The organism is Corallococcus sp. AS-1-6 (genome assembly GCF_020037015.1).
In the GTDB taxonomy this organism is placed as follows: Bacteria; Myxococcota; Myxococcia; order Myxococcales; family Myxococcaceae; genus Corallococcus.
Window position 1 is genome coordinate 1 of the sequence record NZ_JAIQDE010000011.1, and the last position, 113,420, is coordinate 113,420.

Here is a 113,420-nt window from a genome sequence, read left to right on the forward strand (position 1 = left end):
GGACGCCTCGGGTGCAAAAGGGGGGGCCGATGCAATGCTCTGGGCCGTTCTCGAGGAGGCTTTTCTTCCAAGGTCCACGCTCTCTGCACCACCCAGGGCCAGCCGCTCGAAGTGACGCTGACGCCCGGGCAGCGCGGCGACGTCACTGAAGCCGAGCACCTCATTCAGTATGCGCACGGCAAGGCGCTCATCGCCGACGCCGGCTATGACGCCGACCACCTCGTGCAGGCCGTCCGCAAGCGCGGCATGAGGCCTGTCATCGCGATGAATCCAACGCGCAAGCACCACCGGCGCCGCAACTGCCGCGCTCTCTACCGGCTGCGCATCCAGGTGGAGTGCATGTTCCACCGTCTCAAGCGTTTCCGCGCCGTGGCCACCCGCTACGAGAAGACCGCCACCAACTACCTGGCGGTCCTCCATCTGGCCTGCATGATGCTCTGGCTTAATTAGGGACACCCCCTAGTCCTTCCCGCTCCACAGCATCCGCAGCACCCCACGAGCAGGGTCGTGGAGGGCCTCGAAAGACAGAGGCGCTCCCGCCCTGCTCGCGGTGTTTCAGCTTCCGGCGCTCGTCAAATTTCCGCCCGCGTTTTCGGTGCTACAGCCAATTACAGGCCAGAAATTCGACGTAGCAGCCAACTGACCGCACAGTCCGCCGCGTCCCAGAAAGACGTCTGTCCCAAAGACGGAGGCGTGATGTTCGCGGAAGCTGCTGCCCCTGCCCTGAAGATTGTCCGACGCTCCCAGAACGACAGCGTCTTCGCGAAGCGCGGGGAGGCCTACACGCTGCTGCAGGGCGACAGCCTGGAGCTGATGGCCCAACTGCCCGAGCAGTCCTTCGACCTCATCTTCGCGGACCCGCCGTACTTCCTCTCCAACGGCGGCACCACCTGCAAGGGCGGCAAGCGCGTCTCCGTGGCGAAGGGCCAGTGGGACGTGTCCCGCGGGGTGGAGGAGGACCACGCCTTCACCACGAAGTGGCTCGCCGCCTGCCAGCGCCTCCTGCGCCCCACCGGCACGCTGTGGGTGAGCGGCACGCAGCACGTCATCTTCAACGCCGGCTTCGCCATGCAGAAGCTGGGCTACAAGCTGCTCAACACCGTCACCTGGTACAAGCCCAACGCGAGCCCCAACCTGGCGTGCCGCTACTTCACGCACTCCACGGAGCTGCTCATCTGGGCCTCGCCGTCCTCCGGCGGCAAGCTGAAGCACGTCTTCAACTACCAGCGCATGAAGGCGGAGAACGGCGGCAAGCAGATGCGCGACGTGTGGAACCTGCCGCGCAACGGTGACGAGGAGCTCACCGCCGACGGCGCCGGCCGCATGTGGACGCAGACGGCCCCGCGCGGCGAGGAGAAGGCCTTCGGCAGCCACCCCACCCAGAAGCCGGTGGCCCTGCTGGAGCGCATCCTGGAGGCGAGCTGCCCGGAGAACTCGCTCATCCTGGACCCCTTCAACGGCAGCGGCACCACCGGCGTGGCCGCCCTGAAGCACGGCCACCGCTACGTGGGCATCGACATGAACCCGGAGTACCTGGCCCTGTCCAAGAAGCGCCTGGACGCGGCCCTCAAGTAGTCCCGGCTCAGGCGCGGGCGAGGATGAGCTCGACTCCCTGCCGCGCGATGGGGTGGTACCTCGCCCCGTTCTTCTCGAACGCCGCGCGCGCCACCTTGCGGTGGTCGCGCGACGAGGCGAGCACGCTGTAGAGCGGCTTCAGGTACTTCATCCGGCCCACCTCGCCGAGGAACTCCTCGGCCCGGCCGAGCGGAGCATCGAAGCCCGCGCGCAGCGCCGCCACCAGCCACGCCACCAGCACCTCCGAGTTGCGGCTGCCCGTGAGCGAGTACCTCGCGTCCAGCTCCCGGAAGACGTCCTGGGCCGTGTCCGCCGGCATGGACTCCAGGAAGAGCTGCCACTCCGTGGGCGTCCAGTCCTTCGTGTCCTGCTTCGAAGGCACCGTCCCGCGCAGCTTCTCCAGCGCCTCCAGCCGCGCGGAGGTGGGCCGGGGCGCGCTTGGCGGCACGCCGGGCCGGTTCAGGTACGCGTCCGCGTCCACCTTCGCCAGGGCCCCCGGCAGCTCTGCTTCCGTGAAGCGGACGAACTCCTCCGTGGTGAGCGCCTGGAAGCGGTACTTCGCCAGGTAGCGGCGCAGGAAGCCGTCGAAGGTGGGGCGGCCCACCGCGTCCTCCAGCGCGCGCAGGAGCAGGTAGCCCTTCTCGTAGGGGATCTGGGAGAAGGCCTCGTCCGGGTCCACGCCGGACAGGTGCGTGCGCAGCGCGGTGAGCTGCGGGTGCGCGCGGAAGTGGTGCAGCGCTTCATCCAGCGAGCGGCGCCCCAGGGCCGCGTGCAGCGCCGCGACCTCCGGCCCCGCCAGCGCCTCCAGGATGCGCCGCTCCGCGAAGACGGTGAAGCCTTCGTTCAGCCAGAAGTGCTCCGCGGACGCGTTCGTCACCAGGTTGCCCGTCCACGAGTGCGCCAGCTCGTGCGCCACCACGTTCACCAGGCTCTTGTCCCCCGCGATGAGCGTGGGCGTGAGGAACGTCAGGCGCGGGTTCTCCATGCCGCCATAGGGGAACGACGGCGGCATCAGCAACAGGTCGAAGCGCTCCCAGTCGTACGGCCCGAAGAGCGACTCCGCGGCCTTGAGCATGTCGTCCACGCCCGCGAACTCGTCCGCCGCGTCCTCCAGCAGCTCCGGCTCCGCCCACACCCGCGAGCGCGGCCCCAGCTCCTTGGACGTGAGGCTGCCCACCGCGAACGCCAGCAGGTACGGGGGCACCGGCTGCGGCATCTCGTAGTGCTCCTCCGCCTCCACGCCGTGCTCTTCACGCGCCACGAACGACGCCGCCATCACGGACTTGAGCTGCTTGGGCACCCGCAGGGACGCGCGGTAGCGGATGCGGATGCGCGGCGTGTCCTGCAGCGGCACCACGCTGCGCGCGTGGATGGCCTGGCACTGGCTGAACAGGAACGGCTGCTGCCCACCCGCCGTCTGCGACGGCGTCAGCCACTGCAGCGCGCTCGCCTCCGGCGACGTCCGGTAGCGCACCGTCACCTGCTTCACCCCCGAGGGCAGCTCGATCCGCAGCCGGCTTCCAAGAATCGGTTCAGGAGGGGAGAGGATGTAGGGCAAGGGGCGACCCTGGGCATCCACCACGCCCCGGATGTCCAGGTCGCGGGTGTCCAGGTCGAGGGGGCCCGCTGACGCCTCCTTGAGCGTCAGGGTGGCCTCCGCGTGCAGGCGGCGCGTCCGGAAATCGACGCGGGCCTTCCAGTCCAGCGTTTCGGTCTCAGGCTGCGTGCTGTCGTTGTACGAGTGCGGGTCGAGGCGAGCCATGGGGCCCGACTTGTAGTCGGGGAGCCGACCTCCTGGCGAGCACACCCGACGGCAATGCCGGTTGACTTCCGGGTCAATCGCCTACATTTGTGCAGTCCCCTACTTCCTTTCATGGGAGCCGATTTCCGATGACGACCCGGATCCGAAAAGTGGCGGTGCTTGGCGCTGGCGTGATGGGCAGCGGCATCGCCGCGCATCTGGCCAACTCCGGCGTGCGCGCCCTGTTGCTGGACATCGTTCCGCCCCAGGCCGCTCCGGGCGAGGACACCGCTTCCAAGGCGTTCCGCAACAAGTTCTCGCAGGGCGCCATCGCGAACCTGCGCAAGGCGAAGCCCAGCCCCATCGTGTCCGAGCAGGTGCTCGCGGCCATCGAAGTGGGCAACCTGGAGGACGACCTCGCGCGCCTGGGCGAGTGCGATTGGATCATCGAGGTGGTGAAGGAGGACCTGGCCGTCAAGCAGGCCCTGTTCGCCAAGGTGGAGAAGCACGCCCGCAAGGACGCCATCATCTCCTCCAACACCTCCGGCCTCTCCATCGTGGGGATGACGGAAGGCCGCGGCGCGGACTTCAAGAAGAACTTCCTCGTCACGCACTTCTTCAACCCCGTGCGCTACATGAAGCTCCTGGAGCTCGTGGCGGGCCAGGAGACGAACCCGGAGGTCGTGAAGGCCATCCACAAGTTCGGTGAAGAGGTCCTGGGCAAGGGCATCGTCTACGGCAAGGACACCACCAACTTCATCGCGAACCGCATCGGCGTGTACGGGATGATGCGGACCATCTCCGAGATGCAGAAGTCGGAGATGACCATCGAAGAGGTGGACAAGATCTTCGGTCCGGCCATGGGCCGCCCCAAGTCCGCCGTGTTCCGCACCGCGGACATCGTGGGCCTGGACACGTTCACCCACGTGGCGAAGAACTGCTACGACACGCTGACGCACGACGAAGAGCGCGACGTCTTCGCCGCCCCGGACTTCCTCCAGAAGATGGTGGAGAAGAAGATGCTGGGCGACAAGAGCGGCGGCGGCTTCTACAAGAAGGACCGCTCCTCCGGCGGCAAGGACATCCTCGCGCTGGACCTGAAGACGCTGGAGTACCGGCCGCAGGCGAAGGTGCGCTTCGACTCGCTGGGCGCCGCGAAGGACATTGAGAACGTCAAGGAGCGCGTGGCGTCCGTGATGAACGCGGACGACAAGGCCGGCAAGTTCGCCGAGCGCGTCACCCTGGACGTGCTGGCGTACTCCAGCCGCCGCATCCCGGAGATCGCGGACGACCTGGTCAACGTGGACCGCGGCGTGCGCTGGGGCTTCGGCTGGGACCTGGGGCCCTTCGAGGTCTGGGACGCCTACGGTGTCCAGAAGGGCGTGGAGCGCATGAAGGCGCTGGGCCTCAAGCCCGCCGCCTGGGTGGAGGAGATGCTGGCCAAGGGCCGCACGTCCTTCTACGGCGTGCAGGACGGCCGCGACACCTACTGGGACATCCCGTCCAAGTCCGTGAAGCCGGTGGCGGAGAACGCGCGCACCTTCCGCGTGGAGTACCTGAAGCGCGGCAACAAGAAGATCACCGGCAACGACAGCGCGTCGCTGTGGGACATGGGCGACGGCGTCACGCTCTTGGAGTTCCACTCCAAGATGAACTCCATCGACGATGAGATCATCGCGATGATGAACACCGCGCTGGACGAGACGGAGAAGAACTTCAAGGGCCTCGTGATTGGCAACGACGGCTCCAACTTCTCCGCCGGCGCGAACATCATGGCCATGCTGATGGCGGCCAAGAGCGAGGACTTCGACTCCATCCGCAAGATGGCGTCCGCGTTCCAGGCGGCCAACCAGCGCATGCGCTACAGCCCCGTGCCCGTCGTGACGGCGCCCTTCAACCTCACGCTGGGCGGCGGCGCGGAGGTCACCATGGGTGGCAACGCGGTGCAGGCCAGCGCGGAGCTGTACATGGGCCTCGTGGAAGTGGGCGTGGGCCTCATCCCGGGCGGCGGCGGCACCATGATGCTGCTGCGCAACGTGTTCGGCACCTACGCGGCGGACAAGGACTTCGACGCGCTGCCCTTCCTCAAGAAGGTGTTCCTCGCCATCGGCATGGCGAAGGTCGCGACGAGCGCGGAAGAGGCCCGCGAGATGGGCTTCCTGTCGCAGCAGGACGGCATCACGGGCAACCGCGACTTCCTACTGTCGGACGCGAAGTCGCGCGTGCTGGGCCTGGCCAACGGCGGCTTCCGCCCGCCGCGTCCCACGCGCTTCCGGCTGCCGGGCCCCAACGGCGCGGCCACCATCGACATGATGCTGTACGACATGCAGCTCAACAATCAGATCAGCGCCCACGACCGGAAGATCGCCCAGAAGCTGGCGCGCGTGCTGTCCGGTGGTGACACCAGCCCGTCCGTGCTGGTGACGGAAGAGAAGCTGCTGGAGCTGGAGATGGAAGCGTTCCTGAGCCTCATCGGCGAGGAGAAGACCCAGGACCGCATGATGTTCATGCTCGAGAAGGGCAAGCCGCTGCGCAACTAGCGCGAGGCGTTTACCCAATGGTTTTCCAGACGCGAATTCCGAAGCACGCCCGGACGGTGTCCGGGCAGGGAGACATCTAAAATGTCCGGTCGAGTCGTGATTGCCAGCGCGGTGCGCACCCCCTTCACCCGCGCCCACAAGGGAGAGTTCAAGGACACGCGGCCGGATACGCTCGCGGCCCTTGCCATCAAGGAGGCCGTCGCCCAGGTCCCCGGCCTGAAGCCGGCGGACGTGGAGGACGTCATCATGGGCTGTGCCATGCCGGAGGCGGAGCAGGGCATGAACGTCGCCCGCAACGCGAGCCTGCTCGCCGGCCTGCCCGACACCGTTCCGGGCCTGACCATCAACCGCTTCTGTTCTTCCGGCGTGCAGTCGGTGGCGCAGGCGGCGCAGGGCATCAAGTCCGGCATGCTCCAGGTGGCCGTGGCCGGTGGCACCGAGTCCATGACCATGGTGCCCATGGGCGGCAACAAGGTCTCCGCCAACCCGGAGATCATGCAGAAGCTGCCGGAGGTCTACACCTCCATGGGCGCGACGGCGGAGAACATCGCCTCCCGCTACAACGTCACCCGTGAGGACGCGGACAAGTTCGCCGCCGAGTCCCAGCGCCGCGCGGCCACCGCCCGCGAGCAGGGGAAGTTCAAGGAGGAGATCTTCCCCGTCACCACCACGATGTTCGACGAGGACGGCAACCAGAAGCAGGTGACCGTCACGGTGGACACCATCCTGCGCCCGGAGACGACGGTGGAGGGCCTGGCCAAGCTGCGCCCGGCCTTCAACGCCAAGGGCGTGGTGACGGCGGGCAACGCGTCGCCGCTGACGGACGGCGCGGCGGCCGCGGTGGTGATGAGCGAGGAGAAGGCGAAGGAGCTCAACGTCAAGCCGCTGGGCTACTTCGTGGACTACGTGGTCGCCGGCGTGCCGCCCGAAATCATGGGCGTGGGCCCGGTGCCCGCCATCCGCAAGCTGCTGGAGCGCAACAAGCTGAAGATTGAGGACATCAGCGTCTTCGAGCTCAACGAGGCCTTCGCGGCGCAGGCGCTGCACTGCATCCGCGAGCTGGGCATCCCCCAGGACAAGGTGAACCCGAACGGCGGCGCCATCGCCCTGGGTCACCCGCTGGGCGTGTCCGGTGCGCGCATGGTGGCCACCATCCTGCGCGAGCTGAAGCGCCGGGACGGCCGCTACGGCGTGGTGAGCATGTGCATTGGCGGCGGCATGGGTGCCGCGGCGCTGGTGGAGCTGGCGAAGTAATCCGCTTCCCGTTCGCGCCCCCTGTCGGTTGAAGGGGGCGCGGAGGGGACTGTCAGGAGGCCGGGGCGTCCGGGTCGTTCACCGGGACGCCCGCCAGGCGCAGCACCCGCAGCGCGTTGGTGGTGTCCACCACCCCCTGCCGGAGCCGGTAGTCGAACACCATCTTCCCGTCCTCCAGGTGGTCGCGGAAGTGGACGTTCACCACGTGCGAGCCCGGCTCGTCCGCGAGCACCGCCAGGGACAGGTCGTGCGTCGTCACCGCGCCACACGCGCCGGAGGCGAGCAGCAGCCGCAGCACCTCGCGCGAGGCAATCTGGCGCTCGCGGGTGTTGGTGCCCAGCAGGATCTCGTCCAGCAGGAAGAGGGCCTGACCCTTCGCCGCCGCCGCCGCGTCCAGGACCATCTTCAGCCGCAGCACCTCCGCGTGGAAGTACGACACGCCGCGCTCCAGCGAGTCCTTCACGCGCATGCTGGTGAGCACCTGCACGGGGGACAGCCGGAACGACGCCGCGGACACCGGCGCGCCCGCCAGCGCCAGCACCACGTTCGCGCCCAGCGCGCGCATCAGCGTCGTCTTGCCGCTCATGTTGGAGCCGGTGATGAGGAGCGCGTGGCGCGGGCCGGGCAGGGACACGTCGTTGGGCACGGGCGCGTCCAGCAGCGGGTGGCCCAGCGCGGTGGCCTCCACGCTGGGGCCCTGGGCCTGCAACTGGGGCCAGGTGAAGCCAGGGCGGTCATGGGCCAGGCCTCCCAGGCAGCAGAGGGCCTCCAGCTCCGCGAGCCCCTCGAACCACTGGCGCACGTCGCGGCCGTGGGCGGCGCGCCAGCTCTCCAGCGCGAAGAGGGCGTGGATGTCCCAGAGCGTGAGCCAGTGCACCAGGGGGTGGAACTGGTGCCGCTTGAACTCGATGAGCGAGTACAGCCGGCTGAAGCGCTGGAACAGCACGGACACTGGCGGGCCACCCTGTGCCCTCAGGCCGGACTGGAGCTGCTTGAGGCGCGGGTGCTCGAAGGGCTGCTTCTCCACGCGCTCGAAGAGGGACGCGTAGCGCACGAAGCCGCGCTCGCCGCGCTCCACGGCTTCGTCCATCTGCCGCAGCGTGCGGCGCGTGGCCACGGCGATGCCCAACTGCGCGAGCAGCCCGACCCAGACGACGCTGTCGGGAATCACGCCGACCGTGCCCAGGATGAACAGGGTGAGCGTCACCAGGGGCAGCACGATGGCCAGGGGCCGGGCCCAGCGGATGGCGTCCAGGGAAGGGCCGGCCTCCGCCCATTGGATGAAGAGGGCCGGGTCCGCCTTGTCCTTCGCCACCACGCGGGCGTCCACGCAGAGGTCCTGGCGGAAGTCCACGCGCGGGGCCAGCTCTTGCGCGGCGCCCTGGCGGGTCACCACCGTCTCCGCGGTGGCGGGAGCGGACAGCCACGCGGCCAGCCGCTCCTCGCCCGCGCGCGTCGCCGTCTCGTTGATGAGCTGGAAGAGGCTGCCCTGGCCAAAGACATCCAGGTCCGTGGCGTAGAGGTGGTTGGGGGAGAGGAACCGCTCCCCCGTCTCCGTGAAGGCGTGCCAGCCGCCCTCCAGCCGCGCCAGGCCGCGCTCGTTGAGCAGCACGAAGAGGCGCGCGCGCTGCTCCTTGAGGAACACCTGGTGGTGCAGCACCGCCAGCACGCCATAGACGGCGAGCGCCCCGGCCGCCGCCCACCACCAGGGCTTGGGCAGCCGGCCCATCAGCGTCAGCGCGGCGATGACGAGCGCCGTGACGAAGGCTACGGTGCGCAGGTTGGCGTACCTCGCGCTGACACGGTCCAGCTCCGTGAGGTCCGCCTGCGCGGCGGCGCGGCGGTCGGTGTACGTGCGATGCGGGCTCTGGGCTTCGGTCGGGACGGGCACGATGGTCGCGCATGCTGTGCGGCCCCCCGTCCGAGGGCAAGCGCTCAACGCGCTCCCGGTGCGGGCCGACAACATTTCTTCTCGGTGGAATCGCGAGGAGGCGAACGGGCGCGGACGGTGCTCCTTGCCCCGGCGCCGTCCTGGCCCGGCGCTGGCGGGAGCGTCACGGGTCGCATTCTGGATGAGATGGTTTGGGAGGGGGCCCGTGGCGCCACAAAGGCTCACGTCCGTGGCGATTGACTCGCGCAAGTCACCGGGTCAGAAACCGCCGACTATGTCTACCCATGGCGCGCCCCTCCGGCTCGTGAGCGCTTTGCTCCTGTCTGTGTCGCTCGTGTTGTCTGCCTGTGGCAAGGATGACTCGTCCGGCCCGGACGGTGGCCCGTCGACGGGCCAGCAGGATGCCTCCACCGCGGACAGCGGCATGGATTCGGGGACCGACCCTGTCGCTGACTCCGGGACGGATGCGGGGACGGACGCCGACGCGGGAGTGGAGGCGGGGACGGAGGCCGACGCGGGGACGGAGGCCGACGCGGGGACGGAGGCCGACGCGGGGACGGAGGCCGACGCGGGAGTGGATGCGGGGACGGAGGCTGACGCCGGAACCGGGGTTTGTGGCGATGGCCGGGTGGACGGCACCGAGTCCTGCGATGACAGCAACACGGCGAGCGGCGACGGGTGCTCCGCCAGTTGCGCCGTGGAGCCCGGGTGGCAGTGCCCGGCATCCGGCGGCGCTTGCGGCACGGTGTGCGGTGACGCCATCCTCGCCGGTGACGAGCAGTGCGACGACGGCAACAGCGTCGGCAACGATGGCTGCGGCGCCTCGTGCCACCTGGAGCCGGGCTACAAGTGCCCCGTCGCCGGCCAGCGCTGTGTCACGACCACCTGTGGCGACGGTGCGGCCGAGGGCACCGAGCAATGCGACGACGGCAACAACGACCTGGGCGATGGCTGCACGCCGCTGTGCACGCTCGAGCCTCGCTGCTCCAACGGAGTCTGTCAGGGCATCTGTGGCGACGGCGAACTGCTGGCGAACAGCACGACCGAGCAGTGCGACGACGGCAACACGCGAGCGAACGACGGCTGCTCTCCGACCTGCCAGCTCGAGCCGGGGTTCGCCTGCACCGTGGTCGTGTCGCCCCGTCCGGAGCTGCTGACCCTGCCCATCGTCTACCGCGACTTTCGCGGGTACGACGTGCCGGCCTCCGGGGGCCTGCCGCGCGGGCACATCGACTTCGAGAACGCATCCGGCTCGGAGACGGGCATCGTGGCCGACACGCTGGATGCTCGGGGCAAGCCTGTCTATGCGAAGGAAGGCATGAACTCCGCCACCACCCATGGCCGGACGGCGTTTGATCAATGGTTCCGGGACGCGCCGGGCGTGAACAAGACCGTCGTCAAGCGCCTGGACCTCCCCCGTGGGTCGGGCAACTCGTACCGGTTCAGCTCCCAGGCCTTCTTCCCGCTGGATGACGCGGGCTGGGTGGCCTCCGGTCAGGAACCCCTCCGTGCGGATGCCAGCAGCCCCAGCGTGCTTCGCAACTTCAGCTTCACCAGCGAGACGCGCTACTGGTTCGAATACCGTGGCACCGAGGTGCTCTCCTTCACCGGAGATGACGATGTCTGGGTATTCATCAACCGCCGCCTCGTGCTTGACCTGGGCGGGGTCCATGGCCCTGCCACTGGCAGCGTCACCCTGTCGCAGCGGGCCAGCGCGCTGGGCCTCACGCTGGGGGGCATCTACGAACTCGTGGTGTTCCAGGCCGAGCGCCACACGACCGGTTCCTCCTACCAGCTCACGCTCGACAGTTTCATCTATCCCCACAGCCACACCCAATGCGCACGCCTCTGCGGCAATCACGTCGTGGACGTGGGCGAGGAGTGCGACGACGGCAACACCCAGAACGGAGATGGGTGCAGCGCCACCTGTAAGCTCGAGCTGGGGAGTTGACTCCCGGTGGGCCCCCGGGATTTGAATGCGGCACGTGAGGGACGGTCGGGCCGGCCGTGTCTCACCGAGGGGGCTTCACCCCATGTCGTTACCCAAGGTCGTGCTGGGCGGAGGGCTCCTCGCGAGCCTTCTCGCCGCGCCTCAAGCCGAGGCGCGCTTCGGCAAGCGCTCGGACTCCCACGAAACGTCGAAGCCCGTCCACGAGGCGACCGCCATCGGCTCGGACAGGGACGGCGATCCGAAGAAGGACGACGAGAACAAGAACCGCTCGTCCAAGACGACGACCGTGTCCTCCACGGATGACCGCTTCGAGTTCAACTCGAGCGCGTCCAGCGACGTGGGCGCCGCGCTCGTGGGCGCCCTCATCGAGCTGATGTTCCGCGGAATGGGGGAGGCCATCGGCAGCCTGGGCACCCACCACGGCCAGGACATCAACAATCCGGATGCGCCTCCCGAGCGCAACTCGCTGCGGCACGCCGTCCCGTTCTCCTTTCGCGCGGGGCTGCTGGTGTCACCCCTCCGGGGCGGCACGGGCCTGGATTTCGACGCCGGCTGGGACGCCCGCCAATTCGGCGTGGACCTGCGCGTCTCCCGGTTGGTGGGCACCTGGGAAGGCGCGACCTCCCGCGACGCGCGCACCCTGGGGCAGATGCACGTGACCTACTCCCCGCTCGTCCGGGAGGAGCTCCGCCTGCGCGTGGAGGCCGGCGTCGCCACCCTGGATGCACCCGGGGCCCTCTACGTGGCCCCCAGCCTGGGCGCGTCCGTGGACGCGTGCCTCCTGGGCCCCCTGGACGTGGAGGGGCGCCTGCAGATGACGCCCGGTCCCTACCAGCAGTTGGACGCGCGCGCGGGGCTGGCGCTGCACCTGGGCGGCTTCATGCTGCGCGGCGGGGTGCGCTACCTCCTCCTGGACTCCGAGGTGACCCCGCTGGGGCTGGCCCTCGGCTTCACCCCTGAGTTCGGCCTAGGCTTCGTGTTCTGACGCTGGAAACACCACGGGCCCGGCCGCGGAGTGCTCTTCCGCGGACAGGCCCGTTGGACGTCCCGAAGGGACGGTGGGGATTACTTCTCCTTGGAGGCCAGCTTGCGCAGGGCCTTCTGGTCACGCACGCAGAGGATGCGGCCGACGTTGCCGAGCACGCCCTCGCGCTTCATCTCGTTGATGAGCGTGGACACGAAGGAGCGCGAGGCGCCCACCAGGTCCGCCAGGTCCTGCTGGGTGATGCCGCGCAGGTCCGTCTCACCGCCGTGCGGGCAGCGCTCGCCGTGCGCCTCCACCAGCGTGAGCAGGGTGTCCGCCAGCCGGGCCGGGACCTCCTTGAAGGTCAGGCCCAGCACGCGCTTGCGCAGCGAGCGCACGCGGTCCGCGTAGGCGCGCACCACGTCCACCGCCAGGGCCGGACGGGCCTCCAACTGGGCGCGGAAGTCACGGCCCTCGATGCTCCACACCTCGGCCTCGCCCGCCGCCACGGCCATCTCCTCGATGGGCGTGCCTTCCGGGCGGAACAGCTCGCCGAACAGGTCGCCCGGGCGCAGGATGGACACCACCGAGCGGGTGCTGTTCTTCCCAATGCGCATCAGGCGCACGCGGCCGGACTTCAGCAGGTACACGCGGTCCGACGTGTCGCCGGGGCGGTAGATGGTCGAGTTGTGCGGGAAGGACTCGACCTTGAAGTACCCCTTGAAGTCGATGGCCTCCTGGCCGGGGACCAGCTTGTTCGCGGTCACCATCATGCCGGAGGACGTCGCCTGCAGCGGCGCCACGACGTTGGAACCGATGGGGCCGAGGGGGCGATTGAAGCCGTGCATGGGAGTCTCCTGGAAAGACGGAAAGGGATGGGGAAGGTTGGTCGCTGCTGCTGCTGCGGACGGACCTTGCCCTTTCCAAGAGGCGTGCCATGAGCACTTGAACTATTCCCAGGGGAACAGTTCGAGGAATGCCGGGTACTTAGCGCTACACCCCGGTGCGGCCCCCCCCACTGTGTCCAAAACCTGAAACAGAACGTTCAAACAGTCTGATCAGTTTGAACGAAACGTTCAAGCGCCACACCGGTTTGTCCGGGCTGGGACAGTGTCAGGAAGCATCCTTCACCGGATAAGGGTGAACCTGTGGACCATGCCCCTGTGCGAGACCGAACTTTTGAAGCTTTCGTTCAAGGGTTGGGCGGCTGATGCCCAGGATCTGACACGTGCGGCCCTTGTGGCCCTTGGTGACGGCCATGGCGCGGGCAATGAGCTGCCGTTCGGCCTCTTCCAGGGTGGGGATGAGGCTCACGTCGTCCACGGCGGGGGCGGCGAACATGCTGCTCGCGGCGCCCGGGACTCCCCCGCGCTGGGCGTCCAGGGGGCCCGAGGGGGGCGCTTCCAGGGGGGGCAGGTCGTCCCCCCGGAGCACGTCACCGGGCGCGAGCACCACGGCGCGGGTGAGGACGTTCTCCAGCTCGCGCACGTTGCCGCGCCAGGGCAGCAGGGTGAGGCGCTCCATCACCTCGTGGGGCACGCGGGTGACGCGCTTGTGCACCTTCTCGTTGATGCGCTCCAGCAGGTGCTTCACCAGCAGGGAGATGTCCTCGCGGCGCTCGCGCAGGGGCGGGATGAAGAGGGTGATGACCTTGAGGCGCTGGTAGAGGTCCTCGCGGAAGCGGCCCTGGGCCACCTCGTCCGCGAGGTTCCGGTGGGTGGCGGCGATGACGCGGGCGCGCAGCTTCACGCGCTTGACGCCGCCCACGCGCTCGAACTCGCGCTCCTGGAGCACGCGCAGCAGCTTCGCCTGGAGCATCAGCGACATGTCGCCAATCTCATCCAGGAACACGGTGCCGTCCTCGGCCAGCTCGAACTTGCCGGGCTTGCCGGACACCGCGCCGGTGAAGGCGCCCTTCTCGTGGCCGAACAGCTCGCTCTCCAGGAGCGTGTCCACGATGGCCGAACAGTTGATGCCGATGAAGGGGCGGGGCTCGTCGTAGGAGTAGTTGTGGATGACGCGGGCGATGAGCTCCTTGCCGGTGCCGCTCTCGCCGTTGATCAGCACCGTCGCGGTGCTGCCCGTCACCTTGCCAATCTCCTTCACCAACTGCTGCATGGAGGGGCTGGTGCCCACGATGTCGCCCAGGCGGACGACGGCGTTCTCGCGGTGGACCTCGTCCGCGCGGCGCGACAACTGGCGGTACTCCAGCGCGCGCTCCACCACGAGGTCCAGGGCGGCCGGATCCGGGAAGGGCTTGTGGATGTAGTCGAACGCACCGGCCTTCATGGCCCGGATGGTCGTCTCCATGTCGTGGTAGGCGGTGACGAGGATGATGCGCGCGTCGCCGCACAGGGTCTTCATCTCCTCGATGATTTCCAGGCCCGTGCGGTCCGGGAGCATCATGTCCAGGATGACCACGCTGGGCATGTTCTCCTGGGCGGCCTTGAGGCCCGCGGCGGCGCTGGTGGCCGTCACCACCTGGTAGCGCGGCTGCCCGTCGTCCTGCTCGATCTCCTCGAAGTGCATCGTGAGGGTTTCGAGCAGCGACACGTCATCGTCGACGATGAGGAGGGTCTCCATGGGGGCCTCAGGCGGCGAACGTCAGCGTGAACACCATCCCCGGTTCCGAGCTCCCCTGGGCCGCCACGTCGCCCCCCACGCCCGTCATCACCCGCCGCAAGGCAGCCAGGGACAGCCCCGCGCCCCGCGCCAGCCGCGAGCCGAAGGGGTCGAACAGCGTGCCCCGCTCTTCCGGAGGCAGGGCCGCGGCCGGATCATCCAGGATGAGGCTGACGTGGCTGGGGTCGTCCTTGCGCAGCGTCACCTGGACACGGCCTTCTTCCGGGAGGCCCATGGCCACGTTGAGCAGGACTTGAGCGAGCACGGGTCTCAGCCGGTTGGGATCCACCCGCACGCGGGGCAGGTCCGCCTCTTCCTTCACATCCACCTCGATGCGGCGCTCGGCCAGTTCCGGGGCCACCATGGCGGTCGCCTCCTGGACGACCGACCGCAGGGCGTGGGCGTCCAGGTTCGCGGCGCTCTCGCGGCCGTACTCGGAGAGCAGCCAGAGCATGCGCTCCATGGTCCGGATTTCGCGGTTGGCGATGGTGAGCCGCCGCTTGTCCCGGTCCGACAGGCCGGTGTTCCGGGCCAGCGTCTGCACCGCCATCTTCACGGAGGAGAGCGGGTTGCGGATCTCATGGCTGAGCGACGAGGACAGCTTGGAGATCTGCACCGGCGGGGCGCCCTCCAGCACGGCGCCCAGGTCGAGCACGCCCGCGGCGGCCTCGTCGCCGTCCATGCCCAGCACGAGCCGCAGGTGGGTGGGGGGCGGGGTGCCGCCGGGGCCTCCCGCGGAGACGGTGACGAACTCCACCGCGCGGCGGTCCTCGCGCGCGCGCGCATCCAGCTCGCGGGCGCGCTCCTGGGGAACGCCGAGCGCGGTGTGCAGGGGCATGCCCACGAGCGCCTTGGCGTCGCGGCGCAGCACCTGGGCGCAGTCACCGTCGGCGCGTGTCACCCGGAGGTGGGGGGACCAGGCGAGCTGCGCGGCTTGCAGGAGATGGGCGTTCATTGGTGGACCTGAAACATACCGGGTAACGTCGAGCGCTGTCCTTTATGACCAGCACCGCCCGTCCTCCGAAGAACCTTGTGGCCGCCCTTCTGTTCCTGTCCGGGGCCACGGCGCTCGTCTACGAGCTGGTCTGGTCCAAATACCTGGGGAACGTGCTGGGCAACAGCGGTCAGGCGCACGCCGTCGTGCTGGCCACGTTCATGGGGGGCCTGGCGCTGGGGGCGTTTGTCTTCGGGCGGACAGCGGACCGGGTGAAGAACCCCCTGGCGCTCTACGGCGTGCTGGAGCTGGGCGTGGGGCTGTACGCGCTGGCGTTCCCGTACGTCCTGGGTGCGCTGGAACACCTGTGGCTGTCACTGGCACCCCACGTGCCGGAGGGCCTGCGGGTGGCGCCGCGCCTGCTCGTGTCCTCGCTGTCCCTGGTGGTGCCCACGCTGCTGATGGGCGGCACGCTGCCGGCGTTGGTGCGCCACTTCGCGGCGAGCCTCGCCGGGGTGCGCAAGGAGCTGGCGCGGCTGTATGCCATCAACAGCCTGGGCGCGGCGGTGGGCGTCTACGTGGCGGGCACGCGGCTGGTGCCGCTGGTGGGCCTGTCCGCGTCCGCGAAGCTGGCCGCGGGCATCAACGTGCTGCTCGCGCTGGCGGCGCTGGCGCTGGCCCGGCGGCACCCTCCGGCGGTGTCGGTGGGGGCGGCGGCGGCCGCGGCGGACGTGGCCTATCCCCGGCGGGCGGTGCGGGCGGCGCTCGTGGGCGTGATGCTGTCGGGCTTCACGTCGATGCTGTACCAGGTGACGTGGATCCGCCTGCTGTCCATCGTGCTGGGGGCGTCCACGTATGCCTTCACGCTCATCCTGACGGCGTTCATCCTGGGCATCGGCCTGGGCAGCTTCTGGCTGATGACGCGCAAGGAGGGCGGGGACTCGCTGAAGCTGTATGGCTGGACGCAGGTGGGGCTGGTGTTGAGCCTCTGCGTGGCGCTGCCTTTGTACGTGCGGCTGCCGCACCTGTTCCGCTGGTCGGAGTGGATGCTCACGCGCGCGGTGGAGACGTGGCCCGTGTTCCAGGGCATCACCTTCGCGTTCTGCTGCGCGGTGCTGCTGGTGCCCACGTTCATCATGGGCGTGGCGTTCCCGGCGGCGGCGCGCGTGGCCACGGCGAAGGTGTCCGAGGTGGGGCGCCAGTTGGGCGGCGTGTACCTGTGGAACACGGCGGGCACGCTCTCCGGCTCCGTGCTGGGCGGGCTGGTGCTGATGCCCTTCTGGGGCATGCAGGGCAACTTCATCGCCGGGGCGGTGGCGAACCTCCTCTCCGCGGGGCTGGCGTTCCACGCGCTGTCCACGCCGGGGGAAGGGGAGGGCGCGAACGCGGCGCCCGCGTGGCGGAGGCTCTTGCCGGTGGGCGTGACGGCGGTGCTGGCGGTGGGGGTGCTGGGGAGCATGCACGGCTGGCCGCAGCGGCTGTCCAACATCGCGGCGATCCGCGCGCACCAGAAGCCGCCGGACAGCTACGCGAAGCTGGTGGAGGGCACGGAGAAGGCCATCGTCCCGCGCTTCTACGCGGACGACACCTTCGCCACGGTGATGGTGGGGGACCTGCCCAGCGAGGACCTCCGCTTCATGAAGATCAACGGGAAGACGGACGCGTCGAACGGCAGCGACATCGAGACGCAGGTGATGGCGGGTCACCTGGGCGTGCTGTTGCACCCGCGCGACCCGAAGAACGTGCTCGTCATCGGCTCGGGCGCGGCCATCACCACGGGCAGCGTGCTGGCGCACCCGGTGGAGCGCCTGGACATGGTGGAGATCTCCCCGGCGGTCATCGACGCGGCGCGCCTGTTCAAGGAGGACAACCGCAACGCGGTGGATGATCCGCGCACGCACGTGCACATCGACGACGCGAAGACGTTCATGGCGCTGGCGCCCCTCCGGTATGATCTCATCGTCAGCGTGCCCTCCAACCCCTGGGTGTCCGGCGTGTCCGGCCTCTTCACGCGCGACTTCTTCCAACTGGTGGACAAGCACCTGACGGACGACGGCGTGATGGTGCAGTGGATCCACACCTACGAGAGCAACCGCGAGCTGGTGCGGCTGGTGATCCGCACGCTGCAGGACACCTTCCCGCACGCCACGACGTGGCTGGGCCCGGAGGACCTGGTGATGGTGGCCAGCCGCAAGCCGCTGTCGTTCGACGCGGCGGCGGTGGCCGCGCGCATGGCCCGGCCGGACGTGAAGGCGGACCTGGCGCGGGTGGAGATCCACGACCTGTTCGGCCTGCTGTCCAAGCAGGTGCACACGGAGGCCGGGCAGAAGGCGTTCGCGGGCGAGGGGCCCATCAACACGGACGACCACAACCTCCTGGAGTACGCGTCGCCGGTGGCGTTCTTCCTGGCGGACCTGGACGTGCGCGTGAACGACGAGCGCCGGTCGCCGGAGATGGGGCCGGGGCTGCTGCTGCACCAGTACCTGCGCGAGCATCCGCCCACCGCCGAGCAGGCCGCAGGGCTGTACCGCAACGTGCAGCGCTACCACGCGGACAAGGATCCGACGGTCCGGGGCGTGGCGGCGCTGTGGCGCTCGCTGGCGCCGGAGGATCCCGCGTCGGCGCTCGCGCTGGGCCGGGCGGTGCTGGCGCAGGGGGACCTGACCCTGGCGGCGTCGCTGTTGGAGCCGGAGGTGGAGCGGGGCGGCCGTTCCCCGGAGCTGGTGACGGAGTACCTGAAGCTGGTGACGGCGCGGACCTGGGCGTCGCGCACGGTGTGGACGCCGGTGAACGCGGACGGGGCGCTGGCGGTGGGGCGGGAGGTGGCGGCGCGCTACCCCCAGGACGCGAGGCTGCAGAAGGCGTTCAAGGCCTACTGCGAGGCCCTGCCTCCGGACGCCTGCGGGAGGCCCGCGCGGATGCCCACGGCGGCGCCCGGTGAGCCCTGAAACAGGGGGGATGAAACCTTGAGAGGGGCTAGACCCGCGATATTCCTTGATCCGGCCCCCCATCCTCCCGTTGACGGATGGAGGCGCTTGCCCGCCCGTTGTACTGTCTGTATCGACCCTGACTTCCCGCAGGGTGTGTCTCTCCACCGCTGCAACGACCCCCGGAGTTTCCCATGAACGCGATCGCGAAGGCCCCGAAGAAGCAGTTCCGCAAGAACCGTGGTCAGGGCATGACCGAGTACATCATCATCGTTGCCCTCATCGCGATCGCCGCCATCGGCGTGATCACCCTGTTCGGTGACAACATCCGCAAGCTGTTCGGCGCCTCCGCGGCGGCCCTGGCCGGTGAGGACAACGTGGCCAACGACGGCCAGCTCTCCAACGACCAGCTCAACAAGAAGACCATGAAGTCCTTCGGCCAGAACAACACCTACTGAGCCGCTTCTCTGGCTTCGTCCGGGAGGTGCTGGCCCCGCGAGGGTGTCGGTGGTGTCCCGGTGAATGGCAGGTCCCTCCAACTGGAAGGGCCTGCCATTCGTGTTTCAGGAGGCTGAAGCTGGCATCGTGCGCGCCATGACCGTGTCGTCACCGGAGGTTGTCGCCGGGCTGCGCCGCCGGCTCTGGGTCTACCGGATGCTGGTGGTGGGGCTGTGTGTCGCGTTGCTCGGGTTGCTCCTGGGGCTCCGGCGCGCGCTGACCCCGCTGCCTCCGCCCGACGTGGAGGTGATCGACGTCCGCGAGCGGATGGCGGCCCTGGAGAAGGCGCGGCCGGGCGCCTCGGATGTCTCGGAGACGTACTTCGCGTCGGACACCTCCAGCGTGCACCAGCACCTGATGGGGCGGGGCCAGACATGCCCCCTGCACATCCACCGCGCGCCCTTCGAGGCCACCATCATCGTCTCGGGCGAGGCGCACGTGTGGCAGGTCTGGGGCGAGGAGGGGCGGCGGATGGAGCGGCGCGGGGTCCACGGGCCGGGCTGGCTCGTGGCCTCGCCCCCCTTCACGGGGCACGAGTGGCGCAACCCCGATGAGGGCCGGGCGCTGAGCAACCTGGTCTTCACCGTGCCGGGCTTCGACGGGAACCTCTACGTCTCCGCGGAGGACGCGCGGCTGCTGCGCGGCACGGCGCCCTTTGCCCAGGAGCCGCGCGAGGCCCTCGCGGGGCTGCGGAAGCGGGGCGTGAAGCAGGAGGAGACGCCGCTGCCGGTGCTCCAGGGGCGCATGTCGCGCGTGCTGCTGGAGGGTGGGACGTGGGCGGTGAAGGCGACGCCCGGCGCGCCGGTGGTGGCCTACGTGGCGGCGGGACGGGGCATCGCGGAAGTGGCGGAGGCCCGTCCCCTGCACGAGGGCCAGCTCTGGGTGCTGCGCCGGGATGCCCGGGTGCGCTCGGAGGAGGGCTCGCCGGTGGCGCTGTATGTGTTTCACCCGCCGCCGGAAGCGGTCGCGGGGCGCTGAGGCGTTCCGGGGACCATGGGCGTGCGCTCCCGGGCCCAGAGGACCCAGCCGTTCGCCTTCGTCAGCTCGCGCCAGCCGCCTCGTGCCCGGAGGTGATCCAGCAGGAGGTTGCCCGGGTTCTGCGTGTCCCAGACGACGTAGTCGGGATCATAGGCATCCAGCGCCTCTTCCCAGCCGGGCTCGGACCACACGAGCCGCTCATAGGCCTGGTGGATGGCGGCGGGGAACGGATCATTCCGGCTGTCGATGTAGACCTTGTACGGGGCGCCCGCGAAGTAGGAGATGGGGCCGCCCATGATGAAGCGGTTGAGCACGCGGCCCGGGGGCTGTTGGCTCAGCGTCTGGAGCACGGGCAGGGGAATGCCGGGGTGCGTGCCCTTCTCAACGGGACGGGGCGCGCTCGCGTTCAGCGCGAACAGGCCGGCCAGCAGGACGGTGGGCCACAGCGCCAGGGACGTGCCGGTGCTCCAGGTGGCGAGGGGGCGCTCCAGCCAGGACAGGTAGCGGGGGAGGGCGGGTGCGTCGCTTGTGCGCGCGTGCTCCACCAGGGTGAGGGCGAGGAGCACGGAGGCGAACGGCGCGTGGCGCTGCACCTTCAGCGCCGCGATGCCCAGCACCAGCGTGGGCAGGAGGGCCGCGGCGCGCCGCAAGCGGGCCCGGCCGATGACGAAGAGGCACGCACCGAAGAGGAGGAGGTAGGCCCAGCTCCATCCCAGGTCCAGGTCCAGCGGGCGCCACTCGTTGATGTGCTGGGTGGACGCGAGCAGCGAGTGCTGGAGCGGATACAGGTAGATGCGGGGCCCGTCCGGCGACAGGCCCGCGACGAGGAACATCGCGAGCGCCGCCGCGAGCGCGGCCCCACAGCGCCGCAGCGACGCGGGCGTGCGGTCGTCCAGGGCCGTGCCCATCGCGGTGGACGCGAGCAGCGCCGGGCCCAAGAGCCAACTGCCATGCAGGTTGGCCCAGGCGAGTCCCAGGAGCGGAAAGGCCCAGAGCACCCGGTCCTTTCCCTGTCGCCACGCCTGGACGCCCAGGGCGGCGAGGGCGAACAGCAGGTGCCCCAGATGGAAGGGGCGCTCCTGGATCCAGGTGGAGGCCTGGACGCCCGAGATCAATCCCAGACAGGCGAGGACGAGGAGGTGGGAGGGGTGTGCGTCCGCGCGCCGCAGGGCGATCCAGAGCAGGAGCACGTTGGCCGCCACGAGCGCTGCGACGAGGAGCGCTGGACCGGCGGCGCCCAGGACCTTGATGAGCAGGACGCAGAGCACGCCGAAGCCCCACTCGTGGGGGACCCAGCCCGCGGTGCCCGTGACGCTGAAGGGGTCCACGCGGTTGAAGCCGTGCTCCAGCACATAGCGGCCCCCCGCCAGGTGGAAGAACAGGTCGTAGTTGCGAAGGGGGAGGAACCCCAGCCAGAGGATGAGCCCCAGCGTGAACAGGGCCACGGGGGCGGGCAGGAGGGCGCGGAGCCGCATGACGTTCGGTGGGGCCTACTGAGCGCCGGGAGCGGTCAGTGGCGACCGGGGAGCGGAGGAGAAGCCCAGGCGGCGCAGCATCACCTGCCGGATGGAGGGGATGCGGAAGCGGAAGATGAAGGCATCCGCGAAGTAGTGCGCGAGCACGCACGCGAAGCCCAGCGAGGTGACCGCGCGCAGCAGGGGATGCGCCTGCGCGCCACCGCCAATGCCCAGCGAGCCGCGCATGGGGCCATCCAGCAGGAAGCCATGCACCACGCCCAGCGCGAACAGCGGGAGCATGGACACGACCATGGCGGGCCAGATGAGCTTCTGGCTCAGGCGGGGCCTGTCGCCCTCGCGAGGCTCCAGCATGCGGGCGCTGAGGAAGTAGTACTCCAGGCCGTGCATGCCCGGGAGCATCACGTACCCCCAGGACGGCGCCACGAGCGCCAGGCCGGTCGCGGTGGCCATGCCCAGGAGGTAGAGCACCTTGGGGCCGCTGGCGGTGCCGGAGCGGAGCACGGCGCGGAAGAGCAGGAGGAAGTAGCCCAGCCACACGGCGATGAGCACGGGCAACGTCTGCCACGGAAGAACGACGCCCTGGCCCACGTCGAGGTAGGCGGGGGCGTTCGGTGCGGCGGACTCTGCGACGAAGAAGATGCGGACGAGGAGGACGGAGAGGAGCAGCGGCACGTAGAGCTGCTGGAGCTTGCGCTCGAGCGGGGAGGGCGCGGGAAGGCCCGCTTGTCCGCCGCGCAGGCCATGCAGGGACCACAGGCCCCGGTGCTGGGACAGGGTGTGGTGCATGCCGAAGACGTTGAAGATGACGGCCACGGCGAAGGTGTGGATGGAGCGGTCGGCGTAGAAGGTGAAGAACAGGGCAGCGCCCACGCCGAGCATGGCCAGCGCACCGGCGAGGATGGTGCGCGGCTGGTTGGGCGCGGCGGTGAGCACGTCGCGGTGCACGCCAAAGAGCAGGAACGTGAGGATGACGTGCGTGGCGTTGCCCAGGAGGTTCTGGGCGGTCCAGCCCAGGAGCCGGTGGGCGTTGTCCGCGGCGGCGGGGGCGAGGAGCGCGCTGGCGACGGCGGCGACCGCTGTCAGGGCCAGGGGGATGCCCAGGATGGCGAGGTCGGCCCGGGGAGAGAACAGCCAGAGGCGGCGAAAGCGCAGGGCGCCGGGCGCTGCCGGCGTGTCCTGCTCCGTGGCGGTGGCGACTCCGGGGCTCAACGGTGTCATGGGACTGGGAGTATACCGGGTCTCCAGGGGCCCAGGACCCACGCCACCCTGCCTGCCAGGCGGGATGAGGGCGGGGCAGGGCTCCGGGGGAGGGTTCACCCCAACGGAGATGGGACGGATGCCAGGCGGACGAAGAATCCAGACCAGGTGCTGCTCCTGGCCGCTTTCGCGGTGAGTTGGAGCAGCGGCTTCGCCTTGCACCGCTGATGGAGGCTCACGGGAAATCATGATCCGGAAAGCGTTGGGCCTTGGCTGTGGGGTGTTGCTTCTGGCGGCGTCGTGCGCGAGAGACCTGGACTACCATCAAGAGTGTCGGTCGGATGGTGAGTGCAAGCAGGGCTTGATTTGCATGACGGGGTATACGGGGGAGCGCAGTTGCTCGTTGTTCGGTCGCTATCGCAGTTGTGAGCAGCCGTGTGCGCGGGACGCCGATTGTCCTGTTGGGTTTGAGTGTAAATTGATTCAGCCGGGGCCGGATCACTCGTCTTGTCGGAGAGAGTGGAAGTGAGAGCCGTGGTGTGAACGGGCGGTCGGCGTAGAGAAAGAACGGCGTTGCTTCCGCATCGAGCATGGCCAGCGCACCGAAAGGTGGGTCCGATGGACAGGTCCGTGGCACCCGTCTTGTTCCGCTCTTCGTTGGGAAGGCCCCAGGGCTGGTGGGCCTGGCTCTTCCTGTGTCTGATGGTGGCGGGCGCCGTGCTGCTCTACGCCGGCTTTCAAGGTGCGGCAATATCCACAGGTCTCCGTCTCCTTCGAGTCAGGACGTGTCTCCGTGTCGGAGGTGAGAACATGAAGCCCGAATGGCCTTTGCTGATGCTTCTGATTTTCCTTTCATCCTGTGCCGTGAGCCGTGACTCCAAGATGGCCTCAGCTCAAGTTCAGGATGGAGGGAGTTGCAAGAGTAGCGCTGACTGCGAGGAGGCACTGGACTGCATGTTCTGGCCGCTGACAACACCGGGGTCGGCAGGTACGTGTCAGCGGGCGTGCGAAGAGACTTCGGACTGCCCCAGCGGACAGGTGAGCGGCGGAGGATTTTTTACCGATTCGCCGGGGTCTTTTTGCACGCCTCCGGGCGTCGACTGATGGAGATGCGTTCGTCCGGAGCCGGTGAACGGCATCGAGAATCACCTGCGCCGGGGGAGCCCCAGGGACCTCCCTGACCGAGTCATGCCGGTGGCATTCACTCGCTGAATTGCGGAGCAGCCCTGCTTCCGGATGAACTCGGCCAGGGCCGCGATCAGATGGACCAGGAGGCGGTCGGTGGAGTCAGCCTGCAGAGGATACAGGTCATGGCATCAGTGAGAAGAGAAGTCCTGGAGGTGGCTGGGGAGTTCGGCCTGCCTCTGGACAGGACGCAGCGCCTGGAGCCAGTGCTGGAGCGTGCGTGGCGGTCATCGACGCACTTCGCGCTCATCCGGCGCGGAAGGATGCGGGTTGACGGCGCGGACGTCGTCGTGCCCACGCCAGAGTTGAAGCGCCTTCATCATGGCTTCGAGCGGATCCGGGTGGCGGCGGTGGAGTCCCGGTGGGTTTCGTCCTGGCCGGGGACGACCTCCGGCTCCAGTGCAGCGCTGTGGGTCCGGTGCCGGACGGATGGCGGCGTGCGCCTGCCCCTGAACGACGAGAGCCTCTGGAAGGGAATCGACGGCTGGGACGACTTCCAGTTGTTCGAAGGCCCCAAGCTGAAGCTGTTCGTCTGCAGCCATGAGGGATTTGGCACCGTCTGGGGAAACGAGCGATTCATCCGGGACCTGGGGATTTCTCCCGCGCGACAGAAGCATGAGACGTATGAACTGATTGGCGAACCCATGGCGCCTGCTGCCTGGTCACTGCTCATGCAGGGAACGCCCATTCCGTAGGACGGTCATGCGATTCGTGCAGCTTGTCTGGATCTTCGTCGGGGCGTACCTGGGGCCAGTGGTGATGCTCTTTCTCGTAAGCCTTCTGCCGGAAGGATGGTTGCGTTCGCGAGACGCGCTGGAGATTCCGTTTTGTCTGGTGAATGATTTTGGTGGGGTCTGCGTGATGACTGGCGGCGAGGGAGTGATGAGTCCTCTACCTGAGGTGTCATCGGGCGAGGTAAAACCGTGAGTCGCGCATTTCTTCAGGCGGGCTTGGGTCTTATCCTGCTGTGTGTTGCTGGTTGTGCTGGAAGCACCGCTGTGGCCTGTTATCACGCCGAGTGGCCTTTGCCATCGGAGCTTGTTCGAGTGAAGTTGGCCCCAGGTGTCAGCGTGCTTGCGCCGCCTGTCGGAGCTGGCGGAGAAGGTTCCGCCAATGCAGCGGGATCATGGTGCCGGAGGGTGCAGTTCTCCAGTGATTGGCACAATGTGAAAGGCAGTTTGAGTTGTGCGTGGTTTTCTGGACGAAGCAATAGGGAACTCAGTGCCTCTTGGCACCCTGATGTTTTTGGGGAGCGTCAGTCGCAGAGTGAAAAAGTAGAGATGGTGAGGCGTGAGTTTGCATTGGGTGGAGATGGCGAAAAAGTGGTTGAATTGGGTTCGCCGTCGGTGGGGTTGGAGGTGCGAATTCGATCTGGAGATAGCTTGATTGTCAGTAGGTTTGTTGTGAGTGGGCGGGATTTGGTTATGCTTCAGACTGTGTCTGGTTGGGGGGCGGTGTTTTCTGGAGGGGAGCTATTTTTGGATTCGTTGTCTGTTGGTGGTGAAGTTGAGCAGCAGCCTCTGCCGTCGAATTGACCGTGAGTTGATCCCCCGCAGGCAGGTTTCTTGGCGCCCCATGAGCCCCGCCCCCGGAAATACATCGAAATCGGGGACCCCTCCTCCCAGGTCAGGACGGGGTTCATCCTCCACCCATCCCGTGCTGAAACGGGGATGTCCATGGAAGGCCGACTGCTGCCGAAGAACTGCGGCGTATACTTCCCGGTGACGGATCACATCGGCAAGCCGGTGGTGATGATGGACGCGTCGAGGCGGGTGACAGGGGCTGCGGACACGGACCCCTTCGGGTACGTCAACCGGGTGGGCCACCACGCGGAGGCGGCCCATCCGTGCGCGCACCGCACGTCCACGACGCTAGCGTCCTTCTCCCAGCAGAGGGAGACGGCGTCCGTCCAGGTGCGGATGCGCGCCCGATACCACGTGAAGACCGGAAAGGAATGAGGAGGCCTGCCTGACTCTTTTTGACTTGATGGTGGTCGCGGGGGCTGTTGGTGGGGCGGTCCTCGGTGCTCGCGGGGGGCACCATGTGGCAGGGATCGCGGGGGGCGTCCTGGGAGGAATGCTGGGACTGCTTGCCGGTGCATGGCTGGGGCGGCTGCCGCTCGCTCTCGGCCTTCGACAAATCTGGAGGAGGCTCTCGCGAGCCACTGTCCCGGAACTGGAGCGACAACTGGCGGAGGATTGTTTCCTTTCACATCTCATCCTGGCGGAGCTGAGCAGAAGGGGCGTGGACCTGGCTCCGTATGAGCCGCTGCTCCTGGACTGGATCCACTCCGATTCGCCGATGCGGCAGCAGTTCGGGCGGACCAGCCTCCAGATCTTCTTCCCCCAGCGAGCCGCGACACTGAAATGAAGACATCTGCCCGGTTGGGGATTATCGGCTTGCTGTGCTGGTTCGTGTCGTCGGTGGGCGTCACGGTCGCACTGGTTGGCTTGGGGCTTGGCGGAACCTTTTCGGCGGATTCGCACCCTTTCCCTGGGGATCCCCCTCTCGTGGACATGCTCGCGGAGGTTGCGCTCTGCGGATGGGTGTTCGTCCTGGTGGGGTGTTGTTTCTTCTTCATCGCCCGGAAGGAGTCCGACCGGATCGTCCAGCTCTGGCGACGGGTGCTTCCTCCCCTGACCCTGCTGTCATTTCTCGCGATGTCGCCGGCCCTTGCGAAGGTTGCCGGCAGGCATTGGGGGGAATGGGGCCACCTCAAGGCCGTGCTTCGGGACTACGCGCCCCGGGTTCGGGCATTTTCGAGCCGGGCTGATGGTGCCTTGTCGGAGGAGGAGTACGCGCGGGCGAAGGCGTGGTTGCTGGCTCAGCCCGTCACCTTCCGGTTCGAGACAGAACCGGAACCCGTCAGGATTCGCCTCATGAGGACCGTCCCGCCCTACGTGGGCGTCGACTTCGGCCAGGGTCAGAATGCGGTCTTCGATCCGGTGACGATGCTCTGCGTCTATTCGGATTGAGAGGTGTGGATGAGAAAAGACTGGACCTGGCCCACGGAGGCATTGGCCGGCGTTGTTTCGGGGCTGGAGTTGCTCGACCCGAAGGTGTCGCAGGATCTGCGCGATGACTGGTGGCAGACGTTCCTGCCCGGATTGTCCGCGTCGGGGCCCCTTTATTCTTTCATCTTCGACTTCGCCAAGAAGGTCCAGGTGAAGATCGCGCTCAAGGCGGAGGTGCACTACTCGCGGCAACAGCAGGGCGGCGTGTTCTACGTAGTGTCGGAGCCCTTGCTTCCGGTCCTTCGCTTCGAGGCCGCGTCACCCCCACCCCTGAACATCCTGAAGGCAATGCTCTGGGAGTCTCCGAGACACGGAGCCCCTGAGTGGTGCGCCATCTGCCCCGACTCCATGGACTGGTCCATGGTCGTGGAGCATGACGGCCCCTACTTCCTGAAGCCCGCGCCCTGCATGGATCCGCCCCTCGGGGACTCTCTGTAAGGAGACGGGGTTCATCCTCCACCCACCCCGTGCTAAAACGGGAAGGTCCATGGAAGGCCGACTGCTTCTGAAGAACTGCGCCGTGTTCCGGGCGGACGGTCGCGTCCGCCACGGCATGGCCGTCGTGGTCGAAGAGGGCATCATCCGCCGCGTCGCCCCGGACGCCGAGGTGCCCGTGCTCCCCGGTGATTGGGAAGTCGCCTGTCGCGGCCGCCTCGTCGCCCCCGGGCTCGTGGACTGCCACTCGCACATGGTCAACGGGCAGCTTTTGCCCCCCAATGGCGACTTCCTCCTGCGCCAGCCCCGCTCGCGCCTGGACCGCATGCGCTCGGTGGCCAACCTCCTCACCGCCGAGGACGTGGAGGTCCTGACCCGCTTCGCCTCCGCCCGCGCGCTGCTCGATGGCGTCAGCCTCGTCGTGGACCACCTGTCGTGCCCCACCGACGTCGCCGGCGGCCTGGAGGCCCAGGCCCGCGCCGCGAACACACTGGGCATCCGCCTCGTCACGTCCCACTCCACGCACAGCCTGGACGGCGCGGACGTGGCCCACGCGCAGGCGGACGCCAACGCCGACTTCGTCCGCCGCTACCGCGAACACCCCCGCGTCCGGGGCGCGCTCGGCTTCCACGCCTCCTACACGTGCGAGGACTCCCTCCTGTCCCGCATCTCCGGGCTGCGCCAGGAGCTGAACGCGTCCGTCGTGTTCCACCTGGCGGAGAACGAGGACGACCTCTCCACCACCTACGCCACGCACGGCCGCCGCGTCGTGCCCCGCCTGGACGCGCTGGGCCTGCTGGGCCCCCACGCCATCGCCGGCTACCCGCGCGCCGTGGAGCGCTCCGAGTCCGAGCGGCTGGCCGCCTCCGGCACCTTCATCGCCCTCACGCCCCGCGCCACCCGCTCCATGGACCGCGCGGCCGAGTCCGCCGACGGCGCGCTGTCCAGCCTCCACCTCGTGGGCCTGGGCACCGGCGGCCATGGCACCCTCCAGGAGGAGCTGGCCGGGGCGCTCGTCAGCATGCTGTCCCTGGCGCGCTCCGGCCGCATGCCGGACCTGGATGACTCGCTGGCGCACCTGTTCGTCAGCGGCCCTGCGGAGCTGTGCACCCGCCTGTATGGCAAGCCGTCGGGCGGGGTGGACGAGGGCAGCATCGCGGACCTCGTCGTCTACGACGCCATCCCCGCCGCGGACCCGGAGACCGGCTACTCGCCCTTCCTCCTGGGGCAGCTCACCGCCGCCCGCGTGGCGTGGACCATCGTGGATGGCCGCGTCTGCGTCCGCGAAGGGCAGCTCCTGGGCAGCGACTTCGTGGACCTGTCCCGGGACGCCGCCGCCGCGCTCGCCCGCGTCTGGTCCCGCGCGCGGCTGGGTTCGTAGGGTAGAAGGGGCGCGTGAGTGCCCTGCCTCTCCGCCTCGTGGACCTGCTGCGTGCCTCCCGCGCCCGCCGGGGTCCGCTGCTCTCGGACCCCGCCACCTCCGCCTTCCGCCTGCTGAACGGCGCCGCGGACGGCGTGCCCGACGTGACCGCGGACCTCTTCGGCGACGTCGTCGTGGTCAGCCTCTACCGCGACCTGACCGACGCGGAGGAGACCACGCTGCTGGACGCCGCCGTCGCCGCCTGGACGCCTCGGAGCGTCTACCTGAAGCGCCGTCCCCGGGAGGCGCGCGTGCTCGCCAACGTGGCGAAGGACGCGCTCGCCCCGGAGTCCGCCGCGCGGGGCGAGCCCGTGGAGGACTTCGTCGCGAAGGAGAACGGCCTGTCCTTCCACATCCGCCCCGGACAGGGCCTCTCCGTGGGCCTCTACCTGGACATGCGCGACACCCGCGCGTGGCTCCAGGCCCAGGCCTCCGGACTCACCGTCCTCAACCTCTTCGCGTACACCTGCGCCTTCGGCGTCGCCGCCACCGCCGGGGGCGCGAAGCGCGTGCTCAACATGGACGCCAGCCGCCGCGTGCTCGAGTGGGGCGAGGAGAACGCGCGCCTCAACGGACAATCCGTGGATCGCTACGACTACGTGGCTGGCGATGTCTTCGATTGGCTCGGGCGGCTCGCGAAGAAGGGGGAGTCCTTCGATGTCGTGGTCGCGGATCCCCCGTCGTTCTCCACCACCAAGACGACCCGCTTCTCCGCCTCTCGCGACTACGCCCGGCTGGCCGAGGCCGCCGCGAAGGTGGTGGCCCCCGGGGGCCGCCTGGTCGCCTGCTGCAACCTGGCGGGACTGCCCTCGCGCCGCTTCGAGGCGATGGTGCTGGAGGGCGTGACGCGGGCTGCCAGGAATGGGAAGGCAGTCGGGTCGCTCGGCCCCTCGGGGCTCGACTTTCCAACACCTCCGGGGGAGGAACCGGCACTCAAGGTGCACGTCGTCCAACTTCGTTAGCGCCTCCGGGCGGGGCGCGGCTACATTGCTTCCATGGCTCCCGCCGCCTCCTCGCCTCCGCGCGATGCGTTCCGCTTCGGCAACTACCGGCTCATTGATCGGATCGCCGTGGGGGGCATGGCGGAGATCTTCCTCGCGCACCAGTTGGACGCCAGCGGTGACGAGACGCCCATCGTCATCAAGCGCATCCGTCCGCATCTGTCCAAGCACGCGGCCTTCGTGAAGATGTTCCTCAACGAGGCGCGGCTGGCCGCCCAGCTCAACCACCCCAACATCGTGCAGATCCACGACCTGGGGAAGATCGTCGACAGCTACTTCATCGCCATGGAGTACGTGTCCGGCCGCGACATGCGCCGCGTCGTGCCCAAGGCCGAGTCCCTGGGGATCCCCTTCCCCATGGTGTACGCGCTGAAGATCGCCTCCTGCGTCTGCGCGGGATTGCACTACGCGCACCAGAAGAAGGACCGCTACGGCAACCCGCTCAACATCGTCCACCGCGACGTGACGCCGGAAAACATCGTCGTCGCGTTCGACGGCTCGGTGAAGGTGCTCGACTTCGGCATCGCCAAGGCCGCCAACCAGGTGGAGGAGACGCGCTCGGGGGAGATTAAAGGCAAGCTCAGCTACCTGTCCCCGGAGCAGTGCCTGGGTCGGCCGCTGGACTGCCGCAGTGACATCTTCTCGCTGGGCACCGTCCTCTACGAGTGGCTCACCGGCTTCAAGCTCTTCACCGGCGACTCCGACGTCGCCGTCATGCGCAGCATCACGGAGGCGAAGATCTACGCGCCGTCGTACTTCCGCGAGGACCTGCCGGAGCGCGTGGAGGCCATCCTGATGCGCGCGCTCGCCCGCGACCGCGAGCGCCGCTACCAGACGGCGCTGGAGATGCAGCGCGACCTGGACGCCTTCCTGGAGTCCTACGACTTCACGCCCACGCCGCTGCACCTGGCCAACTTCGTCAAGCAGCTCTTCGAGGACGAGCGCCCGCAGGAGCTGAAGCGCCTGTCCACGCGCCAGTCCTCCGCGCCCACGTCGGAGATGGCGCTGGAGGTGGCGGAGGTGGTGGCCTCCGTGGACGGCCCGCCCACGGAGGCCATGCGCCTGGACGACCTCCCCGCCACCGAGCCGCGCCTGCTCGCGCTGCCCCTGGACCCCGCCCTGTACGAGAAGCTGGAGGCCCAGGCGCGCAAGGCGAACGTCTCCCTGGCGAAGCTGGCGGCGGATGTGCTGGAGGGATGGCTGAAGTCGCGTTGAACCGCGTGCCCCTGCGCTCCCCATGCCCCGGCTGAAGCTGACGCTCGAATACGAAGGCACCCGGTACGTGGGCTGGCAGGTGCAGCCCAACGGCCCGTCCATCCAGTCCACGCTCCAGGACGCGCTCCAGAAGCTGCTGGGGGAGCGCGTGTTCGTGGCCTCCGCGGGCCGCACCGACGCGGGCGTGCACGCGACGGGGCAGGTGGCCTGCTTCGACACGCCGCGTGTGCTGCCGATGAAGGCCTACACCATGGGCCTCAACGGCATCCTCCCGCCGGACATCGCGGTGGTGGCGGCGGAGGAGGTGGCCGCGGAGTTCGATCCGCGCCGGTGGTCTCGCGGCAAGCGCTACCGCTACCGGGTGAGCAACCGGCGCACGCGGTCCCCGCTGCTGCGCACGACGCACTGGGAGGTGTTCGCCCCGCTGGACGTGGAGGCCATGCGCCGCGCGGCCCAGGTGCTCGTGGGCCGGCATGACTTCTCCGCGTTCCGCGCCGCGGACTGCCAAGCGAAGCACGCGGTGCGCGAGATCCGTCAGGTGCGCGTGGAGGGCGCCTCCGGCGACACGGTGGCCTTCGTGGTGGAGGGCACCGCGTTCCTCAAGCACATGGTGCGCAACCTGGTGGGCACGCTGGTGGAGGTGGGCAAGGGCCGCCGCCCCGAGGCCTGGGTGGCCCAGGTGCTGGCCTCGCGCGACCGCAAGCAGGCCGGGGCCACCGCGCCGCCGCAGGGGCTGGTGATGGAGGAGGTCTTCTACGGCGACGGCCCGCCCCCTCGCTCGGCGGGGGACGCGGCTGTCGGGGAAGAGGACGAAGGGTGAGATTGCGCTAGGCTTTCGGGCCGTGAGCTCCAAGCCTGGTGTCCTCGAACCCCTGCGCGTCCGCGTCCGACGCTTCCAGTTCATCGTCGGACTGGGTTTCCTGTCGCTGGTGGTGGGCGCGATGCTCAGCGTGTCGCTGGTGCTGCGCCTGCACGCGCGGGTGAACGCGCTGCCGTCCGACCTGCTGCGCATCCCGGTGGCGGTGGTGCTGGAGGACCTGTGGGTGCTCGCGGTGCTGCCGGTGCTCTGCTACGGCGCCGCGCGCATCGTCGCGCTGCGCACGTGGACCACCGCCGTGGGGGCCGCGCTGTCCGGGGGCGTGTTCGTCATCGCGCTCAACTTCGTGCGCGACGGCTTCGAGGGCCTCGCCACGGGCTGGAGCTTCGCGTCGGCGCTGCGGGTCGTGGCCTTCGTGGGCGGCATCCTGCTGAGCGCCCGGGCCATCCGCGCGGGCCGCGCCGCGGCGGAGAAGGGCTCCGCCGAAGCCGAGGCGAAGGCCGCCGCCCGCAAGTCGGAGTACGACGAGTTCCTCAAGGCCGCCGAGGCTGGCGGCGCGCGCCTGGAGCAGCGCGAGGGGGGCGCCGCCGCCGAGGCTCCGGCTGCGTCCGGGAGCGGGCCTGTCGCGGGAGATTCCGCCGCGCCCGAGGGGAGTGCCTCCCCCCCGGGCGACGTGCCGAAGACGCCCGCGGCCTGAGACCCTACGGGTAGCAGGCCGCCTGGCGCAGGCCGGTGTCCTCGGGGAAGCCGAGGGCCACGTTGAAGTTCTGCACGGCCTGGCCGGCCATGCCCTTCACCAGGTTGTCCAGCGCCGCCATCACCGCCACCGAGCGGCCCTTCGTCGCCACGGAGATGTCGCAGAAGTTGCTGCCCGCCACCGCCGCCACGCGCGGCGTGCCCTCCACGATGCGCACGAACTTCGAGCCCTCGTAGTAGCGGCGGTACTTCTCCGTCAGCGACTGCGTCACCACCGCGCCGCCGTGCTCCGGCCACTCGAACTGCACGGTGGCGAAGATGCCGCGCACCATGGGCGCCGAGTGCGGCACGAAGGCCAGCCGGTGCCGCTGCGCGCCGTGCGCCACCAGCATCACCTCCACCTCCGCCTCGTGCTGGTGCTCCAGCGGCTTGTACGCGCGGAAGTCATGCGCGCGCGTCGGGTGGTGCGTGCCCTCGCCCGGCAGCGAGCCGGAGCCGGACGAGCCCGTCACGCCCGACACCGCCAGGAGCCCCAGCCCCGGCGTGGCCGCGATGGGCAGCAGCGCCAGTTGCACCGCCGTGGCGAAGCAGCCCGGGTTGGCGATGCGCTTCGCCGTCTTCACCTGCTCGCGCTTCCACTCCGTGAGGCCGTAGGTGAACGTGCCCAACAGCTCCGGGGACGGGTGCGGCCGGCCGTAGGCGCCCGCGTACCGGCCCGGGTGGTCCAGGCGGAAGTCGGACGACAGGTCGACGAGCAGCATCCGGTCCGTGAGCCCCGCGTCCGCCCACTGCTTCTCCAGCCCGGCGAACTGCGTCGCCAGGTCGCCGTGGCCCAGCGCGCTGAACACCACCGGGCGCTGCGAGTCCGCCAGCCAGCGCCAGTCCGGCTCCGCCTCGAAGCGGCCGTCCACCAGGCCGCGCAGGTGCGGGTGCACCTTGTGGATGGGCGAACCCGCGTGGTGCCGGGACACCACGCGGACACCGGCGTTGCCGGGGTGGCCCGCGAGCAGCCGCAACAGCTCGCCTCCGCCGAAACCGGAGGCCCCCAGGATGTAGATGTGCGCAGGCGACGTCATGACTTCCTCCCCGCTCCCAGCTTGGGCGCGAGCTTCTCCACGATGAGATTCCCCAGGGCGTTCGGATCCGCGCGCGCGTTGCGAGCGGGCAGCCCCACCACCTGCTCCACGAAGCGCACGCCCACCGCGTTGTCCGTGGCGGGCCCGGCCACCATGTCCATCTCGATGCCGTACACCTCGCGCAGGTGCCGCACACCGCCGGCCGCGCCCACCGGGTCGTTCGCGCACAGGATGAACGCGCCGCCCAGCGCCTTGAGCTCCGGGTCCGCCAGGATGGCCTGCACGCCGTACTCGCCCATGATGCCGTCGCCCGTCTCCGCGACGATGACGTCCACGTCCTGGGCCGCCATCTCCGAGAAGACGATGCGCGCCACCTTGGACGCCGTGCGCGCGCCGGTGCACACGACGCCCGCGTCGGTGAAGTCCATCACCACGTCCGCGCCGCTGTCCTGCATGGACAGGGTGTCACGCATCAGCGACACGCCCGTGAGCTTCGCGCCGCCCACGCGGTAGCCCGCCTGGGAGAGCTTGCGCACCACCACGCTGGCCGCGTACGTCTTGCCCGCGTTCATGCAGGTGCCCACCACGTACACCACCGGGCACGTCACCGCCCGCGACGTGCCCTTGAGCGCGCCGGTGGAGATGTGCGCGTGCTGGCCCGCGCGCGACTGGAACTCCGGGAAGGTGAGGACCTGGCCCAGCACCTCCGCCTCGAAGGGGGCGCCCACGCCCGGGTTGTGCGACGTGCACTTCCCGATGACGCCGCCCATGTTGAGGATGTGGAGCCGGTCGCCCACCGTGACGGACGTGGGCACGACGCCCTCGTAGCCGTGCAGGGCGTTGCGGTGGCCCAGCGCGCCCACGACGATGTCGCCCGCGTGGAGCGTGACGAGCCGGCCGTTCACGTCCTCCAACTGGTTGTAGACGCTCTTCTCCCCGTGGATGCGCACCGCGATGACGGCGCCCTCCTCGCACTTGACCTCATCCGTGAGGTGCACCGTGCGCCCCACCTGGAGGTTGCGGGTGACACTTCCCACCTTGTCGACGTGGATCTTCATGTCGTCACTTCGCTTTCTGCGAGAGCATCTGCGCGACGCCGTAGAGCTTGGCGAACCCCGCCGCCTCCGTCCCCGTCCACAACACGTTGGCCTCTCCGTACGTGGCCACCTTCGCGTCCATCAGCGAGTGCGGCGAACGCACGCCTTCCACGACGTGGGCGCGCGGGGTGAGCACCAGCTTCACCTCGCCCGTCACGCGGTCCTGCGAGGAGGCGAGGAACGCCTCCAGGTCCTTCACCAGCGGGTCGAAGAAGTGCCCCTCGTGCAGGAGCGACCCGTACAGGTTGCCCACCGTCTCCTTCCAGAAGAGCTGCTTGCCCGACAGCACCAGCTTCTCCAGCTCGCGGTGCGACGCGATGAGCAGGTGCGCCGCCGGGGCCTCGAAGCCCACGCGGCCCTTGATGCCCAGGATGGTGTCGCCCAGGTGCACGCCCCGGCCGATGCCGTACGGCCGCCCCAGCGCGTTGAGCTTCTCCACCACGTCCACCGCGGACATCGCCTGGCCGTCGAGCGCCACCGGCACGCCCTTGTCGAAGGAGATGACGAGCGGCCGGGGCTTCAGGTCGGTGGGAATCTCTCCGCCCGGGAAGGCCGCCTCCGGCAGCGTGCTCCACGAGTCCAGCGTCTCCCGGCCGCCCACGGATGTGCCCCACATGCCCTCGTTGACGGAGTACGTGCCCGTCTTCGCCGGCAGGTGGAAGCCGCGCTCCGCGAGGAAGGAGATCTCCTGCTGACGGGAGAGCGCCAGGTCGCGGATGGGGGTGATGAGCTGCAACTGCGGCGCGAGCGTGCGGAAGGCCACGTCGAAGCGGACCTGATCATTCCCCGCGCCGGTGCTGCCGTGGGCCACGGCCTGCACGCCCAGCTTCTCCGCCATGCGCACGGCCTCCACGGCCTGGCAGGCGCGCTCGGCGGAGACGCTCAGCGGGTAGAGCTGGCCGCGCAGGACGTTGCCCGCGATGAGGAAGCGCAGGTAGCCCTGGAACAGGGTGTCGCGCGCGTCCACCGTGTGGTGCGCCACCGCGCCCAGCTTCTGGGACAGGGCCTGGATGCGCTCCAACTGCTCGGGCGGGAAGCCGCCCGTGTCCACGGTGACGGTGGTGACGTCCCAGCCCTGCTCGCGCAGGTACACCGTGCAGAAGGCGGTATCGAGGCCGCCGGAGAACGCCAGCACCACGGACTTCTTGCTCATCTTAGGACTCCTGTTGCTGCGAAAGGGGTGAGGAAGGTTTCAGGGGGCCCAGACGCGCGCGGCGGCCTCGGCTTGCCGTGCGTGGGTGCGCGTGAGCCAGTCGCGCGCCTCCGCCAGCTCCTCGCGCGCGGTGGCGAGGCCCAGGTTGCCGGCGCCACCCAGGTGGGTGGCCGTCAGCGCGCCGCGGTCCGGCTGGAAGGTGCCTTCGTTCAACTGCCGGCCCACCTCGCGGTACGCGTCGCGGAAGGGCTGGCCCTTCGCCACGAGCGCGTAGGCGTGGTGCGCGGCGTAGAGCGTGTCGTCGCACGCCGCGCGCGCCTTCTCCGCGTTCACCTTCAGCGCGGGCACCAGCCGCGCCAGCACGTCCAGCAGCGCCTTCGCGCTGGTGAGTGCCTGGAGGGTGGGGCGCTTCAGCAGTTGGAAGTCACGGTGGTAGCTGGAGGGAAGCCCGCCGGCCACCGCCTCCACCTGGTGCGCAAGGCCGCGCAGCTCGCGGCAGCGGCCCCGGGCCAGCTCCACCACGTCCGGGTTCTTCTTCTGCGGCATGATGGACGAGCCGGTCGTGAAGGCATCCGGCAGGGCCAGGAAGCCGAACTCGTCCATGCTGTAGAGCTGCACGTCCCAAAGCCACTTCTCCAGAGTGCCCGCCACCGAGCACGCCCAGGTGAGCAGCGCCGCCTCATGCCGCCCCCGACTGTCCTGCGCGTCGATGGGGCTGCGTTGAACCCGGGTAAAACCGAGGAGCCGCGCGACATATTCACGGTCGATGGGCAGCGGCACACCGAAGCCCGCGGCGGCGCCCAGCGGGCAGCGGTCGAGCCGCCCCCACACGCCCTTCAGCGCCTCCAGCTCCTCCAGCAGCCCTTCCGCGAAGGCCATGCCCCACAGGCCGAAGGTGGACGGCATCGCGCGGCGCAGGTGCGTGTAGCCGGGCAGGGGCAGGTCCGCGTGGCTTTGCGCGAAGTCCAGGAACGTGCCCGCCAGCTCCGCCGTGCGCGCGCCCAGCGCGAGCAACTCCTCGCGCATGAAGAGGCGCAGGGCCAGCAGCACCTGGTCGTTGCGCGAGCGCGCCAGGTGGATGCGCTTGCCCGCTTCTCCAATGCGCTCCACGAGCGCGGCCTCCAGCGCGGTGTGGCCGTCCTCCTGCTCCGGGCGGATGGTGAAGCGGCCCGCGCGGGCCTCGTCGTGCAGCGTGTGCAGGGCGCCCACGAGCGACGCGGCGGCCTCCGGCGCGAGCAGCCCGACGTGCGCGAGCATGCGCGCGTGCGCGGCGCTGCCCAGCGCGTCGTGCGGCACGAGCGACAGGTCCACCACGGGGTCGTCGCCCACGGTGAAGGCGTGGATGGCCGCGTCCAGCGGCTGGCCCTTGCCCCACAATGTCTCAGCCACGCGACACCTCCCCGGCATAGCCGTGCAGCAGTCGTCGATAGAACGCGAGCCCCGCCTCCAGCTCCGCGCGCGTGAGGTACTCGTTCGCCTGGTGGCTCCGCAGCGTGTCGCCCGGGCCCACCTTCACCGCCGGGATGTCGCCCAGGAACGCCCAGTCGGACGTGGTGCTGGAGCCCACCGTGTCCTGGCCTGACGCTGCCACCGCCGCGCGCACCAGCGGGTGCGACGCGTCCGTCCCCTTGGGCAGGTAGCGCGCGGAGTGCACCAGCACCTCGCTCTCCAGCGCCCGGCCCACGTCCTCCGCCACCTTCGCGTGGTCCATGCCCGGCGTGGTGCGCAGGTCCACGAAGAACTCGCACCGGTCCGGAATCTGGTTGCGCGCGAGGCCCCCGGCCACCTGCGTCACCTGCGCCCGCGCCTCACCCAACAGCGGGTGCGCGGGGAAGCGCAGGGCGGACACGGCCTGGATGTCCCGGGCCGCCTTGAGGATGGCGTTGGACTCCGAGCCCAGGCCGCCCGTGTGCGCGTGCGCCACGTGGCCGCTCTTGCCGTGCGCCACGCAGCGCAGGAGCAACATGCCCCGCTGCGCCGTGCAGGGCTTGAGCGACGTGGGCTCTCCCACGATGGCGGCGTCCAGCGGCCCCAGCGTGGGCAACAGCGGCCCCAGCCCCTTGCCGCCCGTCTCCTCCTCGGCGGTGAGCGCGAAGACGCACTCCACGCCCTCCGGCGCGCCTTCCGTGAGGAGCGCCTTCGCGGTGAGGAGCATGGCGGTGACGCAGCCCTTGGCGTCGTTGGCGCCCAGGCCGTAGAGCGTGTCGTCCTTCCACACGGCCTCGTGCGGCTCCGTGGTCCACCCGGCGCACGGCTTCACCGTGTCCAGGTGGGAGTTCACGAGCAGGCGCTTCGGCCCGCTGCCCACGCTGAACCACACGTTGTGGCCCTGGCGGTGCACGCGGGCACCCCAGGACTCCGCGTGGCCCGCGACGAGGTCCGCGATACGGGCCTCGTCGCCGGAGACGCTGGGCGTGGCGACCAGCGCGGTGAGCAGCTCGGCGGGGTTCAACCCTTGGCCTCGCCGTGCTTCACCGGGTGCTCGCGCACGACCATGGTGCCGCTGCCCTCGTTGGTGAAGACCTCCTCCAACAGGGCATCGGACTGCTTGCCGCTCACCAGGTGTACGCTGCCCACGCCGCCCACGAGCGCGTGGCGCATGGCGTGCGCCTTGGGACGCATTCCGCCCGTGAGCCGGCCTTCGGCCTCCAGCGACGCCAGGTCCGACAGCGTGGCCAGCGAGATGAGCGACGACGGGTCGGAGACGTCCTTGAGGAGCCCCGGCACCTCCACCAGGAAGAAGAGCTTCTCCGCGTGCAGCGCCGCCGCCAGGGCCGCCGCCACCGTGTCCGCGTTGGTGTTGTAGACGGCGCCGTCCTGGCCGCCCGACAGCGGGGCGATGACCGGCACGTAGTCTGCGGAGCGCAGGTGCTCCACGACGCGCGTGTCCACGGACTCGATGTCGCCCACGAGGCCGTAGTCCACCATGCGCCCCTGCGTCTCGCCGGGCTCCGTCACCAGCACGGGCGGGCGCTTGCGCGCCTTGATGAGGCCCGCGTCCACGCCGGACAGGCCCACCGCGGGCACGCCCGCGGCCTGGAGGTCCGCGAGCAGGTCCGTGTGCAGCTTGCCCGCCAGCACCATCTTCGCCGCGTCCAGCACGGGCGCGGAGGTGACGCGGCGGCCCGCCACCTTCTCGATGGGCAGGTGCAGGGCGTCACACAGCGAGTCCAGCTCCGGACCGCCGCCGTGCACCACGACGGGGCGGATGGAGAAGGCCCACAGGAGGGCGATCTGCTCGCACGCCGTCTTGCGGGTGCGCGGATCCGTCAGCACGGCCCCGCCCAGCTTCACCACGAACGTCTTGCTGCGGAACTGCTTCACGTACTTCGCCGCGTTGCGAAGGGCGGCGTACGGATCGGGAGACAAGGGCACGGTGGACCTCTGGAAAGTCGAAAGGGGACGAAGAAGGGTGGGGCGGCGGGCTTTGACGGCTCAGCCGCCGCGCATCCAGGCCAGGAGGGCGCGCTGCACGTGGTAGCGGTTGCCCGCCTCGTCCACGACGCGGCTGCTCGAGTGGTCCAGCACCTCGTCGGCGACCTCCACGTTGCGGCGCACGGGCAGGCAGTGGAGGAAGGCCGCGTCCTTCGAGGCCTTCGCCATGTGCCGGCGCGTGGGCATCCAGCCCGAGTACGACGCGAGCAGCGCCGCGACGTCCGTGGGCGTGCTCGCCGTCTGCGCGGTGGGGCCCCAGGACTTCGCGTACACGGCGCGGCTGCCCACCAGCGCCTCGTCCTGGTCGTGCGTGTACGTGATGCTGCCGCCGGTGGCCCTGGCGTACGCCTCCGCCTCCGCGCGCACGGCCGGGTGCAGGTCGAAGCCCGGCGGATGCGCCACGCGCACCTCGCAGCCCGCGGCCGCCGCGGACAGGAGGAAGGAGTTGGGCACGGCCTTGGGCAGCGGCTTGATGTGCGGCGCCCAGGTGAGCGTCACCGGCAGCTTCTTCGTGGTGCCGAACGTCTCGCGCAGGGTGAGCGCGTCCGCCAGGCCCTGGCAGGGGTGCTCGCGCGCGGACTCCATGCTCACCACCGGCACGGTGGCCCACTTGCGGAAGGCGTTGATGACGGGGTCGGCCTCATCCTCCTCGTCACCGCCACCCTGGGAGAAGGTGCGGATGCCGAGCATGTCCACGAAGCGCGACAGGACGGGCGACGCCTCCTTGATGTGCTCCGCGCGGTCCGCGTTCATCACCGCGCCGGGCCGGTCCTCCAGCTTCCACACGCCAGAGCCCACGTCGAGCACGATGGCGTGCCCGCCCGCGCGCAGCATCACCGCCTCGAAGGACGTGCGCGTGCGCAGGGACGGGTTGAAGAACACCATGCCCAGGAGCTTCCCCGGGAAGATGTGCCCCGGATCCTTCTGCTTCCACGCGGCCGCCTGCGAGAGGACCGCCTCGACGCCTTCCGGGCCCAGGTCCTGGATGCGGGTGACATGCTTCATGGGCTTCGTGCTCCCCCGGCCGCGCCGGATGGGTGGAGACTGCTGAATATGCATCCGAATTCGTGCATATTCGTTGAGGAGGCGCGGATATTATGCAGAACGGCGCAGCGCACAAGAACATTCACTGGGATTTTTCATGCGCCTTGCGTGCGTATTCAGCCGCATGCATGGTGAACGTGAATGAACCTGGACGACGCCATCCTTGAGCTCATCTCCCGGCAGGACGTTCCGGATCAGTTCGTCCTGCAGTCGTTGCTCGAAGAGGCAGGGCACACGCCCAGCCAGTCCACGCTGTCGCGGCGGCTGAAGAAGCTGAGCGTGCAGAAGGTGAACGGGCGCTATCAGCGCGCCGAGCCGCCGGTGGCGCCCGTGCCGCTGGCGCCGACGGTGACCATCATCGAGGCGCCGCCCAACATGCTGGTGCTGAAGACGGCGCCCGGCTACGCGCAGATCTTCGGGCTGGCGCTGGACCGCGAGGAGGTAGAGGGCCTGGCGGGCACGGTGGCGGGGGACGACACCATCTTCATCGCGGTGAGGGACCCGTCCTACCTGCGGGACGTGCGCGAGGTGGTGGAGGAGCTCATCCAGCGCGGCCCGTGAACGGGAAGCGGCGCACGGATTCCCACGGGCCGCCGAGGTAGCGCCAGAGCAGCAGCGCGGGGGCGTGCGAGTCGAACGCGGACCAGCCCGCGCCCAGCTCCACGAGCGCGGCCTTCGCCTCCTCCACGGTGGCCTTGTTCATCAGCGTGACGTGGGGGCGGAAGGGCTGACGGTCCTGCGGCGTGAGCCACTCCGCATAGGCGCGGGACAGCTCGCGGTGCACGGGCGCGAGGCCGGGGGCCTCCACGTCCACCGCCATGCCGCGACCCAGGCTCCGCAGCGTCGCGAAGCGCAAGCCGGGCGCGGGGCGCTCGGTGACGACCTCGAGCGCGGCCTCCACGGCGTCCTGCTCCCGCGCGGGCAGGTGGTGGAAGAGGGAGACGTGCGCCGGGATGACGTTGCGCTCGGGCGGGAAGTAGCGGCGGCGCAGGCCGTCCAGTCGCGTGAAGGCTTCTGGCTCCAGCTCGGCGGTGACGAGCAGCGGGGCTTCGGAGGGGGCGGCCATGAAGCGCACACCTTCCGTCCGAAGCCCCCAGGGCACAAGGGGGCCTACTTCTGCGACGCGAAGAAGGCCTTCAACGAGTCGTCGGCCTTCTTGCGGTACTCCGGCAGGCGCGAGCGCTCTGCCTCCGCGAGGGCCTTCTTCACTCCCGCGGCGTCAAGGTCGTGCGTGTAGACCGGCGTGCCGGGCTGCTGGCGCCACGAGTCCGCGAGGCTGCCCGAGTCGATGGCATCGAAGCCCAGCTCCTCCACCAGCTTGAGCACCTTCGCGCGGTGCTCCGGCGGATCCCCCGCGATGGGCAGCGCCACCCGGCCGGGCGTGCCCTTCGGCTTGCCCTTCTCCGCGAGGCTGCTGAAGTAGATGTTGTTGAAGGCCTTGATGACCGGGCGGCCGATGAGCTTCGAGACCCACTCGCTCTCCACCGTGCCCTTCTCCAGCTCCGGGATGCTGCCGTCGCGCACGGGGTAGTAGTTGCCCGTGTCGATGACCACGACGTCCTTCGGCACGTTCGCGAACAGCCCCTTGGGCAGGTCGGGGACCGCCTTCTGGGGAATGGTCACGACGACGACTTCGCCCGCCTTCGCGGCCTCTTCGACCGTGACGGCCTTCGCGCCCGTCTCCTTCGCCAGCTCGCGCAGGGTGTCCGGCCCGCGTGAGTTCGCGATGGACACCTCATGGCCCAGTTGCGTCCACCTGCGAGCAAGGGTCCCGCCGATCAACCCCGCGCCAATGATTCCGATCTTCATGTCGTCCTCGTCCGGGAAGTGAGTGGCTCGTCTGCGAGCGCCGGTCGGATGCCCGACCTTTTTCCGCGATGCGCGGGACCTGGCGGGTTTCGCGCGAGGCCCCCCGGCAACCGGGCGCGTTCCCTCGCGCGCCTTGATAGGGTCCCGCCCCCTATGCGAACCCTCGTCGGACTGTCCTCGTCGGGCTGGACGGAGAAGGCCCGGTGGGCGTTGGACCACCACCGCGTCGCCTACCGCTACCAGGACTACGTCCCCCTCATCCAGGAGCGCTGGCTGCGCAAGCAGGTGGCTCCTGGCGTGAAGCCCTCCGTGCCCCTGCTCGTGGACCCGCCGCAGCCGGCCACGCACGGCTCGTTCGCCATCGCGAAGCACGCGGAAGGCGTAGGGCAGGGCAGCCCGCTCTTCCCGGCCGCGCAGGTGGACGCCATCACCGCGTGGAACGACACCAGCGAACACGTGCTGGACCTGGCGCGCGCCTACGCCATGCCGCGCATGCTGACGAACGCCCGCGCCCAGGCGGAGATGCTGCCGAAGTTCATCCCCGGCTGGCTGCGCCCGGTGTTCGCGCCCTCCGCGCGCCTGGGCATGCGCTTCGTGGTGAAGAAGCACCAGGTGGCGGACACCTCGCCGGAGGCCATCGAGGCCGCCGTCGCCCCCTCCTACGACAAGCTGCGCGCCGCGCTGGGCGGTCGGCCCTACCTGCTGGACACAGGCTTCACCTACGCGGACATCACCGCCGCGGTGATGCTCGTGCTCCTGGGGCCGCCGGCGGACCGGCACCTGCCCATGGGGCCGGGCACCCGCGAGGTGTGGACCCATGCGGGGCTCGCCGCCCGCTTCCCGGACCTGCTCGCGTGGCGCGACGCGCTCTACGACAAGCACCGCCGCACCTGAGAAACACCGCGGGCCGCCTCCCGGTGAGGGAAGGCGGCCCGCCGTGTGAATCACCGGTGCGTGAGGCCGGCTACCCCGCCTGCTTCACGCCCTTCGAGTTGTCCACCAGCACCTTCGCGAAGGTGAGCCCGTCCGGGCCCGCGTCCGCCTGGATGTGCTCGCCCGGCGCGAACTCCCCGTTCAGCACCTTGAGGGCGAGCGGATCCAACAGGTACTTCTGCACCGCGCGCTTCAGAGGCCGGGCGCCGTACGTGGGGTCGTATCCCCGCTCCGCCAGCAGCTCCCTCGCGCTGTCCGTCAAATCCAGCGTGAGGCGCTTGGCCTGGAGCAGCTTCTGGAGCCGGCCCAACTGGATGTCCACGATGCGGTAGATGTCCTTCTTGCGCAGCGGCTCGAAGACGACGATCTCATCCACGCGGTTGAGGAACTCCGGCCGGAAGTGGCCGCGCAGCGCGTCCATCACCTCGCCGCGCGTCTTCTCGTTGAGCGTGTCCGTGCCGGCCATGCCCTCCTGGATGGCCTGCGAGCCGATGTTCGACGTGAGGATGAGCACCGTGTTGCGGAAGTCCACCGTGCGGCCCTGGCTGTCCGTCACCCGGCCCTCATCCAGAATCTGGAGCAGGATGTTGAACACGTCGTGGTGGGCCTTCTCGATTTCGTCGAAGAGCACCACCGTGTACGGCCTGCGGCGCACGGCCTCCGTGAGCTGGCCGCCCTCCTCGTAGCCCACGTAGCCCGGGGGCGCGCCCACCAGGCGGGACACCGCGTGCTTCTCCATGTACTCGGACATGTCGATGCGGACCATGGCCGTGTCGTCGTCGAAGAGGAACTCCGCCAGGGCCTTGGCCGTCTCCGTCTTGCCCACGCCCGTGGGGCCCAGGAAGATGAACGAGCCGATGGGGCGGTTCGGGTCCTGCAGCCCGCTGCGCGCGCGGCGCACGGCGTTGGACACGGCCTCGATGGCGCTGCGCTGGCCAATCACGCGGTCCGCGAGCCGGTCCTCCATCTTGACCAGCTTCTGCATCTCGCCCTCCATCAGCTTGGAGACCGGGATGCCCGTCCACTTGGCCACCACGGAGGCGATGTCCTCGGAGTCCACCTCCTCCTTGAGGAACTTCTGGTTCTTCTGAAGCTCCGCCAGCTTCGCGTTCTGCGCCGCGACCTCCTTCTCCAGCGAGGGGATGACGCCGAACTTCAGCTCCGCCGCGCGGTTCAGGTCACCCTGGCGCTCGGCCGCGGCCTGGTCGTTGCGCGCCTTCTCCTGCTTCTCCTTGAGCGAGCGCAGGGACGCGATGGCCTTCTTCTCCTCGTCCCAGTGGGCCTTGAGCGAGTTGAACTTCTCGTTCAGGTTCGCGAGTTCCTTCTCGATGGTCGCCAGCCGCTCACGCGAGTGCGGATCCGTCTCCTTGCGCAGGCCCTCGCGCTCGATCTCGAGCTGCGTCACCTTGCGGCGGATGTCGTCGATCTCCGTGGGCATGGAGTCGATTTCGATGCGCAGGCGGCTGGAGGCCTCGTCGACCAGGTCGATGGCCTTGTCCGGCAGGAAGCGGTCCGCGATGTACCGGTGGCTGAGCGTGGCCGCCGCGACGAGCGCGGAGTCCTGGATGCGCACGCCGTGGTGCACCTCGTAGCGCTCCTTCAGGCCGCGCAGGATGCTGATGGTGTCGTGCACCGAGGGCTCGCCCACGAACACCGGCTGGAAGCGGCGCTCCAGCGCGGCGTCCTTTTCAATGTGCTTGCGGTACTCGTCCAGCGTCGTCGCGCCGATGCAGTGCAGCTCGCCGCGCGCCAGCGCCGGCTTGAGCATGTTGCCCGCGTCCATGGCGCCCTCGGCCTTCCCGGCGCCCACGAGCGTGTGCATCTCGTCGATGAAGAGGACGATCTCGCCCGCCGCGTCCGCGACCTCCTTGAGGACCGCCTTGAGGCGCTCCTCGAACTCGCCGCGGTACTTGGCGCCGGCCACCATGGCGCCCAGGTCCAGGGTGATGAGGCGCTTGTTCTTCAAGCCCTCCGGCACGTCGCCGTCCACGATGCGGCGGGCCAGGCCTTCGGCGATGGCCGTCTTGCCCACGCCCGGCTCACCGATGAGCACCGGGTTGTTCTTGGTGCGGCGGCTCAAGACCTGGATGCAGCGGCGGATCTCCTCGTCGCGGCCGATGACGGGGTCCAGCTTGCCGCTGCGCGCGGCCTCCGTGAGGTCGCGGCCGTACTTCTCCAGCGCCTGGTAGGTGGACTCCGCGTCCGCGCTCGTCACGCGCGAGGAGCCCCGGACCTCCTTGAGGCCCGCCTGCACGCGCTCGCGCGTCACGCCGGAGGACTTCATGGCCTCGCCGACGGCGCCCTTGTCCTGGGTCAGCGCGAGCAGCAGGTGTTCCGACGAGGTGAACTCGTCCTTCAGCGCCTTGGCCTCGTCCTCGGCCTTGTCGAAGGTCTTCATCAGGCGCTGGCTGAGCATGGCGCTCTCGCCGCCCTGGATGCGCGGGAGCTTCTGGAGCGCTTCGCCCAGCCGCCCCGCGAAGAGCTTCACGTCCACGCCAATCTTGCGCAGGAGGGGGTCGACGATGCCGTCCTTCTGCCCCAGCAGTGCCGCGGCGAGGTGCTCCGGCTCGTAATGGGGATTGTCGGCCCGGCGGGCCAGGGACTGACCCTCCTGGATCGCCTCCTGCGCCTTCACCGTATATTTGTCGAGTCGCATGAACTCAACGTAAGGGCCGGGGACCCCTTGGCAAGGCGACACTGCCCGTATGCCCGGCGATTTCCCCGGAATACTTTGAGCCGCTGGAAGCGGCCGGGTAATCGTGGTGGCGAAGTTGCCAGGGGGTGGGGGGGTCGGTTATAGGCGGCGCCCATCCTCGGGGGCTTCACTCTGGACGCGCACGGCGGCTATCTCGTTCGACTCGACACCTTCTCCGGGTTGGCGCTGGTGCGTCTGGCCCGGGAGGCCCTGTCGATGGACAGCGCCCCGGCCGCCACGGCGCTGCGCGTCACCATCAACCGCCGCCGCAAGGTGGTGCGCCTGGCCTTCCTGGGGCCCTTCTCCCAGGGCCGGCAGGGCGCCCACTGGTACGCGGCGCACCACGCCCTGGCCCGCCTGCTGTCCGCCGCCGCCAACGCCACCGTGCACGCCTACGTGTACGACGCGGACGAGGGCGAAGAGGTCATCGCCTACGGCAACGGCCGCCGGGTGGGTGGGGAGAAGGTGGTGTACGAGGACGCGGAGCTGCCGTGCCCCCTGGAGGAACTGGATGACGCGGCCTTCGCCCGGCTCCAGTCCCGCTGGCCCATGGGGCACCTGGCGTACGTGTTCGGCCTGACGCGGGACGAGCTCCTGCGCATCCCCCAGGCGCCGCTGGCCCGCGTGCTGCCGCTGGAGGGCTCGGCCGCCGTCTCGGAGGCGGACGCGATGGCCGCCCTGGAGGCGCTGCTCCTGGGGCCCGCGCTGCCCCGCGCGGAGACGGACGCGGGCTGAAGCGGTACGGACCGCCTGTCCGCGCCGCGCCGCGTCAGCCCTGTTCGGACTTCAGGGGTCTTCCGTCGGCCCGTCGAGCGTGACGATGGCCTCGCGCACGCCCTCGCTGCGGAAGTACTGGGCGAGCACGGCGAAGCCACCGGCGACGAGCACCGTGGGCAGGATGGCGCTGAGCGTCATCAGGGACGGGACGAGCGCGTAGAGCTGCTGCGCCGCGGCCGGGTCCTGGAACTCCGGCAGGGCCTTGAGCCCCTCCACCATGGCCTGGCTGGTGTGGCGGGCCACGACGGTCCACTGGGCCCCGTCGATGGTGCGCATCAGCGCGGCGAAGATGCCCGCTCCGCCCAGCAACTGCCGGAAGCCGTCCCGGGGGATGCCGTCCGGGGAGCGCAGCATGCGGCTGGAGGCGAAGAAGAGCAGGGTGCAGGCCACCGTCAGCCCGGTCAGCACCAGGGCGCGGGACTCGCGCATGGGGGAGAGCGCGGACAACTGCGCCTCCATGATGGCCTGGGTGACGGCGGGGTCCTTGCCCAGGAGGGCGAGGGTGGGCGTGTGCTCGCGCTGCGCTTCGCGGTGGGCCTCGAAGTTCATCATGACGGAGGCCTCGCTGCAGGCGAGGAACCCCGTCAGGGTGGAGAGCATCAGGCACAGCCCGGCGGCGATCCGCACACCCCGGGGCAACCCCCCCGGGCGGGTGACTTCAGGGGGCTTCACTTCCGGCTCGCCTCCACGTAGCGCAGGCGCAGGTCGGACAGGAGGTTGTCCACCAGCTTCTCCTCCTCCGCGGTGAGGTTGCCGCGCGTCTTCTCGCGGAGCATCGCCAGGAGGTCCAGGTTCTGCCGGGCCGAAGGCAGGTCCTTCTCCATGCGGCCCGTGTCCGGGTTCGGCGCCCCACCCAGGTGGATGAGGACGGCGGAACCCAGCCCGACGATGAAGGTGCTGAACGACAGGGACTCCTCGGAGGCGGGGCTCGCTTCCCCCGTCATCACGAAGGTCTCACCCCGCTTCTCCGAAGGGCTCATTCGGACGCCTTGTCCTCTTCGTCGGCCGGCTCGTCGGCGTCGTCGGACTCGTCCGCGTCGTCCTCGTCGGAGGCGTCGTCGTCCGTGTCGTCCTCGTCCTCGTCATCGAAGTCGTCGTCGATGTCGCCGTCCATCTGCGTGTCGATGGGGACGGCCTTGTCGGCCACGTCCGGCAGCTCCTCGAGGTGCTTCTTGTAGGCTTCCTCGTCCACCTGGCCGCTGCGCTGGTAGCGCTCGGCGGTGCGCTTGTCGAGGTGCTTCGGGTTGATGCCATCGGCCATGATTCAAATCCTCGGAATTGCTTGGAAAACAGCGCGGCACCTTATAGCAGGAGGGGCGCCTGTCAACGCTGGTGTCCCAGTCCCGGAAACCGATGAACGTCTCGCCCCGCCTCCCGCTTCCCCCAGGTGCCTACCTGCTGTGCGACGACAGCGTCCGCCCGGAGCTGTCCCTGGTGGACAAGGCCGGACGCCTGCTGGACGGCGGTGCCCGGGTGCTCCAACTGCGCATGAAGCACACGCCGCTCGGGGAGGCCCTGGCGGCGGCCCGGGCGGTGGTGGCCCTGTGCCGGCGGGCGGGCGCGGTGTGCCTCATCAACGACCGGGTGGACCTGGCGCTCCTGTCGGACGCGCACGGGGTGCACGTGGGGGACGAGGACCTGCCCCCGGAGGCGGCGCGGGAGCTGCTGGGCCCGGGGCGCTACGTGGGCGTGACGGCGCGGGGGACGGAAGGCGCGAAGGCGGCCCGGGCGGCGGGGGCGGACTACGTGGGCGTGGGGCCGCTGTTCGGCACGACGACGAAGGTGGTGGCGGCGCCGGTGCTGGGGCTGGAGGCCTTCCGGCGGGTGGTGGCCCAGAGCCCGCTGCCGGTGGTGGGCATTGGCGGCGTGGGGCTGGCGAACATCGCGAGCGTGGCGGCGGCGGGGGCGCACGGCGCGGCCGTGGTGTCCGACGCCCTGCTCGCCCAGGACATCGCCGAGCGCGTGCGTCAGCTCTCGGCGGCGTTTGACAGCGCGCGGGGGACTGGCCTCTAACCCCAAGGCAGCGCCCCCACCATGAACCATCCCCCTCCGCGTCATCACGGGACGACGCCGCGCCGTCCCAACATCGGCCTCACGCCGGACTGGGCCCAGCCGGCCGACTCCGCCTTTCCCCGCTACGAATTGAAGGTGCCCTACGCGGAGGCGGTGCTGCGCGCCGGGGGCCTGCCCTTCGTGATGCCGTACACCGATGACCCGTCCTGCGTGGACGCCTACCTGGAGCGGGTGTCCGGGCTGGTGGTGACGGGCGGCGCGTTCGACATCCCTCCGTCCGCGTACGGCGAGGAGGTCCGCGAGGGCATGGGGCCGCTGAAGGAGGGCCGCACGGCCTTCGAGGCGCACCTCATCCGCGGCGCGCTCAAGCGCAACCTGCCGGTGCTGGGCGTGTGCGGGGGCATGCAGCTCCTGGCCGTGGTGCTGGGCGGCACGCTGTTCCAGGACATCCCGCGGGAGATTCCGGGCGCTCGCGACCACGAGCAGAAGCACGACCGCACCCAGCCGCAGCACCCGGTGGAGGTGAAGAACGGCACGCTCCTGGCGGAGGCCGTGGGGCACGGGCAGTTGATGGTGAACTCCACGCACCACCAGTCGGTGAACAAGCCGGGCACGGACGTGACGGTGAGCGCCGTGTCGCCGGACGGCGTGGTGGAGGCGATCGAGTCCACCGCGCACACCTTCGCGCTGGGCGTGCAGTGGCACCCGGAGCTGATGCTGGGGACCATCCCGGTGCACCTGGGCGTCTACAAGGCGCTGGTACAGAAGGCGCGAGAGCACCGCCGGTGAGGCCGCGCGTCCTGCTGCTGGCGGGACTGGAGCCCACGGGCCGGGCGGGGCTGCTCGCGGACGTGGCCGCGGTGCGGGCGCGGGGCGGCGACGCGGTGGCTGTGCCCACGGCCCAGACGGCGCAGGGCTCGCACACCTTCGCGGTGGTGCCGGCGTCCCCGCGCATGCTGGCCGCGCAGGTGACGGCCGCGCGCGAGTGGGGCCCCCTGCACGCGGTGAAGTGGGGCGTGGTGCCCGGAGCGTCCCAGTTGGCCACGGCGAAGGCGGCGCTCAAGGGCGCGGACGCGTGGTGGGTGGTGGATCCGGTGGTGCGCTCGTCCCGGGGGCAGGCGCTGTCACGGCTGACGCCCCGGCACTACCTGGCGCTCGCGGGCCCGCGCGTGCTGGTGACGCCGAACCTGGAGGAGGCCGCGTGGCTCCTGGGCCGGCCCGCGCTGGGCACGGTGGAGGACGCCCGGGAGGCGGCGGAGGCGCTGTGTCAGCGCGGCTTCGGCGCGGTGCTGGTGAAGGGCGGGCACCTGCCAGAAGGGCAGGGGCTGGCGGACGTGCTGGCGTACTCCGGGCGCACGGTGGTGATGCGGGGGCGCCGGCTGAAGCGGCCCCCGGAGCGCCGGGGCACGGGCTGCCGGCTGGCGTCCGCGCTGGCGGCGGAGCTGGGCCGGGGCACGGGGCCGGAGGCCGCGGTGCGGGCGGCCCGCGAGCACGTCACGGGCTACCTGCGCACCGGCCGGGACTGAAGAGCCAACGGGGCTACTCGCTCCGGGCGCGGCTTTCGAAGCGCGTGTACTCCGCGAGGAACACCAGCTCGACGGACCCGATGGGGCCGTTTCGCTGCTTGGCGACGATGAGCTCCACGGGGATGACGGTGTTTCCGCCTCCGCCCCCGCCGCCGCCACCACCCCCGCCGCCTCCTCCTCCACCCCCTTCGCCGTCCTCCTCCGTCTCACGGTGGATGAACATCACCACGTCGGCGTCCTGCTCGATGGAGCCGGACTCACGCAGGTCGGAGAGCATGGGCTTGCCGCCCTTGCGCTCCTCCACCTTACGGCTGAGCTGGCTGAGCGCGATGATGGGCACCTCCAGCTCCTTGGCCAGTTGCTTGAGCGCGCGGGAGATCTCCGCCACTTCCAACTGGCGGCTCTCCACCTTGCCCTTCTGGTGCATCAGTTGGAGGTAGTCGATGACGATGAGCGACAGGCGCGGGTCCTTCTGCTTCACGCGCCGCGCCTTCGCGCGCAGGTCGAACGGGGACAGGCCGCCGGAGTCGTCGATGTAGATGGGCGCGTTGTAGAGCGCGCCCGCCATCTCCTGGAACTTCTCCTCGTCGTGCGGGGACAGCCGGCCGCCGCGCAGCTTCTTCATGTCCACGCGCGCCGTGGACGCGAGCAGACGCATGAGGAGCTGATCCGCGGGCATTTCCAGGCTGAAGATGCCGACGGCCTTGTTCTCCTTCAGCGCCGCGTGCACCGCGATGTTCATGGCGAAGGACGTCTTGCCGATGCCGGGACGCGCCGCGAGGATGATGAGCTCACCGGCGTGCAGGCCGGTGAGCTGGTTGTCCAGGTCGATGTAGCCCGTGGACAGGCCCGTCACGCCCGTCGCCGCGGTCTTCATCTTGTCCAGCAGGTCGAGCGTCTGCTCCATCAGCTCGCTGACCGGACGCAGGTCGCCTTCGCGCTTCTTCTCCGCGAGGAGGAAGACCTTGCGCTCGGCCTCGTCGAGCAGGACCTCCAGCTCGCCCGTCTCCTGGCTGGCGAGGTCTTGAATCTCCCGGCCCACGTTGGCCAGGCGCCGGCGCAGCGCCTGGTCCTTGACGATGTGGGCGTACTGGACGGCGTTGGCCGCCAGCGGGACGACCTGGTCCAGGCCCATCAGGTACGCGGGGCCGCCCACCGCGACGAGCTGGCCCAGGACCTTGAGCTCCTCCGCGAGCGTCAGGTGGTCCACCTGCTTGCTCTGCTGATCCAGCCGCATCATCGCGGCGAAGATCTGCGCGTGCGAAGGGCTGGCGAAGTCGTCCGCGTGGACGACCTCCGCCACGGGCGTGATGAGCCCGTTGTCCGCCAGCACGGCGCCCAGCACCGCACGCTCCGCGGCGAGATCCTCGTGGACCCGCCGTCCTTCCCTACCGTCCAGGACGTTCTGCATGGCTGCTTGGAACCTCTACAGGCAGCGTCTGACACGTTCCAGCGGACGTCCAGTTTCCAGGCAACAGACCTGTAGCACCCGGTAGGTTCCGGAGGGTTGCCGCGACCCGCCGTGGGACCTCCGCCCGGCCTCCGGGTGAAGCGACCCGGCGCGTCGGGCTATTCAGCGGCGCCCCACTGCTGGAGGAAGGCCTCCCGGTAGGTGCGACTGAGGATCACCGTGGAGCCGTCCTTGAGCACCAGGATGCCGTCCCCATGGGTCCACGGCTCCAGGCGGGCCACGGCCTCCAGGTTCACCAGGTCGCCCCGGTGCACGCGCACGAAGCGGGTGGGGTCCAGGCGCTCCTCCAGGGCCCGGAGCGTCTGGCGCACCAGGTGTTCGCCCTGCGCGGTGATGAGCCGCACGTACTTGTCCTCCGACGACAGACGCCACACGGTGTCCAGGCGCAGGGGGACCCAGCCCTCGCCCACCTTCACCACCAGCCGCTCCAGGGGGCGCTCCGGGCGGGCCTTCGCCACCGTGGCGAGCAGGGCGTCCAGCGCGGCGGAGCCGTGCGTCCCCGCGCTCAGGAGCGCATGGGCCTTGTCGAGCGCCCGGGTGAAGCGGCCGGCGTCATAGGGCTTGAGGAGGTAGTCCGCCGCGTGGGCCTCGAAGGCCTGGAGCGCGAAGCGCTCGTAGGCGGTGGAGAAGATGACGGCGGGGCAGGCGTCCGGCCCGAGCGCCTCCAACACCTCGAAGCCGGTGAGGCCGGGCATCTGCACGTCCAGCACCACCAGGTCCGGCCGCAGCGCCTCGATGCGCGCGAGCGCCTCCGTCCCGTCCCCGGCCTCGCCCACGCAGGTGAAGCGCGCGTCCGCCGCCAGCAGGCGCTTCACCTTCGCGCGAGCGGGCGCCTCGTCGTCCACCACCAGTACGCGGAACACCGTCACGAGTCCTCCTCCCGGCGCGCTGGATGCGTCCGCGTCGCCACGCGCGTTGTCCTCATGACGCCTCCACCCGGGCCGCCTCGCGGGGCAGCCACACCGTCACGCGCGCGCCGCCCTCCGGCCCCGCGCCGCGCTCCAGCCGGGCCCGGTCGCCGTGCAGCAGCGTGAGCACGCGCTCCAACTGCGTCAGGCCCACGCCGGGCCCGGAGGCAGGGGAGGCCGCCCCGAAGCCGCGCCCGGTGTCCTCCACCTCCAGCGCCCAGCGGTCCGCTTCGGCACGCGCGCGGATGCGCACCTCCAGCGCGCCGCGCAGGTCCTGGTTGTGCTTCACCGCGTTCTCCACCAGCGTCTGGAGCGCGAAGCAGGGCACGCGCTGGGACTCCAGGCCCGGCGCCACGTCCCAGCGCACCTCCAGCCGGTCGCCGAAGCGCGCCGCGAGCAGTGCGACGAAGCGCTCGGTGTGCCCGCGCTCCTCGGCCAGCGTCCAGGTGGGCTCGGTGCGCTCCAGGCTCGCGCGCAGCAACTGGCCCAGGTCGCTCAGCAGCCGGTCCGTGCGCGGCAGGTCCTCGTACATCACCGACCCGATGGTGTGCAGCGCGTTGAAGAGGAAGTGCGGGTGCAACTGGCCCGTGAGGGACTGGAGCTGCGCGGCCCGCAGCTCCCCCTCCAGCTCCGCCGAGCGCAGCGCGCGGGCCTGCCGCTCCCGCCACTCGTACAGGAGCGCGATGACCGCGCAGCCCAGGCCGTAGGTGATGAGGTCCTTCTGCGCCTCCATGGGGAGCGCGTACACGGGAGGCCCCAGGTCGTAGTCCCCCAGCTCCATCAGCGCGTAGACGCCGTGCCGCAGCCCCGCCATCAGCGCGATGTGCAGCGACGTGAAGACCGTGAACGCCGCCGCGTGGATGCCCAGGAAGCGCGCCCAGCCCACCCGGGGCGACGGCGCGTTGAGCACCGCCGTCATCAGGACCGGGAGCAGCAGCGTGACGGCGAGCGCGCTGGTCATCTCCCAGATGAACGCCGGTGCCCAGTGGCCGGGCTCCGGCCGCATGAGCTGCATCAGCCGCACCGCGCTGCCCTGCCACACGCCCAGGACCAGCCCGAACGCCAGGAGCTTCAGCGCCGGGCGCGTCCGCGGCCGGGGCCAGCGCCACCGCGAGGAGGGAACGTCCGTCCGGGCCGTCACCCCACGGCCTCCGGAGCGAGGACGGCCGGACGCGCGGCCCGGGGCTTCATCCCGAAGAGCGGCCGCAGCCACGACACGCGGGACACGCCCTCGCACAGCGCCAGCGTGAGGGCGAAGGACAGCGTGAGCACCGCGAGGAGCATGGCCCAGGGACCCACCGGCAGGCGCAGGCACACGTACCCCACGCAGACGATGACCGTCTGATGGAAGATGTAGAACGGATACGACAGCGCCTGCGCGTGCGGAAGCCACGCGGGGGACGTGCGCACGTGGTGCCGCGCCCACGCCATCGCCGTCAGCAGCCCGCTCCAGATGAGCACCGTGCCCCCCACGATGGCGGGCACCACCGGCATCACCGGCCACGGCCACACCAGCTCCACCAAGAGCGCCGCCAGGGCCACCGCCAGCAGCCCGTGGCGCAGCGCCACCAGCCGGTCCCACACGCCCGGGCAGCGGCCCAGCAGGTGGCCGTAGAGGAACAGCAGGCCGTAGTGCAGGAAGGTGCGCGGATCATCCAGCAGCGCGTGCGTCTCCGGGTAGTCGCGCAGGAGCACCCGGTTGAGCGCCAGCGGCACCCCGAGCCACAGCACGTTCACCCCACGCGACAGCCACGCGTCCGCCGCCGCGAGGAACCGCTCCCCGGCTTTCGTGCGCAGCGCCGCGAAGAGGGGCAGGGCCAGCAGGCAGTAGACGAACAGGTAGGCCACGAACCACAGATGGTGCCAGCTCAAGCTGCCCGCGGGGTAGGGCACGAAGTCGAACACCGTCGGGTAGAACGCGGCGTAGCTGCCCTGGAAGCGGCCCTGGAACAGCCGCTCCACGTAGATTTGCGGCGGCACCACCACGAACATGCCGAACACCAGCGGCAGGAGCAGCCGCTTCGTCCGGTCCTTCGTGAACGCACTCAAGGAGCGCCGCCGGAGCGCGAACGCGGTGCCCGCGCCGGAGATGACCATCAGGAGCGGCATGCGCACCAGGTGCAGCACGCCCATCACGGGCTCCAGCACCGGCAGCGGCTGGGGGCTCTTGATGTGCCACTCCCAGGTGTTGAACATCATCCCGGTGTGGAACAGGTGCAGCACCACGATGGCCAGCACCCGGAGCCAGTCCAGGTCGGGGTGGTGCACGGCGGTGGGGCGGGGTGGGGCGCTCATGCGGTGGGGACCTCCAGGCGGTGTCCGCCGCTGAAGTACCCACGCCCGCGCTCCGGGCTCCACGCGGATGCCGTGAAACGGACCGCCCGCGGCGCGAGCCGGACGGCCAGGGAGGCTGGAGACGCGAAAAGGGCCGCCCGGTTGCCCGGACGGCCCTCTCCTTGAAGCGATGGAGCGCTTCAGGTGATGCGGTGGACTACTCGGCCACCACGTCGACCTTGATCTTCGCCGTCACCTCGCGGTGCAGGCGCAGCTCCACGTCGTAGCTGCCCAGCGACTTGATGGGCTCGGCCAGGTGGAGCTGGCGGCGATCCACCTGCTGGCCCTGGGCCGCGAGCGCCTCGGCGATGTCCAGCACCGTGACGGAGCCGAACAGCTTGTCCTGCTCGCCCACCTTGCGCTTGATGGTGACCTTGACGGCGCCCAGCTTCTTGGCCTGCTCGTCGGCGGCACCCTTCAGCTTGGCGTTGCGCGCCGTCTGCACGGACTTCTCGTGCTCGAGCTGACGCAGGTTCTGCTCGCTCGCCAGGACCGCCTTCTTGCGCGGCAGCAGGAAGTTGCGGCCGAAGCCGTCCTTCACCGTGACGAGCTCGCCGGACTTGCCGAGGTTGTCGATGTCCTCACGCAGAATGACCTTCATGTTCCTGTCTCCTGTGTTGCGGACCGGCGGCTAGCCGACCACCGCGTTGTAGGGGAGGAGCGCGATGCCGCGGGCGCGCTTGATGGCCACCGCCACCTCACGCTGGTGCTTCGCGCAGTTGCCGGAGATGCGGCGGGGGATGATCTTGCCGCGCTCGGTGACGAAGTACTTCAGCGTCGCCTGGTCCTTGAAGTCCACCGACGCGTTCTTCTCCGCGCAGAACCGGCAGACCTTCTTGCGGCCGAAGCCACGACCACCGCGCTTGTCGTCGTCGCCGCCCATGCCGCCGCGGTCGCCGCGATCACCACCGCGGTCGCGGTCACCGCCGCGATCACCACCACGGTCGCCACCGCGCGAACCGCCGCCGTAGCCGCCGCCACCACCGGGGCCGCGGGAAGCGCCCGCGCCCTGCTTGCTATCCATGCCGTTGCTCATGAACGTTCTCGTTTCCTGGAAGGTTGGGGGAAGGTCCCGACAGAGGCGTTACGCCTCCTCGGCGGACTCCTCTTCCGAATCGCCACCCGCGAACTCAGCCGACTCGCCGCGGAAGCCACCCTCGCGCTCGGCGGGAGCGCCCGGACGGGTCTCCTCGACGTCGCCGGCCAGCTTGAGGTCCTCGAGCACCGGACGCGACTCGGGATCCACCTCGTCCGCGATCTTCACGGAGATGTAGCGCGTCACGTCGTCGATGTTGCGCAGGTTGCGCTCGATCTCCGCCACCAGCTTGCCGTCACCCAGGAAGCTCGTGTGGACGTAGATGGCGCGGGGCTGCTTGGCCACGGGGAACAGCGTCTTCTTCTTCCCCCACACCGTGAAGCGGAGGACCTTGCCGCCCTCACGCGAAACGATGCCGCGGACGCGCTCCTTGAGCTTGTCCACGTTGTCGTCGGTCACGTCCGGCTTGACCAGGAAGATGGTCTCGTACTCACGAAGCCGCTTGGCGGCCTGCGTCTCTGCCATGTTTCTCTCCCCTTGGGGTCGAGTGCCCCCCGGACCATCCGGGGAGCGGGGAAACGGCCGGAGGCCCTCGAAGGCCACCACCGGGGACGGGAAATCCTCTCGCGCGCCCGTCACCGTCGCGCCTTGGCCCGTGCGTGAACACGGGAAGCTTTGAAAGAACATCCACCGGACCGCGTGGGACGCACTCCGGGGGAAGGGGCTTCTAAGAGGACCCCTTGCGGAAAGTCAAGCGGAGGCAGGGGGGCGGGCGGCCGGGCGCCGGAGGTCCGGGCGCTTCAGGCCCGGCGGTTGTGGCGGTTCATCGCCGTGGACAGGCCGTCCCGCACCCAGCTCTCCGCCATGTCCGCCGCCTTGCCGATGAGCTCCTCCAACTGCCGGCGCTCGCCGTCGTCGAAGTTGGACAGGACGTAGCCCGCCACGCGCTCCTTGGCGTTGGGGCCCTCCGGCTTGCCAATGCCCACCCGCACGCGGATGAAGGCGTCCTCGCCCAGGCACTGCACCATGCTCTTGAGCCCGTTGTGCCCGCCCGCGCCGCCGCCCGCCTTGAGCTGCAGCCGCCCGAAGGGCAGGTCCAGCTCGTCGTGCACCACGAGCACGTCCTGCACCGCGATCTTGTAGAAGCGCGCGGCCTCCGCCACGGAGCGGCCGGACAGGTTCATGTACGTCTGCGGCTCCACGAAGAGGATGCGCTCGCCGCCCAGGCTCCCCTGGCCCACCCGCGCCTGGAACTTGTCCTGGGTGAGCTCCGCGCGGGCGCGCGCCAGGAGCGCGTCCACCACCATGAACCCGACGTTGTGGCGGTGGCGCTCGTACTCGCGCCCGGGGTTGCCCAGCCCGCAGATGAGCTTCATGGACGGCTCCGGAAGGAGGGTGGGGCTTGATGGGGCCCACCCCCGGAAAAAGACAGCGGGGCAGGCCCTGGAAGAGGCCCGCCCCGCGAAGAGACACTGAACGGCGGAAGAAGGGGACTACTTCTTCGCCGGGGCCTTGGCCGCGGCCGCCGCGGGGGCCTTCGCGTCGCCCGCCTTCGCGTCCGCCGCCTTGCCCGCCGCCGGGGCCGCAGCCGCCGCGGCCGCCGCCGGAGCCGCCTCCGCCGCTTCCGGCGCGGCGATGGTCGCGATGGTGTAGTTGACGTGCGTCTTCACGGACACGCCCTCGGGGAGCTTCACGTCGTTCACGTGGAGGGCTTCCGCGATCTTCAGGTTGGTGACGTCCACCTCAATCTGGAGCGGGATGGCGCCGGGGAGCGCCCAGACCTCCAGGTTGCGGCGAACCTGGGTGAGCAGACCGCCGTCCGCCACGCCCGCGGCCTTGCCGGTGAGCACCACGGGGATGTTCACCTTGACCTGCTCCTTCTCGCTCACGGCGATGAAGTCCGCGTGCAGGATGTCGCGGGTGAGCGGGTCCATCTGGTAGTCCTTCAGGAGGACCTGCTGCTCGTTGCCCGCCAGCTTCAACTGGATGAGCGTGTTCAGCTTGTGCGGGGTGTTGATGGCCGTGCGGATGCCCTTGGGGTCCACGGAGATGTGCAGCGGCGCCTTCAGGTGCTTGCCGTAGACGACGGCGGGGACCTGGCCGGACGCACGCAGGCGGCGGGCAACGCCCTTGCCGGAGTTGTCACGGGCCTGCGCTTCGAGGGTGCTCTTGTCGGTGGCCATGGAAGGCTCTCTTTTTCGGTGGGTACCGCGGTGTTCACCGGCGTCTGGGCGCCCTCGGCATCCCACCCCCATGGTGGGCCCCGAAGACGGCGCCCGGGCCGTTTGGGAGGCCCATGGAACCGGTGGAGGGGGCTGGACATGCCAGCCCCCGGGGTCCTTCGTCAAGCCGCCCGGACTCCGGGCGGCCGCCTGCCTCAGACGAACAGCGAGCTCAGCGAGTCCGCGCGGTGGATGCGCGCGATGGCCTCGCCGAAGAGGGCGTCCGTCTGCAGGGCGCGGATCTTCGGGCAGGCCTTGGCGTTGGCCGCCAGCGGCACCGTGTCCGTGAAGACGACCTCCTCCAGGACGGAGTCGGTGATGCGCTGGATGGCGGGGCCGGACAGGATGGGGTGCACCGCGTACGCGAGCACCCGGCGCGCGCCCTTGTCCTTCAGCGCGAGCGCCGCCTGGGCGAGCGTGCCCGCGGTGTCCACCATGTCGTCCACCAGGATGGCGTCCTTGCCCTTCACGTCTCCGATGAGGTTCATCACCTCCGAGGCGTTGGGGCGCGGGCGGCGCTTGTCGATGATGGCCAGCCCCGTGTTCAGCCGCTTGGAGTAGGCGCGCGCGCGCTCCACGCCGCCGGCGTCCGGGCTGACGATGACCAGCTCGCTCGACTCCGGGAAGCGCTTGCGGATGTCCTCCAGGAACACCGGCGAGCCGTAGAGGTGGTCCGAGGGCATGTTGAAGAAGCCCTGGATCTGCCCGGCGTGCATGTCCATGGACACCACCCGGTTGACCCCCGCGACCTCCAGCATGTCCGCCACCAGCTTGGCGGTGATGGGCGTGCGGGCCGCCACCTTCCGGTCCTGCCGCGCGTAGCCGTAGTACGGCATCACGGCCGTGATGGAGCCGGCGCTCGCCCGCTTGAGGGCGTCGCACATGATCAACAGCTCCATCAGGTGATGGTTCGTCGGCGGGCACGTGGACTGGACGATGAACACGTCCTGTCCACGTACGTTCTCGCCGATCTCGACGTGGATCTCCCCGTCGGAGAACGTATCCACCGTCGCCTTGCCCAGGGGACGCTGGAGGTATTCGCAGATGCGATGCGCCAACGCCGGGTTGGAGTTCCCGGCGAACACCTTGAAGTCACGCGACGGCTGCATGGGGGCGCTGACTAACCCGTGAGCGCCCCGAATGGAAGTTCGTTAGTCGAGTTCAGCCGCCACGGGACCGAGCGTCCCGTTCTGCGCCTGGTGAAGGTGTTTCTCGTACTCGATGAGGATGACCCGCTCCATCTGGCTACGGGTGTCCGCGTTCAGCGGATGAGCGATGTCCTTGTAGGTCCCGTCCTTCCGTTTCTTCGCGGGCATCGCGATGAAGAGCCCGGTGGAGCCGTGGATCACCTTCAGGTCGCGCACGACGAAGCAGTGATCCAGGGTGATGGTGACGTACGCCTTCAGCTTGTCCTCTTCGACCGGAAACACCCGGACGTCGGTGATGTTCATGGTCCCCCCCCGAACCTGGAAGGCCGGAGCTACGGGGAAGCCTGGGACAGACCGAAGGTGAAAATCAAGCACCCCCTACCTGTCGCGCTGGGGACCGTTCACTGCTCCGCTAGCCGTCATGCCCCGAAGGGCCAGTGACTCACCAGGTGGGTAAGGAAGGCCAGGTGGTAGACCACGATGATGGCGTAGACGACGGCGCCCGCGCGGATGGCGAAGCGGCTGGCCTTGAGCCGGCGGTGCAGGCACAGCAGGCACAGCCCCGCGTTCACGATGAGCAGCTTGGAGAACATGAAGAGCAGCGGTGACTGCTCGTACGCCACGCGCATCACCGGGTTGAGCTCCTCCGCCACCCCCAACTGGAGGAAGAGCAGGGTGAAGAGCCCGTCCAGCAGGTTCAGCAGCAAGAGCGCCACCGACGCCGGTGACATGTAGAAAGAAGCCTGCTGCGCCCAACTCCCCGCCTGCACCTCATTCGCCGTCGCCGCCACGCCCCACCCCCAAGGTTCCCGTCCTGCGACCCGGGGCCAGGGCTATTCAAATCCCTTGCCAGGGCTTCCGGGACTTCACGGGAAGCAGCCGGGCAGGCGGCGGTGGGGGGACTTGCCGGGCTGGAAACGAAATTGACGGGAAGGGGTGGGTCGCGGAGATTGACCCCGCCCAGCCACACCCCCACCGAGCGTCCCTTGCATCAATTCCCCAAAGATATCGGGTGGATAGAGGTCATCTGCGGATCCATGTTCTCCGGCAAGACGGAGGAGTTGATCCGCCGCGTCAAGCGCGCGCTGTACGGCCGGCAGAAGGTGCGGGTGTTCAAGCCGCGCATCGACACCCGGTATGACGACACGCAGGTGGTGAGCCATTCCCAGTTGAAATTGACGTCCCTGCCCATCGAAAGGGCTGAAGAAATTTTCCGGCACCTGTCCCCCGACACGCAGGTGGTGGGCATCGACGAGGTGCAGTTCCTGGGCGGAGAGGTGGTGCAGGTGTGCGAGGCGCTCGCCCAGCGGGGCATGCGCGTCATCTGCGCGGGCCTGGACCAGGACTACCAGGGGCGCCCCTTCGAACCCATGCCGCAGTTGATGGCGGTGGCGGAGTACGTGACAAAGGAGCTGGCCATCTGCGCGGTGTGCGGGAACCCGGCCAACCGTTCGCAGCGCATCATTGGCAGCGAGGAGCGGGTGGTGGTGGGCGCGGCGGGAGCCTACGAGCCGCGCTGCCGCAAGTGTCACGTGGCGGAACCCGCGGAGGCGAGCCCTCCGCAGACGCTGAAGCTGTTCGACTGAAGCCACACGCCGCCGCAAGCCCGGCGCGGGAGCCCATCCGATGCGCGACACCCTGTACGCGAACGTGCCCTTCAAGTTGAACGAGATGACCCACCACTATGGGCCCAACGTCCATCTGGTGGGCAATCCGTTTCTCCTCTCCCAACTGGCCACGCTGTGCGCCAAGGGCACGCTGCAGCCGCAGATCAACCGGCTGGTGGAGCAGCTCTACACGGACCTGGTGAAGACGGTCATCAACGCGGAGTTCCCGCGCAAGATGGTCACCCTCCCCACCCGGATGATCGACTCCACGCCCCTGGGCATCTACCAGGGCGAGGTGGTGGACCCGCAGTTGCGCGTGGTGACGGTGAACATCGCGCGGGCGGGCACGCTGCCGTCGCAGGTGACGTACGACCTGCTCAACTTCACGGTGGATCCGTCCCTGGTGCGCCAGGACCACATCATCATGAGCCGGATGATCGACGCGGCCCAGGCGGTGGTGGGGTCGGAGATTGGCGGCGCGAAGATTGGCGGGGACGTGGATGACGCGTTCGTGCTGTTCCCGGACCCCATGGGGGCCACGGGCGGCAGCCTGTCCACGGCCATCCAGTTGTACAAGACGAAGGTGCCCGGGCGGGCCCGGCGCATCATCACGCTCAACCTCATCGTCACGCCGGAGTACCTGCGCCGGATGACGACGGAGCACCCGGACGTCATCATCTACGCGCTCCGTCTGGACCGCGGCCTGTCCCCGCCGGAGGTGTTCGGCACCGCGCCGGGCCTGCTCTGGGAGAAGGAGCGGGGCCTGGATGACCGGCAGTACATCGTCCCCGGCGGCGGCGGCTTCGGGGAGATCATGAACAACGCCTACGTGTAGAGGGAGCACCCGGTGACGACGTTCCACGAGAAGGATGTCGGCGTCCTCATCTCCGAGGAGGCCGTGCAGGCGCGCGTGAAGGAGCTGGGCGCGCAGATTACCCGCGACTACCAGGGCAAGGAGCTGACGCTCATCTGCGTGCTCAAGGGCTCCGCGTTCTTCGCCATCGACCTGGCGCGGGCCATCGACCTGCCGCTGACGCTCGAGTTCCTGGGCGTGGCCAGCTACCACGGCGGCACGGAGTCCACGGGCGAGGTGCGCATCACCACGGACGTGTCCAAGCCGATGGCGGGCAAGCACCTGCTCGTCATCGAGGACATCATCGACACGGGGCTCACCATGAGCTTCCTCCTGGAGAACCTCCGGGCGCGCCACCCGGCGTCGGTGAAGATCTGCTCGCTGCTGGAGAAGCCCGCGCGGGCCAAGACGAAGGTGGACATCGACTACAAGGGCTTCGTCATCGAGGACAAGTTCGTCGTCGGGTACGGCCTGGACTACGGCGAGAAGTACCGGAACCTGCCGTTCATCGGCATCTGGAAGCACGCCTGAGAGGCGCTTGATGGGCCCGGGTGCCCCTCCCTCCGGGGTGGGGGCCTCGGGACTGCGAGGGCCCCGTTCACGCGCCGCACGGCGGCCGTGGGCAGGGCCCTCATGCGTTGCGGGGCGCACGCATGCACAGCCTCTCCTCTGGACACTTCAAGGAGGCTTGACCATGCGAGACGGGAGCGTGAGGGCTCCCCCGCGGACGGCGACCGCGGGCGGGGACGCGATGCAGAAGTACCTGGCGGAGGCCGTCGGCACGTTCGTGCTGGTGCTCGGCGGCGTGGGGGCGGCGGTGCTGGCGGGCGACCGCATCGGCTTCCTGGGCGTGGCCTTCGCGTTCGGGCTGTCACTGCTGGCCATGGTCTACACGATAGGCCCCATCTCCGGCTGCCACGTGAACCCGGCCGTGACGGTGGGCCTCTTGATGGCGGGCAAGTTCGACAAGCGGCATGTGGCCGGCTACGTCATCGCGCAGTGCGTGGGCGCCATCGTCGCGGCGGGCGTGGTGCTGCTCATCGCGAAGGGCGCGCCGGGCGGCTACTCCGCGGGCGCGGAGGGGCTGGGCAGCAACGGCTACGGGGTGGCGTCGCCGGAGGGGTATGGCGGCGGGGCGGCGTTCCTCACGGAGGTCGCGCTCACCTTCCTGCTGGTGCTGACGGTGCTGGGGGCCACGGACTCGCGCGCGCCGGTGGGCTTCGCGGGCCTGGCCATTGGCCTGGTGCTGACGCTCATCAACCTGGTGGGCATCCCCGTCACCAACACGTCGGTGAACCCGGCGCGCAGCCTGGGCCCGGCGCTCTTCGCCGGAGGGGACGCCCTGCGCCAGTTGTGGCTGTTCATCATCGCGCCGCTGTTGGGGGCGGCCTTCGCGTCCGCGGTGTACCGGCTGGTGCACCGCCCGGCGGTGCAGATTACCGCCGCGCGCGCGGAGCAGGCGACGGACGAGGAGCGCCGCGAGCGCGTGGTGGGCCGGCGCGACGTGGAGCGCCCCGTTTGAAGCACGAAGGCCGTGCCTCGCTTCGGCGCGGGGCACGGCCTTGAGTGTGTGGAGCAGGGGAGGGGGCCTTAGAAGGCGGCGTCGAAGACGACGTCGTTGGCGGCGCCCACGCCCACGGCGACCTGGTAGGACGACACGCGGCGCTCGAAGAAGTTGGTGAGCTCCTGCACGTCCTGCAGGTCCATGAAGTGCAGCGGGTTCTTGGTGTGGAAGATGGGGGCCATGCCCAGCATCTGGAGGCGCTGGTCGGCCACGTACTCCAGGTAGCCGCGCATCTCCTGCACCGACAGGCCCATCACGCCGCCGCTCAGCAGGTCCTGGGCGAACTGCGTCTCGCACTCCACCGCGTCGCGCATCATCTGCACGACGTCCTTCTCCAGGCTCGCGTCGAAGAGGTCCGGCTCCTCCTTGCGCGCCGTCTGGATGGCCTCGAAGGCGAAGGCCATGTGGGCGGACTCGTCGCGGAACACCCAGTTGGTGCCCGCGGCCAGGCCGTTGAGCAGCCCCTTGCTGCGCAGGAAGTACACGTACGCGAAGGCCGCGAAGAAGAAGAGGCCCTCGATGCAGCCCGCGAAGCAGATGAGGTTCAGGAGGAACTGGCGGCGGTCCGACCTGGAGCGGACCTGATCCAGCGCCTGGATGCTGTCCATCCACTTCATGCAGAAGCGCGCCTTGCGCTGGATGGACGGGATGTTGTCCACCGCCGCGAAGGCCTTGGCGCGCTCCGCCGGGTCCGGCACGTAGGTGTCCAGCAGCGTCAGGTAGAACTGGACGTGCAGGGCCTCTTCGTAGAGCTGGCGCGACAGGTACATGCGCGCTTCGGGCGCGTTCAGGTGCTTGTAGAGGTTGAGCACCAGGTTGTTGCCGACGATGGAGTCGCCCGTGGCGAAGAAGGCCACCAGCCGGTGGATGAGGTGACGCTCCGCGTCCGTCATCTTCGAGCGCAGGTCCACCAGGTCCGTGGAGAAGTCGATCTCCTCCACCGTCCAGGTGTTCTTGATGGCGTTGCGGTACATCTCGAAGAAGACGGGATACGCCATGGGGCGCAGCGTCAGGTTCATTCCCGGATCAAGCAGCATTGCTTCGGTACTCCCTTACGAAGGACGGGTGGGGTGGGGACGGCCAGGGGCTACTGGCACGCCTCGCACGCCTCGGGGTTTTCCAGCGAGCACGCCACCGCCTCCGCCTCCGCCGTCACCATCTGCGGCGCGGGCGAGGGGGCGGCCGAAATCGTCGGGCCGCCCTGGCCCACGGTGGCCTTGGCGATGCGGGTCGCCGGGCGCGAGCGCAGGTAGTAGGTCGTCTTGAGCCCCTTCTGCCACGCGTAGAAGTACATCGAGGACAGCTTCCCGATGTTGGGCGTCTCCACGAAGAGGTTGAGCGACTGGCTCTGGTCGATGAAGGCGCCGCGGTCCGCGCCCATGTCCAGGAGCGAGCGCATGGGGATCTCCCACGCGGTGCGGTAGATGGCGCGCAGCTCCTCGGGCAGCTCCGTGAGGTCCTGCACGCTGCCTTCCGCCAGCTTGATGCGGTTGCGGGTGTTCTCGTTCCAGAGGCCCAACTGCTGCAGGTCGCGCACCAGGTAGCGGTTCACCTGGAGGAAGTCCCCGGACAGCGTCTCGCGCTTGAAGAGGTTGGACACCTGCGGCTCGATGCACTCGTAGCAGCCGGCGATGGACGCGATGGTGGCCGTGGGCGCGATGGCGATCATCAGCGAGTTGCGCAGGCCCACCTTCATGATGCGCGAGCGCAGCGCGTCCCAGCGCAGCGTGTCCTCCGGGACGATGCCCCAGCTATCGAACTGGAGCTCGCCCTTGGCCGCGCGCGTCTCCGGGAAGGCCGGGTGCGCGCCGAACTGCTCCGCCAGGTCGGAGGAGGTCACGAGCGCCGCGTAGTAGATCTCCTCCGAAATCTTCTTGGACAGGTTGCGCGCCTCCACGGAGTCGAAGGGCAGGCGCAACTGGAAGAAGACGTCCTGGAGGCCCATCAGGCCCAGGCCCACCGGGCGCCAGCGGCGGTTGGAGTCCGCGGCGGTGGGGATGGGGTAGTAGTTGAGGTCGATGACGCGGTCCAACTGCTTGAGCGCGAGCATCGCGTTGGAGCGCAGCAGGTCGAAGTCGAACTTCCCGTCCTTCACCATGCGGCCCAGGTTGAGCGAGCCCAGGTTGCACACCGCCGTCTCGCCCTGGCTGGTGACCTCCAGGATTTCGGTGCACAGGTTGGACAGGTGGATGACGTTGCCCGGCTGGCCGGTCTGGTTGCTCTTGCGGTTGGAGATGTCCTTGAAGGTCATCCAGCCGTTGCCCGTCTGGGCCAGCACCTTCATCATCCGGGCGTACAGGTCGCGCGCCTTCACCTTGCGCACGGCCTGGCCCTGCGCCTCGGCCGCGACGTAGGCCTTCTCGAAGGCGTCGCCGAAGAGGTCGGTGAGGTGGGGCGTCGTCTTCGGGTCGAAGAGGCTCCACTCCTGGTCGGCCTCCACGCGGCGCATGAAGAGGTCCGGCACCCAGTTGGCCAGGTTGAGGTTGTGCGCGCGGCGGGCCTCGTCACCGGTGTTGTCGCGCAGCTCGAGGAAGTCCTCGATGTCCGCGTGCCACGTCTCCAGGTACACGCAGCACGCGCCCTTGCGCTTGCCGCCCTGGTTCACCGCCGCCACGGACGCGTCCAGCGTCTTGAGCCACGGGACGATGCCGTTGGAGTGGCCGTTGGTGGACTTGATGAGCGAGCCGCGCGCGCGCACGCGGTGGTACGCCACGCCGATGCCGCCGCTGAACTTCGACAGCATCGCGATGTCCGAGTACTTCTTGTAGATGGCGTCCAGTTCGTCCGCCGGCGAGTCCAGCAGGAAGCAACTGGAGAGCTGCTCGTGGCGCGTGCCGGAGTTGAACAGGGTGGGGGAGGACGGCAGGTACTCCAGCGAGCTGAAGAGGCGGTAGAGCTCGATGGCCTCGCGCGCGTTGTCGCCGGACAGGGCGCACGCCACGCGCAGGAAGAAGTCCTGCGGCGTCTCGATCACCTCGCGCGTCTGCGGGTTCTTGAGCAGGTAGCGGTCGTAGACGGTGCGCAGGCCGAAGTACTCGAACAGGTCGTTGCGGACCGGGTCGATGGCGGCGTTGAGCTTGCGCGCGTTGGCCTGGACGAAGGTGAGCAGGCGGTCCGCGATGAGGCCGTGCTTGTGGCCGGCGGCGACGGACTGGCTGAAGGACTGGATGTCCTGGTTGCTGACCTCCTTCTGGATGAAGGTGGACAGCAGGCGCGCGGAGAGCCGGGCGTACTCGGGCTCCTCCACGATGAGCGCCGCGGCGGTCTGGATGGACAGGCTGTCCAGCTCCCGCGTGGTGGCGCCGTCATACAGGCCGCTGATGGTCTTGGTGGCCACGCGCATCACGTCCACGCGCGACAGGCCCACGCACGACTTGCCCACCGCGCGGACGATCTTGTTGAGGTCCACCGGCTCCGCCGTGCCGTTGCGCTTCTTCACCCGCATGGTGGTGGCGAAGTCGCCGGGGGCCGACGGGGCCTGCGTGGCGGGCGCCACGGCGGCGGAGTCGGGGGGCGGCGAGGCGACGACGTTCGGCTTGAAGGGCGTCTGGACGGTCACGGGCGTCTCACTTCCAGGACAAGGCAATAGCGGAGCCACCGGGGGTGGGCAGACCCCGTGGGTGATGACTCCGGAGATGGCAGGGAGGGACTACTTCCGATCAGGATCCACGGGCTTGGCGACAACAACCCGACATGTAGCGAATTGTCAGGCAGATGTGTGTGTCAGGCAAGAAAACCACACCAGCCTCCGGGTTCCGTGAGCGTGCCCCCGGGGTGGCGGGCGAGCAACAGAGGAGACCCAAGCTATGGGGGGTCACCCGGTGTGTCAACGCAAGATCCTGTGTAAACCTGCCGGGCAGGTCGGATCGATCATTGCAATCTATGATCACTCACCGGCACTTTTCCCGGCGTCTTCCGGTCGACATTTACAGGCGCGCAAAGGCCGGTCGGGCCCCGTCTTTTTGACCCCCTCACCCAACCCCTGGAGATCAGGGCCGGGCGCCCGCGTCGGGGGTTGGGGCGGCGGACGGAGGCGTGGCGGAGGCGTCACCGGCGGGTGACGGGGCGGGCGGGCGGGGCGCCGGTGCTACAGGGGTGTTGTCCGGGGCGCTCTCGCTGTGGACGGCGCGGCGCAGGGCCTCCTCCAGGTCGCGGGCGGTGGGGCCCACGGTGGTGAGCATCTGGTTGGCGGCGCGGGCGTGGCGGTTCTCCGTCTGCGCGGCGAGCTTGAGCTGGGCCAGCCCTTCGGACACGAGGCGGCGGGCGTCCTCCAGCTTCTGGCGCGCCTGGTAGAAGGCGACATCGGTGAGCATGGACTGGAGGCTGCGGTGCTGCTCCTCCGTGATGCCGGAGAGCTTCTCCGCGCGGCGCAGGTAGTAGAGGCCGCGCTCCACCTTGGCGGGCTCGCCGGACGCGATGCGCGGGCGGGCCAGGCTCTCCAGGAGGGGGAAGAGGGCGCGGTCCAGGTCGTCGCGGTCGGTGAACTTCTGCTGCGTCAGCAGGGTGACGTCCTGGCCCTCCAGGGGGAGCGGGGCGTAGGCGTCCGCGAGGCGCGGGTCCCCGGGGCGGTAGGCGGCGGCGCCCGTGGGCATGGCACGGCCCTTCATCACCACCAGCTCGCCGTTCTCCTGCACGACGGTGAAGGTGCGGGCGTTGAGCTGCCCCAGGAGGAAGACGACGCCGCCGCCCAGGCCCAGGATGACGAGGAAGACGACGAGCCGGGTGAAGGTGCGGCGGGCCCGGTAGCCGAATCCCTGCGGTGAATGGGTGGTCATGTCGCCTGCTCTCCGGTCGGACGGGCGTGGGCCCGTGAAGGTCGAAACCTGAAATTGGGTCTTCTGGGACTCCAACGCTACAGTCCTGGACCCGCCGGGATCATCATTTGCAATCCACCTTTCGTCGCCTGGGGCCCAGCGAGCTGCTGCCCCGCTACATCTTCGCGGAGAGCCTGTTCGCGCGCCGACGTGTGCTCGAGGTCGACGCCGTCGCGTCCACGGGCGGCGAGAGCGCGCGCTTCCTGGTGGAGCGGGGCGCGCGCACCGTGGTGGCGTGCGACGCGGACGTGGCCGCGGTGGAGGCGGCGCAGAAGGCCCATGCGCACCCGCAGGTCCGCTACCGCGCCAACGTCTATGACGACCTGGAGGCGGGCAGCTTCGACCTGGTGCTGGTGACGGACCTGGCGCCCTACGTGCGCGCGCCGGAGCTGCTGGCGGAGCTGGCGCGGCTGGTGGCCCGGCAGGGCTTCCTGGTGGGCGGCCTGCGCAACATCGCGGGGCTGGCGCTGCCGCAGTTGCTGGAGCCGGAAGAGGCGGTGCCGCCCACGTACGGGCAGCTCCTGGACGCGCTCACCGCGCACTTCCCGCATGTGGAGGTGGCCACGCAGTCGCCGGTGCTGGGCTACCAGCTCGCGTTCGAGCGGGGCGAAGGGCTGCAGGTGGACGGCTCGCTCGTGCGGCACAGCGAGGCGGCGTACTTCGTGGTGATGGCGGGCCTGGAGCCGGCGCGGGTGGTGGACCCCACGTGGGTGCAGTTGCCGCCGGAGCCGCTGGCCTTCACGCGCGGCAAGCTGGACGAGGTCGCTGCCCGGGCGAAGACGTGGGAGGAGCGGGCGGGGCGGCTGAAGGAGGCCGTGTCCAGGCTTCGCGCGGAGATTGGTGACCGCGAGGCGGAGGTCGTGGCTCTCAAGCCGGCGCTGGAGGGCGCGCGGCAGGACATGGCGCGGCTGACCGCGCAGTTGGAGCAGGCCCGGGGCACGGTGGAGTCCGCTCGCGAGCGGGACGACCTGAGCAGCCGGCTGCGTCGCCGTGAGCTGGAGCTGCAGGTCGCGACGGAGCGGATCGCGGACGCGGACCGGCGGCTGACGGCGCAGCGCCTGGAGGTGGAGGCGGCGCAGCGCGCACAGGCGGACGCGGGCGTGCAGGTGCTGGCCGCGCAGGAGTCGCTGCGGCTGGAGCGGGCCCGGCGCGAGGAGACGGCGGCGACGCTGGACGAGTCTCGCGAGCGGCTGACGCAGGCGTACACGGAGCTGCGCGCGCTTCAGGACGAGCTGGGCTCGCTGCGCATCGACCGGGAGCGGGACCGGCTGGCGGCGGAGCGCGCGCAGGACGCGGCCGAGGACCGGCGGCGTCAGGCGGAGGCGGCTCGCGAGCGGGAGCTGCGCATCGCGGAGCAGTACTCGACGGCGCTCGCGGCGGTGGAGCACCTGAAGGCGGAGCTGGCGCGCGCGCAGGATTCGGCGCGGACGGCGGGCGACGCGGTGCCGGTGAAGGAGGCGGAGCTGGCGCGGGCGCGCCGGGAGCTCGCCGAGGCCCAGCAGCGGATGCACTCCGCCGAAGGGGCGCGCAAGGACGCGGAGGCCCGGCTCGCGGAGCGGGAGGCGTCGCAGCGGGGGCTGGAGACGGAGCTCACCAGCGCGCGTGAGGCGGAAGGCCGGCTGCGGCAGGAGCTGGAGGGCCGCGCGCAGTCGGAGTCAGCGGCCCGGGCGCTGGCGGCGCGGTTGGAGGAGGAGCTTCACGGGGCCAGGCTGCGGCTGGAGGCGCTGGAGGCGGAGCAGAAGCGCGTCGAGTCCGCGCAGCACGTGGCGGGGCAGCGGCTGGCGGCGGCGGAGACGGAGCGCGTCCGCGTGGAGGCCGCGCTCGTCCAGGCCATCGACGCGGAGCGGGGCCAGGCGCAGGCACGGCTGGAGGAGGCGCTGGCCCAGGCTCGCGCCGAGGCCGACGAGCGGGTGACGAACGCGCTGGCCGCCGCGCATGCTGACGCGGATTCGCGTCAGGAGCGCGCGCTGGCGGAGGCCCGCGAGCAGGAGGAGGCGCGGCTCGCGCGGGCGGTAGGCGAGGAACGGGAGTTCGCGGAGCTCGCGCTGACGGAGGCCCGTGAGCAGGCGGAGGCCCGGCTCGCGCGGGCGTTGGAGGAGGCCCGTGAGCAGGCGGAGGCCCGGCTCGCGCAGGCGTTGGAGGAGGCCCGGTCCGACGCGGAGGCCCGTGTCGAGCGTGCGCTGGCGGATGCTCGTGAGTCGGCACGGGTGCTGGAGGCGAATCGCTCTGACACGGATTCGCGAGTCGAGCGTGCGCTGGCGGATGCGCGCGAGGCGGCCCAGGCGTTGGAAGCCGCTCGGGCCGATGCGGATGCGCGTGTCGAGCGCGCGGTCTCTGATGCGGCTCAGGCGTTGGATGCGGCTCGGGCCGATGCGGATGCTCGTGTCGAGCGCGCGGTCTCTGATGCGGCTCAGGCGTTGGATGCGGCTCGGGCTGATGCGGATGCGCGAGTCGAGCGTGCGGTCGCGGATGCGGCTCAGGCGCTGGACGTGGCTCGGGCCGATGCGGATGCGCGTGTCGAGCGTGCGCTGGCGGATGCTCGGGCCGACGCGGATGCGCGGGTGGCGAAGGCGCTCGCGGAGGCTGCTGCTGAACGGACCGCGGCTCTGGCGGAGGCGGAGAGCCGGCGCGAGCAGGCGCTCTCCGAGGTTCGTGCCACGGCCTCGGCTCAGCGGAGCCGGCAGTTGGCGGATGTCGAGGCTCGGACCGCGCAGGCCCTCGCGGAGGCGCGTGCCGAGGCGGAAGCCGAACGGGAGCAGGCGTTGGCCGAAGCCCGCGCCGAGTCCGAGGCCGAGCGGGTCCGGCAGTTGGAGGAGGCCGAGGTCCGCGCGGCGCGGATGCTCTCAGAGGCTCGTGCCGAAGCCGAGGCTCTCCTGGCCCGCCGGCTGGAAGAGGCCGAAGCCCGCGCGGCCACCGCGCTCGCAGAAGCCCGCGCCGAGTCGAGCGGCCAGACGGAGCAGGTGCTCGCCAACGTGCGCGCCGAGGCGGAGGCGCGTGCCGCCGAGGCACTCGAACAGGCCCGTGCCGAAGCCCGGGACACCCTGGCCCGTGAAGTGTGGGAACACGGGGTCCGGCTCGCGGAGTCGAACCAGGCGCGAGAGACGGCCGAGGCTCGCAACGCGGAGCTGGAGGCGACGCTCCGCTCGCTGCGGCAGGAGCTGACCGACTCGGAATCCCTGGCGGCGCTCATCCAGGAGGACCTGGCTCGGGAGCAGAAGGCCCGGGCCTCCGCGCAGGCGGAGCTCGACGCGGCTCGCGAAGCGCTGACCCACGAGCAGGAACGGGGGGCTCGCTGGGAGGCGCTGCTCGCCGATACCCAGGCGCAGCTCTTGTCGGAGCGCGAGCAGCAGGCCCGCGCGCAGGTGGCGCTCGCGAACCTCCAGGAGTCGCTCGACGCGGAGCGGGCCCTTCGCTCCCGGCTGGAGGGCTCCGAGTCCTCGTGGAACGAGGCGCAGAGCGCACTGGAGGCGGACCGGCTGCGGCTGGACGCCGCGCTGGGCGTGGCGCGCACGGTCCTGGAGGAGGAGCGCGCGCAGCGGGCCCGGTTGGAGGCGTCGTTCGCCCAACTCCAGCAGGACTCCGCTTCGGCGCTGGAAGAGGAGCGTGCCCGGGCCGAGGCCTCGCGGGTTTCGGCGCTGGAGGCCCGGACCCAGCTTGAAGCGGACCTGTCGGCGGCGCGTGCCGCGCGGCTGTCCACCGAGGCCGCCTTCGAGCAGACGCGCCAGACCCTTTCCGAGGTCCAGACCGCCTTCACCGAGTCGCAGCGCACGAACGAAGCCGCGTTGCTGGAGCTGCGGCAGGCGCTCGCGGCGTCGGAGGACGAGGCGCGGGGGTACGTCCGGGAGCTGGAAGAGGCCCGCGCCGCGCTGTCGGAGGCGAAGCAATCGCAGGCGGCCCTGGATGCGACGGTGCGCGAGCTGCGCGCGGAGCTCACCGAGGCGCGGCGGTCCGAGGTCGACGCGTTGTCCTCGCTGGATGATGCACGTACGCAGGAGGCTCAGGACCGCGAGTCGCGCGCGAAGGATGAGGCTGCGCTCCGCTCGGAGCTGGAGACCCTGCGCGAGCGGCTGACCAAAGCGGAGCAGGCGCGGGACGCGGTCCAGACCCGGCTCACGGAAGTCGAAGCCCGCCGCGCCGAACTGGAAGCGTCGCTGTCGGACACCGAGTCCCGCTTCACTGAAGAGGCTGCTCGTCTCCCCGCGATACAGCAGGCCCTCACGGAGGCGGAGGCCCACCTCGCGACAGAGACCGCGCGGGGGACCACGCTGGAGCAGGCCCTGTCGGAGGCGGAGGCCCGCCATGCCGCCGCGTCCTCGCAGAAGGCCGCGCTGGAGCAGGCCCTGTCGGAGGCGCAGGCCCGTCATGCCGCGGATGCAGCACGCCTGACTTCGCTGGAGCAGGCACTGGCGGAGGCGGAGTCCCGGCAGTCCACGGAGACCGAGCTGCATGCCTCGTTGACGCGGACGCTCGCGGACGCCGAGGCCCGGCTTGCCACGGAGTCCACACGGCGGGCCGAACTGGAAGCAGCGCTCGCGGAGGCCGAGTCCCGGCAGGCCGCTGAATCCGTGCGGCGTTCCGAGCTGGAAGCAGCGCTCGCGGAGGCGGAGGCCCGACAGGCCGCTGAATCCGCGCGGCGTGCCGAACTGGAAGCAGCGCTCGCGGCAGCGGAAGCCCGGCAGGGCGCGGAGTCCACCCTCCGTTCCGAGTTGGACGCTGCCATCGCCACGGCGGAGTCCACGATTGCCGCCGAGTCCGCTCGACGGTCCGAGCTGGAAGCTTCGTTGAAGGACGCGGAGGCCCGGCTCGCCACCCTGGAGCAGGCCCTGGCGGAGGCGGAGAAGCTTGCCGCCTCCGAGACGTCGCGCCGTGTCGGACTGGAAGCCTCCCTGACGGAGGTGGAGTTCCGGCTCGCCGCCGAGACCGCGAACCTCAGCGCGCTGGAGGATTCGCTCGCGCAGGCGGAGGCCCGGCTCGCGGAGGGCACGCAGTCGCAGGACGCGGCACGTGAGTCCGAAGCCCGGGCCGCGCGGCTCACCGAGTCCCTGACCGCGCGCGAACAGGAGCTGCGCGAGGCCAGTGCCCTGCGGGTCTCCATGGAAGCGCAGTTGGAAGGCGCGCTCTCACGTACCGAGCGCCAGCAGCAGGACCTGGACGAGCTGCGCGCGCAGTTGGAGCTGAAGGAGCAGGAGTTGATGGCCCTGCGCGCGGAGACGGCCCGCCTGGGCGCCGCGCACCAGGAGTTGATGCGCCTGGGCTCCGAGCTGCAACGGGCGCACGCCGCGCTGCACGAGCGCAGCCAGCAGGTCGGCCGGCTGGAAGCGGAGTTGGTGGACGCCAGCGACCGGCTCGCCGCGACGCGCGAGCACGCGGAAGTGCTCGTGGTGCAGCTCGAAACCGCGCGCCGCTTCGCGGGCAAGGCCACGAACCTGGAGTCGTCGCTGGAAGGCCTGCGCGCGGAACTGGAAGCCGCGCGCGCGGACGCGGCCGAGCGCATCGCCACGCTGGAAGCACAGCTCGCGGCCCTCACCACGCGCGCGGAGCAGGAGCGGACCGACCTGGAGGCCCGGCTCGCGGAGGCCACCGCCCAGGCCGGCACGGATCAGGCCGAACTGGAGCTGCGTCTCACCGAAGCGCTCACCAGCGCAGGGACGGACAAGGCCACGCTGGAGCTACGCCTCAACGAAGCGCTCGCGCGAGCCGGCCTGGAGAAGGCCGAACTGGAGACGCGCTTCAACGAGCGTCTCGCAATCACCGAGGCCGAGAAGGCCGGACTGGAAGCACGGCTCAACGAGCTCCTCGCGAACGCCGGGACCGAGAAGGCCGAGCTGGAGACGCGACTCAACGAGCGCGTCGCGAGCGCCGAGGCCGAGAAGGCCGAACTGGAGACGCGACTCAACGAACTCCTCGCGAACGCCGGAACGGAGAAGTCGGAGCTCGAAACACGCCTCGCCGAAACGCTCGCCCAGGCCGGCGCCGAGCGCTCGGACCTCGAAGCCCGCATCGCGGAGCTCACCGAACAGGCCCGCGAGGAGAGGTCCTCCATCGAAGCCCAGCTCGCGGACGCCACCGCCCGGGCCGCCGCGGAACGGGCCGAACTCGAAGCCCGCATCGCGGACCTCACCGCCCAGGCGGACTCCGCGAACTCCGAGCGCGATGCCCGCCTCTCGGAAGTCCAGACGCGCGCCGCCACGGAGCAGGCCGAGCTCGAAGCCCGCCTCGCCCAGGCCGCCGCAGAGACCCGCGAAGCCCTCGCCGCCATGGAGTCCCGGCTCGCCACGGCGCTCGAGGACGCTCGGACCGAACAGGCCGCGTTGGAATCCCGCGTCGCCGCCCTGACCCAGGCCGCCGCCGACGCCGAGGCCCATGCCCGCCGCGCGGACTCCGAACGCGAGCGCCTCCAGTCGGACCTGACCGTCGCCCGCGCCGCCCGCGTCCGCCTGGAGGGCCGGACCAACTCCCTGGAGACCGCCGCCGCGGATGCCGCGCGCCTCCTGGACGCCGAGCGCGCCGAACGCGACCAGCTCTCCGCCCGGATCCGCGAGCAGCAGGCCCGGCTGGAAGCGTTGGAGACCGAACGCCAGACCCTCCTCCAGGCCCTGGAGGAGGCGAAGTCCGCCGCCGCCCCGCCCCCGGAGGACGTGCTGGAGATGGCCGCGGAGATGGAGGTCCTCCAGGCCCACGTGGAGAAGATGCAGGACCAGCTCGCCGCCCGGGAGGCCGAACTGGCCGAGCTGCGCAGCGCCAGCACCCCCGCCGCCTCGCGCCGGGCCATGCCCGCCCTGGATGTCCCCGCCGCGCCCATGAAGGCCGGCGAGCGCGAATAAACGCGGGCGTCTACACTTGCCCCCGTGGACGCAAGCGAACGCATCTTCAAGTACCACGGCCTGGGCAACGACTTCGTCGTCCTGGACCGCCGCCGCACCGGCGTGGACATCAACGCGGAGCAGTCCCGCTGGCTGTGTGACCGGCGCCGGGGCATCGGCGCGGACGGGGTGCTCGCCATCCTCCCGTCGTCCCGCGGCCTCGCCCGCATGGTCGTCCACAACGCCGACGGCAGCGTCGCGGAGATGTGCGGCAACGGCCTGCGCTGTGCGGTGAAGTATCTGGTGGACCGCTCCGGCGAGCACCCCGCGCTCATCGACGTGGAGACCGGGGCCGGCGTGCTCACCTGCGAGCCCGGCTATGGCGACGGCGGCGTCGTCGGCGTGGACATCTCCATGGGCCCGGCGCGGCTGGTGGCCGCGAACCTGCCCTCCGGGACGACCGGCCAGCCCTTCGTGAGCGCCCCCGTCCCCGGCCATGAGGGCCTGCTCGGCACCGCGGTGAACATGGGCAACCCGCACCTGGTGCTCCTGGACCAGCCCCTGGAGGCCGCCGAGCGCCTGGGCCCCGGCCTGGAGCGGCACCCCGCCTTCCCGGACCGCACCAACGTGGAGTTCGTCCGCGTGGACGAGGACGGCCTCACCGTCGTCGTCTGGGAGCGCGGCTGCGGCCTCACCCAGGCGTGTGGGACGGGGGCGTGCGCGTCGGCGGTGGCGGCCGTGCTGGCGAAGCGCCTGCCCTCGAATGCCTGGCTGCGCGTCACGCTGCCGGGCGGCGACCTGAGAATCCGCGTTCCGGACGACCTGTCCGACATCCGGCTCCGAGGCCCCGTGGCCTTCGTCTTCGAAGGCGTTGTCGCGCTTCCAAGGGCCCGATAGCCTTCGGTTTTCCTCCCTTCGCCCCCCGAGCGCCGTGGCCGGTCCCATCCTCGTCGTCGACGACGACCTGTTCTTCCGACAACTCGCCACGGACCTGCTGTCGCGCCGGGGGCACCGCGTGGTGGCGGTGGAGAACGCCACCCTGGCCCTGGAAGAGGTGGCCCGGGCGACGTTCGACCTGGTGCTCACCGACGTGGTGATGCCCGGCGTGGACGGCTTCGCGCTCACCGCGCGCCTGCGCGAACGCGACCCCGAGCAGGAGGTCATCCTCGTCAGCACGCGCGACGACGTGCAGGGCTCGGAGGTCGCGCTGCGCCTGGGCGTGGCGGACTGCCTGGTCAAGCCGGTGGAGGAGTCGGACCTGCTGCTCGCGGTGGACCGCGCCATGGAGCGCGCCCAACTGCGCCACGAGCGCGCCCGGCTCCAGGACGAGAACCTGGAGTTCGCCCGCTTCCACAACCTCCAGCAGCGCTGCCTGGAGCTGCTCTCCCACCCGGACCTGGAGTGGCTCCAGGAGCGCGTCATCGCGGACCTGGGCGCGGTGTGTGACGCGCAGAGCGCCGCGCTGTGGGTGGTGGACGACCGGGGAGACCTGGCGCTGCGCTCCTACCGGGGCCTGCTCGACAAGCAGTTCCTGCCGGAGAAGATGAGCCCGGAGGGGCCGCTGTCCCTGCGCCTGCGCGAAGCCGCCCCGTGGCTCGCGCGCGATGAGCGCTCGCCGGTGCTGTACGTGCCGCTGGTGGCCGCCGGGGAGGTGATGGGCCTGGCGCAGCTTTCGGATCCGCTCACCGGCGACTTCCGGCTGGAGCACACGCGCGACGCGAAGGTGCTGGCGGACTTCGCCGCGGTGGGCGTGAAGAACGGCCGCAAGCTGATGGCGCTCCAGCGCCTGGGCCTGCGCGACCGCGACACCGCCGCGTACAACCTCAGCTACTTCACCGACTACGCGTCCAAGGAGATCTACAAGGCGCGCAGGTACGGGCGCACGTTCTCGCTCCTCACCTTCAGCATCGACAACCTTCCGCTGGTGCGCGTGCGGCTGGGCGCGCAGGACGCGAAGAAGGCGGTGCGCGGCATCATCAAGGCGCTCAGTAAAATCATCCGCGACTCGGACGTCATCGCGAAGGCGAGCGACCAGGAGTTCTACCTCCTGCTGCCGGAGACGGACTTCTTCGGCGCCATGATGTTCGTGCGCCGCGCCGTCGCCGCCGTGCGTGACGAGCCGGAGGTGCAGGACGTGGAGCAGCGCCTGCCGCTCGCGCTCGTGGGCGGGGCCAGCACGTTCCCCAAGGACGGCGAGGACTTCGACGAGCTGGTGCACCGCTGCCGCCGCCGCATGGACGAGCGCCGCGCGTCGCTCCAGCGCCGGCTGATGCTGGACGGGCTGCCGTTCTGGGACGAGGTGGACCTGCTCCTGGGCACGCCCAACAGCCCCCGCCTGCCCACGGACGACCGCGCGGAGCCCAGCCGCAGGGGGAAGGTCGCGGACGTGCTCTTCGACGAGCTCCAGGTGGAGATCGCCCGGGAGCTGGTGCGCGACCCGGGCTCGCGCGGGTTGCTCTACGTGGGCGGCCCGGAGATCCGCGCGGACCTGCCGCTGGCGGTGGGCCTGGAGCAGGCGCCGCCGGACCTGTCGTCCCGCATCTACCTGTTGGGCCGCCGCGTGGATTTGGAGTCGCACGCCGCGCTCACGCCGGTGTTCCTGGAAGGGGACGAGCGGGTGGCGCGCCACGAGTTCATCCTCTGGCTGTCGGAGAGCGCGTCGTATGCGCTCATCCAACGGCGCGGACGGGGCGCGACGTGGGGTTTCCACACCTCGGACACCGCGGTGGTGGACGGGCTCATCTCCAAGCTGCAGGCCGAATACGACCTGCAGCCCTACTGACGTCACGAAGCGGAGCAAGCGACCTTGGCCCAGGTGCGGAAGATCCTCATCGCCGACCCCGACCTCGACTCGGTGCGCGCCCTGTCGCGGGCGCTGCGCACGAAGGGCTATCAGGTGCACTACGCGCCGGATGGCTCGCGGGCGCTGGAGGTCGCGGTGCTCCGGCACCCGGACCTGACCCTCTTCGACGAGGCGTGCCGCCTGCTGGACGCGCGCACGTTCGTTCAAATCCTGCGCACCAACCCGCGCACGGAAGACATCCCGGTGGTGCTCACCACGTCCAGCCTGGACTCGGACCGGGCGCGGGGCATGCGGGACGGCACGCTGCGCAAGCCCTTCAACCTGGACGAGGTGCTCAGCCGCATCGAGCACATCTTCCGCCGCAACGAAGCGGCCAAGGACCTCAAGAGCGAGCAGCAGGAGATCGAAGGTTCGCTCAGCCAGCTCAGCATCCCGGACCTCATGCAGATTCTGGGCATGAACAAGCGCAACGGGCGCCTGGCGCTGGAGCGCGGTTCGGAGCGCGGGGAGATCACCGTCTCGGACGGGCGCACGGTGAACGCGCGGCTCGGGAGGGTGGAAGGGGAGAAGGCGCTGTTCCGGCTGTTGGCGTGGACCGAGGGCAACTTCACCTTCACGCCCGGCACCAGCGCCGCGCGTCCGCGCATCAACCGCGCCATGGACGACGCGCTGCTGGAGGGCATGCGCCAGTCGGACGAGGTGAACCGCCTGCTGCCGGGCCTGCCGCCGCGCCACACGCGGCTGATGCTGGCGCCGGAGGTGGACCTGTCCGAGGAGCAGCACCCGGTGACGGCGCAGGTGATGGAGCTCTTGCGCCAGCCGCGCGCGCTGGGCGAGGTGTTGGACCTGGCGCCCGCCACGGACATGGAGGTGCTGGGCGTGCTGTCCACGCTGCTCCAGAAGGGCGTGGCGCGCCCCACGGAGAGCGAAGGCCAGAACCTGGGCGGGGGTGACCTCATCGGCGCGGCGGAGGTGCACGCGCTGCGTGGGCGCCTGCTCCGCACCCGCACGCTGGCGAAGGTGGCGACGGCGAAGGTCTTCGTCTGCGGCAGCGGCTCGTCCGCGGCGCGCCGCATCCTGGCGCGGGTCCCGGGGCTGGAGGCGATGTCCGCGGACCCCACCGCGGTGAAGAGCGGCTTCGGGACGCTGGGGCGCCTGGAGCTGAGTGACGTGCTGAACGTGGACTTCTGCGTGCTGCCGCCCGCGGAGGCCGCGCGCCCGCTGTGGCGTCCGTTCAGCGCGGGGGCGATTGGCGCGCTGTTGATGGACAACTCCGAGCCGGCGGTGCGGCTGGCGCACTACCTGGCCTGGGAGGTCCGCATCCCCATCGTGGTGGTGGGCACGGAGGTCCCGGCGCCGCTGCAGGGCGCGCCCGCGGGCGTCATCGCTCCCGGTGAGGACCTCACGGAGGCCCTGCGCGCCATGCTGGTCCAGGCGCTCAACCCCGCGCCCACGCTGCCCGGCGTCACGCAGGTGCAGCGCGCGTCCGTGACGCCGTCTCCCTGACGCATCCAGGGAGGCAGGCGCCGGAATCCGTCCCTCGCGCGGAATGTTTTCCCCCCAGGAGGGGAACACGGATGATCAAGACGCTGAGGGACGCGGAGGAGCTGGTGCGCACGCGCCACGTCATCACCGAGGTGCCCACCCACGGGCCCACGTCCCTCGTCGAACAGGTCATGGGCGGCAGGCCCACTGGTAGCTGGCGCGACCACGCGAAGGGGCGCCTCGCGTACCGGCTGGGGCGCATGTTGCGCGCGTCGAAGGACGTGCTCGCGGTGCGGCTGGTGGAGGGCAAGGTCGCCTTCGTGGACCCCACGCTCTGGCCCGCCGTGTACCGCGTCGCCATGGAGCCCTCTCGCCGCCGCCCGTCACTCCAGGGCCTGTCCCCGGACGCACGCGCGCTGCTCTCCACCGTGGAGCGGGACAAGCGCGTCCAACTGGACAAGGAAGGCCCGTGGACCAAGGCGCGCGAAACGCTGGAGGAGCGGCTGCTGGTCCACTTCTCCGAGGCGCAGGATGACGACGGCCGCCACGTCGCGGTGCTGCGCTCGTGGCGGGACTGGGCCTCCGCGTCGCTCCAGGCGGACGCGGCCCGGCTCTCCTACGAGGACGCCCAGGCGCGGCTCAGGGCGGCCTGCGACGGGGCGCCCACGGGCCTGGGGCCCTGGATCTTCTAATCGCGCGGAAGCCTCAGGCGGCCTCGTCCAGGATCTCCAGCGCGTCCCGGACGCCCGGCAGCCGGGCGAGCAGCTCGTACTCCGCGGGCTGGAGCATGGACACGCGGCGGCCCGCGACGCGCTCCATCCACAGCTCGATGCGGTGGTCTCCGTCCGGGTTGACCTGGCGGGAGATGCGCGCGCGCCGGCCCTCCTTGTGACAGGCCAGGATGTCCTGCTGGAGGCTGCGCAGACGGCGGAACACCTTCAGCGCCATTCGACCCTCGGGGGTGTCGAACGTGTGGAAATGCCGGTTCCGCGACAGCGGCCGGCTGGGATCATGAAGCCTCTCCACGAGGCGGCGCACGAAAGGGTCCATCGACGGAGAAGGATAACATCCGCTACCCTGTCCCTCAGCGATGCCCCCTCGATTTTTCCCCCGTCCCTGGACGCTCGTCCTGCTCCTGCCGCTTGCCTGCAAGGACCCGGAGACGGCGGCCGCGCAGAAACAGGCCGTCCAGGTCCAGAACTCCCTGTCCCAGGGCCGCGAGGCGCTCTCGCAGGGCCAGTACGCCCGCGCCATCTCCGAGCTGCGCAAGGCCGCCAACGCCGCGCCAGAGAGCGTGGAGCCGCTCCTCCTGTTGGCCAGGGCCCACCAGGGCGCCGGCAACCCGGGCGCGGCCATCCTCACGCTGAAGCAGGCGGAGGGCCTCATTCCGGGCACGGATCCCGTCATCCAGAAGCAGCTCTCCGACCTGTACATGGGGGAGGGGCAGATCCCCCAGGCCATCTCCACGCTCGTCTCGCTGCGGGACGAGGGCAAGCTGTCCAACGAGGACATCCTGTCGCTGGCCCGCCTCCAGGCGCGGCAGGGCCACCCGGACGAGGCCTTCACCACGCTGGAGCGCATCCTCCGGGAGAACCCGGACGACGCCCCGACGAAGACGGTGGAGGCTGAAATCCTGCTCATGAAGGGCGAGGAGCTGCTCGCGGCCAACCTGATGGACCGCGTGCTCCAGGGCACCCCCAGCTTCACGCCCGCGCGGCTGCTCCGCGCGCGCTACTTCCTGATGAGCGGCGTCTACGACATGGCGGAGGCGGACCTCCAGTCCGTGCCGCCCGAGGACGCGGACACCACGGACGTGGTGGCGATGAAGGCCCGCGTGCTCATGGCGCTCGGGCGCCCGGCCGAAGCCGAAGGCGCGCTCCGCAAGCTGCTGGAGGACGACGCGGAGAACGCGGAGGCCACCGCGTGGCTGGCGGAGATCGTCTGCGCCCAGGGCCGCGCGTCGGAGGCCCAGCAACTGGTGGACCGCGCGCTGCACCTGCGCCCGCGCTTCGCCCGCGCCCTGTACGTGCGCGGCCGCGTGCTGGAGGAGCAGAGCGACGCGCGCGGGGCGGAGGACAGCTACCGCTTCGCCCTCAAGGCGGAGCCCGCGTTCCCGCCCGCGCTGTCACGCATGTGGCGGCTGCACCTGAAGGCCGGCCGCAAGCCGGAGGCGCAGGAGGTGCTGGAGCGGCTGGCGGGCCTGAACGAGGCGTCCGTGGAGGAGAAGGCCGCGCTCGCGAACCTCTACGCCCAGTTCGAGACCCAACTGCCGCGCGGCAGGAAGCTCATCGACGAGGCCCTGAAGCGCGAGCCGCAGAACCCCGAGTACCTGCGCATCCAGAAGGCCATCGACAAGGCGACGCCCAAGAAGAAGAAGGCCCCCTCGGGGCCCATCATCATCCGCGGGCGGCGCTGACGGCGGGCGCGGCGGAGGAGGGCAGCCCCTCCGCGTCCAGGACGACCTTCTCCAGCGCCTTGTGCCCCTTGCGCTGGCCCACCGCCACCACGAGCAGGTTCTCGCGGGTGAAGTAGCGCCGGGCCACCTCGCGCACCCGCGCGGCCGTCTGGCGGTCCACCTGATCCGCGCGGTGGCCGAACGTCTCCGGCCGGCGGAACAGCTCCACGCCGCCGAACCACCCGGCCAGCTCCCCCGGCGAGTCCTGGGAGAACTCCAGCAGCATCCGGTGGCGGCGCTTGGCGCGGTTCAGCTCCTCCTCGCTCGCGTCCTTGTCACAGAGCTCCGCGAGGCAGCGCAGCGCCTCCGCCACCACGAGCGACGCCTTCTCCGGCGCGCTGGCCGCCTCAATCTCGAAGAGGCTGAGGTCGTGGTACGTGTCCAGCCCCGCCTGCACCGAGTACGCGAGGCCGCGCTTCTCCACGATCTCGAACGGCAGCCGCGACGACAGGCCGTCGTCCAGCAGGCGCCGGAGGATCTGCAGCGCGGGGAAGTCCTCGTGCTGCTCCGGCACGGCGCGGAAGGTGAGCTTGAACTCCGTCTGCGACTCGTCGTGGGAGACGAAGTGGAAGTGCGGCCCGGGGCCCAGGGGCGGCGGCGCGCTCTCCGTGGTGGCGCTGCCCTTGGGCAGGTGCGCGAAGGCGCGCTCGGCCAGGGCCAGCACCTCCGAGTGCTTCACGCTGCCCGCGGCGGACACCACCAGGTTGCCGGCCACGTAGTGCCGGGCGAAGTGCTCCAGCACCTGGGCGTGGGTGAGCGCCTTCACGGACTCGCGGGTGCCGGCGATTTTGAGGGACAGCGGGTGGCCGGGGAACAGCAGGCGCTTGGACAGGTTGTCCAGGTCGATGTCGCGCCCCTTGTCGTCCACCTCGTCGAGCATCTCCTCCAGGATGATCTGCCGCTCCACCTCCATGTCGGTGAGGCGGGGGCGGGTGAGCATGTCGCCGATGACGTCCAGGCCCACGCGCAGGTGCGACGGGTGCAGCGGGGTGTAGTAGTAGCCGTGGTCGCGGGTGGTGGCGCCGTTGAGGTTGCCGCCCACCTCCTCCACGGCCGCGTTCATCTTCACCGTGTCCGGCCAGGCCTCGCTTCCCCGGAAGAAGAGGTGCTCCAGGAAGTGGCTGACGCCGTTGTTCTCCGCCGTTTCGTGGCGGCTGCCGGTCCTCACGTACACGGCCAGGAGGGCGGTGTGCAGGTGGGGCGTTTCGACGGTGACGACGCGCAGCCCCGAGGGCAGCACGTCCCGGTACGGTGTAAAGCTCATGCGCGAGGAAGCCTTAACACGAAGGTCGTCCCCTGGCCGGGAATACTCTGGCAGGAGAGCGAGCCCCCGTGGGCCTGGAGGATCTGTTGGCTCACCGCGAGCCCCAGGCCCGTGCCGCCCTCCTTGGTGGTGAAGAAGGGCTCGAAGAGGTGGCGGCGGACCTCCTCGGTCATGCCGTTGCCGGTGTCTCGCACGGTGACCTCCACGTCGCCCTCGTGCGGGGCGGTGGCCACGGTGAGCTGGCCCCCCGTGGGCATGGCCTCGCGGCTGTTGCGAAGCAGGTTGAGGAACACCTGCCGCAACTGGCCCTGGTCCGCGAGCACGCGGGGCGTGTCGGGCGCGAAGTCGCGCACCACCTCCACGCCCGCGCGCACCAGCTCCTCGCGGGTGAAGTCGAGCACGCCGTCCAGCACCGCGGTGATGTCCTCCGGCTCCAGGTCCGGCCGGGCGGGGCGGGCCATGCGCAGGTACTGCTCGGTGACGTCGGTGAGGCGGTCCACCTCATGGGTGACGGCGGAGAGCAGCTCGCGCGCCTCCGTGGCGGTGTCCTGGGAGTCGAACCTGGCGCTGTCCACCGCGTCCTGGAGCAGCTCCACGTTGAGGCCGATGGAGGACAGGGGGTTGCGCACCTCGTGCACGATTTGGGCGGAGATGCGGCCGACCGCGGCCAACTGCTCCGCGCGCATCAGCGCCTCCGCCTGCGACTTGAGCTGCGCCTCGCGCGCCTGGAGCGAGCGGGCCATCTGGTCGAACTCGCGCGCGAGCAGCGCGACCTCGTCCTCGCCGCGCACGCCCAGTTGGGCGGAGTAGTCGCCCCGGCCGATGCGGGACACGCCTTCAATCAGCGTGCGCACCGGGCGCAGCGTGCGGGCGGACCAGGCGGTGACGCCCACGCCCACGCCAATGGCCATGATGGACAGCGCGATGATGGTGAGGCCCGTCCTGCGCTCGCGCTCCTCCGCGCCGTCCACGCGCTCGCGGATGCGGTTGGTCAGCGTCGCGCGCAGCACGCGCAGCTCACGGCCGATGGCGCTCTCCAACTGGCGCAGCTCGGCGGTGGCGCGCGCCACCTCCTGGCTCTCGGGGGACTCGGACGCGAGCGCGGCGAACACGGCCTCCACCGCGTGGCCGTAGGCCTGGGAGTTGCGCGCCAGCTCCGCGAAGCGCGAGTCCAGCTCCATCACGAAGCGGACCTCTCCCTCCGGGGCGAAGGTGAGCACCTCGCGGGCCTTGGCGCGGGCGGCCTCCAGGCGCTGGGCCATCTGGGGCGCGTAGTACAGGCTCGCCAGCCGGATGAGCGCGCGGCGCGTCTCCACGCTGTTCTGCTCCAGCACCCGCTCGGTGTCCTTCTCCTGGCTCGTCTGGAACGTCTCCAGCGCGGCGGCGTCCTGGGACAACTGGAGGTAGCCCTGGCTGACGAGCCGGATCTCCAGCCGGTTGCGGTGCAGCTCCGCCACGCTGAAGAGCGACACCGCCCCGAACGTCAGCAGCACCAGCGCGTAGCCCAGGAAGATGCGGGTGGCGAGCGAGAGCTTCATGGAGGAGGGCACAGGACATACGTCCTGGAGCGGGCGCATTACAGCGCAATCCCCACCGCGCCGCCTGCTTCCGGCCGTCTGGACTCCACCCCTCCGGGGAGGGGGCTGGTAGCGTCCACCGCATGGCACCGCGCTTCGTCCGCTCCACGCTCCTCGCCGCCGCCCTGGTGTCCCTCACCCCCGCGTGCGGGGTGAAGGAGGTCCGCCCCTCCCTGGACCTGCTCACCGCCTCCTGCGCGGGCACCCAGCCCCTGGCCGGGGTGACGCACCTGCGCTTCCGCGTGACGGGCCCGGGACTCGACGGGCCCCGCGAGCGCGTGTCGACGGTGCAGTGGGCCCCCGAGGACGTGCCGGCCCTGCCGCCAGGGAGCGCGCGGGTGCTGGAGGTGCGGGCCTACGCGGGGGCGCCGGACCAGGGAGGACGGTTGGTGTCGCTGGGGCGCACCGCGCCGTTCGACGTGGCGGAGGGGCAGGCGCCCAGGGTGCGCGTCTTCCTGCGGAGGCTGGGGGAGTTCGTGCCGGTGAACCTGGCGGCGGACCCGAGGACCTGCGCGTTGCCGGCCGAAGCGCGCGCGGCGCACACGGCCACGACGCTGCCGGATGGGCGGGTGTGGCTCGCCGGTGGCTACCGGCCCCAGCCGGATGGCACGCGGCCCGTGTCCCGGACCTCGGAGGTGTTCAACCCGGCGGACGGCACGTTCAGCGCCGGGCCGGAGGTGGGCGCGAGGGCCTTCCACACGGCGTCGCTGCTGCCGGATGGCCGCGTGTTCGTGGCGGGCGGCGCGGAGTCCTTCGCCCCCGTGTCATTGCAGCCCACGGCGCGCCTCGTGGACGTGGCGACAGGCGGGGTGAGTGAACTCACGCCCAAGGTGGCGCGCTACCAGCATGCGGCGGCGGTGGACGCGGAAGGTCACGTGGCGCTGGTGAGCGGACGCGCGGCGGACGGCGGCACGGTGAGCGAGCTGGAAGGCTTCGACGCGGTCACGGGGCTGTTCGTGTCCTCCGGCACGCCGCTCCACCGCACGGACGTCGCGCTGGCGGTGAGGCCGGACGGGATGGACATCCAGGTCGTGGGGGGCGTGGATCCCCTGAAGAAGGCCGAGACCGACGTGCCGGCCTTCAGGTTCCAGAACGGCTCCCTCGGGGCTCTCCCGGCAGGGACGGCGCTGCGCATCGGCAGGCAGGGGGCCGCCGTGGCGATGCTGGGCCGCGCCGACGAGTCTCCAGCGCTCCTGGTCATGGGCGGCTTCGACGGCGCGGAGCCGGAGCAGGGCGCGCGGCCTGTCGGCGCCTCCGAGTTCCTGGACGGTGTGAACTCCGTGCGTGACGGCCCCGCGCTGATGCCCCGGGGCAACCTGTGCGCGGTGACGCTGACGGACGGCCGCGTCGTGGCGCTGGGCGGGCGGGGCACCGGTTTCGGCACGACGTACGCGGTGCCGTGGGCGGAGCTGATCACCCCGCACGCGGGCGCGCAGCCCACCGTGCTGGGCCTGCCGCTGATGCCGCAGCCGCGCGTGTGGCACACGTGCTCCGCGCTGCCGGACGGCTCCGTGCTGGTGGTGGGCGGCGTGGACGACAGCACCGGGGAGATCCGCGCCAACACCGAAGCCCTGGTGGTGATGCCGCCGCCGCGCGACTGACGACGGCAGGCCCTCCGGAAACACGAAGGCCCCGCGTCCCGGTGAGGGGACCGCGGGGCCTGCTTGCTTCACGCCGGGGTGCGGCTCAGGCGTTGGACGGCGGGGCCTCGGAAGGCTTCGTCTCGCCCTCGGTGGACGCCGGCTCGGGGGCGGCCGGGGCCTCCGTGGGCGTGGCCGCGGCGGCGGCGCGGGCCTCCGCCTCGGCGCGGGCGCGGGCCTGCTCGTCGCTGCGCTGGTCGCTGGCGGCGACCTCGTCCGGCGTCAGCTCCGTGCGGTCCGCGAGCATGCCCGTCTTCTTCTCCAGGTCCTTGATGGCCCGGCGAAGCAGGTCGCGCTCCAGGAGCGTGCGGTTGAGGCGCTTCTCCAGCGCCTTGTACTTGTCCTTGCCCAGGTCGGCCTCGGACTTCGTCACGGACAGGATGCGCGCCTGCGTGTCGGCGCGGCCCTTGAGCCGGCGCACTTCCTTCTCCAGCTCCGCGGCGCGCGCGCGGTCCTTGTTCGCCGCCTGCTCCAGGCGGTTCATCTTCTCGCGGTCCGCGTCGTTCAGCTCGCGGTAGCGGCGCACGGGCTCCGCCGGGGCCGCGGGCGTCACGGCCACCGCCGCGCTCACCACGGGCTCGCTCGCGGGCGCGGCGATCTGCTCCGCGGGGGCCGCGGCGGCCACGGGCGTCTGCGTGGGGACGGCGGCGGCCGGGACCTCACGGCGGCGGGGGCCATTGCGCGACTCGGTCTCCGCGCGCAGCCGGGCGTTCTCCGTCAGGGCCTGCGCCAGCTCCGCGCGGGTCTGCTCCAGTTGGATGCTCGCGTTGCGCTCCACCTCGGCGCGGGCCTTGGCCAGGTCGTTCGACCCCTTCTCGCCTTCCTTCTGCTCGAAGAGCTTGCGCTTGGTCTGCTTGAGCTGCTCCTTGACCTCCTGGAGCTGCGCGCGCTGCTCGTCCAGCTCCTTCTGCTTGCGCTGGACCTCCGATTCCGCCTTCGCGCGCGCCTTGCTCTCGGACTCCAGCTCGCCCCGGAACGACGGCGCGGAGGAGGAAGAGGAGAGCGAGGGGCGGCCCGCGTTGGCTCCAGCGCCGCTCTTGTCTCCGAAGAGCAGCAGGCCGAGCGTCACGGCGAACCCGACCGATACGAGGATGAGTGCAACCAGCAAGGGAACGACCTCCACAGAAAGATGCAAAAAGCGGGGCAGCCTACCGCCCGGACATGGCGCGTCAAGGCTTCACTGGCAGGCAACCCGGCGGGCCCCACCCACGGTGCTGGCCGGGCCGTGGCGTCCCCCCGCATTCCGGCTCCCCTCCCGGCGCCGTCCTGGGGCACGCTCACGCCCATGGCGCACCTGGAGCTGAAGCCGAAGCGGGACGTGTCGAGCTTCCGCAAGCTCGCCATCGGGAGTTGGGCGACCGCGTATGATCCGACGGTCTACGGCACGCTGACGGTGCGCATGGACGCGGCGCTCGCCTGGCTGGACGCCTTCCATCAGCGCACCGGCGTGCGGCTCACCGCGACCCATCTGGTCATCAAGGCCGTGGGCGAAGCGCTGCGCCGCTGCCCGGACGCCAACGCGCTGCTGCGCTACCAGCGCATCTACCTGCGCCAGCGGATCACCGTGTGCGCGGTGCTCCCCGGCGCGGATCAACGCGGCCTCACGCCCGTGCGCATCGAGGACGTGGACGCGAAGTCCGTGCACGCGCTGGCGCTGGAGGTGGAGTCCACCGCGGCGCGCGTGCGCGAAGGCAGGGACGCGCAGGTGGAGCAGGGCCGCCGCCTCCTCGAGCGCGTGCCGCACCTGTTCCTGAACCGCTTCACCGGGCTCGTGTCGTTCCTCACGTACACGCTGAACGTGGACCCGTCCTGGCTGGGCCTGCCCCGGGATCCGTTCGGGTCCGCGGTGGTGGTGGACGTGGGCGCGCTGGGGCTGGAGACGGCGTACCTGCCGCTGGCGCCCTTCACCCGCGTGCCTGTCTTCCTCGCGCCCGGCGCGGTGCGCGAGGTGGCGGTGGTGGAGGAGGGCAGGGTGGTGCCCGGCCACGTGATGAACATCAACGCGTCCTTCGACCACCGCTTCCTCGACGGCTACCACGCGGGCGTCATCGCCAGCACGCTGCGCGAGATGCTGGAGCACCCGGAGGAGGCCTTCGGGCCCCCGCCGGATGCTCCGCCGGCCGCGTCCCGCTAGTACGCGTACTCCCAGCCGCCACGGCCGCGAGCGCCCTGGCCCATCCGCGCGCTCATCTCGCGCAGCCGGCGCACGCGCTCCGGGATGGGCGGGTGCGTGGAGAACAGCGACATCACCCCGCCGTGGTGCAGCGGGTTGACGATGAACAGGTGCGACGTCGCGGGGGCCCGGTCATACGGCATGAGCTCCGCGCCGCGCTCCATCTTCAACAGCGCGCTCGCCAGCGCATCCGGGTCGCCGCACAGCTCCGCGCCCGTGGCGTCCGCGCCGTACTCGCGCGAGCGGCTCACCGCCAGTTGCAGCAGCGTGGCCGCGATGGGCGCCACCAGCAGCAGGCCCAGGTTGGACAGCGCCCCGGCCAGGCCGCCGCCCTCGTCGTCGTCGCTGCGGCTGAGCATGCTGCCGCCGAACCAGAAGAGCATCTGCGCCGCGTAGCTGATGATGCCCGCGAGCGTCGCCGCCACCGTGCCGATGAGCGTGTCCCGGTTGCGCACGTGGCCAATCTCGTGCGCCAGCACGCCCTCCAGCTCGCGCCGGTCCAGGATGTCCATGATGCCCGCCGTCACCGCGACGGCCGCGTGGCTCGGGTTGCGGCCCGTGGCGAACGCGTTCGGCTGCGCGGTGGGCAGCAGGTAGACCTTCGGCTTCGGCATGCCCGCGCGCGCGGCCAGCCGCTCCACCATCTCATGCAGCCACGGGGCCTGCTCGTAGGACAGCGGCTGCGCGCCGTGGATGGCCAGCGCGATGCGGTCGCTGAACCAGTACGAGCCGAAGTTCATCACCACCGCGAAGAGGCCCGCCATCATCAGCCCCTGCGCGCCGCCCAGCCGCTGGCCGATGACGAGCACCAGGGCCGTCAAGCCCGCCAGCAGTACGGTCGTCTTCAATGCATTGCCCAGCCGGTGCCACCCGCCGCCCTTGAGCGCCGGTGCGGCCGGTCCTCGGGTTGTCATGTGGGGGTCACGCTGCGCCATGGTCCTCGTTCCGTGCCTTTCGCCCCGTCAAGGGGGCCACACGAAACGTAAGCAGGAGCAGGGGGGCGTCAACGTAACGGGGCCAGGCTACCCCGGAGGCCCATGGCCCCGGCCGGCGCCCGTCCCAAAGGTAGTGCCGGCCTTAAAGATAGAAACGATCCGCCACGCCCGCCGTACGCTGGAGGATGGCGCTCCAACCGAGCCAGACGTCAATGCCACTGCCGCCCGCCTTCGACTCGCTCCCCAGGGCACCGAGCGAGCCCGTGCAGCCCGCCACCAGGCCCAGCCCGGACTCGCGCACGTGCTCGAGGAGCGCACGCACGGTGGGCATGCCGCGCGCCTCGAAGCGGTCCGCCACGTCCTCGCGTCCGGCGAAGTCCGGTTCGTCCAGCCTGTCCAACAGGAAGCGTTCCAGGGCCCACCAGAACAGGTACACCTCCGCCCGCCGTCCGGCCGCGGTCGCCGCCGCCGCGATGGACAGGCCCTGGTGCACCCGGTCGTATTCACCACTGTGCAGGAAGACGACGACCCTGTTGTCCGGCGCGCTCACGCGGTCGCTCATACCGTCCAGAAGCCACTGCGTCCATTCACGCCCGGAGGGGGACCGCTGGGGCCCTTTGGCTTGCACCCCGGCCCTGGCGCTTGCTAGGAACCCAATGACCTTCCAGGCTTACAGGTTTTTTGCAGCGACAGCACGGGTGGCTTTCAGCGACATGGGCGACGAGACGACAGCCAGGCGGAAGGATGCCCACCTCGATTTGTGCGCGACCGGAGACGTGGAGCCCGCGCGCAACTCCACGCTGTTGGAGGACGTGCACCTCATCCACTGCGCCATGCCGGAGATGGCGGTGGAGGACGTGGACCTGTCCACGCCGTTCCTGGGCAAGCGCCTGAAGGCGCCGCTGCTCGTCACCGGGATGACGGGCGGCACGGACCGGGCGGGCGTGGTGAACCGGGACCTGGCGCTGCTCGCGGAGCGGCACGGCCTGGCCTTCGGCGTGGGCAGCCAGCGCGCCATGGCGGAGGACGGCGCGCGCGCGGCGTCCTACGCGGTGCGCGACGTGGCGCCCACGGTGGCGCTCCTGGGCAACATCGGGCTGTACCAGGCCATTGGCCTGGGCGTGGACGGCGTGCGGCGGTTGATGGACGCCATCGGCGCGGACGGCATGGCGCTGCACCTCAACGCGGGCCAGGAGCTGACGCAGCCGGAAGGCGACCGCGACTTCCGCGGCGGCTACCGCGTGGTGGAGGAGCTGGCGCGCGCGATGGGCGACCGGCTGCTGGTGAAGGAGACCGGGTGCGGCATCGGTCCGGACGTGGCGCGGCGCCTGGTGGAGCTGGGCGTGCGCAACCTGGACGTCTCCGGCCTGGGCGGCACGTCCTGGGTGCGCGTGGAGCAGCTTCGCGCGGTGGGCTCGCAGGTCCAGGTGGGCGAGGAGTTCAGCGGCTGGGGCATCCCCACCGCGGCGGCCATCGCCAGCGTGCGCAAGGCGGTGGGGCCGGAGGTGCGGCTGGTCGCCAGCGGCGGCGTGCGCGGCGGGCTGGAGTCCGCGAAGGTGCTCGCGCTGGGCGCGGACCTGGCGGGCATGGCGCTGCCGCTGTTCCGGGCCCAGCAGCAGGGCGGGCTGCCGGCCGCGGAGGAGGCGCTGAAGATCATCCTCACGGGCCTGCGTCAGGCGCTGGTGCTGACGGGCAGCCGCACCGTCGCGCAGTTGCGGCAGCGGCCGCGCGTGGTGACCGGCGCGTTGAAGGATTGGCTGGCGGCGTTGTGATGCAGGGTGGATCCCAGGTTGGGAAGGAAGAACATGTCTGACACCGTGACGTCCCGGCTCGCCGGATTCCACAAGCTGCCCCTGGAAGAGCGCCTGGCGCGCATCGGCCAGATGTTCCGCCTGACCGAGGCGGAGCTGGAGCAACTGCGCGGCGAGAACGGCCTGGACCTGTCCATCGCCAACCAGATGATCGAAAACGCGGTGGGCACCTTCTCCCTGCCGCTGGGCCTGGGCCTCAACCTCACCGTCAACGGGCGCGACTACCTGGTGCCCATGGCCGTGGAGGAGCCCTCCGTCGTGGCGGCGGTGTCCTTCGCGTCGAAGATCGTCCGCGAGGCGGGCGGCTTCACCGCGGAGGCCGACGAGTCGATGATGATCGGCCAGGTGCAGGTCTCCAACTACGGCGACCCCGGCCGCGCGTCCGACAGGATCCTCGACGCGAAGGAGCAGATCCTCGCCCTGGCCAACAGCTTCCACCCGGCCATGGTGGCCCGCGGCGGCGGCGCCCGGGACGTGGAGGTGCGCCTGCTGCCCGCGCCGGAGGGGCCGCGCGGCGAGCCGCTGCTCATCGTCCACCTGCTCATCGACGCGCAGGAGGCCATGGGGGCGAACCTCATCAACACCATGGCGGAGGGCGTGGCGCCGCTGATCGAGCAGTTGACGGGCGGCCGGGTGTACCTGCGCATCCTGTCGAACCTGGCGGACAAGCGGCTCGCGCGCTCCACGTGCCGCATCCCGCTGCCGCTGCTGGCGGACTTCGGCCTGCCGGGCGAGGTCATCGCCGAGGGCATCGCGCAGGCGAGCCGCTTCGCGGAGGCGGACCCGTACCGCGCCGCCACGCACAACAAGGGCGTGATGAACGGCATCGACGCGGTGGCCATCGCCACGGGGCAGGACTGGCGCTCCATCGAGGCGGGGGCGCACGCGTTCGCGTGCCGCAAGGGGCAGTACCGCCCGCTGTCCACCTGGTACCTGGAGGAGGGCCACCTGGTGGGCCGCATCGAGCTGCCGCTGGCGCTGGGCATGGTGGGCGGCCCCATCAAGATCCACCCGGGCGCGCAGGTGGCGCTCAAGCTGATGCGCGCCACCAGTGTGCGCGAGCTGTCCATGGTGTTCGCGTCGGTGGGCCTGGCGCAGAACTTCGCGGCGCTCCGCGCCCTGGGCTCCGTGGGCATCCAGAAGGGCCACATGGCCATGCACGCGCGCAGCGTCGCCGTCACGGCGGGCGCGCGCGGCGGGGACGTGGAGAAGGTGGCCAACCTGCTGGTGAAGGCCGGGCACGTGAAGGTGGAGAAGGCGCGGGAGATCCTCGCGAACCTGCCCCCGGAGACGCCCGCGGTCGCCACCCTCACCAACGGCTGACGTCCGCCCCCGGCGCTCTCCTCGCGGGAGCGCTTGACGGGGCAGGGCGGTGCGCGGAAAGAAGGCGCCGCCCCCTTCGCGTGTGCCTGGTGCCATGACTTCCGCAATGAATCCCCTGGTCGCCTTCGGTGCCGGCAAGGTCATCCTGCTGGGCGAGCACAGCGTGGTGTACGGCTACCCGGCCATCGCCGGCCCCCTGAGCATCGGCGTGGTGGCGCGCGGCGGGCCTTCGCGCTCGTGCGTGCTGGACGTGCCGGTGACGGCGGACGCGGCGCAGAAGCGGATGATGCGCAAGGCCTTCGCGCGGGCGGCGAAGCTGGTAGGCGAGCCGAAGGTGAAGGTGACCCTGGAGCCGCAACTGCCCCTGTCCGCGGGGCTGGGCAGCTCCGCGGCGCTGGCGGTGGCCACGTCGCGCGTGCTGCTCCAGGCCGCGGGGCAGGCGCCCACGGCGAAGGCGACGGCGCGGCTGGCGTGGGAGATGGAGCAGGAGTTCCACGGCACGCCGTCCGGCGTGGACCACACCACGAGCGCGGAGGAGCAGCTCATCCTCTACCGGCGGGTGCAGTCGCCGGCGGGCGTCACGGGCCGCGCGCGCGCATTGAAGAGCCCTCGGCCGGTGTCGGTGGTGGTGGCGCTGGCGGGGGCGCGCAGTCCCACGAAGCTGACGGTGGGGGCGCTGCGCGAGCGGCAGGCGCGGTGGCCCCAGCGCTATCAGCGGCTCTTCGGTCAGGTGGGCAGGCTCGTCACCGAGGCGGCGAAGTCGGTGGAGACGGGCGACCTGGAGGGGCTGGGGGACGCGATGAACGTCAACCAGGGCCTCCTGAACGCGCTGGGGCTGTCGTCGCCAGCGCTGGAGGACATGGTGTTCCGGCTGCGCTCGCTGGGCGCGCTGGGGGCCAAATTCACCGGGGCGGGAGGTGACGGTGGCGCGGTCATCGGCCTCTTCCCCGAACCGGAGCCCGTGGTCGCGCGGCTGACGCGCGACGGCGTGCGCTGCTTCGCGAGCCAGCTCGCGGGGCCACGGCTCCAGGGAGACATTCCATGAAGGCAACGGTCCGGGCGCATCCCAACATCGCGCTCGTGAAGTACTGGGGAAAGCGCGACGAGGCGCTCATCCTCCCGCACCAGTCCAGCCTGTCGCTGACGCTGGCCCCCATCCACGTGACGACGACGGTGGAGTTCGGCGCGCCGTCGGACACGGTGGAGCTGCACGGCCACGTGGCCAAGGGCAGCGAGCGCGACCGCGTGCTGCGCCTCCTGGACGCGGTGCGCGTGCAGGCGGGGCGCGACCTGGGGCCCGCGAAGGTGGTGTCGCGCGGGGACTTCCCCATGGCGGCGGGCCTTGCGAGCAGCGCGGCGGGCTTCGCGGCGCTGGCGGTGGCGGGGCGCGCGGCGGCGGGGCTGCCCCAGGACACGCGGGCGTCCAGCATCCTGGCGCGCCGGGGCAGCGGCTCCGCGTGCCGCAGCGTGCAGGGCGGCTTCTGCGAGTGGATGCGCGGTGAGCGCGCGGACGGCGAGGACAGCTACGCCGTGCAGCGCTTCGACGCGGGGCACTGGGCGGACCTGCGCATGGTGGTGGCCATCCTCGACCGCGGCGAGAAGGAGGTGAAGTCGCGGGACGGGATGAAGAACACGGTGGAGACGAGCCCCTACTATCCGGCGTGGGTGAAGGACGCGGAGTCCGAGGTGCCCCGCGCCCGGGAGCTCATCGCGAAGAAGGACCTGGAGGGGCTGGGCGAGCTGTGCGAGCGCAACGCGTGGCGCATGCACTCCACCTCGCTCGCGGCGGATCCGCCGCTCTGCTACCTGAACTCGGCGACGCTGGGGCTCATCCAGCACCTGCGCGAGCAGCGCAAGAAGGGCGTGCCGGTGTGGTTCACGCTCGACGCGGGGCCGAACCCGGTGCTGCTGACGGACGCGGCCCACGAGGTCGCGGCGGAGGCCCTGGCCCGCGCCTGCGGCGCCGTGGACGTGGTGCGCTGCGTGCCCGGCGGTGACGCGACGCTGCTCACCGAGCACCTGTTCTGACGAACGGCGCATGACGCTGGAGCCGGCCTGAGGCTCCAGCGAATCCCCTGTCGGAAGGCTTTCAACGCAGGCACCGGGCCGTCGTGTCTGCACGAGGTGACACACGGATGGACCGAGCGCTCTCCGCCCCGGGCAAGCTGTTCATCTCCGGCGAGTACGCCGTGCTGTGGGGCGGTGTGTCGCGCCTCGTGGCCGTGGGCCCGCGCACGGCCGCGTACGTGCGCAGGCGCCCGGACTCGCGCGTGCACATCTGCCTGGAGGAGGGGACGCTCCAGGGGCTCACCACGCCCCGGGGCGTGAAGTGGGACCGCGACGTGCCCGCGGGTTTCTCCTTCGTCGCCCGCACGCTGGATGAAGCCCTGCGCGCGCATGGCCGCGCGAGCGTGGGCTTCGACGTGGCCGTGGCTCCAGGCGCGCTCGGCCCCGGGGGCCACAAGCTGGGCATCGGCGGCAGCGCTTCCGCCACGGTGCTCGCCGCGGAGGCCGCGCGCTTCGTGCTGGAGGAGAAGTTCGACGTCCTCAAGCTCGCCCTCACCGCGCACACGCTGGGGCAGGGCGGCAAGGGCAGCGGCGGCGACGTGGCCACGAGCTTCGCCGGCGGCGCCGTGCGCTACCGGCGCTATGACGTCACCGCGCTCGCGGACGCCGCCAACACCGGCCGCTTCAACGCCGCGCTCGCGGAGTCCCCGCCGGTGGACCTGTGGCGCATGCCCGTGCCGCGCGTGTCCATGCTCTACGCCTTCACCGGCGAGAGCGCGTCCACCAAGCTCCTCATAGGCCAGGTGGAGGCCCGCCTCGCGGAGGCCGGGCGCAAGGCCTTCGTGGAGCGCTCGGACGCGCTGGGCCACGCCATTGAAGACGGCCTGGGCGGCGGCGACTTCCGCGCCTTCGCCGAGGCCGTGAAGGCCCAGCACGCGCTGCTCCTGGAGCTGGGCCCGCTGGAGACCGAGGGCATGCGCCGCGTGCTGGCCATCGCCGCGTCCTACCACTGCGCGGGCAAGCTCTCCGGCGCGGGCGGCGGTGACGGCTGCATCCTCTTCGCCCCGGACGCCCAGGCGCGCGAAGCGCTGCGCGAAGGCCTGGAGTCGCGCGGCTTCCTCACGCTGACGCTCGATGTCGAACAGGGCGTGCGCGGCGAGGCGCAGGTGGATGCGCGGCTTCGCGGCTGGGTGGACGCGCTCACGTGAAATTCCGCGCGGCGCGCGCCCGGGCCCGCCGTTAGAACATGTGACCGAACGTGATGTAGAAGCGCTGACGGCCCGTCTCGGTGGAGCGCGCGTAGTCCATGCGCACCACGGCCGCGCGGCGCGAGAAGCGCAGGCCGCCGCCGATGCCCGGGTGCCACTCATGCCACTTGCCGTCCGTCACGCCCGGATGCCACACGCGGCCCAGGTCCAGGAACACCACCGCGCCCAGCGCCAGCGGCTGCCCGAAGAAGGACATCCGCGCCGCCTGGAAGCGCAGCTCGGAGTTGCTGAACGCCTTCACGTTGCCGGCGAAGCGGTTGCGCTCGATGCCGCGCACGCTGCTCATGCCGCCAATGCCCTCGGACACGTTGACGCCGCCCGTGGTCATCCACTCGAAGAACGGCACCTCCCCGAAGAGCATGTCCAGCGTGAGCCGCTGCGCGAAGATGAGCCGCGGGGTGATGCGGATGTAGCGGCGCTCGCTCAGCGTCACGCCCGCGTACTGGTAGCGACTGAAGGTGGCCAGGCCCGACACGCGCAGCGCCACCTCCTCCACGCCGCCGGACGTGGGGTCGGACTCGTCGTCACGCGTGTCCCAGAGCGCCCCCGCGAGGAGCTGCCCGCTGGGCCCGCCCTCGATGCCGATGGGCCGCTCCTGCGCCAGGATGGACGTCTCGTAGGGTGACACGCGCGTGTAGCGCCAGCCGTAGCCCACGTACGACTGGAACGGGTGCTTGTCCCCGAAGGGCCGCCCGCGCAGCCGCACCCAGAGGCCCGGCGAGCCCTTGTCGTAGTTGTAGCGCTGGTCGTCCACGTCCCCCCGGAAGTCCGGGGCGGACAGGTTGCCCGCGCCGAAGAAGGGGCTGCTCTTCTCCTGGCGGTACTCCAGCCGTCCCTCCAGCCGCAGGGGCCCCAGCAACTGCGGCCCGTCGTAACGGAGGTAATGATTCATGGCGCCGCGCGAGCTGAAGAACACCTGCGCGGACAGGGCATGCGCGTACGGCGTCTTGCTGCCGTCGCCATAGAGGTACATGCCGCCGACAGCGCCGTAGCCGAAGCCCTGGTCCGAGCTGAAGGACACGAGCGGCAGCGCGATGCCGTCCATCGTCGGCGTCCGCTTCACCGGCACGAGGCCGGACGCCGTGCGGCCGGCGGCCACGGCGCTCAACGACATCAGCAAGAAGAAGAGGAAGACGACTGGAGCCAGCATCGAAACCCCGTGAAGCCCCGAGGGGGCGCGTCGATTCCAGCCCGGGACAGCGAGCCCATCCGCCCGCCTGCTCTCCAAGAGAGCAGCGCGGCCCCGGAAGCTCCTGTCCCCCTGAATGCCCATTTTGCCTTGGGGGATGGGGGAGCCGTCAACGTGCGCGAAAGTCTCAACGAGCTCGTCAGCGAGAATTCACGAAATTGGGCGAATACCCTCGTCCGGAGGATTGGTTCGAAAGTTCCGCCCGTGGCGGCGCGTCGGCCCCGGAACGCTCTGCTCGTCCACCTGGACGGGGTGCCCAAGGCGCTGCTCGACGAGGCCATCGTCACAGGGCGCATGCCTTTTGTTTCACAGCTCGTCCGCTCTGGCGCGTATCACCTGGAGAACGCGTTCTGGGGCGCGCCCACGTCCACGCCCTTCTTCCAGGCGGGGCTGCTCTACGGGCTGAGGCACCCGAACCTGCCGGGCTATAGCTGGTACGACCGGGCGCTCGGCCGCAAGGTGCAGATGAACACGCCCGCGGACGCAATGGCCATCGACGCGCGCCTGCGCGGCCACGGCCGCACGAGCCTGCTGGACGACGGCGGCCACACGTACTTCTCGCTCTTCCACGCGGGCGCCATGAACCGCATGTGCATGAGCACGCTGTCGAGCTTCAAGCTCATGGCGCGCTCGTTCGCGTACGAGCTCCAGGGGCTGGGTTCGGCGCGCACGAAGGGCGCGTGGGACTTCCTGCGTTCCTTCGGCATGGAGTCCTGGCAGGCCGCGCGCGAGGTGCGCCAGTGGGCGCGCTCGCTCAACGACTGGCGCCACGAGCAGGGCTTCCTCGTCAGCCGCATCCTCCTCCAGCGGTTGGGCTGGAGCTTCGCGCACACCAAGTCCCTGGTGGACATGGTGCGCGGCGTGCCGCTCATCTACCTGGTGTACGGCAACTACGACGAGGTGGCCCACCGCCGGGGCCCGCGCTCGGAGCTGGCGCTCCAGGAACTCTACCGTGTCGACGCGTCCCTGGCGGAGCTGTTCGCCGTGGCCCGCGCCGCGCCGGAGCCCTACGACGTCATCCTCCTGTCGGACCACGGCCACGTGGACAGCCTGCCCCTGGAGCAGCGCCAGGGCCGGCGCCTGGAGGCCGTCCTCTTCGAGGGGGAGGTGCCTCCGCTGAAGGACGACGTGCGCCGGGGCCTGCTGGACGGGCGCCAGGCGCCAGCGCCGGACACCGCCGCGCGCGCGCCCTTCATCCCGGTGGTGGTGGAGGCCGGCAACTTCGCCCACGTCTACCTGAGCGGCCGCCCCGTGCCGCTGGAGGCGCGCGAGCTGCTGGCGCGGCATCCGGAGGTGCTGGCGCGGGCCACGAACAACCCGGACATCGGCATGGTGGCGATGCGCCGGGGCGCGGAGGCGGTGGTGGTGATGGGCGGAGGTGTCTACGGCGCGGAGGACCTGGACCGCGCGCCGCTCACCACCGAGTACAGCAAGCGCGCCGTGGCGGACTTCCTCCACGGGCTGCCGCGCATGGACACCGCGGGGGACCTGGTCCTCTTCGGTGAAGCCGTCCAGAAGGGCGGCACGGTGGGCTTCGCGTGGGAGTTCGGCTCGCACGGCGGCCTGACGCAGGTGGAGTCCGACAGCCTGGTGATGTGGCCCGCGAGCGGCCCGGTGGACCTGTCCGGCCTGAGCCACTGCGCGCGGCTGCACGAGCGCCTGGCGGAGGCCTACCTGGACACCGGCTCGCCGCGGATTCTCCATTGAAACCGAGGAAGGGGAGGACCATGCGGCTTCCCAACGCCGGTGGACGCACGTGGCTCAAGGTGCTGGGCGGAGCGGTGGGGGTCGTCCTGTCCCTGCTCCTGCTCTCCACCGCGTTCTTCAAGTGGAACCTGAGCGGGGCCGGCGACCTGCTGACGCCGCGCTTCCCCCTGGACAAGTTCGTGCGCGACCTGCCGGGGCACCTGGTGTGGCTGGTGCCGTTCATGCTGCTGCAGGCGTCGCTGGTGCCGCTGCGCGCGGTGCAATGGCAGGCCACGCTGCGCAGGCCCATCCCGTTCAAGGACCGCTTCCAGTTGGTGGGCATTGGCGTCTTCGTGCACAACGCGCTGCCAGGGAAGCTGGGCGAGGTGACGCGCTCCTTCCTCCTGTCGCGCACGCACAAGATCCCCTTCATCCGGAGCCTGGGCTCCGTGGGCGTGTGCAAGCTGATGGAGTTCGCCTGCCTGATGCTGCTGGTGGCCCTGTCCTTCCTGGGCCCCTTCGGCGAGACGATGGCCCACTTCCGCACGGAGCTGCACGTGGCGCTGTCGCTGTGCATCGGCCTGGTGGCGCTGGTGGTGCTGCTGGCCCACTGGGCGGCGCCGCTGGGCCGCTGGCTCCACCAGCGTCACACCATGCCCCGCGTGGACAGCTTCCTGAGCCACGTGGGCGAGGGCCTGGGCACCGCGCGCTCCTTCAAGGGCATGGCGAAGGTGTTCTTCTTCTCCATCTTCCCGGTGTTCGCCTCCGCGCTGGCGTACGGCCTGGCGCTGCACGGCGTGCACATCCCCGGGGGCCTCTTCGCGGGCGCCGTGGTGCTGGGCGCCATCTCCCTGGGGCAGTCGCTGCCGGGCGTCCCGGCGGGCATGGGCATCTACTACTTCGTCACGAGCTGGGCGGCGCGCGCGCTGGGCTCCCCCGCGGAGGACGCGGCGGCCTTCGCCACGCTCACCCACCTGGGCACCGTCATCAGCCAGGTGGCGGTGGGGGCCTGGTCCGTGCACCGCTCCAAGCTGCGGATCCGCGACCTGCGCAAGGGCGGCCGGCTGGCCAACGCCGCCGCGCACCACGTGGCGCACGAGGCCGTGGAGCCCGCGCCGCCCTGACCGGAAAAACAAAAAGGGCCCCGACTTGTGGTCGGGGCCCTTCGTCTACTGCAGTGCCCAGGAGAGGACTCGAACCTCCATGCCCTTGCAGGCGCTAGACCCTGAATCTAGTGTGTCTACCAATTCCACCACCTGGGCAGGTGGCTCGCGGTGCCTCGCGGCGCCGTGATGGGCGAGACGTATAGAGAACCTCCCCCGCCCGGTCAACACCCTTTTTTCCGCCTACTTCTTCAGCGGCCAGCGGCCCTCGGACTCGAGCTTCCGGCGGATGGCCGGGTTCTCGTCCATGAAGGCGACGAGGGACTCCTCGGTGATTTCGACCGTGACGTCCTCGCCGCCGACCTCCGTCTGGCAGGACAGGCGGGAGTACGGCCGGACGTCGAAGCCCATGTCCAGCCGGTCCATCTCGTCGTCGCGCTGTTCGCTCAGCGACTCCAGGCCCTTGCGGACCCAGACGTGGCAGGTGGAGCACCCGCACACGCCGCCGCAGCTATGGCCCACCTGGGCCTCGCCCTTCTCCGCGGCGTCCAGCAGGGTGGTGCCCGGGGGCACGTCCACGGCGACCTCGGCCAGGGGGCTCTTGAAGGTGACCTTGGGCACGGCTCAGTACTCCTCCACGGAATGGCCGGACACCACCTGGGTGATGGCGCGGTTCATGACCCGTTCGATGAAGGCCCGGGACGCCTCGTCCAGCGCGTGCAGGGCCTCCTTCACGGCCAGGTAGTCCTTGCCCGCGGCGGCCTCGCGCACGCGGGTCATGGCGGCCTGGATGGCCTCCGGCTCGCCGGCCTGGAGCAGCCCCGCGTTCTCACGAAGCTGGCGGTCGGCCTCGGAGAGGACGCGCTCGGCCTCCACCTGCTGCTCGCGCAACTGGCGGGCCTGGATGTCGTCCTCCGCGAAGTCGATGGAGTCCAGGAGCATCTTCTCGATCTCCTCGTCCGTCAGGCCGTGGCTGGGCTTCACGGTGATGGCCTGCGCCACGCCGGTGCTCTGCTCCTTGGCGGTGACGGAGAGGATGCCGTCCGCGTCCACCTGGAAGCGCACCTCCACGCGGGCCATGCCGGCCGCCATGGAGGGGATGCCGGAGAGCGTGAAGCGCGCGAGGCTGCGGTTGTCCTGCACCAGCTCGCGCTCGCCCTGCACCACGTGCACGTCCAGGCCCGTCTGGCCGTCCTTGAACGTGGTGAACACCTGCGCCGCCGCCGTGGGGATGGTGGAGTTGCGCGGGATGAGCTTCTCCGTGATGCCGCCCATCGTCTCCAGGCCGAGCGACAGGGGGATGACGTCCAGCAGCAGCACCTCGTCCTGGCGGCCGGTGTCGGTGAGCAGGCTCGCCTGCACCGCCGCGCCCAGCGCCACGACCTGATCCGGATCGATGTCGCCCAGGGGCTCGCGGCCGAACAGCTCCGCCACGAAGCGGCGCACCGCGGGCACGCGGGTGGAGCCGCCCACCAGGATGACCCCGTCCAGCTCGCCCGCCGCCACGCCCGCGTCCTTCAAGGCCCGCCGGCACACCGCGCCCGTCTTCGCCACGAGCGGTTGGATCCACGCCTCGAAGTCCGCGCGGGACACCGGCTGCGAGTGGCCGTCCACGCTGAGGACGACCTCCGCGGCGTCGGTGAGCGCCTCCTTCGCCTTCCGAGCGGCGGCCATCAGCTCCGCCACCTGCGCGGGAGTGGGGGACTGGACGCCCCGCTTCTGGAGCACGTGCTGCGCGATGGCGCGGTCGAAGTCGTCGCCGCCCAGCGCGGAGTCACCGCCGGTGGACTTCACCTCGAAGACGCCGTCCTCCAGCTTGAGGATGGAGATGTCGAACGTGCCGCCGCCCAAATCATAGACGGCGAACATCCCCTGGCTGCCCTTGTCCAGGCCGTACGCCAGCGCGGCGGCGGTGGGCTCGTTGAGCAGCCGCAGCACCTCCAGGCCGGCGAGCTTCCCCGCGTCGCGGGTGGCCTGGCGCTGGGCGTCGTCGAAGTAGGCGGGCACGGTGATGACGGCCTGCTCCACCTTGCCGGAGAAGTGCGCCTCCGCGCGGCGCTTCAGGGCGCGCAGGATCTCGCCCGACACTTCGATGGGCGTCACCGGCTGGCCGCCGGCCACGTTGAAGCGCACCACGTTGGCGCCGGGGGCGAAGTCGTAGTGGCCCAGCTTGCGCGTCTCCGGGTCGTCCGGGCTGCGGCCCATGAAGCGCTTCACCGACACGATGGTGTCCGTGGGGGCCTCGGCCGCGAGCTTCCGCGCGCGAACGCCCACCACCACGCCGCCGTCCTTGCCGTAATGCACCACGGAGGGCAGCAGGAGCGAGTCGCCCTCGTCCACCGGAACGCACCGGGGCTTGCCCTGGGACACGGACGCCACCAGCGAGTGCGTCGTTCCCAGGTCGATGCCCACCACGTGGCCCTTCGGCTTGAGCGGGTCGTGGATCTGCAGATAGCCGTTGTTGCTCACGCGAGCACCTCCTCCTCGAACGCGTCCACCTGCTCGAGGAAGCGCGTGAAGTAGCGCACCCGCCCCAGCGCGTGCGATGCCTTTCTCACCCCGTCCGGAGAATCCCCGGCGGCCTCCAGCGAACCGAGCGCCGCGACGGCCTCCTGGAGCGCCGCCGCCTTGCGGCCCGCCACGTCCTTCGCCATGGCCTGGGCCCGGGGCAGGTCCTTCGCCGCGATGGCTTCATCCAGGGCCTCGCGCAGCTCCATGACCTCCTCCAGGAACTCCAGGGGCATGTCCTTCTGGGCGCCCGCGTCCTCGCGGTCCAGGTCCACGCCGTGGAGCTTGAGCAGGTAGAAGGCGCGGCGCACCGGGTCCTTCAGCGTCTTGAAGGCCTCGTTGAGGGCGGTGGTGCCCTCCACGGCGGCCAGGCGCGCCTTCGCGTCACCGGGGCCGACCCGGTCCGGGTGCAGTTGGAGCGACAGCTCCCGGTACTGCTTCTCCAGGGCCGGCATGTCCACGGCGTGGGAGCGGGGCAGCCCGAACACGTCGAAGTGGGTCCTCACGGTGCGCACATCCTCATGGGGGGAAACGAAAAAGGGGCCCGGCACCGGGCCGGACCCCTGCTGCCCGCTCCCTGACCCACGGGGCGGGCGGGAAGGCCGCTTCAGTTCAGACGGAGAAGCTCTCTCCGCAGCCGCAGGCGGCCTTGACGTTGGGGTTGTTCAGCTTGAAGCCGGACGCCATCAGCGTCTGCTCGAACACCAGCTCCGTGCCGATGAGGTACAGGTAGCTCTTCGGATCCACGAAGACGCGGACGCCGTCGCGCTCGAACACCTTGTCGCGCTCGCGGGACTTCTCCGACCACTCCATGGAGTACTGGAGGCCGGAGCACCCACCGCCCTTCACGGCGATGCGCAGGCCGGCGTCCGGCGTCTGGCGCTCCTCCAGGAGCTGCTTGAGGCGCGCCACCGCGCTGTCCGCCAGGCCAATGCCCTTGGGGGCCGGCTTGGGGGGCGTCTGAGGGGCCTGGGTCGTCTGGGCCTGCTCGTTCATGGGGTCGTCCTCAATCCAGTGAGAAGAAGTGCCGCGCGGAAGTCTCAGGCCTGCCGCGACGCGCGCTTCTTCTTGAAGTCCTCGATGGCCGCCTTGATGGCGTCCTCGGCCAGCACGGAGCAGTGGATCTTCACCGGGGGCAGCGCCAGCTCCCGGGCCACGTCCTTGTTGGAGATGGTCATGGCCTGATCCACCGTCTTGCCCTTCACCCACTCGGTGACGAGCGAGCTGGACGCGATGGCGGAGCCGCAGCCGAAGGTCTTGAAGCGCGCGTCCTCGATCACGCCCGAGTCGCTGATCTTCAACTGGAGGCGCATCACGTCGCCGCAGGCAGGGGCGCCCACGAGGCCGGTGCCGACGTTCGGGTCGTTCTTGTCGAGCGTCCCCACGTTGCGGGGGTTCTCGTAGTGCTCGATGACCTTCTCGCTGTAAGCCATGCGTCTAACGCTCCTTCACACAACGCTTGAACTGATGCGCCATCCGGGCAACCGATGCGCGGCCGGGCGGGCGGGGGCTTCCGTGCCCGGCGGGAAGTCTTGAGGGGAGGGGAGCGCCTAGTGGGCGGTCCACTCGATGCTCTTGAGGTCGATGCCTTCCTTGGCCATCTCGTACAGGGGGCTCATGTCTCGCAACTTGCGGACTTTGTCCACCACGAGGCGGATGACGAAGTCGACCTCCTCCTCCGTGTTGAAGCGGCCCAGGCCGAAGCGGATGGAGCTGTGCGCCATGTCCTCCTCCACGCCCAGCGCGCGCAGCACGTAGGACGGCTCCAGCGACGCGGACGTGCACGCGGACCCCGAGGACACGGCGACGTCCTTGATGGACATCATCAGGGCCTCGCCCTCCACGTAGGAGAAGGAGATGTTGAGGCTGCCCGGCATGCGGTGCTCCAGGCTTCCGTTCACCGTCACCATGTCCAACTGCTCCATGATGCCGGTGCGCAGCCGCTCGCGCAGGCGGAACAGGCGCGCCGCCTCCTCCGGCAGGTCCTGCTTCGCGACCTCCGCCGCCGCGCCGAAGCCGACGATGGACGCCACGTTCAGCGTGCCGCTGCGCATGCCGCGCTCGTGACCGCCGCCGTCCACCATGGGCGCGATGCGCACGCGCGGCTTGCGGCGCACATAGAGCGCGCCCACGCCCTTGGGGCCGTACATCTTGTGAGCGCTGATGGAGGCCAGGTCGACGTTCATCTTCTCCACGTCGAAGGGCACCTTGCCCACGCCCTGCACCGCGTCGCAGTGGAAGAGCACGCCCTTCTCACGGCACAGCTTGCCAATCTCCGCCACCGGCTGGACCACGCCGATCTCATTGTTGGCGAACATGATGGAGACGAGCACCGTCTTGGGCGTCATCGCCGCGGCCAGCTTCTCCAGGCTCACGCGGCCGTCCTTCTCCACGTCCAGGTAGGTGACGCGCGCGCCGCCCGTGGGCAGCTCCGCCCACTTCTTGTACGTGTCGTCCGCGTCCAGGTTGAACTTCGCCGCCAGCTCGGGGACTTCTTCCGGCATGACGTCGCGCCCGGCCAACTGGCCCAGGCGCAGGAGCTTGAGCTCATCCAGCCGCTCCTGGCGCACGCGCTCCAGGCGCTTGCAGGTGTCCAGTACGGCCTTGTGCTCCGTCTTCAGGGTGATGATGTGGTCGCCCTTGGACTTGTAGAACTCGATGACGCCCTTGATGGCCAGGTTGTCGGACTCGGTGGCGCCGGAGGTGAAGACGATCTCCTTCTCCGACGCGCCGATGAGGTCCGCCACCTGCCGGCGCGCCTTCTCCACCGCGGCCTCGGCCTTCCAGCCGAACGCGTGGTTGCGGCTGGCCGCGTTGCCGAAGTCCTCGCGGAGGTAGGGCAACATCGCCTCCAGCACCCGCGGGTCGAGCGGGGTGGTCGCGTGGTTGTCCATGTAGATGGGCAGGTTCAGCATGAAGTCCTCAGGAAGAAGTGATGCAGGAGGGTGGAACACCCCTCCGCTCCCCGGCGACGCGGTGGGTCCGCGCGCAGCGGCAGGGTCTACATGGGCCCACACGAATGTGGACCGGACTGGTCAATTATAAAATCGACCCCCCTCGGGTCAAGGGAACATGGGGTCCGGGGCCCCTGTCTCCGACGCATCAGGTCGATGCGTGCGGAGTGCGCCGGCCTGGGTCAACGCGCCTCCAGAGTGGAGCACTCCGGCCGCGCCAGGTTGGCGCGGGGTGATCCGAAACAGCGCTTCGCGCGCCCATAAGTGCCCGTTTCAAGGCCCCGCCGGGCATGGCCGGGCGCCTGCACTGGTGCCGGCGCGGAGGGTGCCAACACATGAGCGCCAACGCGAAGTCGCAGGCCCGGAGCAACGCCCAGGACATGCAGCAGGAGGGGATGGGGCGGCCGTCGCTGATCCGCCTGGAGGGGGGCCTGGAGCGCTCCCGCTACGCGGACGGCTGGCGGGCGGGCAAGCCGGCGGAGGACCCGGACAAGGTGAAGAAGTGGGGGCTCATCACCGCGCGGCCCAGCGAGTTCCTCATCCACATGCGCCGGGGGCGCGTGCGCGAGGTGAGCGGCCAGGGCGCGAGCTGCTTCAAGCTGCCGGGGGACTCGGTGGCCATCGTGCCCACCAGCATCCAGCGCTTCCAGTTCACCGCGGATCAGGTGACGAGCGAGAAGGTGGGCGTGGCGGTGACGGGCCTGGCGGTGTACCGCATCGCGGATCCGCTGGTGGCCTTCCGGATGCTCAACTTCAGCTACCCGGAGCGCGCGCAGGAGAAGCTGGCGGAGCTGCTCGGGGAGATGTTCGTGGGCGCGGCGCGCCGGCTGGTGGCGAACCTCACCGTGGAGCAGTGCCTCACCCGGCGCAAGGAGGGCATCGCCGAGGAGCTGATGCGAGAGATCGCGCCGGTGCTCTCCGGGCGGGGCCGGCTGGAGGACCGCACCGACTCCGGCTGGGGCGTGCTGCTGGACACGATTGAAATCCAGGACGTGCGCGTGCTCTCCAGCGCCGTCTTCGAGCACATGCAGGCCCGCTTCCGCCGCGAGCAGGAGCGGCAGGCGCGCGAGGCGGAGCTGGCCAAGGAGCGCTTCGTGCGGCGCGAGGAGACGGAGGCCGAGCGCGTGCTCAACCTCCAGAAGCTCGCCGCGCGCGAGGAGGTCCGCCAGCGCACGCAGGGCACGGACGAGCAGGCGCGGCTGGAGCAGCTCGCGGTGGAGGCGCGGCTCGCCCAGGCGAAGATGGAGCAGGTGCGCCAGCAGCAGCAGGAGCGCACGTCCGTGGAGCGGGAGGTCGCGCTCGCGAAGCTGGCCGCGCAGGAGGAGGTCCGCACGCGCACGCAGGCCCTGAAGGAGCAGGCCCGGCTGGAGGCGCTGGCCACGGACGCGCGGCTGGAGGAGGCGCGGCTCACGAGCGAGCGGCAGCTCGCGTACAACCGCGCGCAGGGAGAGCTGGAGCAACTGCGCTGGGAGCAGGAGGCGGAGGCCGCCAGGGCCCAGGTGGAGCTGGACCGGCTGCGCCGCCAGCGCGAGGCGGAGGCCGCGCGTCACGAGGTCCAGCTCGCGGAGGCCCAGCAGGAGGCCGAGCAGTTGTCCGCCCGGCTCCAGGTGCTCCTGACGAAGCAGTCCATCGCGGAGGCGGAGGCCGGCATCGCGGAGCTGGAGCTGCGCCGCACCCGCGCGCAGCAGGGGCTGGAGCTGGAGCGCGCGAAGACGCTGCGCGACATCGAGAACGCGGTGAGCCCGGAGGTCATCCAGTTGACGTTGGCGCAGCAGTTGCCGCAGGTGGCGGCGGCCTTCCAGCAGCGGATGGGCGAGGTGCACGTGACGGCGGTGGATGGAGCGAACCCCTTTGGCTACATCGCCGCCGCCGTGGAGGGCGTGATGGGGCTGGCGCGCTCCGCGGGGCTGAAGGTGCCTGCCTCCCCCGCGCAGATGCCGGCGGGGTAGCCGCGTCCCCGGCCTCCGCATATAGAAGGGGCCTCCGAAGGTCCGGACGCGCGGAGGCGTAAGGCACGCATGGACACGAAGAAGCTGACGCTGGCGGCGGTGGTGGCGGGTGTGGCGGTGGCGGTGGTGCCGTGGCTGTTGCCCACGGGGCCGAGCGCCGGGCTGGACGCGGCCCGGTTCCTGGAGTCCGGCAACCTCGCGTGGGGCGCGCTGGTGGTGTTCGCCGGCGGCCTGCTCACCGCGATGACGCCGTGCGTGTACCCGCTCATCCCCATCACCGTGTCGGTGTTCGGCGCGAGGAAGGCGGAGGCGCGGGGCCGCTCGCTGGCGCTGACGACGTCGTACATCGTGGGCATGGGCGTGGTGTTCAGCGCGCTGGGCATCCTGGCGGCGAAGACGGGCCAGGCTTTCGGCGCCATGCTGGGCAGCCCCGCGGTGGTGATGGGGCTGGCGGCGTTCCTGCTGCTGCTGGCCTCGTCGATGTTCGGCGCGTTCGAGCTGGCACTGCCGTCGTCCCTGCAGACGAAGCTGAGCAACGTGGGCGGCGCGGGCATCGCCGGGGCGTTCGTGATGGGCAGCGTGTCCGGGTTCCTGGCGGCGCCGTGCACGGGGCCGGTGCTCACGGGCCTGTTGGCCTTCGTGGCGAAGTCCGCCAACACGACGCTGGGCGCGACGCTGCTGTTCATCTACGCGCTGGGCATCGGCGTGCCGTTCTTCCTCATCGGCGTCTTCACCGTGCGCCTGCCGCGCGGTGGCGTGTGGATGGAGTGGGTGAAGAGCGTGCTGGGCATCATGCTGGTGGCGCTCGCGTTCTCGTACCTGAAGGACGCCTTCCCCTGGGCGCGCGACCACGTGAAGGCGCTGGGCGCCGAGGTGGGCCAGGTGCCCGGCGCGGTGATGGCCGCGGCGCTGGTGATGGTGGGCGTCGGGGTGGGCGCGGTGCACCGCTCGTTCAAGGAGGGCGCGCGCGACTTCGGCTTCAAGGCGCTGGGCGTGGCGCTGGTGGTGGGCGCGCTGGTGGTGCGCGGCGGCGCGCTGGACGCGCGGCCCGTGGGTGAGCTGTGGGTGCGCATGGGGCTCCAGGAGCGCCCGGTGGCGCCGTCCTGGCAGTGGCACCACGTGATGCCGGAGAAGCAGGCGACGTTCGACGCCGGCCAGTTCGAGCGGGTGCTCGCGGCGGCGAAGAAGGAGGGCCGCCCGGTGCTCATCGACTTCTTCGCGGACTGGTGCGCGGCCTGCAAGGAGCTGGACCGGCTGACGTACCCGTCCACGGAGGTCATCTCCCAGGCGCAGGACAGCCGCTTCCTCACCATCAAGATCGACGCGACGAACAGCGAGGACCGCCTGGATGCGCTGATGGAGAAGCTGGGCGTGGAGGGCCTGCCCACGGTGGCCTTCGTGAACCCGGACGGCACCGTGCTGACGAAGCCGCGCGTGACGGGCTTCCTGGAGCCCGTGCCCTTCGCGGCGGAGATGCAGAAGGTCGTCCAGTAGGCTGTGGTAGGAGGCTCGAATGCTTGAGCGGCTCTACGTCGACAATTACCGGTGCTTCGTCAACTTCGAGTGGAAGCCCGACCGGCTGGCGCTGCTGCTGGGAGAGAACGGCTCGGGCAAGACGTCGGTCCTCGACGTGTTGTGGAGTGTGCGAAGTCTGGTTGTACGAGACCGCGAGGTCCGCGGATGCTTCCCACACGAGTCCCGGACCCGGTGGGAATCCAGGCTGAACCAGCGCGTGGAACTGGATGTGCGACTGGGCCAGGATCTCTACAAGTACCGTTTGCAGGTAGACCACGATGAAGAGGAACCATCCAATACCCGGGTCGGGTTCGAGTCTCTTCATTGCAACGAGACGTCACTGCTGGAGTTCGTCAACGGGCAGCTCACGATACGTGGAAGTAAGGGGGCGCCGGACGTCACGTTCAGCGCCCGCACAGGCAGTTCGGGACTGAGTGCGCTCGGGACAGGGGCCAAGAAGCTCGCGGTATTCAAGCGTTGGCTTGACGAGGACGTTTGGTACTTCCGTCCGGATCCACGCCGGATGTCGGGCCGCACGGACGCGCAACGCGACATGCTCGAGGAGAGCCTTCACAATCTCGCGTCGTGGTACCCGCCGCTCATCACGCATGAATTGATGGATGCCATCCGTATCCAGGATGCGCTTCGCGAGGTCATCCCGGGATTTGAAGCACTGGCGGTGGACAAGACACGGCCCCAGCTCCAGGTCCGGTTCTCCGCAGGCAAGGGAGCCCCTTATTCGGTGGACTTTGTTGAGCTGTCAGACGGCCAGCGCGCGCTCATCGCGCTCTACATCTTGCGCCACACCGTGATCAAACCGGGGCGGCTGATCATCTTCGATGAGCCCGACAACTACGTCGCTCTGCGGGAGATTCAGCCTTGGCTGCTCGACGTCGTCGATGCTGCTTCGGAGGAAGACGGACCCCAGGTCTTCTTCGTGAGCCATCATCCCGAGTTCCTCAATCAGCTGGCTCCCTCGAATGGAACAAGGTTCTTCCGCCAGGCCGGAGGGCCTTCGAGAATCGAGCCCTTCCAAGGGCTTCCTGGGCTGAATTCAGCGGAAGTCGTCGCACGCGGCTGGGAGGACACCACGGAGCCGCCTCATGAGTAGTCGTGGAGTCAAGTACGTCATCCTCTGTGAGGATAAACAGGCACGAACCTTCATTGAACGAGCGCTTAAATCTCGGGGTGTGGGACGTCGGGATATTCGCACGGAGCCATTGCCCTCCTCTGTAGGAGGCGCAGGGGAGCAGTATGTGCGCCAGCGTGCGCCCGAGCAGATCAAGGCGCATCGGACTGCTCACGTGAACGCGGCGTTGATCATCCATGTCGATGCGGATCCCGCCAACTCCGTCCATGACCGCCGCCAGCAACTCGACGCGGCGCTCAAGGAGCAGGGGCAATCGCCTGTGACGAATCCGGAGCGAATCGCCCGCCTCGTCCCCAAGCGGAACATCGAGACGTGGATCCGCTTCTATCTGGACGGTTCGCCGGTCGACGAAGTCCAGGCGTACCCGAAGTACACTGGGAACGAGAGTGCTTGCTGGCCCGCTGCGGATTCCTTCGCGCGAGATGCCGCAGGCAACGTCCAGCCCCCGCAGGCACCAGGGTCCCTCCTGCTGGGGCTCGATGAGTTCCGGTGCGTTCTGTAGCGCCCCGGCCACCGCCCGCTAGAGGTAGTTCTCCCAGCCCAGCCGCCCGCGGCTCGCGAGCACGCGCTCGATCATCAGCTCGTGCAGCGTGAGCAGCGGCTTCGCGATGTCCTCGCCCTCCAGCCGCGCGAGCGCGCCGGCCATGGCCTCCAGCGTGGACATCCCGTCCGGGTGCGGCGGCTTGCGCAGCCGCCGCGTGTCCGGGGCGGGCGGCGGCAGCCTCATGCCGGGCAGGCGCCGCAGGGCGGGGACGCGCTGCACCATGCGCCGCGCCTGCGCCCAGCTCCCGTCGATGACCACGAGCCGCTTCGGCGGAGGCCCCTCCGCCTCCGGTGCGTCCGGGAAGAGCAGCCACGTGTCCGGCGCGTCCAGCACCGACGCGTCGAAGGGCGCTCCGGGCGCGCCGTACGACACGATGTGGCAGCGGGGCAGGGCCAGCGCCGCGATGCGCGCCGTGTTGGTGCTCTTCTGCGACTCCTTGTTATGCCGGATGATCAGCAGCTCCGTGCGCGTGGGGATGACGGGCACGTTGGCGCACAGGCACAAGGCCGTGGGCAGGTAGCAGCGCGCACAGCGACCCGACAGGTCCTCCGGGGTGCTCGACCTCATTTCGCCGCGGTGCGGTAGCGCTCCATCAGGGCCCGCGCCTCACGCAGCTTCTCCTCGACGAAGCGGTCGTCCGCGTCCGGCTCGTACTCGGCGTCCGGCGGATCCAACTGGAAGAGGGCGGACAGGCTCGCGGGGGCGACCTCCAGCCACTCGGACGTGCGGGTGAGCGCGGCCTGCCTCCGCCCGGCGAACGTCTCCGGCCCGTCCTCCGGGCCGCACCGGCAGATGCGCGCGGAGTCCCCGGACACGTCCACGTAGAGCCCCAGCACCTCCGCGTCCACCTCCGCGGCCAGCGCGCAGGTGGCCTCGCTGACGTAGGCCGCCATGGCCTGCGCCGCGCTGCGCTCCGTCAGCGAGCGCACCAGGTACACCTGCCACCCGGCCTCCGTGAGCGCACCGGCCTCGCTCAGCGGGGCCAGCTCCGCCGGAGGCGCCTGGATGCGCGACAGCAGCCGGCGCACCGGGACCTCCAGCCGCTCGAGCCGGGCGTTCGACGCGGGGCAGAAGAAGACCACGCGGTACTCTCGGCTGTCGGCGGCGGTTTCCATGGGCATACGGCGGTGGCCCAAGAGGACCAAAGGACTCCCCAGGCACGCAAGGGGGGAGTTTCGTCCGAGGACGCTTCCCCGGGCCCCGGGAGGACTCCGCCCCCCGCCTGACGCACCAGGAGGTGCCGCCCGGGCCCGCCTCCACCGCGGATCCGCGTTCACGAAACCGCCCCATCCGCCGGGACGCCGCCGGGGCATGCTGACGCCCATTTTCCGCCCCCCTTTTCACGCCGGGTCTGGCCCGAGCCACCCCGGAGGCAAGTCTCACCCATGGAGAGACATTGGATCGGGGAGTCCCTGGATGTCTGTCTATTCCATGCAAGGAATTGGCGTCTGCTTGAAGTGTTTCAGCCGTACTGGTCGCCGTGCTGCGGAAAGAAGCGCGACAGCATTTGTCGCATCCGTGAGAAGAAAAGAATCCGGCCCTCGGCGTTCTCTGGAGGGAAGGGAGGCGGTCGCATGGTGCCAGGGAGGGAGGAGCCGCCAGTCCGGGAGGGCTCTGGAGGGGAGTTCGCCGCGTTCGCGATCCGCCATCAGCCGGTGCTGGTCGCCATCGCGCGCAATGTCTGCGGCAAGAGTGCCAGTGATTGCGACGACCTGGTGCAGGACGTGCTCTTGCGCGCGCTCCTGCAATGGGAGCGGCTCAAGCGCTGGCCGGAGCCCGCACGCCGCGCGTGGCTGGTGCGCGTGCTGCACAACCGGTTCCTGGACCAGTGCCGCCGCCAGGGCGCGGAGACGGACCGCCGGGTGGACCTGCACAACGTCCACATGCTCTTCGAGGACCCGGAGGACGCGCCGGAGCCCGAGCAGTGGGAGTGCGTCACGGAGGACGAGCTGCGCCAGGCCGTGGCGCGGCTCAACGAGAAGCTGCGTCAGGCGTTCGAACTGCACGCGCGGGGCCTGCGCCACGCGGAGATCGCCCGGCGGATGAACACCCCCAGCGCGGGAACGGTGGGCACGTGGCTCTTCCACGCCCGCCGCCGCCTCAAGGCCATGCTCCACGACACCGCGGAACGCCGCCGCCAGGAGAGGGAACGATGAGCACCGCGTGTGAAGACCTCCAGCCCTTCCTGGACGGCAGCCTGTCCGCCGAGGACCAGCGCCGCGTCCGGGGCCACCTGGCCACCTGCGACGTCTGCGCCCGCCGCTTCCATGACCTGCTGCAACTGGAGATGCTCGCGAGGCTCGCGCTGGAGGACCCCGCGGAGAGCGAGCGCTGGGTGTCCGCCCGTCAGGCCCGCGAGACGGTGCCCGGGTCCTGGGACGACGACGTGCCGGAGAACTGGCCCGGGGACGTGCTCGCCACGCAGGTGCCCCCGCCCCCGGATCGCGAGGGCCGGGCCTGGCACCAGGGCGCCCGCCGCTTCCGCCGCCGCTGCCCGGGCTGCGCCAACTGCTGCCCCTGGTTCGCGAAGACGGAGGCGGTGGAGGCCGTCAGCGCGCCGCGCCTCCCGTGCCCGCGCACCAGCCGCTCCGGCGGAACGCTGATGCGCCCCCGCACGCGGCGCTGAAGGCGCGGGCGCCTGGCGCCTGTTCCTCCTCGGAGACTGGGCGGTGGGCAGGCGGGGGAGCAGGCGACGGACGCTGCCAGCGGAATCCACCAAGGATTGCTCCCGCTCGCGTTTCGCAAGGGACGGGAGGCGGCCTTGAGACTCGGGCCCTGACGCTTGATGGATCTCTGGTGCAAGAAGCTCTACCGCTTCCTGGATGGGGAGCTGGAATCGGGGGACGAGGAGCACTTCCGGCTCCATCTGGCCCTCTGCCGTGCGTGCGCCAGTGGGCTGCATGATGCCATGCAGTTGGAGATGCTCAGCGTCCAGGCCCTGTGTGGCGCGGTGGCCCACAACGACGCTCCACCACCGCCCAGCACCCCTGTCCGCGGACCGCTCCGCTTCGCGTTGCCGCGCGGCCGGTGGCGGCATGCGCTGGGCGCGGTGCTGGCCATGGGGCTGGGCGCGCTCGCCGCGTTCCTGACCGGGGACGGCTTCAAGCCGGGGGACGCGTGGCGGGCGGATGCGTCCGCGCGGGAGCTGGAGGCGCGCATCGCGTATCCGGCCGCGGACCGCTACCTCCCCTACGTCCCCGTCCGGACGGGGGCGGCTAGCGGAGCGGCGCTCGTGACCGAACCGCCGGTGCCCCTGCGCACCCTGGCGGCGCTGGAGGAGCGGGGGGACCTGCACGGCATCGCGGCGGCCTACCTGGTGCGCGGCGAACTGCGTCAGGCGTCGGACTTCCTGTCGCGCAGCGCCCCCTCGCTGGACCGGGACAGCGACCGGGCCGTGGTGGCGATGGCGGCGGGGGACTGGCGGCGCGCC

Annotated in this window: 102 protein-coding genes and 1 tRNA gene (1 of these 103 running past the window's edge); 52 read left to right on the top strand and 51 right to left on the bottom strand. The window is 70.4% G+C overall.

Going from position 1 to position 113,420, the window contains the following annotated elements:
- The coding region (locus tag K8612_RS16880; protein WP_223763033.1) for an IS5 family transposase at nt 1-450 on the top strand (450 nt) is incomplete at its 5' end.
- A 246-nt stretch (nt 451-696) separates the two neighbouring features.
- On the top strand, nt 697-1,575 hold the full coding sequence (locus K8612_RS16885) for a site-specific DNA-methyltransferase (protein ID WP_014395189.1): 879 nt from the start codon (nt 697-699) through the stop codon (nt 1,573-1,575).
- 7 nt (nt 1,576-1,582) lie between these two features.
- Here K8612_RS16885 and K8612_RS16890 read toward each other — a convergent pair whose 3' ends face one another.
- On the bottom strand, nt 1,583-3,337 hold the full coding sequence (locus tag K8612_RS16890) for a M1 family metallopeptidase (RefSeq protein ID WP_223744978.1): 1,755 nt from the start codon (nt 3,335-3,337) through the stop codon (nt 1,583-1,585).
- A 128-nt stretch (nt 3,338-3,465) separates the two neighbouring features.
- On the opposite strand from K8612_RS16890, the gene K8612_RS16895 reads away from it, so the two are divergent.
- A complete protein-coding gene (locus K8612_RS16895) occupies nt 3,466-5,856 on the top strand; it encodes a 3-hydroxyacyl-CoA dehydrogenase/enoyl-CoA hydratase family protein (RefSeq protein WP_223744977.1) in 2,391 nt (796 codons plus the stop codon).
- 81 nt (nt 5,857-5,937) lie between these two features.
- Complete coding sequence (locus K8612_RS16900; protein ID WP_223744976.1) at nt 5,938-7,110, top strand: thiolase family protein; 1,173 nt, start codon at nt 5,938-5,940, stop codon at nt 7,108-7,110.
- Nucleotides 7,111-7,162: 52 nt separating this feature from the next.
- Here K8612_RS16900 and K8612_RS16905 read toward each other — a convergent pair whose 3' ends face one another.
- Nucleotides 7,163-9,076 carry a DNA mismatch repair protein MutS gene (locus K8612_RS16905; RefSeq protein ID WP_255653243.1) on the bottom strand — a complete coding sequence of 638 codons (1,914 nt, stop codon included), beginning with the start codon at nt 9,074-9,076 and terminating at the stop codon, nt 7,163-7,165.
- Nucleotides 9,077-9,275: 199 nt separating this feature from the next.
- Here K8612_RS16905 and K8612_RS16910 point away from each other — a divergent pair, with 199 nt between their 5' ends.
- Together K8612_RS16910 and K8612_RS16915 are read left to right on the top strand one after the other, a co-directional pair.
- Nucleotides 9,276-10,952, top strand: a complete 1,677-nt coding sequence (locus K8612_RS16910; protein ID WP_223763034.1) for a DUF4215 domain-containing protein — start codon at nt 9,276-9,278, stop codon at nt 10,950-10,952.
- 82 nt (nt 10,953-11,034) lie between these two features.
- Nucleotides 11,035-11,937 carry a hypothetical protein gene (locus tag K8612_RS16915; protein ID WP_223763035.1) on the top strand — a complete coding sequence of 301 codons (903 nt, stop codon included), beginning with the start codon at nt 11,035-11,037 and terminating at the stop codon, nt 11,935-11,937.
- A gap of 80 nt (nt 11,938-12,017) precedes the next feature.
- On the opposite strand, the gene mrpC is transcribed toward K8612_RS16915, so the two are convergent.
- From mrpC to K8612_RS16930, 3 genes are all read right to left on the bottom strand, one after another.
- On the bottom strand, nt 12,018-12,764 hold the full coding sequence (gene mrpC, locus K8612_RS16920; RefSeq protein ID WP_014395195.1) for a Crp/Fnr family transcriptional regulator MrpC: 747 nt from the start codon (nt 12,762-12,764) through the stop codon (nt 12,018-12,020).
- 265 nt (nt 12,765-13,029) lie between these two features.
- Nucleotides 13,030-14,499, bottom strand: a complete 1,470-nt coding sequence (locus K8612_RS16925) for a sigma-54 dependent transcriptional regulator (RefSeq protein WP_223744972.1) — start codon at nt 14,497-14,499, stop codon at nt 13,030-13,032.
- Between the two features lie 7 nt (nt 14,500-14,506).
- Nucleotides 14,507-15,493 carry a sensor histidine kinase KdpD gene (locus K8612_RS16930; RefSeq protein ID WP_223744971.1) on the bottom strand — a complete coding sequence of 329 codons (987 nt, stop codon included), beginning with the start codon at nt 15,491-15,493 and terminating at the stop codon, nt 14,507-14,509.
- A gap of 77 nt (nt 15,494-15,570) precedes the next feature.
- On the opposite strand from K8612_RS16930, the gene K8612_RS16935 reads away from it, so the two are divergent.
- The 3 genes from K8612_RS16935 (at nt 15,571) to K8612_RS39250 (ending at nt 19,875) form a co-directional block, all read left to right on the top strand.
- The gene (locus K8612_RS16935; protein WP_223763036.1) at nt 15,571-18,420 is read left to right on the top strand and encodes a fused MFS/spermidine synthase; all 2,850 of its coding nucleotides are present in this window, start codon (nt 15,571-15,573) and stop codon (nt 18,418-18,420) included.
- A gap of 173 nt (nt 18,421-18,593) precedes the next feature.
- The gene (locus K8612_RS16940; RefSeq protein WP_223744970.1) at nt 18,594-18,857 is read left to right on the top strand and encodes a hypothetical protein; all 264 of its coding nucleotides are present in this window, start codon (nt 18,594-18,596) and stop codon (nt 18,855-18,857) included.
- 136 nt (nt 18,858-18,993) lie between these two features.
- Nucleotides 18,994-19,875 carry a cupin domain-containing protein gene (locus K8612_RS39250; RefSeq protein WP_306799664.1) on the top strand — a complete coding sequence of 294 codons (882 nt, stop codon included), beginning with the start codon at nt 18,994-18,996 and terminating at the stop codon, nt 19,873-19,875.
- Here K8612_RS39250 and K8612_RS16950 read toward each other — a convergent pair.
- The gene (locus tag K8612_RS16950) at nt 19,842-21,350 is read right to left on the bottom strand and encodes a hypothetical protein (RefSeq protein WP_223763037.1); all 1,509 of its coding nucleotides are present in this window, start codon (nt 21,348-21,350) and stop codon (nt 19,842-19,844) included. The genes K8612_RS39250 and K8612_RS16950 overlap by 34 nt on opposite strands.
- 15 nt (nt 21,351-21,365) lie before the next feature.
- Nucleotides 21,366-22,571, bottom strand: a complete 1,206-nt coding sequence (locus K8612_RS16955; RefSeq protein ID WP_223763038.1) for a hypothetical protein — start codon at nt 22,569-22,571, stop codon at nt 21,366-21,368.
- Between the two features lie 1,241 nt (nt 22,572-23,812).
- Between K8612_RS16955 and K8612_RS16960 the strand changes: the two genes are divergently transcribed.
- The 11 genes from K8612_RS16960 to K8612_RS17010 all read left to right on the top strand — a co-directional run bounded on the left by K8612_RS16960 (nt 23,813) and on the right by K8612_RS17010 (nt 32,334).
- On the top strand, nt 23,813-24,430 hold the full coding sequence (locus K8612_RS16960) for a hypothetical protein (RefSeq protein ID WP_223763039.1): 618 nt from the start codon (nt 23,813-23,815) through the stop codon (nt 24,428-24,430).
- A gap of 7 nt (nt 24,431-24,437) precedes the next feature.
- A complete protein-coding gene (locus K8612_RS16965) occupies nt 24,438-24,662 on the top strand; it encodes a hypothetical protein (RefSeq protein ID WP_223763040.1) in 225 nt (74 codons plus the stop codon).
- A 212-nt stretch (nt 24,663-24,874) separates the two neighbouring features.
- The gene (locus K8612_RS16970; RefSeq protein WP_223763041.1) at nt 24,875-25,270 is read left to right on the top strand and encodes a hypothetical protein; all 396 of its coding nucleotides are present in this window, start codon (nt 24,875-24,877) and stop codon (nt 25,268-25,270) included.
- Nucleotides 25,271-25,411: 141 nt separating this feature from the next.
- The gene (locus K8612_RS16975) at nt 25,412-25,693 is read left to right on the top strand and encodes a hypothetical protein (RefSeq protein WP_223763042.1); all 282 of its coding nucleotides are present in this window, start codon (nt 25,412-25,414) and stop codon (nt 25,691-25,693) included.
- 552 nt (nt 25,694-26,245) lie between these two features.
- Nucleotides 26,246-26,710: a hypothetical protein gene (locus K8612_RS16980; RefSeq protein ID WP_223763043.1), complete on the top strand. Its 465-nt coding sequence runs from the start codon at nt 26,246-26,248 to the stop codon at nt 26,708-26,710.
- 9 nt (nt 26,711-26,719) lie between these two features.
- Entirely contained in the window at nt 26,720-27,187 is a 468-nt protein-coding gene (locus K8612_RS16985) for a hypothetical protein (protein ID WP_223763044.1), read from the top strand.
- 49 nt (nt 27,188-27,236) lie between these two features.
- Nucleotides 27,237-28,565 (top strand): amidohydrolase family protein, encoded by a 1,329-nt coding sequence (locus K8612_RS16990; protein WP_223741879.1) that lies wholly within the window; start codon nt 27,237-27,239, stop codon nt 28,563-28,565.
- A gap of 14 nt (nt 28,566-28,579) precedes the next feature.
- Nucleotides 28,580-29,566 (top strand): class I SAM-dependent rRNA methyltransferase, encoded by a 987-nt coding sequence (locus K8612_RS16995; RefSeq protein WP_223763045.1) that lies wholly within the window; start codon nt 28,580-28,582, stop codon nt 29,564-29,566.
- Between the two features lie 33 nt (nt 29,567-29,599).
- A complete protein-coding gene (locus K8612_RS17000; RefSeq protein WP_223741877.1) occupies nt 29,600-30,820 on the top strand; it encodes a serine/threonine-protein kinase in 1,221 nt (406 codons plus the stop codon).
- Between the two features lie 22 nt (nt 30,821-30,842).
- Complete coding sequence (gene truA, locus K8612_RS17005; protein ID WP_223741876.1) at nt 30,843-31,640, top strand: tRNA pseudouridine(38-40) synthase TruA; 798 nt, start codon at nt 30,843-30,845, stop codon at nt 31,638-31,640.
- A gap of 22 nt (nt 31,641-31,662) precedes the next feature.
- The gene (locus tag K8612_RS17010) at nt 31,663-32,334 is read left to right on the top strand and encodes a hypothetical protein (RefSeq protein ID WP_223763046.1); all 672 of its coding nucleotides are present in this window, start codon (nt 31,663-31,665) and stop codon (nt 32,332-32,334) included.
- A gap of 4 nt (nt 32,335-32,338) precedes the next feature.
- Here K8612_RS17010 and argC read toward each other — a convergent pair whose 3' ends face one another.
- From argC to K8612_RS17045, 7 genes are read right to left on the bottom strand one after another with little or no spacing between them, the layout of a single operon-like run.
- Entirely contained in the window at nt 32,339-33,409 is a 1,071-nt protein-coding gene (argC, locus tag K8612_RS17015) for an N-acetyl-gamma-glutamyl-phosphate reductase (protein ID WP_223741874.1), read from the bottom strand.
- Entirely contained in the window at nt 33,406-34,467 is a 1,062-nt protein-coding gene (locus tag K8612_RS17020) for a DUF1611 domain-containing protein (protein ID WP_223741873.1), read from the bottom strand. The genes argC and K8612_RS17020 overlap by 4 nt, the downstream gene beginning before the upstream one ends.
- A 4-nt stretch (nt 34,468-34,471) precedes the next feature.
- Nucleotides 34,472-35,659 (bottom strand): argininosuccinate synthase, encoded by a 1,188-nt coding sequence (gene argG, locus K8612_RS17025; protein WP_223741872.1) that lies wholly within the window; start codon nt 35,657-35,659, stop codon nt 34,472-34,474.
- Between the two features lie 39 nt (nt 35,660-35,698).
- Nucleotides 35,699-37,048, bottom strand: a complete 1,350-nt coding sequence (gene argH / locus K8612_RS17030; protein ID WP_223763047.1) for an argininosuccinate lyase — start codon at nt 37,046-37,048, stop codon at nt 35,699-35,701.
- On the bottom strand, nt 37,041-38,111 hold the full coding sequence (locus K8612_RS17035) for a M20/M25/M40 family metallo-hydrolase (protein WP_223763048.1): 1,071 nt from the start codon (nt 38,109-38,111) through the stop codon (nt 37,041-37,043). The genes argH and K8612_RS17035 overlap by 8 nt, the downstream gene beginning before the upstream one ends.
- Nucleotides 38,108-39,034 carry an acetylglutamate kinase gene (argB, locus tag K8612_RS17040; protein ID WP_223741869.1) on the bottom strand — a complete coding sequence of 309 codons (927 nt, stop codon included), beginning with the start codon at nt 39,032-39,034 and terminating at the stop codon, nt 38,108-38,110. Before argB ends, K8612_RS17035 begins: the two co-directional genes overlap by 4 nt.
- Before the next feature lie 60 nt (nt 39,035-39,094).
- Nucleotides 39,095-40,099 carry an N-acetylornithine carbamoyltransferase gene (locus K8612_RS17045; protein ID WP_223741868.1) on the bottom strand — a complete coding sequence of 335 codons (1,005 nt, stop codon included), beginning with the start codon at nt 40,097-40,099 and terminating at the stop codon, nt 39,095-39,097.
- A gap of 180 nt (nt 40,100-40,279) precedes the next feature.
- Between K8612_RS17045 and K8612_RS17050 the strand changes: the two genes are divergently transcribed.
- Nucleotides 40,280-40,699, top strand: a complete 420-nt coding sequence (locus tag K8612_RS17050) for an arginine repressor (RefSeq protein ID WP_223741867.1) — start codon at nt 40,280-40,282, stop codon at nt 40,697-40,699.
- On the opposite strand, the gene K8612_RS17055 is transcribed toward K8612_RS17050, so the two are convergent.
- On the bottom strand, nt 40,680-41,204 hold the full coding sequence (locus tag K8612_RS17055) for a 2'-5' RNA ligase family protein (RefSeq protein WP_223763050.1): 525 nt from the start codon (nt 41,202-41,204) through the stop codon (nt 40,680-40,682). The genes K8612_RS17050 and K8612_RS17055 overlap by 20 nt on opposite strands.
- A 44-nt stretch (nt 41,205-41,248) precedes the next feature.
- Nucleotides 41,249-42,169: an NADPH-dependent F420 reductase gene (locus tag K8612_RS17060; RefSeq protein WP_373692111.1), complete on the bottom strand. Its 921-nt coding sequence runs from the start codon at nt 42,167-42,169 to the stop codon at nt 41,249-41,251.
- Here K8612_RS17060 and K8612_RS17065 point away from each other — a divergent pair.
- A complete protein-coding gene (locus K8612_RS17065) occupies nt 42,101-42,841 on the top strand; it encodes a glutathione S-transferase C-terminal domain-containing protein (RefSeq protein ID WP_223763052.1) in 741 nt (246 codons plus the stop codon). The genes K8612_RS17060 and K8612_RS17065 overlap by 69 nt on opposite strands.
- 70 nt (nt 42,842-42,911) lie before the next feature.
- Here the strand turns inward: K8612_RS17065 and clpB are convergent, their stop codons facing one another.
- Nucleotides 42,912-45,536 (bottom strand): ATP-dependent chaperone ClpB, encoded by a 2,625-nt coding sequence (clpB, locus tag K8612_RS17070; RefSeq protein WP_223763053.1) that lies wholly within the window; start codon nt 45,534-45,536, stop codon nt 42,912-42,914.
- Nucleotides 45,537-45,791: 255 nt separating this feature from the next.
- Here clpB and K8612_RS17075 point away from each other — a divergent pair, with 255 nt between their 5' ends.
- Nucleotides 45,792-46,310, top strand: coding sequence for a hypothetical protein (locus K8612_RS17075; protein WP_223741861.1), 519 nt, complete (start codon nt 45,792-45,794; stop codon nt 46,308-46,310).
- A gap of 51 nt (nt 46,311-46,361) precedes the next feature.
- Here K8612_RS17075 and K8612_RS17080 read toward each other — a convergent pair whose 3' ends face one another.
- Genes K8612_RS17080 through K8612_RS17090 form a run of 3 tightly spaced genes read right to left on the bottom strand, consistent with a single transcriptional unit; the run spans nt 46,362 to nt 47,613 of the window.
- Entirely contained in the window at nt 46,362-47,024 is a 663-nt protein-coding gene (locus K8612_RS17080; RefSeq protein ID WP_223741860.1) for a hypothetical protein, read from the bottom strand.
- Nucleotides 47,021-47,332 (bottom strand): DUF1844 domain-containing protein, encoded by a 312-nt coding sequence (locus tag K8612_RS17085; protein WP_223763054.1) that lies wholly within the window; start codon nt 47,330-47,332, stop codon nt 47,021-47,023. The genes K8612_RS17080 and K8612_RS17085 overlap by 4 nt, the downstream gene beginning before the upstream one ends.
- Nucleotides 47,329-47,613 carry a hypothetical protein gene (locus K8612_RS17090; protein WP_223741858.1) on the bottom strand — a complete coding sequence of 95 codons (285 nt, stop codon included), beginning with the start codon at nt 47,611-47,613 and terminating at the stop codon, nt 47,329-47,331. The genes K8612_RS17085 and K8612_RS17090 overlap by 4 nt, the downstream gene beginning before the upstream one ends.
- 92 nt (nt 47,614-47,705) lie before the next feature.
- Here K8612_RS17090 and thiE point away from each other — a divergent pair, with 92 nt between their 5' ends.
- The 3 genes from thiE to K8612_RS17105 are packed head-to-tail and all read left to right on the top strand — an operon-like array spanning nt 47,706 to nt 49,891.
- Entirely contained in the window at nt 47,706-48,365 is a 660-nt protein-coding gene (thiE, locus tag K8612_RS17095; RefSeq protein ID WP_223763055.1) for a thiamine phosphate synthase, read from the top strand.
- 21 nt (nt 48,366-48,386) lie between these two features.
- The gene (locus tag K8612_RS17100) at nt 48,387-49,154 is read left to right on the top strand and encodes a gamma-glutamyl-gamma-aminobutyrate hydrolase family protein (protein WP_223763056.1); all 768 of its coding nucleotides are present in this window, start codon (nt 48,387-48,389) and stop codon (nt 49,152-49,154) included.
- The gene (locus K8612_RS17105) at nt 49,151-49,891 is read left to right on the top strand and encodes a bifunctional hydroxymethylpyrimidine kinase/phosphomethylpyrimidine kinase (RefSeq protein WP_223741855.1); all 741 of its coding nucleotides are present in this window, start codon (nt 49,151-49,153) and stop codon (nt 49,889-49,891) included. The genes K8612_RS17100 and K8612_RS17105 overlap by 4 nt, the downstream gene beginning before the upstream one ends.
- A 13-nt stretch (nt 49,892-49,904) precedes the next feature.
- On the opposite strand, the gene dnaB is transcribed toward K8612_RS17105, so the two are convergent.
- From dnaB to K8612_RS17165, 12 genes are all read right to left on the bottom strand, one after another.
- The gene (gene dnaB, locus K8612_RS17110) at nt 49,905-51,302 is read right to left on the bottom strand and encodes a replicative DNA helicase (RefSeq protein WP_014395234.1); all 1,398 of its coding nucleotides are present in this window, start codon (nt 51,300-51,302) and stop codon (nt 49,905-49,907) included.
- Between the two features lie 158 nt (nt 51,303-51,460).
- Nucleotides 51,461-52,231, bottom strand: coding sequence for a LytTR family DNA-binding domain-containing protein (locus K8612_RS17115; RefSeq protein WP_223763057.1), 771 nt, complete (start codon nt 52,229-52,231; stop codon nt 51,461-51,463).
- Nucleotides 52,232-52,283: 52 nt separating this feature from the next.
- Entirely contained in the window at nt 52,284-53,411 is a 1,128-nt protein-coding gene (locus tag K8612_RS38900; protein WP_223763058.1) for a histidine kinase, read from the bottom strand.
- Entirely contained in the window at nt 53,408-54,565 is a 1,158-nt protein-coding gene (locus K8612_RS17125; RefSeq protein ID WP_223763059.1) for an acyltransferase, read from the bottom strand. Before K8612_RS17125 ends, K8612_RS38900 begins: the two co-directional genes overlap by 4 nt.
- 196 nt (nt 54,566-54,761) lie before the next feature.
- On the bottom strand, nt 54,762-55,205 hold the full coding sequence (gene rplI, locus K8612_RS17130; RefSeq protein WP_014395238.1) for a 50S ribosomal protein L9: 444 nt from the start codon (nt 55,203-55,205) through the stop codon (nt 54,762-54,764).
- Nucleotides 55,206-55,235: 30 nt separating this feature from the next.
- Nucleotides 55,236-55,640, bottom strand: coding sequence for a 30S ribosomal protein S18 (gene rpsR / locus K8612_RS17135; RefSeq protein WP_014395239.1), 405 nt, complete (start codon nt 55,638-55,640; stop codon nt 55,236-55,238).
- A 48-nt stretch (nt 55,641-55,688) separates the two neighbouring features.
- Entirely contained in the window at nt 55,689-56,165 is a 477-nt protein-coding gene (gene rpsF / locus K8612_RS17140) for a 30S ribosomal protein S6 (RefSeq protein WP_223741850.1), read from the bottom strand.
- A gap of 275 nt (nt 56,166-56,440) precedes the next feature.
- On the bottom strand, nt 56,441-57,016 hold the full coding sequence (gene pth, locus K8612_RS17145; RefSeq protein ID WP_223741849.1) for an aminoacyl-tRNA hydrolase: 576 nt from the start codon (nt 57,014-57,016) through the stop codon (nt 56,441-56,443).
- Between the two features lie 117 nt (nt 57,017-57,133).
- Nucleotides 57,134-57,823 carry a 50S ribosomal protein L25/general stress protein Ctc gene (locus K8612_RS17150; protein ID WP_223763060.1) on the bottom strand — a complete coding sequence of 230 codons (690 nt, stop codon included), beginning with the start codon at nt 57,821-57,823 and terminating at the stop codon, nt 57,134-57,136.
- 194 nt (nt 57,824-58,017) lie between these two features.
- On the bottom strand, nt 58,018-58,971 hold the full coding sequence (locus K8612_RS17155; protein ID WP_014395243.1) for a ribose-phosphate pyrophosphokinase: 954 nt from the start codon (nt 58,969-58,971) through the stop codon (nt 58,018-58,020).
- 42 nt (nt 58,972-59,013) lie between these two features.
- Nucleotides 59,014-59,313 carry a septation regulator SpoVG gene (gene spoVG / locus K8612_RS17160; RefSeq protein ID WP_014395244.1) on the bottom strand — a complete coding sequence of 100 codons (300 nt, stop codon included), beginning with the start codon at nt 59,311-59,313 and terminating at the stop codon, nt 59,014-59,016.
- Nucleotides 59,314-59,429: 116 nt separating this feature from the next.
- Entirely contained in the window at nt 59,430-59,741 is a 312-nt protein-coding gene (locus K8612_RS17165) for a DUF5658 family protein (protein ID WP_223741847.1), read from the bottom strand.
- A gap of 255 nt (nt 59,742-59,996) precedes the next feature.
- Between K8612_RS17165 and K8612_RS17170 the strand changes: the two genes are divergently transcribed.
- From K8612_RS17170 to aqpZ, 4 genes are all read left to right on the top strand, one after another.
- Nucleotides 59,997-60,596 carry a thymidine kinase gene (locus K8612_RS17170; protein WP_043321219.1) on the top strand — a complete coding sequence of 200 codons (600 nt, stop codon included), beginning with the start codon at nt 59,997-59,999 and terminating at the stop codon, nt 60,594-60,596.
- 40 nt (nt 60,597-60,636) lie between these two features.
- The gene (locus tag K8612_RS17175; protein ID WP_223763061.1) at nt 60,637-61,452 is read left to right on the top strand and encodes a uracil phosphoribosyltransferase; all 816 of its coding nucleotides are present in this window, start codon (nt 60,637-60,639) and stop codon (nt 61,450-61,452) included.
- 12 nt (nt 61,453-61,464) lie between these two features.
- Complete coding sequence (gene hpt, locus K8612_RS17180; protein ID WP_223741845.1) at nt 61,465-62,001, top strand: hypoxanthine phosphoribosyltransferase; 537 nt, start codon at nt 61,465-61,467, stop codon at nt 61,999-62,001.
- Between the two features lie 163 nt (nt 62,002-62,164).
- On the top strand, nt 62,165-62,992 hold the full coding sequence (gene aqpZ / locus K8612_RS17185) for an aquaporin Z (protein ID WP_223763062.1): 828 nt from the start codon (nt 62,165-62,167) through the stop codon (nt 62,990-62,992).
- Between the two features lie 68 nt (nt 62,993-63,060).
- Here the strand turns inward: aqpZ and K8612_RS17190 are convergent, their stop codons facing one another.
- The 3 genes from K8612_RS17190 to K8612_RS17200 all read right to left on the bottom strand — a co-directional run bounded on the left by K8612_RS17190 (nt 63,061) and on the right by K8612_RS17200 (nt 67,809).
- The gene (locus K8612_RS17190; protein ID WP_373692112.1) at nt 63,061-64,071 is read right to left on the bottom strand and encodes a ribonucleotide-diphosphate reductase subunit beta; all 1,011 of its coding nucleotides are present in this window, start codon (nt 64,069-64,071) and stop codon (nt 63,061-63,063) included.
- Between the two features lie 50 nt (nt 64,072-64,121).
- On the bottom strand, nt 64,122-66,479 hold the full coding sequence (locus K8612_RS17195) for a ribonucleoside-diphosphate reductase subunit alpha (RefSeq protein ID WP_223763154.1): 2,358 nt from the start codon (nt 66,477-66,479) through the stop codon (nt 64,122-64,124).
- Between the two features lie 544 nt (nt 66,480-67,023).
- Nucleotides 67,024-67,809: an IF-2 protein gene (locus K8612_RS17200; RefSeq protein ID WP_223741842.1), complete on the bottom strand. Its 786-nt coding sequence runs from the start codon at nt 67,807-67,809 to the stop codon at nt 67,024-67,026.
- Between the two features lie 107 nt (nt 67,810-67,916).
- Here K8612_RS17200 and K8612_RS17205 point away from each other — a divergent pair, with 107 nt between their 5' ends.
- The 5 genes from K8612_RS17205 to K8612_RS17225 all read left to right on the top strand — a co-directional run bounded on the left by K8612_RS17205 (nt 67,917) and on the right by K8612_RS17225 (nt 79,631).
- Nucleotides 67,917-74,672 carry a methyltransferase domain-containing protein gene (locus K8612_RS17205; protein WP_223763064.1) on the top strand — a complete coding sequence of 2,252 codons (6,756 nt, stop codon included), beginning with the start codon at nt 67,917-67,919 and terminating at the stop codon, nt 74,670-74,672.
- Between the two features lie 24 nt (nt 74,673-74,696).
- Entirely contained in the window at nt 74,697-75,548 is an 852-nt protein-coding gene (gene dapF, locus K8612_RS17210; protein ID WP_223741840.1) for a diaminopimelate epimerase, read from the top strand.
- Nucleotides 75,549-75,582: 34 nt separating this feature from the next.
- Entirely contained in the window at nt 75,583-77,433 is a 1,851-nt protein-coding gene (locus K8612_RS17215; RefSeq protein ID WP_223741839.1) for a response regulator, read from the top strand.
- A 24-nt stretch (nt 77,434-77,457) separates the two neighbouring features.
- Nucleotides 77,458-78,960: a DUF4388 domain-containing protein gene (locus K8612_RS17220; protein ID WP_223741838.1), complete on the top strand. Its 1,503-nt coding sequence runs from the start codon at nt 77,458-77,460 to the stop codon at nt 78,958-78,960.
- A gap of 71 nt (nt 78,961-79,031) precedes the next feature.
- A complete protein-coding gene (locus K8612_RS17225; RefSeq protein ID WP_223763065.1) occupies nt 79,032-79,631 on the top strand; it encodes an RNA methyltransferase in 600 nt (199 codons plus the stop codon).
- A 13-nt stretch (nt 79,632-79,644) separates the two neighbouring features.
- Here the strand turns inward: K8612_RS17225 and K8612_RS17230 are convergent, their stop codons facing one another.
- Nucleotides 79,645-79,887, bottom strand: a complete 243-nt coding sequence (locus K8612_RS17230) for a hypothetical protein (protein WP_223741836.1) — start codon at nt 79,885-79,887, stop codon at nt 79,645-79,647.
- A 142-nt stretch (nt 79,888-80,029) separates the two neighbouring features.
- Between K8612_RS17230 and K8612_RS17235 the strand changes: the two genes are divergently transcribed.
- Entirely contained in the window at nt 80,030-81,355 is a 1,326-nt protein-coding gene (locus K8612_RS17235) for a tetratricopeptide repeat protein (protein WP_223763066.1), read from the top strand.
- On the opposite strand, the gene K8612_RS17240 is transcribed toward K8612_RS17235, so the two are convergent.
- Complete coding sequence (locus K8612_RS17240; protein WP_223763067.1) at nt 81,336-82,658, bottom strand: pitrilysin family protein; 1,323 nt, start codon at nt 82,656-82,658, stop codon at nt 81,336-81,338. The genes K8612_RS17235 and K8612_RS17240 overlap by 20 nt on opposite strands.
- Nucleotides 82,655-84,196 (bottom strand): HAMP domain-containing sensor histidine kinase, encoded by a 1,542-nt coding sequence (locus tag K8612_RS17245; RefSeq protein ID WP_223763068.1) that lies wholly within the window; start codon nt 84,194-84,196, stop codon nt 82,655-82,657. The genes K8612_RS17240 and K8612_RS17245 overlap by 4 nt, the downstream gene beginning before the upstream one ends.
- 122 nt (nt 84,197-84,318) lie before the next feature.
- Here K8612_RS17245 and K8612_RS17250 point away from each other — a divergent pair, with 122 nt between their 5' ends.
- Complete coding sequence (locus tag K8612_RS17250; protein ID WP_223763069.1) at nt 84,319-85,836, top strand: kelch repeat-containing protein; 1,518 nt, start codon at nt 84,319-84,321, stop codon at nt 85,834-85,836.
- Between the two features lie 85 nt (nt 85,837-85,921).
- Here the strand turns inward: K8612_RS17250 and K8612_RS17255 are convergent, their stop codons facing one another.
- A complete protein-coding gene (locus K8612_RS17255; protein WP_223763070.1) occupies nt 85,922-86,983 on the bottom strand; it encodes a cell envelope biogenesis protein TolA in 1,062 nt (353 codons plus the stop codon).
- A 117-nt stretch (nt 86,984-87,100) separates the two neighbouring features.
- Between K8612_RS17255 and K8612_RS17260 the strand changes: the two genes are divergently transcribed.
- Nucleotides 87,101-88,009 (top strand): 2-oxo acid dehydrogenase subunit E2, encoded by a 909-nt coding sequence (locus K8612_RS17260; protein WP_373692113.1) that lies wholly within the window; start codon nt 87,101-87,103, stop codon nt 88,007-88,009.
- On the opposite strand, the gene K8612_RS17265 is transcribed toward K8612_RS17260, so the two are convergent.
- Nucleotides 88,006-88,962, bottom strand: coding sequence for a zinc metalloprotease HtpX (locus K8612_RS17265; RefSeq protein WP_223763071.1), 957 nt, complete (start codon nt 88,960-88,962; stop codon nt 88,006-88,008). The two genes, K8612_RS17260 and K8612_RS17265, sit on opposite strands and share 4 nt — an antisense overlap.
- Before the next feature lie 163 nt (nt 88,963-89,125).
- A complete protein-coding gene (locus K8612_RS17270) occupies nt 89,126-89,545 on the bottom strand; it encodes a hypothetical protein (RefSeq protein WP_223741827.1) in 420 nt (139 codons plus the stop codon).
- Nucleotides 89,546-89,696: 151 nt separating this feature from the next.
- On the opposite strand from K8612_RS17270, the gene fni reads away from it, so the two are divergent.
- From fni to K8612_RS17295, 5 genes are all read left to right on the top strand, one after another.
- Entirely contained in the window at nt 89,697-90,755 is a 1,059-nt protein-coding gene (fni, locus tag K8612_RS17275; RefSeq protein WP_223741826.1) for a type 2 isopentenyl-diphosphate Delta-isomerase, read from the top strand.
- Nucleotides 90,756-90,788: 33 nt separating this feature from the next.
- Complete coding sequence (locus K8612_RS17280; RefSeq protein WP_223741825.1) at nt 90,789-92,117, top strand: hydroxymethylglutaryl-CoA reductase, degradative; 1,329 nt, start codon at nt 90,789-90,791, stop codon at nt 92,115-92,117.
- 106 nt (nt 92,118-92,223) lie between these two features.
- The gene (mvk, locus tag K8612_RS17285; RefSeq protein ID WP_223763072.1) at nt 92,224-93,162 is read left to right on the top strand and encodes a mevalonate kinase; all 939 of its coding nucleotides are present in this window, start codon (nt 92,224-92,226) and stop codon (nt 93,160-93,162) included.
- Complete coding sequence (mvaD, locus tag K8612_RS17290; protein WP_223763073.1) at nt 93,159-94,145, top strand: diphosphomevalonate decarboxylase; 987 nt, start codon at nt 93,159-93,161, stop codon at nt 94,143-94,145. Before mvk ends, mvaD begins: the two co-directional genes overlap by 4 nt.
- Before the next feature lie 107 nt (nt 94,146-94,252).
- Complete coding sequence (locus K8612_RS17295; RefSeq protein WP_223741822.1) at nt 94,253-95,332, top strand: mevalonate kinase; 1,080 nt, start codon at nt 94,253-94,255, stop codon at nt 95,330-95,332.
- A gap of 31 nt (nt 95,333-95,363) precedes the next feature.
- Here K8612_RS17295 and K8612_RS17300 read toward each other — a convergent pair whose 3' ends face one another.
- Nucleotides 95,364-96,542, bottom strand: coding sequence for a BamA/TamA family outer membrane protein (locus K8612_RS17300; RefSeq protein WP_223763074.1), 1,179 nt, complete (start codon nt 96,540-96,542; stop codon nt 95,364-95,366).
- Between the two features lie 153 nt (nt 96,543-96,695).
- Between K8612_RS17300 and K8612_RS17305 the strand changes: the two genes are divergently transcribed.
- Together K8612_RS17305 and K8612_RS17310 are read left to right on the top strand one after the other, a co-directional pair.
- Nucleotides 96,696-98,288: an alkaline phosphatase family protein gene (locus K8612_RS17305; protein ID WP_223763075.1), complete on the top strand. Its 1,593-nt coding sequence runs from the start codon at nt 96,696-96,698 to the stop codon at nt 98,286-98,288.
- Nucleotides 98,289-98,308: 20 nt separating this feature from the next.
- Entirely contained in the window at nt 98,309-99,391 is a 1,083-nt protein-coding gene (locus K8612_RS17310) for a lysylphosphatidylglycerol synthase transmembrane domain-containing protein (RefSeq protein ID WP_223763076.1), read from the top strand.
- A 54-nt stretch (nt 99,392-99,445) separates the two neighbouring features.
- On the opposite strand, the gene K8612_RS17315 is transcribed toward K8612_RS17310, so the two are convergent.
- The 7 genes from K8612_RS17315 to K8612_RS17345 all read right to left on the bottom strand — a co-directional run bounded on the left by K8612_RS17315 (nt 99,446) and on the right by K8612_RS17345 (nt 104,790).
- Nucleotides 99,446-99,529: transfer RNA gene (locus tag K8612_RS17315), tRNA-Leu, on the bottom strand.
- 84 nt (nt 99,530-99,613) lie between these two features.
- Complete coding sequence (locus K8612_RS17320) at nt 99,614-99,991, bottom strand: 2Fe-2S iron-sulfur cluster-binding protein (RefSeq protein ID WP_120548006.1); 378 nt, start codon at nt 99,989-99,991, stop codon at nt 99,614-99,616.
- Nucleotides 99,992-99,994: 3 nt separating this feature from the next.
- The gene (gene hscA, locus K8612_RS17325) at nt 99,995-101,839 is read right to left on the bottom strand and encodes a Fe-S protein assembly chaperone HscA (protein WP_223763077.1); all 1,845 of its coding nucleotides are present in this window, start codon (nt 101,837-101,839) and stop codon (nt 99,995-99,997) included.
- Nucleotides 101,836-102,384: a Fe-S protein assembly co-chaperone HscB gene (hscB, locus tag K8612_RS17330; RefSeq protein WP_223741817.1), complete on the bottom strand. Its 549-nt coding sequence runs from the start codon at nt 102,382-102,384 to the stop codon at nt 101,836-101,838. Before hscB ends, hscA begins: the two co-directional genes overlap by 4 nt.
- A 106-nt stretch (nt 102,385-102,490) precedes the next feature.
- The gene (locus tag K8612_RS17335; protein ID WP_223741816.1) at nt 102,491-102,874 is read right to left on the bottom strand and encodes an iron-sulfur cluster assembly accessory protein; all 384 of its coding nucleotides are present in this window, start codon (nt 102,872-102,874) and stop codon (nt 102,491-102,493) included.
- A gap of 44 nt (nt 102,875-102,918) precedes the next feature.
- Entirely contained in the window at nt 102,919-103,311 is a 393-nt protein-coding gene (iscU, locus tag K8612_RS17340; RefSeq protein WP_120553652.1) for a Fe-S cluster assembly scaffold IscU, read from the bottom strand.
- 117 nt (nt 103,312-103,428) lie between these two features.
- Nucleotides 103,429-104,790, bottom strand: coding sequence for an IscS subfamily cysteine desulfurase (locus K8612_RS17345; protein WP_223763156.1), 1,362 nt, complete (start codon nt 104,788-104,790; stop codon nt 103,429-103,431).
- 377 nt (nt 104,791-105,167) lie between these two features.
- Between K8612_RS17345 and K8612_RS17350 the strand changes: the two genes are divergently transcribed.
- The 4 genes from K8612_RS17350 to K8612_RS17365 all read left to right on the top strand — a co-directional run bounded on the left by K8612_RS17350 (nt 105,168) and on the right by K8612_RS17365 (nt 109,948).
- The gene (locus K8612_RS17350) at nt 105,168-106,781 is read left to right on the top strand and encodes an SPFH domain-containing protein (protein ID WP_223741815.1); all 1,614 of its coding nucleotides are present in this window, start codon (nt 105,168-105,170) and stop codon (nt 106,779-106,781) included.
- 69 nt (nt 106,782-106,850) lie between these two features.
- Nucleotides 106,851-108,275 carry a cytochrome c biogenesis protein CcdA gene (locus K8612_RS17355; protein ID WP_223763078.1) on the top strand — a complete coding sequence of 475 codons (1,425 nt, stop codon included), beginning with the start codon at nt 106,851-106,853 and terminating at the stop codon, nt 108,273-108,275.
- 19 nt (nt 108,276-108,294) lie between these two features.
- Nucleotides 108,295-109,407: an AAA family ATPase gene (locus K8612_RS17360; RefSeq protein ID WP_223741813.1), complete on the top strand. Its 1,113-nt coding sequence runs from the start codon at nt 108,295-108,297 to the stop codon at nt 109,405-109,407.
- A gap of 145 nt (nt 109,408-109,552) precedes the next feature.
- The gene (locus K8612_RS17365; protein WP_223763079.1) at nt 109,553-109,948 is read left to right on the top strand and encodes a hypothetical protein; all 396 of its coding nucleotides are present in this window, start codon (nt 109,553-109,555) and stop codon (nt 109,946-109,948) included.
- 18 nt (nt 109,949-109,966) lie between these two features.
- Here the strand turns inward: K8612_RS17365 and K8612_RS17370 are convergent, their stop codons facing one another.
- A complete protein-coding gene (locus K8612_RS17370) occupies nt 109,967-110,557 on the bottom strand; it encodes a tRNA-uridine aminocarboxypropyltransferase (RefSeq protein ID WP_223763080.1) in 591 nt (196 codons plus the stop codon).
- A complete protein-coding gene (locus K8612_RS17375) occupies nt 110,554-111,105 on the bottom strand; it encodes a hypothetical protein (protein ID WP_014395291.1) in 552 nt (183 codons plus the stop codon). Before K8612_RS17375 ends, K8612_RS17370 begins: the two co-directional genes overlap by 4 nt.
- A gap of 459 nt (nt 111,106-111,564) precedes the next feature.
- On the opposite strand from K8612_RS17375, the gene K8612_RS17380 reads away from it, so the two are divergent.
- The 3 genes from K8612_RS17380 to K8612_RS17390 all read left to right on the top strand — a co-directional run.
- Complete coding sequence (locus K8612_RS17380) at nt 111,565-112,146, top strand: RNA polymerase sigma factor (RefSeq protein ID WP_120564062.1); 582 nt, start codon at nt 111,565-111,567, stop codon at nt 112,144-112,146.
- Nucleotides 112,143-112,616 (top strand): anti-sigma factor, encoded by a 474-nt coding sequence (locus K8612_RS17385; protein WP_223763081.1) that lies wholly within the window; start codon nt 112,143-112,145, stop codon nt 112,614-112,616. The genes K8612_RS17380 and K8612_RS17385 overlap by 4 nt, the downstream gene beginning before the upstream one ends.
- A gap of 159 nt (nt 112,617-112,775) precedes the next feature.
- On the top strand, nt 112,776-113,420 hold the 5' portion of the coding sequence (locus K8612_RS17390; protein WP_223763082.1) for a zf-HC2 domain-containing protein. It continues 207 nt past the right edge of the window; 645 of the gene's 852 nt are visible here — the first part of the coding sequence; its start codon is at nt 112,776-112,778; its stop codon lies off the right edge, out of view.

Excerpts from the sequence above, each read along its gene's own strand:
- K8612_RS17300 (WP_223763074.1), bottom strand. The coding sequence starts at position 96,542 with ATGCTGGCTCCAGTCGTCTTCCTCTTCTTCTTGCTGATGTCGTTGAGC.
- K8612_RS17370 (WP_223763080.1), bottom strand. The coding sequence starts at position 110,557 with ATGAGGTCGAGCACCCCGGAGGACCTGTCGGGTCGCTGTGCGCGCTGC.
- K8612_RS17240 (WP_223763067.1), bottom strand. The coding sequence starts at position 82,658 with ATGAGCTTTACACCGTACCGGGACGTGCTGCCCTCGGGGCTGCGCGTC.
- K8612_RS17375 (WP_014395291.1), bottom strand. The coding sequence starts at position 111,105 with ATGGAAACCGCCGCCGACAGCCGAGAGTACCGCGTGGTCTTCTTCTGC.
- K8612_RS16905 (WP_255653243.1), bottom strand. The coding sequence starts at position 9,076 with ATGTTGTCGGCCCGCACCGGGAGCGCGTTGAGCGCTTGCCCTCGGACG.
- K8612_RS17075 (WP_223741861.1), top strand. The coding sequence starts at position 45,792 with ATGGACAGCGCCCCGGCCGCCACGGCGCTGCGCGTCACCATCAACCGC.
- dnaB (WP_014395234.1), bottom strand. The coding sequence starts at position 51,302 with ATGCAGAACGTCCTGGACGGTAGGGAAGGACGGCGGGTCCACGAGGAT.
- K8612_RS17190 (WP_373692112.1), bottom strand. The coding sequence starts at position 64,071 with ATGCTGCTTGATCCGGGAATGAACCTGACGCTGCGCCCCATGGCGTAT.
- K8612_RS17235 (WP_223763066.1), top strand. The coding sequence starts at position 80,030 with ATGCCCCCTCGATTTTTCCCCCGTCCCTGGACGCTCGTCCTGCTCCTG.
- K8612_RS17245 (WP_223763068.1), bottom strand. The coding sequence starts at position 84,196 with ATGAAGCTCTCGCTCGCCACCCGCATCTTCCTGGGCTACGCGCTGGTG.
- K8612_RS17350 (WP_223741815.1), top strand. The coding sequence starts at position 105,168 with ATGAGCGCCAACGCGAAGTCGCAGGCCCGGAGCAACGCCCAGGACATG.
- K8612_RS16930 (WP_223744971.1), bottom strand. The coding sequence starts at position 15,493 with ATGAACGCCCATCTCCTGCAAGCCGCGCAGCTCGCCTGGTCCCCCCAC.
- K8612_RS17360 (WP_223741813.1), top strand. The coding sequence starts at position 108,295 with ATGCTTGAGCGGCTCTACGTCGACAATTACCGGTGCTTCGTCAACTTC.
- K8612_RS17355 (WP_223763078.1), top strand. The coding sequence starts at position 106,851 with ATGGACACGAAGAAGCTGACGCTGGCGGCGGTGGTGGCGGGTGTGGCG.
- iscU (WP_120553652.1), bottom strand. The coding sequence starts at position 103,311 with ATGGCTTACAGCGAGAAGGTCATCGAGCACTACGAGAACCCCCGCAAC.
- thiE (WP_223763055.1), top strand. The coding sequence starts at position 47,706 with ATGAACGTCTCGCCCCGCCTCCCGCTTCCCCCAGGTGCCTACCTGCTG.
- K8612_RS16885 (WP_014395189.1), top strand. The coding sequence starts at position 697 with ATGTTCGCGGAAGCTGCTGCCCCTGCCCTGAAGATTGTCCGACGCTCC.
- K8612_RS17100 (WP_223763056.1), top strand. The coding sequence starts at position 48,387 with ATGAACCATCCCCCTCCGCGTCATCACGGGACGACGCCGCGCCGTCCC.
- clpB (WP_223763053.1), bottom strand. The coding sequence starts at position 45,536 with ATGCGACTCGACAAATATACGGTGAAGGCGCAGGAGGCGATCCAGGAG.
- spoVG (WP_014395244.1), bottom strand. The coding sequence starts at position 59,313 with ATGAACATCACCGACGTCCGGGTGTTTCCGGTCGAAGAGGACAAGCTG.
- rpsR (WP_014395239.1), bottom strand. The coding sequence starts at position 55,640 with ATGAGCAACGGCATGGATAGCAAGCAGGGCGCGGGCGCTTCCCGCGGC.
- K8612_RS17150 (WP_223763060.1), bottom strand. The coding sequence starts at position 57,823 with ATGGCCACCGACAAGAGCACCCTCGAAGCGCAGGCCCGTGACAACTCC.
- K8612_RS16910 (WP_223763034.1), top strand. The coding sequence starts at position 9,276 with ATGTCTACCCATGGCGCGCCCCTCCGGCTCGTGAGCGCTTTGCTCCTG.
- K8612_RS17225 (WP_223763065.1), top strand. The coding sequence starts at position 79,032 with ATGATCAAGACGCTGAGGGACGCGGAGGAGCTGGTGCGCACGCGCCAC.
- K8612_RS16975 (WP_223763042.1), top strand. The coding sequence starts at position 25,412 with ATGGAAGGCCGACTGCTGCCGAAGAACTGCGGCGTATACTTCCCGGTG.
- K8612_RS17020 (WP_223741873.1), bottom strand. The coding sequence starts at position 34,467 with ATGAAGATCCACGTCGACAAGGTGGGAAGTGTCACCCGCAACCTCCAG.
- K8612_RS17195 (WP_223763154.1), bottom strand. The coding sequence starts at position 66,479 with ATGCGGGTGAAGAAGCGCAACGGCACGGCGGAGCCGGTGGACCTCAAC.
- K8612_RS17295 (WP_223741822.1), top strand. The coding sequence starts at position 94,253 with ATGGACCGAGCGCTCTCCGCCCCGGGCAAGCTGTTCATCTCCGGCGAG.
- K8612_RS16895 (WP_223744977.1), top strand. The coding sequence starts at position 3,466 with ATGACGACCCGGATCCGAAAAGTGGCGGTGCTTGGCGCTGGCGTGATG.
- K8612_RS17265 (WP_223763071.1), bottom strand. The coding sequence starts at position 88,962 with ATGACAACCCGAGGACCGGCCGCACCGGCGCTCAAGGGCGGCGGGTGG.
- mvk (WP_223763072.1), top strand. The coding sequence starts at position 92,224 with ATGAATCCCCTGGTCGCCTTCGGTGCCGGCAAGGTCATCCTGCTGGGC.
- K8612_RS16890 (WP_223744978.1), bottom strand. The coding sequence starts at position 3,337 with ATGGCTCGCCTCGACCCGCACTCGTACAACGACAGCACGCAGCCTGAG.
- K8612_RS17280 (WP_223741825.1), top strand. The coding sequence starts at position 90,789 with ATGTCTGACACCGTGACGTCCCGGCTCGCCGGATTCCACAAGCTGCCC.
- K8612_RS16900 (WP_223744976.1), top strand. The coding sequence starts at position 5,938 with ATGTCCGGTCGAGTCGTGATTGCCAGCGCGGTGCGCACCCCCTTCACC.
- K8612_RS39250 (WP_306799664.1), top strand. The coding sequence starts at position 18,994 with ATGACCGTGTCGTCACCGGAGGTTGTCGCCGGGCTGCGCCGCCGGCTC.
- K8612_RS16990 (WP_223741879.1), top strand. The coding sequence starts at position 27,237 with ATGGAAGGCCGACTGCTTCTGAAGAACTGCGCCGTGTTCCGGGCGGAC.
- K8612_RS17380 (WP_120564062.1), top strand. The coding sequence starts at position 111,565 with ATGGTGCCAGGGAGGGAGGAGCCGCCAGTCCGGGAGGGCTCTGGAGGG.
- K8612_RS16955 (WP_223763038.1), bottom strand. The coding sequence starts at position 22,571 with ATGACACCGTTGAGCCCCGGAGTCGCCACCGCCACGGAGCAGGACACG.
- K8612_RS17335 (WP_223741816.1), bottom strand. The coding sequence starts at position 102,874 with ATGAACGAGCAGGCCCAGACGACCCAGGCCCCTCAGACGCCCCCCAAG.
- K8612_RS17310 (WP_223763076.1), top strand. The coding sequence starts at position 98,309 with ATGCGGCTTCCCAACGCCGGTGGACGCACGTGGCTCAAGGTGCTGGGC.
- fni (WP_223741826.1), top strand. The coding sequence starts at position 89,697 with ATGGGCGACGAGACGACAGCCAGGCGGAAGGATGCCCACCTCGATTTG.
- K8612_RS17045 (WP_223741868.1), bottom strand. The coding sequence starts at position 40,099 with ATGAAGCATGTCACCCGCATCCAGGACCTGGGCCCGGAAGGCGTCGAG.
- K8612_RS17230 (WP_223741836.1), bottom strand. The coding sequence starts at position 79,887 with ATGGCGCTGAAGGTGTTCCGCCGTCTGCGCAGCCTCCAGCAGGACATC.
- K8612_RS16960 (WP_223763039.1), top strand. The coding sequence starts at position 23,813 with ATGGACCAGGAGGCGGTCGGTGGAGTCAGCCTGCAGAGGATACAGGTC.
- K8612_RS17125 (WP_223763059.1), bottom strand. The coding sequence starts at position 54,565 with ATGAGCGCCCCACCCCGCCCCACCGCCGTGCACCACCCCGACCTGGAC.
- K8612_RS17050 (WP_223741867.1), top strand. The coding sequence starts at position 40,280 with ATGAACCTGGACGACGCCATCCTTGAGCTCATCTCCCGGCAGGACGTT.
- K8612_RS17090 (WP_223741858.1), bottom strand. The coding sequence starts at position 47,613 with ATGGCCGATGGCATCAACCCGAAGCACCTCGACAAGCGCACCGCCGAG.
- K8612_RS16940 (WP_223744970.1), top strand. The coding sequence starts at position 18,594 with ATGAACGCGATCGCGAAGGCCCCGAAGAAGCAGTTCCGCAAGAACCGT.
- K8612_RS17065 (WP_223763052.1), top strand. The coding sequence starts at position 42,101 with ATGCGAACCCTCGTCGGACTGTCCTCGTCGGGCTGGACGGAGAAGGCC.
- mrpC (WP_014395195.1), bottom strand. The coding sequence starts at position 12,764 with ATGCACGGCTTCAATCGCCCCCTCGGCCCCATCGGTTCCAACGTCGTG.
- mvaD (WP_223763073.1), top strand. The coding sequence starts at position 93,159 with ATGAAGGCAACGGTCCGGGCGCATCCCAACATCGCGCTCGTGAAGTAC.
- K8612_RS17085 (WP_223763054.1), bottom strand. The coding sequence starts at position 47,332 with ATGAGCCCTTCGGAGAAGCGGGGTGAGACCTTCGTGATGACGGGGGAA.
- aqpZ (WP_223763062.1), top strand. The coding sequence starts at position 62,165 with ATGCGAGACGGGAGCGTGAGGGCTCCCCCGCGGACGGCGACCGCGGGC.
- argG (WP_223741872.1), bottom strand. The coding sequence starts at position 35,659 with ATGAGCAAGAAGTCCGTGGTGCTGGCGTTCTCCGGCGGCCTCGATACC.
- K8612_RS16985 (WP_223763044.1), top strand. The coding sequence starts at position 26,720 with ATGAGAAAAGACTGGACCTGGCCCACGGAGGCATTGGCCGGCGTTGTT.
- argC (WP_223741874.1), bottom strand. The coding sequence starts at position 33,409 with ATGACGTCGCCTGCGCACATCTACATCCTGGGGGCCTCCGGTTTCGGC.
- rplI (WP_014395238.1), bottom strand. The coding sequence starts at position 55,205 with ATGAAGGTCATTCTGCGTGAGGACATCGACAACCTCGGCAAGTCCGGC.
- K8612_RS16915 (WP_223763035.1), top strand. The coding sequence starts at position 11,035 with ATGTCGTTACCCAAGGTCGTGCTGGGCGGAGGGCTCCTCGCGAGCCTT.
- K8612_RS16925 (WP_223744972.1), bottom strand. The coding sequence starts at position 14,499 with ATGGAGACCCTCCTCATCGTCGACGATGACGTGTCGCTGCTCGAAACC.
- K8612_RS16950 (WP_223763037.1), bottom strand. The coding sequence starts at position 21,350 with ATGCGGCTCCGCGCCCTCCTGCCCGCCCCCGTGGCCCTGTTCACGCTG.
- K8612_RS17200 (WP_223741842.1), bottom strand. The coding sequence starts at position 67,809 with ATGACCACCCATTCACCGCAGGGATTCGGCTACCGGGCCCGCCGCACC.
- K8612_RS17270 (WP_223741827.1), bottom strand. The coding sequence starts at position 89,545 with ATGAGCGACCGCGTGAGCGCGCCGGACAACAGGGTCGTCGTCTTCCTG.
- K8612_RS17155 (WP_014395243.1), bottom strand. The coding sequence starts at position 58,971 with ATGCAGCCGTCGCGTGACTTCAAGGTGTTCGCCGGGAACTCCAACCCG.
- K8612_RS17000 (WP_223741877.1), top strand. The coding sequence starts at position 29,600 with ATGGCTCCCGCCGCCTCCTCGCCTCCGCGCGATGCGTTCCGCTTCGGC.
- K8612_RS17165 (WP_223741847.1), bottom strand. The coding sequence starts at position 59,741 with ATGTCACCGGCGTCGGTGGCGCTCTTGCTGCTGAACCTGCTGGACGGG.
- K8612_RS17055 (WP_223763050.1), bottom strand. The coding sequence starts at position 41,204 with ATGGCCGCCCCCTCCGAAGCCCCGCTGCTCGTCACCGCCGAGCTGGAG.
- pth (WP_223741849.1), bottom strand. The coding sequence starts at position 57,016 with ATGAAGCTCATCTGCGGGCTGGGCAACCCCGGGCGCGAGTACGAGCGC.
- K8612_RS17250 (WP_223763069.1), top strand. The coding sequence starts at position 84,319 with ATGGCACCGCGCTTCGTCCGCTCCACGCTCCTCGCCGCCGCCCTGGTG.
- K8612_RS16965 (WP_223763040.1), top strand. The coding sequence starts at position 24,438 with ATGCGATTCGTGCAGCTTGTCTGGATCTTCGTCGGGGCGTACCTGGGG.
- truA (WP_223741876.1), top strand. The coding sequence starts at position 30,843 with ATGCCCCGGCTGAAGCTGACGCTCGAATACGAAGGCACCCGGTACGTG.
- K8612_RS17175 (WP_223763061.1), top strand. The coding sequence starts at position 60,637 with ATGCGCGACACCCTGTACGCGAACGTGCCCTTCAAGTTGAACGAGATG.
- rpsF (WP_223741850.1), bottom strand. The coding sequence starts at position 56,165 with ATGGCAGAGACGCAGGCCGCCAAGCGGCTTCGTGAGTACGAGACCATC.
- K8612_RS17385 (WP_223763081.1), top strand. The coding sequence starts at position 112,143 with ATGAGCACCGCGTGTGAAGACCTCCAGCCCTTCCTGGACGGCAGCCTG.